The 115,343-nt window shown below is 69.0% G+C and carries 107 protein-coding genes (1 of these 107 running past the window's edge); 55 read left to right on the top strand and 52 right to left on the bottom strand.

The window, feature by feature from the left end; all coding sequences use genetic code 11:
- From APZ21_RS10835 to APZ21_RS10825, 3 genes are all read right to left on the bottom strand, one after another.
- Positions 1 to 347, bottom strand: partial view of a DUF8020 domain-containing protein gene (locus tag APZ21_RS10835; protein ID WP_054813122.1) — the 5' portion only. 244 nt of this gene lie to the left of the window's left edge; only the first 347 of its 591 coding nucleotides appear in the window; it begins with the start codon at positions 345 to 347; the stop codon falls past the left edge of the window.
- Positions 348 to 463: 116 nt separating this feature from the next.
- A complete protein-coding gene (locus APZ21_RS10830; RefSeq protein ID WP_054813199.1) occupies positions 464 to 1,702 on the bottom strand; it encodes a bifunctional cobalt-precorrin-7 (C(5))-methyltransferase/cobalt-precorrin-6B (C(15))-methyltransferase in 1,239 nt (412 codons plus the stop codon).
- On the bottom strand, positions 1,699 to 2,466 hold the full coding sequence (locus APZ21_RS10825) for a decaprenylphospho-beta-D-erythro-pentofuranosid-2-ulose 2-reductase (protein ID WP_054813121.1): 768 nt from the start codon (positions 2,464 to 2,466) through the stop codon (positions 1,699 to 1,701). Before APZ21_RS10825 ends, APZ21_RS10830 begins: the two co-directional genes overlap by 4 nt.
- A gap of 82 nt (positions 2,467 to 2,548) precedes the next feature.
- Here APZ21_RS10825 and APZ21_RS10820 point away from each other — a divergent pair, with 82 nt between their 5' ends.
- Positions 2,549 to 2,947, top strand: coding sequence for a PPOX class F420-dependent oxidoreductase (locus APZ21_RS10820; protein ID WP_054813120.1), 399 nt, complete (start codon positions 2,549 to 2,551; stop codon positions 2,945 to 2,947).
- A 3-nt stretch (positions 2,948 to 2,950) separates the two neighbouring features.
- Here APZ21_RS10820 and APZ21_RS10815 read toward each other — a convergent pair whose 3' ends face one another.
- Entirely contained in the window at positions 2,951 to 4,078 is a 1,128-nt protein-coding gene (locus APZ21_RS10815; RefSeq protein WP_054813119.1) for a M24 family metallopeptidase, read from the bottom strand.
- Positions 4,079 to 4,179: 101 nt separating this feature from the next.
- Here APZ21_RS10815 and APZ21_RS10810 point away from each other — a divergent pair, with 101 nt between their 5' ends.
- Positions 4,180 to 5,145, top strand: coding sequence for a 5'-3' exonuclease (locus APZ21_RS10810; protein WP_054813118.1), 966 nt, complete (start codon positions 4,180 to 4,182; stop codon positions 5,143 to 5,145).
- Positions 5,146 to 5,223: 78 nt separating this feature from the next.
- Here the strand turns inward: APZ21_RS10810 and APZ21_RS10805 are convergent, their stop codons facing one another.
- The 7 genes from APZ21_RS10805 to APZ21_RS10775 form a co-directional block, all read right to left on the bottom strand.
- Complete coding sequence (locus APZ21_RS10805) at positions 5,224 to 5,910, bottom strand: DUF4333 domain-containing protein (RefSeq protein ID WP_054813117.1); 687 nt, start codon at positions 5,908 to 5,910, stop codon at positions 5,224 to 5,226.
- Positions 5,911 to 6,049: 139 nt separating this feature from the next.
- Positions 6,050 to 8,746 carry a DEAD/DEAH box helicase gene (locus APZ21_RS10800; RefSeq protein ID WP_054813116.1) on the bottom strand — a complete coding sequence of 899 codons (2,697 nt, stop codon included), beginning with the start codon at positions 8,744 to 8,746 and terminating at the stop codon, positions 6,050 to 6,052.
- A gap of 92 nt (positions 8,747 to 8,838) precedes the next feature.
- The gene (gene tatC / locus APZ21_RS10795) at positions 8,839 to 9,780 is read right to left on the bottom strand and encodes a twin-arginine translocase subunit TatC (RefSeq protein WP_054813115.1); all 942 of its coding nucleotides are present in this window, start codon (positions 9,778 to 9,780) and stop codon (positions 8,839 to 8,841) included.
- 123 nt (positions 9,781 to 9,903) lie between these two features.
- Positions 9,904 to 10,167 carry a Sec-independent protein translocase subunit TatA gene (tatA, locus tag APZ21_RS10790; RefSeq protein WP_054813114.1) on the bottom strand — a complete coding sequence of 88 codons (264 nt, stop codon included), beginning with the start codon at positions 10,165 to 10,167 and terminating at the stop codon, positions 9,904 to 9,906.
- 33 nt (positions 10,168 to 10,200) lie between these two features.
- A complete protein-coding gene (locus APZ21_RS10785; RefSeq protein WP_054813113.1) occupies positions 10,201 to 11,271 on the bottom strand; it encodes a 2-dehydropantoate 2-reductase in 1,071 nt (356 codons plus the stop codon).
- Positions 11,271 to 12,245 (bottom strand): helix-turn-helix transcriptional regulator, encoded by a 975-nt coding sequence (locus APZ21_RS10780; protein ID WP_054813112.1) that lies wholly within the window; start codon positions 12,243 to 12,245, stop codon positions 11,271 to 11,273. Before APZ21_RS10780 ends, APZ21_RS10785 begins: the two co-directional genes overlap by 1 nt.
- On the bottom strand, positions 12,242 to 13,237 hold the full coding sequence (locus APZ21_RS10775; RefSeq protein WP_174553552.1) for a helix-turn-helix transcriptional regulator: 996 nt from the start codon (positions 13,235 to 13,237) through the stop codon (positions 12,242 to 12,244). Before APZ21_RS10775 ends, APZ21_RS10780 begins: the two co-directional genes overlap by 4 nt.
- 79 nt (positions 13,238 to 13,316) lie before the next feature.
- On the opposite strand from APZ21_RS10775, the gene APZ21_RS10770 reads away from it, so the two are divergent.
- On the top strand, positions 13,317 to 13,613 hold the full coding sequence (locus APZ21_RS10770; protein ID WP_054813111.1) for an MTH1187 family thiamine-binding protein: 297 nt from the start codon (positions 13,317 to 13,319) through the stop codon (positions 13,611 to 13,613).
- 62 nt (positions 13,614 to 13,675) lie between these two features.
- Here the strand turns inward: APZ21_RS10770 and pafA are convergent, their stop codons facing one another.
- The 5 genes from pafA to dop form a co-directional block, all read right to left on the bottom strand.
- Positions 13,676 to 15,034: a Pup--protein ligase gene (pafA, locus tag APZ21_RS10765; protein ID WP_204249081.1), complete on the bottom strand. Its 1,359-nt coding sequence runs from the start codon at positions 15,032 to 15,034 to the stop codon at positions 13,676 to 13,678.
- Between the two features lie 219 nt (positions 15,035 to 15,253).
- Positions 15,254 to 16,024 carry a proteasome subunit alpha gene (gene prcA / locus APZ21_RS10760; RefSeq protein WP_054813109.1) on the bottom strand — a complete coding sequence of 257 codons (771 nt, stop codon included), beginning with the start codon at positions 16,022 to 16,024 and terminating at the stop codon, positions 15,254 to 15,256.
- The gene (gene prcB, locus APZ21_RS10755) at positions 16,021 to 16,869 is read right to left on the bottom strand and encodes a proteasome subunit beta (protein WP_054813197.1); all 849 of its coding nucleotides are present in this window, start codon (positions 16,867 to 16,869) and stop codon (positions 16,021 to 16,023) included. Before prcB ends, prcA begins: the two co-directional genes overlap by 4 nt.
- Positions 16,870 to 16,883: 14 nt before the next feature.
- Positions 16,884 to 17,078 (bottom strand): ubiquitin-like protein Pup, encoded by a 195-nt coding sequence (locus APZ21_RS10750; RefSeq protein ID WP_054813108.1) that lies wholly within the window; start codon positions 17,076 to 17,078, stop codon positions 16,884 to 16,886.
- Between the two features lie 242 nt (positions 17,079 to 17,320).
- On the bottom strand, positions 17,321 to 18,820 hold the full coding sequence (dop, locus tag APZ21_RS10745; RefSeq protein ID WP_054813196.1) for a depupylase/deamidase Dop: 1,500 nt from the start codon (positions 18,818 to 18,820) through the stop codon (positions 17,321 to 17,323).
- 366 nt (positions 18,821 to 19,186) lie between these two features.
- Here dop and APZ21_RS10740 point away from each other — a divergent pair, with 366 nt between their 5' ends.
- From APZ21_RS10740 to yidC, 4 genes are all read left to right on the top strand, one after another.
- Positions 19,187 to 19,885: a hypothetical protein gene (locus APZ21_RS10740; protein ID WP_054813107.1), complete on the top strand. Its 699-nt coding sequence runs from the start codon at positions 19,187 to 19,189 to the stop codon at positions 19,883 to 19,885.
- Between the two features lie 282 nt (positions 19,886 to 20,167).
- Positions 20,168 to 21,007 (top strand): helix-turn-helix domain-containing protein, encoded by an 840-nt coding sequence (locus APZ21_RS10735; protein ID WP_239476575.1) that lies wholly within the window; start codon positions 20,168 to 20,170, stop codon positions 21,005 to 21,007.
- Between the two features lie 34 nt (positions 21,008 to 21,041).
- A complete protein-coding gene (locus APZ21_RS10730) occupies positions 21,042 to 21,338 on the top strand; it encodes a DUF6412 domain-containing protein (RefSeq protein WP_054813194.1) in 297 nt (98 codons plus the stop codon).
- 98 nt (positions 21,339 to 21,436) lie between these two features.
- Positions 21,437 to 22,369 (top strand): membrane protein insertase YidC, encoded by a 933-nt coding sequence (yidC, locus tag APZ21_RS10725; RefSeq protein ID WP_054813106.1) that lies wholly within the window; start codon positions 21,437 to 21,439, stop codon positions 22,367 to 22,369.
- Here yidC and APZ21_RS10720 read toward each other — a convergent pair.
- Positions 22,330 to 22,719 (bottom strand): nitroreductase family deazaflavin-dependent oxidoreductase, encoded by a 390-nt coding sequence (locus APZ21_RS10720; protein WP_054813105.1) that lies wholly within the window; start codon positions 22,717 to 22,719, stop codon positions 22,330 to 22,332. The genes yidC and APZ21_RS10720 overlap by 40 nt on opposite strands.
- An 82-nt stretch (positions 22,720 to 22,801) precedes the next feature.
- On the opposite strand from APZ21_RS10720, the gene APZ21_RS10715 reads away from it, so the two are divergent.
- Entirely contained in the window at positions 22,802 to 23,311 is a 510-nt protein-coding gene (locus APZ21_RS10715; RefSeq protein WP_054813193.1) for an NUDIX hydrolase, read from the top strand.
- A gap of 419 nt (positions 23,312 to 23,730) precedes the next feature.
- Here APZ21_RS10715 and APZ21_RS10710 read toward each other — a convergent pair whose 3' ends face one another.
- From APZ21_RS10710 to APZ21_RS10680, 7 genes are all read right to left on the bottom strand, one after another.
- On the bottom strand, positions 23,731 to 24,411 hold the full coding sequence (locus APZ21_RS10710; RefSeq protein ID WP_054813104.1) for a TIGR00266 family protein: 681 nt from the start codon (positions 24,409 to 24,411) through the stop codon (positions 23,731 to 23,733).
- A gap of 58 nt (positions 24,412 to 24,469) precedes the next feature.
- Positions 24,470 to 24,838 (bottom strand): arsenate reductase family protein, encoded by a 369-nt coding sequence (locus APZ21_RS10705; protein WP_054813103.1) that lies wholly within the window; start codon positions 24,836 to 24,838, stop codon positions 24,470 to 24,472.
- A gap of 9 nt (positions 24,839 to 24,847) precedes the next feature.
- Positions 24,848 to 26,383 (bottom strand): ArnT family glycosyltransferase, encoded by a 1,536-nt coding sequence (locus APZ21_RS10700; RefSeq protein ID WP_054813102.1) that lies wholly within the window; start codon positions 26,381 to 26,383, stop codon positions 24,848 to 24,850.
- 88 nt (positions 26,384 to 26,471) lie between these two features.
- Positions 26,472 to 27,791 carry an aspartate aminotransferase family protein gene (locus APZ21_RS10695; RefSeq protein WP_054813101.1) on the bottom strand — a complete coding sequence of 440 codons (1,320 nt, stop codon included), beginning with the start codon at positions 27,789 to 27,791 and terminating at the stop codon, positions 26,472 to 26,474.
- A gap of 204 nt (positions 27,792 to 27,995) precedes the next feature.
- Positions 27,996 to 29,033 carry a TIGR03842 family LLM class F420-dependent oxidoreductase gene (locus APZ21_RS10690; RefSeq protein WP_054813100.1) on the bottom strand — a complete coding sequence of 346 codons (1,038 nt, stop codon included), beginning with the start codon at positions 29,031 to 29,033 and terminating at the stop codon, positions 27,996 to 27,998.
- A 27-nt stretch (positions 29,034 to 29,060) separates the two neighbouring features.
- The gene (gene hydA / locus APZ21_RS10685; RefSeq protein ID WP_054813099.1) at positions 29,061 to 30,482 is read right to left on the bottom strand and encodes a dihydropyrimidinase; all 1,422 of its coding nucleotides are present in this window, start codon (positions 30,480 to 30,482) and stop codon (positions 29,061 to 29,063) included.
- Positions 30,479 to 31,318: a nitrilase-related carbon-nitrogen hydrolase gene (locus tag APZ21_RS10680; protein WP_054813098.1), complete on the bottom strand. Its 840-nt coding sequence runs from the start codon at positions 31,316 to 31,318 to the stop codon at positions 30,479 to 30,481. Before APZ21_RS10680 ends, hydA begins: the two co-directional genes overlap by 4 nt.
- Positions 31,319 to 31,569: 251 nt before the next feature.
- Between APZ21_RS10680 and APZ21_RS10675 the strand changes: the two genes are divergently transcribed.
- The 3 genes from APZ21_RS10675 to APZ21_RS10665 all read left to right on the top strand — a co-directional run bounded on the left by APZ21_RS10675 (position 31,570) and on the right by APZ21_RS10665 (position 33,792).
- Entirely contained in the window at positions 31,570 to 32,304 is a 735-nt protein-coding gene (locus APZ21_RS10675) for a peptidylprolyl isomerase (protein WP_239476574.1), read from the top strand.
- Between the two features lie 59 nt (positions 32,305 to 32,363).
- Positions 32,364 to 32,729: a hypothetical protein gene (locus tag APZ21_RS10670; RefSeq protein ID WP_054813097.1), complete on the top strand. Its 366-nt coding sequence runs from the start codon at positions 32,364 to 32,366 to the stop codon at positions 32,727 to 32,729.
- 313 nt (positions 32,730 to 33,042) lie between these two features.
- Positions 33,043 to 33,792 (top strand): PP2C family protein-serine/threonine phosphatase, encoded by a 750-nt coding sequence (locus APZ21_RS10665; RefSeq protein ID WP_054813096.1) that lies wholly within the window; start codon positions 33,043 to 33,045, stop codon positions 33,790 to 33,792.
- A gap of 122 nt (positions 33,793 to 33,914) precedes the next feature.
- Here the strand turns inward: APZ21_RS10665 and arc are convergent, their stop codons facing one another.
- Positions 33,915 to 35,675, bottom strand: coding sequence for a proteasome ATPase (arc, locus tag APZ21_RS10660; protein ID WP_054813095.1), 1,761 nt, complete (start codon positions 35,673 to 35,675; stop codon positions 33,915 to 33,917).
- 179 nt (positions 35,676 to 35,854) lie between these two features.
- Between arc and APZ21_RS10655 the strand changes: the two genes are divergently transcribed.
- Positions 35,855 to 36,391 carry a WKL family lipoprotein gene (locus APZ21_RS10655; RefSeq protein ID WP_054813094.1) on the top strand — a complete coding sequence of 179 codons (537 nt, stop codon included), beginning with the start codon at positions 35,855 to 35,857 and terminating at the stop codon, positions 36,389 to 36,391.
- 58 nt (positions 36,392 to 36,449) lie between these two features.
- Here APZ21_RS10655 and APZ21_RS10650 read toward each other — a convergent pair whose 3' ends face one another.
- Complete coding sequence (locus APZ21_RS10650; protein ID WP_054813093.1) at positions 36,450 to 37,283, bottom strand: tRNA (adenine-N1)-methyltransferase; 834 nt, start codon at positions 37,281 to 37,283, stop codon at positions 36,450 to 36,452.
- A gap of 129 nt (positions 37,284 to 37,412) precedes the next feature.
- Here APZ21_RS10650 and APZ21_RS10645 point away from each other — a divergent pair, with 129 nt between their 5' ends.
- A complete protein-coding gene (locus tag APZ21_RS10645) occupies positions 37,413 to 38,306 on the top strand; it encodes a RecB family exonuclease (protein WP_239476580.1) in 894 nt (297 codons plus the stop codon).
- Positions 38,307 to 38,334: 28 nt separating this feature from the next.
- Here APZ21_RS10645 and hisG read toward each other — a convergent pair whose 3' ends face one another.
- From hisG to metH, 8 genes are all read right to left on the bottom strand, one after another.
- Positions 38,335 to 39,186: an ATP phosphoribosyltransferase gene (hisG, locus tag APZ21_RS10640; protein WP_054813091.1), complete on the bottom strand. Its 852-nt coding sequence runs from the start codon at positions 39,184 to 39,186 to the stop codon at positions 38,335 to 38,337.
- 52 nt (positions 39,187 to 39,238) lie between these two features.
- Entirely contained in the window at positions 39,239 to 39,502 is a 264-nt protein-coding gene (locus APZ21_RS10635) for a phosphoribosyl-ATP diphosphatase (protein ID WP_054813090.1), read from the bottom strand.
- A 115-nt stretch (positions 39,503 to 39,617) separates the two neighbouring features.
- The gene (locus APZ21_RS10630; protein WP_054813089.1) at positions 39,618 to 41,426 is read right to left on the bottom strand and encodes a choline/carnitine O-acyltransferase; all 1,809 of its coding nucleotides are present in this window, start codon (positions 41,424 to 41,426) and stop codon (positions 39,618 to 39,620) included.
- Between the two features lie 123 nt (positions 41,427 to 41,549).
- Positions 41,550 to 42,404 carry a class I SAM-dependent methyltransferase gene (locus APZ21_RS10625; protein ID WP_054813088.1) on the bottom strand — a complete coding sequence of 285 codons (855 nt, stop codon included), beginning with the start codon at positions 42,402 to 42,404 and terminating at the stop codon, positions 41,550 to 41,552.
- Between the two features lie 35 nt (positions 42,405 to 42,439).
- Complete coding sequence (locus tag APZ21_RS10620; RefSeq protein WP_054813191.1) at positions 42,440 to 43,300, bottom strand: HalD/BesD family halogenase; 861 nt, start codon at positions 43,298 to 43,300, stop codon at positions 42,440 to 42,442.
- A 494-nt stretch (positions 43,301 to 43,794) separates the two neighbouring features.
- A complete protein-coding gene (locus tag APZ21_RS10615; RefSeq protein ID WP_275426197.1) occupies positions 43,795 to 44,466 on the bottom strand; it encodes an HAD family hydrolase in 672 nt (223 codons plus the stop codon).
- Between the two features lie 161 nt (positions 44,467 to 44,627).
- Positions 44,628 to 46,271 carry a serine/threonine-protein kinase gene (locus APZ21_RS10610; RefSeq protein WP_054813087.1) on the bottom strand — a complete coding sequence of 548 codons (1,644 nt, stop codon included), beginning with the start codon at positions 46,269 to 46,271 and terminating at the stop codon, positions 44,628 to 44,630.
- 381 nt (positions 46,272 to 46,652) lie between these two features.
- Positions 46,653 to 50,249, bottom strand: coding sequence for a methionine synthase (gene metH / locus APZ21_RS10605; protein ID WP_054813086.1), 3,597 nt, complete (start codon positions 50,247 to 50,249; stop codon positions 46,653 to 46,655).
- Positions 50,250 to 50,454: 205 nt separating this feature from the next.
- Here metH and APZ21_RS10600 point away from each other — a divergent pair, with 205 nt between their 5' ends.
- Positions 50,455 to 51,339, top strand: coding sequence for a PAC2 family protein (locus APZ21_RS10600; protein ID WP_054813085.1), 885 nt, complete (start codon positions 50,455 to 50,457; stop codon positions 51,337 to 51,339).
- A gap of 97 nt (positions 51,340 to 51,436) precedes the next feature.
- Here the strand turns inward: APZ21_RS10600 and APZ21_RS10595 are convergent, their stop codons facing one another.
- Entirely contained in the window at positions 51,437 to 51,772 is a 336-nt protein-coding gene (locus APZ21_RS10595; protein ID WP_054813084.1) for a hypothetical protein, read from the bottom strand.
- 397 nt (positions 51,773 to 52,169) lie between these two features.
- Here APZ21_RS10595 and APZ21_RS10590 point away from each other — a divergent pair, with 397 nt between their 5' ends.
- From APZ21_RS10590 to APZ21_RS10575, 4 genes are all read left to right on the top strand, one after another.
- Positions 52,170 to 53,309: a hypothetical protein gene (locus APZ21_RS10590; protein ID WP_054813189.1), complete on the top strand. Its 1,140-nt coding sequence runs from the start codon at positions 52,170 to 52,172 to the stop codon at positions 53,307 to 53,309.
- Between the two features lie 124 nt (positions 53,310 to 53,433).
- Complete coding sequence (locus tag APZ21_RS10585) at positions 53,434 to 55,146, top strand: TIGR02677 family protein (protein WP_082392999.1); 1,713 nt, start codon at positions 53,434 to 53,436, stop codon at positions 55,144 to 55,146.
- Positions 55,146 to 56,501: a DUF2398 family protein gene (locus tag APZ21_RS10580; protein WP_054813188.1), complete on the top strand. Its 1,356-nt coding sequence runs from the start codon at positions 55,146 to 55,148 to the stop codon at positions 56,499 to 56,501. The genes APZ21_RS10585 and APZ21_RS10580 overlap by 1 nt, the downstream gene beginning before the upstream one ends.
- Positions 56,502 to 56,503: 2 nt before the next feature.
- Positions 56,504 to 60,718: a TIGR02680 family protein gene (locus tag APZ21_RS10575; protein ID WP_054813083.1), complete on the top strand. Its 4,215-nt coding sequence runs from the start codon at positions 56,504 to 56,506 to the stop codon at positions 60,716 to 60,718.
- Between the two features lie 117 nt (positions 60,719 to 60,835).
- Here APZ21_RS10575 and APZ21_RS10570 read toward each other — a convergent pair whose 3' ends face one another.
- From APZ21_RS10570 to APZ21_RS10550, 5 genes are all read right to left on the bottom strand, one after another.
- Entirely contained in the window at positions 60,836 to 61,360 is a 525-nt protein-coding gene (locus APZ21_RS10570) for a M15 family metallopeptidase (protein ID WP_239476573.1), read from the bottom strand.
- Positions 61,361 to 61,465: 105 nt separating this feature from the next.
- Positions 61,466 to 62,656, bottom strand: coding sequence for an SAM-dependent methyltransferase (locus APZ21_RS10565; protein WP_239476572.1), 1,191 nt, complete (start codon positions 62,654 to 62,656; stop codon positions 61,466 to 61,468).
- Positions 62,657 to 62,750: 94 nt separating this feature from the next.
- Positions 62,751 to 64,076: an NAD(P)-binding protein gene (locus APZ21_RS10560; RefSeq protein ID WP_156370957.1), complete on the bottom strand. Its 1,326-nt coding sequence runs from the start codon at positions 64,074 to 64,076 to the stop codon at positions 62,751 to 62,753.
- The gene (locus APZ21_RS10555) at positions 64,040 to 64,861 is read right to left on the bottom strand and encodes a patatin-like phospholipase family protein (RefSeq protein WP_082392989.1); all 822 of its coding nucleotides are present in this window, start codon (positions 64,859 to 64,861) and stop codon (positions 64,040 to 64,042) included. Before APZ21_RS10555 ends, APZ21_RS10560 begins: the two co-directional genes overlap by 37 nt.
- Positions 64,858 to 65,460, bottom strand: coding sequence for a lysophospholipid acyltransferase family protein (locus APZ21_RS10550; protein WP_054813079.1), 603 nt, complete (start codon positions 65,458 to 65,460; stop codon positions 64,858 to 64,860). Before APZ21_RS10550 ends, APZ21_RS10555 begins: the two co-directional genes overlap by 4 nt.
- Positions 65,461 to 65,913: 453 nt before the next feature.
- Between APZ21_RS10550 and APZ21_RS10545 the strand changes: the two genes are divergently transcribed.
- Positions 65,914 to 66,219 (top strand): hypothetical protein, encoded by a 306-nt coding sequence (locus tag APZ21_RS10545; RefSeq protein WP_054813078.1) that lies wholly within the window; start codon positions 65,914 to 65,916, stop codon positions 66,217 to 66,219.
- 246 nt (positions 66,220 to 66,465) lie between these two features.
- Here the strand turns inward: APZ21_RS10545 and APZ21_RS10540 are convergent, their stop codons facing one another.
- Complete coding sequence (locus APZ21_RS10540; protein WP_054813077.1) at positions 66,466 to 68,142, bottom strand: fumarate hydratase; 1,677 nt, start codon at positions 68,140 to 68,142, stop codon at positions 66,466 to 66,468.
- Between the two features lie 258 nt (positions 68,143 to 68,400).
- On the opposite strand from APZ21_RS10540, the gene APZ21_RS10535 reads away from it, so the two are divergent.
- On the top strand, positions 68,401 to 68,871 hold the full coding sequence (locus tag APZ21_RS10535) for a MarR family winged helix-turn-helix transcriptional regulator (protein WP_054813076.1): 471 nt from the start codon (positions 68,401 to 68,403) through the stop codon (positions 68,869 to 68,871).
- A gap of 14 nt (positions 68,872 to 68,885) precedes the next feature.
- Here APZ21_RS10535 and mftD read toward each other — a convergent pair whose 3' ends face one another.
- Together mftD and mftE are read right to left on the bottom strand one after the other, a co-directional pair.
- The gene (mftD, locus tag APZ21_RS10530) at positions 68,886 to 70,085 is read right to left on the bottom strand and encodes a pre-mycofactocin synthase MftD (protein WP_054813186.1); all 1,200 of its coding nucleotides are present in this window, start codon (positions 70,083 to 70,085) and stop codon (positions 68,886 to 68,888) included.
- Positions 70,082 to 70,783, bottom strand: coding sequence for a mycofactocin biosynthesis peptidyl-dipeptidase MftE (mftE, locus tag APZ21_RS10525; protein ID WP_054813075.1), 702 nt, complete (start codon positions 70,781 to 70,783; stop codon positions 70,082 to 70,084). Before mftE ends, mftD begins: the two co-directional genes overlap by 4 nt.
- A gap of 65 nt (positions 70,784 to 70,848) precedes the next feature.
- On the opposite strand from mftE, the gene mftR reads away from it, so the two are divergent.
- From mftR to APZ21_RS10490, 7 genes are all read left to right on the top strand, one after another.
- A complete protein-coding gene (gene mftR / locus APZ21_RS10520; RefSeq protein ID WP_054813074.1) occupies positions 70,849 to 71,442 on the top strand; it encodes a mycofactocin system transcriptional regulator in 594 nt (197 codons plus the stop codon).
- 128 nt (positions 71,443 to 71,570) lie between these two features.
- On the top strand, positions 71,571 to 72,476 hold the full coding sequence (locus APZ21_RS10515) for an STAS domain-containing protein (protein WP_156370955.1): 906 nt from the start codon (positions 71,571 to 71,573) through the stop codon (positions 72,474 to 72,476).
- Positions 72,477 to 72,488: 12 nt separating this feature from the next.
- Positions 72,489 to 72,878 carry an STAS domain-containing protein gene (locus APZ21_RS10510; protein ID WP_054813072.1) on the top strand — a complete coding sequence of 130 codons (390 nt, stop codon included), beginning with the start codon at positions 72,489 to 72,491 and terminating at the stop codon, positions 72,876 to 72,878.
- A gap of 4 nt (positions 72,879 to 72,882) precedes the next feature.
- Positions 72,883 to 73,281, top strand: coding sequence for an ATP-binding protein (locus tag APZ21_RS10505; RefSeq protein WP_054813185.1), 399 nt, complete (start codon positions 72,883 to 72,885; stop codon positions 73,279 to 73,281).
- Positions 73,274 to 73,909, top strand: a complete 636-nt coding sequence (locus APZ21_RS10500) for a SpoIIE family protein phosphatase (RefSeq protein WP_054813071.1) — start codon at positions 73,274 to 73,276, stop codon at positions 73,907 to 73,909. Before APZ21_RS10505 ends, APZ21_RS10500 begins: the two co-directional genes overlap by 8 nt.
- Positions 73,906 to 76,176 (top strand): SpoIIE family protein phosphatase, encoded by a 2,271-nt coding sequence (locus APZ21_RS10495; RefSeq protein WP_054813070.1) that lies wholly within the window; start codon positions 73,906 to 73,908, stop codon positions 76,174 to 76,176. The genes APZ21_RS10500 and APZ21_RS10495 overlap by 4 nt, the downstream gene beginning before the upstream one ends.
- 321 nt (positions 76,177 to 76,497) lie before the next feature.
- Positions 76,498 to 77,835, top strand: a complete 1,338-nt coding sequence (locus tag APZ21_RS10490; RefSeq protein WP_054813069.1) for a lipase family protein — start codon at positions 76,498 to 76,500, stop codon at positions 77,833 to 77,835.
- A 12-nt stretch (positions 77,836 to 77,847) separates the two neighbouring features.
- Here the strand turns inward: APZ21_RS10490 and APZ21_RS10485 are convergent, their stop codons facing one another.
- On the bottom strand, positions 77,848 to 79,356 hold the full coding sequence (locus tag APZ21_RS10485; protein WP_054813068.1) for a sugar transferase: 1,509 nt from the start codon (positions 79,354 to 79,356) through the stop codon (positions 77,848 to 77,850).
- A 449-nt stretch (positions 79,357 to 79,805) separates the two neighbouring features.
- Between APZ21_RS10485 and APZ21_RS10480 the strand changes: the two genes are divergently transcribed.
- The 19 genes from APZ21_RS10480 to bfr all read left to right on the top strand — a co-directional run bounded on the left by APZ21_RS10480 (position 79,806) and on the right by bfr (position 99,476).
- The gene (locus APZ21_RS10480; RefSeq protein ID WP_054813067.1) at positions 79,806 to 81,068 is read left to right on the top strand and encodes a class I SAM-dependent methyltransferase; all 1,263 of its coding nucleotides are present in this window, start codon (positions 79,806 to 79,808) and stop codon (positions 81,066 to 81,068) included.
- Positions 81,065 to 81,847, top strand: a complete 783-nt coding sequence (locus APZ21_RS10475) for a glycosyltransferase family protein (protein WP_054813066.1) — start codon at positions 81,065 to 81,067, stop codon at positions 81,845 to 81,847. Before APZ21_RS10480 ends, APZ21_RS10475 begins: the two co-directional genes overlap by 4 nt.
- Positions 81,844 to 82,494 (top strand): PIG-L deacetylase family protein, encoded by a 651-nt coding sequence (locus tag APZ21_RS10470; protein WP_054813065.1) that lies wholly within the window; start codon positions 81,844 to 81,846, stop codon positions 82,492 to 82,494. The genes APZ21_RS10475 and APZ21_RS10470 overlap by 4 nt, the downstream gene beginning before the upstream one ends.
- A gap of 4 nt (positions 82,495 to 82,498) precedes the next feature.
- Positions 82,499 to 83,545, top strand: coding sequence for an NAD-dependent epimerase/dehydratase family protein (locus APZ21_RS10465; RefSeq protein WP_054813064.1), 1,047 nt, complete (start codon positions 82,499 to 82,501; stop codon positions 83,543 to 83,545).
- A 7-nt stretch (positions 83,546 to 83,552) separates the two neighbouring features.
- Complete coding sequence (locus tag APZ21_RS10460) at positions 83,553 to 84,671, top strand: class I SAM-dependent methyltransferase (RefSeq protein ID WP_054813184.1); 1,119 nt, start codon at positions 83,553 to 83,555, stop codon at positions 84,669 to 84,671.
- Positions 84,672 to 85,011: 340 nt separating this feature from the next.
- Complete coding sequence (locus APZ21_RS10455) at positions 85,012 to 85,842, top strand: glycosyltransferase family 2 protein (protein ID WP_054813063.1); 831 nt, start codon at positions 85,012 to 85,014, stop codon at positions 85,840 to 85,842.
- A gap of 38 nt (positions 85,843 to 85,880) precedes the next feature.
- On the top strand, positions 85,881 to 86,930 hold the full coding sequence (locus APZ21_RS10450) for a glycosyltransferase family 4 protein (protein ID WP_054813183.1): 1,050 nt from the start codon (positions 85,881 to 85,883) through the stop codon (positions 86,928 to 86,930).
- Positions 86,927 to 88,114, top strand: coding sequence for a glycosyltransferase family 4 protein (locus tag APZ21_RS10445; RefSeq protein ID WP_054813062.1), 1,188 nt, complete (start codon positions 86,927 to 86,929; stop codon positions 88,112 to 88,114). The genes APZ21_RS10450 and APZ21_RS10445 overlap by 4 nt, the downstream gene beginning before the upstream one ends.
- Positions 88,115 to 88,377: 263 nt before the next feature.
- Entirely contained in the window at positions 88,378 to 89,619 is a 1,242-nt protein-coding gene (locus APZ21_RS10440; protein WP_054813182.1) for a lipopolysaccharide biosynthesis protein, read from the top strand.
- Positions 89,616 to 90,620: a CgeB family protein gene (locus APZ21_RS10435; RefSeq protein ID WP_054813061.1), complete on the top strand. Its 1,005-nt coding sequence runs from the start codon at positions 89,616 to 89,618 to the stop codon at positions 90,618 to 90,620. The genes APZ21_RS10440 and APZ21_RS10435 overlap by 4 nt, the downstream gene beginning before the upstream one ends.
- Before the next feature lie 18 nt (positions 90,621 to 90,638).
- The gene (locus tag APZ21_RS10430) at positions 90,639 to 92,012 is read left to right on the top strand and encodes a hypothetical protein (RefSeq protein WP_239476571.1); all 1,374 of its coding nucleotides are present in this window, start codon (positions 90,639 to 90,641) and stop codon (positions 92,010 to 92,012) included.
- Positions 92,009 to 93,448, top strand: a complete 1,440-nt coding sequence (locus tag APZ21_RS10425; protein WP_082392987.1) for a hypothetical protein — start codon at positions 92,009 to 92,011, stop codon at positions 93,446 to 93,448. Before APZ21_RS10430 ends, APZ21_RS10425 begins: the two co-directional genes overlap by 4 nt.
- 25 nt (positions 93,449 to 93,473) lie before the next feature.
- Positions 93,474 to 94,811: a glycosyl hydrolase family 28-related protein gene (locus tag APZ21_RS10420; protein WP_054813059.1), complete on the top strand. Its 1,338-nt coding sequence runs from the start codon at positions 93,474 to 93,476 to the stop codon at positions 94,809 to 94,811.
- Between the two features lie 6 nt (positions 94,812 to 94,817).
- Positions 94,818 to 95,387 carry a YdcF family protein gene (locus tag APZ21_RS10415; protein WP_054813058.1) on the top strand — a complete coding sequence of 190 codons (570 nt, stop codon included), beginning with the start codon at positions 94,818 to 94,820 and terminating at the stop codon, positions 95,385 to 95,387.
- 18 nt (positions 95,388 to 95,405) lie between these two features.
- A complete protein-coding gene (locus APZ21_RS10410; protein ID WP_054813057.1) occupies positions 95,406 to 96,737 on the top strand; it encodes a glutamate-1-semialdehyde 2,1-aminomutase in 1,332 nt (443 codons plus the stop codon).
- The gene (locus APZ21_RS10405; protein ID WP_054813056.1) at positions 96,734 to 97,879 is read left to right on the top strand and encodes a glycosyltransferase; all 1,146 of its coding nucleotides are present in this window, start codon (positions 96,734 to 96,736) and stop codon (positions 97,877 to 97,879) included. Before APZ21_RS10410 ends, APZ21_RS10405 begins: the two co-directional genes overlap by 4 nt.
- 33 nt (positions 97,880 to 97,912) lie before the next feature.
- Positions 97,913 to 98,572, top strand: coding sequence for a class I SAM-dependent methyltransferase (locus APZ21_RS10400; RefSeq protein WP_054813055.1), 660 nt, complete (start codon positions 97,913 to 97,915; stop codon positions 98,570 to 98,572).
- Between the two features lie 151 nt (positions 98,573 to 98,723).
- Positions 98,724 to 98,915: a (2Fe-2S)-binding protein gene (locus tag APZ21_RS32875; RefSeq protein WP_082392986.1), complete on the top strand. Its 192-nt coding sequence runs from the start codon at positions 98,724 to 98,726 to the stop codon at positions 98,913 to 98,915.
- Between the two features lie 81 nt (positions 98,916 to 98,996).
- Positions 98,997 to 99,476, top strand: coding sequence for a bacterioferritin (gene bfr, locus APZ21_RS10390; protein ID WP_054813180.1), 480 nt, complete (start codon positions 98,997 to 98,999; stop codon positions 99,474 to 99,476).
- Positions 99,477 to 99,554: 78 nt separating this feature from the next.
- On the opposite strand, the gene APZ21_RS10385 is transcribed toward bfr, so the two are convergent.
- A complete protein-coding gene (locus tag APZ21_RS10385; RefSeq protein ID WP_054813053.1) occupies positions 99,555 to 100,097 on the bottom strand; it encodes a hypothetical protein in 543 nt (180 codons plus the stop codon).
- 160 nt (positions 100,098 to 100,257) lie between these two features.
- Here APZ21_RS10385 and APZ21_RS10380 point away from each other — a divergent pair, with 160 nt between their 5' ends.
- Positions 100,258 to 100,596, top strand: coding sequence for an STAS domain-containing protein (locus APZ21_RS10380; RefSeq protein WP_054813179.1), 339 nt, complete (start codon positions 100,258 to 100,260; stop codon positions 100,594 to 100,596).
- 96 nt (positions 100,597 to 100,692) lie between these two features.
- On the opposite strand, the gene APZ21_RS10375 is transcribed toward APZ21_RS10380, so the two are convergent.
- Complete coding sequence (locus tag APZ21_RS10375; RefSeq protein ID WP_054813052.1) at positions 100,693 to 101,730, bottom strand: LLM class F420-dependent oxidoreductase; 1,038 nt, start codon at positions 101,728 to 101,730, stop codon at positions 100,693 to 100,695.
- Between the two features lie 95 nt (positions 101,731 to 101,825).
- On the opposite strand from APZ21_RS10375, the gene APZ21_RS10370 reads away from it, so the two are divergent.
- Together APZ21_RS10370 and APZ21_RS10365 are read left to right on the top strand one after the other, a co-directional pair.
- The gene (locus tag APZ21_RS10370; RefSeq protein ID WP_054813051.1) at positions 101,826 to 102,485 is read left to right on the top strand and encodes a cyclodeaminase/cyclohydrolase family protein; all 660 of its coding nucleotides are present in this window, start codon (positions 101,826 to 101,828) and stop codon (positions 102,483 to 102,485) included.
- 126 nt (positions 102,486 to 102,611) lie between these two features.
- Complete coding sequence (locus APZ21_RS10365) at positions 102,612 to 103,367, top strand: L,D-transpeptidase (protein WP_054813050.1); 756 nt, start codon at positions 102,612 to 102,614, stop codon at positions 103,365 to 103,367.
- 81 nt (positions 103,368 to 103,448) lie between these two features.
- Here APZ21_RS10365 and APZ21_RS10360 read toward each other — a convergent pair whose 3' ends face one another.
- On the bottom strand, positions 103,449 to 105,254 hold the full coding sequence (locus tag APZ21_RS10360; protein ID WP_054813049.1) for an ABC transporter ATP-binding protein: 1,806 nt from the start codon (positions 105,252 to 105,254) through the stop codon (positions 103,449 to 103,451).
- Between the two features lie 36 nt (positions 105,255 to 105,290).
- On the opposite strand from APZ21_RS10360, the gene APZ21_RS10355 reads away from it, so the two are divergent.
- The 3 genes from APZ21_RS10355 to APZ21_RS10345 all read left to right on the top strand — a co-directional run bounded on the left by APZ21_RS10355 (position 105,291) and on the right by APZ21_RS10345 (position 107,864).
- Positions 105,291 to 105,722, top strand: a complete 432-nt coding sequence (locus APZ21_RS10355) for a MarR family winged helix-turn-helix transcriptional regulator (protein WP_054813048.1) — start codon at positions 105,291 to 105,293, stop codon at positions 105,720 to 105,722.
- A 223-nt stretch (positions 105,723 to 105,945) separates the two neighbouring features.
- Positions 105,946 to 106,701: a DUF8176 domain-containing protein gene (locus APZ21_RS10350; RefSeq protein ID WP_054813047.1), complete on the top strand. Its 756-nt coding sequence runs from the start codon at positions 105,946 to 105,948 to the stop codon at positions 106,699 to 106,701.
- A gap of 83 nt (positions 106,702 to 106,784) precedes the next feature.
- Entirely contained in the window at positions 106,785 to 107,864 is a 1,080-nt protein-coding gene (locus APZ21_RS10345) for a CE1 family esterase (RefSeq protein ID WP_156370953.1), read from the top strand.
- A gap of 9 nt (positions 107,865 to 107,873) precedes the next feature.
- On the opposite strand, the gene APZ21_RS10340 is transcribed toward APZ21_RS10345, so the two are convergent.
- Positions 107,874 to 108,728, bottom strand: coding sequence for a bifunctional 5,10-methylenetetrahydrofolate dehydrogenase/5,10-methenyltetrahydrofolate cyclohydrolase (locus APZ21_RS10340; RefSeq protein ID WP_054813045.1), 855 nt, complete (start codon positions 108,726 to 108,728; stop codon positions 107,874 to 107,876).
- Between the two features lie 208 nt (positions 108,729 to 108,936).
- On the opposite strand from APZ21_RS10340, the gene APZ21_RS10335 reads away from it, so the two are divergent.
- Together APZ21_RS10335 and APZ21_RS10330 are read left to right on the top strand one after the other, a co-directional pair.
- Positions 108,937 to 109,809: a YdcF family protein gene (locus tag APZ21_RS10335; protein WP_082392985.1), complete on the top strand. Its 873-nt coding sequence runs from the start codon at positions 108,937 to 108,939 to the stop codon at positions 109,807 to 109,809.
- Between the two features lie 81 nt (positions 109,810 to 109,890).
- Complete coding sequence (locus APZ21_RS10330; RefSeq protein ID WP_054813177.1) at positions 109,891 to 110,718, top strand: putative protein N(5)-glutamine methyltransferase; 828 nt, start codon at positions 109,891 to 109,893, stop codon at positions 110,716 to 110,718.
- Between the two features lie 18 nt (positions 110,719 to 110,736).
- Here the strand turns inward: APZ21_RS10330 and APZ21_RS33895 are convergent, their stop codons facing one another.
- From APZ21_RS33895 to APZ21_RS10315, 3 genes are all read right to left on the bottom strand, one after another.
- Positions 110,737 to 111,048: a hypothetical protein gene (locus tag APZ21_RS33895; protein WP_054813044.1), complete on the bottom strand. Its 312-nt coding sequence runs from the start codon at positions 111,046 to 111,048 to the stop codon at positions 110,737 to 110,739.
- A 332-nt stretch (positions 111,049 to 111,380) separates the two neighbouring features.
- Complete coding sequence (locus tag APZ21_RS10320) at positions 111,381 to 112,211, bottom strand: SDR family NAD(P)-dependent oxidoreductase (protein ID WP_054813043.1); 831 nt, start codon at positions 112,209 to 112,211, stop codon at positions 111,381 to 111,383.
- A gap of 44 nt (positions 112,212 to 112,255) precedes the next feature.
- Positions 112,256 to 113,830, bottom strand: coding sequence for a succinic semialdehyde dehydrogenase (locus tag APZ21_RS10315; protein ID WP_054813042.1), 1,575 nt, complete (start codon positions 113,828 to 113,830; stop codon positions 112,256 to 112,258).
- Positions 113,831 to 113,984: 154 nt separating this feature from the next.
- Between APZ21_RS10315 and APZ21_RS10310 the strand changes: the two genes are divergently transcribed.
- Positions 113,985 to 114,683, top strand: coding sequence for a TetR/AcrR family transcriptional regulator (locus tag APZ21_RS10310; RefSeq protein WP_054813041.1), 699 nt, complete (start codon positions 113,985 to 113,987; stop codon positions 114,681 to 114,683).
- Here APZ21_RS10310 and APZ21_RS10305 read toward each other — a convergent pair.
- Entirely contained in the window at positions 114,680 to 115,183 is a 504-nt protein-coding gene (locus APZ21_RS10305) for a hypothetical protein (RefSeq protein ID WP_204249079.1), read from the bottom strand. The genes APZ21_RS10310 and APZ21_RS10305 overlap by 4 nt on opposite strands.
- Positions 115,184 to 115,343: the final 160 nt, after the last annotated feature.

Here is a 115,343-nt window from a genome sequence, read left to right as displayed (position 1 = left end):
AACTGCCGGGCCGACGGATCGATGGTGGCGGCGATGGCGATCAGCTGGTCGCCGACCCGCGCCTGCAACGGAATCGAGGTGACGAGCTGCCCGTCGGCGTTCTTGACCGACACGGACTTGCCATCGGAGTCGAGGCTGAACGCGCCGCCGGTGACGGCCGCGACGATCGACTTGTCGACCAACTGCACCGCGTAGTTGACGCCCTGATCCGTGCCCTGGACGGCGGGGGCGGCCTGGTTCTGCACGGCAGGCGCGGGCACGGTCGGAGCCGCACCGGCGGTACCGGCGGCGATACCGGTGGCGGCGACCGCCATCAGAGCGGTGGCGGCGAACTTCTTGTACTTCATCGAACTCCCCAATAGGAACCACAGATCCGTCGATACGGATCTCGGCCACCGACCCTACCGCGCCCTTCCGGCGGAATCACCCTCCTCGAGACCGCGACGGCCGGTCAGGACCGGGTTCATTTCCGCACCACCCACTGCGTAACGGGCAGGTGCGGCCGCCAGGTTGTGAAGCCGCCCAACGGTTCGCCCCGATAGATCTGGAATCTGCGCAGCGCACCGCCGTGTGTCCGCGCCGATTCCAGCAGCATCGCCTCCGATTCCGCGGTCACCGCATTCGCCACCAGACGCGCGCCGTGGCGCATATGAGACCAGCATGTCTCGATCAGGCCATCGACGGTAAGGCCGCCGCCGACGAAAATCGCGTCGGGCGAGGTCGATTCGCGGGGCAGCCCGGCCAAATCCTCCGGCACCGAGCCCCGCACGACGACCTGCGGCACCCCAAGCGCGGCGGCATTCGCGGCGATCTGCCGCCGTCGCGCGTCGAGGCGTTCGAAACTCACCGCCCGGCAGGCGGGATGGGTACGGCACCATTCGATGGCTATCGTGCCCGAACCACCGCCGATATCCCAGAGCAGTTCACCGGGCGCGGGCGCGAGCGCGGCGAGGGTGAGCGCGCGGACCTCGGCCTTGGTGAGCTGTCCGTCGCCACCGTAACTCTCATCGGGCAGACCGGGCAGCCGGGTCAGCCGCATCGCACCGGCATCGGCCACGCAGTCGAGCGCCACGATGGTGAGCGGATCACCCGGCTCTCGACGCCAGTCCCGCGCGCGTCCGTACACGATCCGCTCCCGCGGACCACCAAGCTGTTCCAGCACGGTGATGGTGGAATCGCCGAAACCGTTGTCGCGCAACAGCGCCGCGATCGCCGCCGGGCCGGTCTCGTCCGGGGCGAGCACGAGGAGCCTGCGGCGGTCCGACAGTTCGGGCAGCACGGCCGCGACCGGTCTGCCCACCGCGCTCACCACCGGCGTCTCCGCCAGCGGCCAGCCGAGCCGCGCGCAGGCCAGCGAGGCCGAAGACGGTTGCGGCAACACCCGCAGAGCGTCCGCGCCGAACAGGCGCGCCAGGGTGACGCCGATGCCGTAGAACATGGGATCGCCGCTGGCCAGCACCGCGATCCGCGATCCCGACTCGCGTGCGAACAGCTCCGGCAGCGCGGGCAGCAGCGGCGACGGCCAGCACTCGCGGCGGCCCGCCACCTCGGCGGGGAGCAGGTCGAGCTGGCGGCGCGACCCGAAGATCACCGCGCGGGAGGCGATCTCGGCGGCGGCGGCGGGTGCGAGTCCGTCCCAGCCATCCGCGCCGATCCCCACCACCGCGATCGGCGGGCCCGACCACGATGCCGAACCCGTCACCGCGGCATCCGCCGCCACAACCACCGCGGGGCGAACCGCACGGCGGCGTAGATCGGCCGGAACAGCCACGGTACCCAGACCACGCCCGCGCACGTGCGCAGACCGCGCACCACCGCGTCGGCGACCTGGGCGGGCGTACTCGACAGCGGCGCCGGTTCCATCCCCTCGGTCATCCGGCCGATCACGAATCCGGGACGCATGAGCAGCAGATGGACGCCGCTGCCGTGCAGGGCGTCGGCGAGCCCGGTGGCGAAGCCGTCCAACCCGGCCTTGGCCGACCCGTAGACGTAGTTCGCGCGGCGCACCCGCACACCCGCCACCGAGCCGAAGACCACGATGTGCCCGCCACGGCGGGCGCGCATGAGGGTCGCCAGAGTGGTCAGGACACTGATCTGGGCGACGTAGTCGGTGTGCACCACCGCCAGCGCGTGCGCCGGATCCTGTTCGGCGCGAGCCTGCTCCCCGAGTATCCCGAAGGCGAGCACCGCGACGCCGAACCCGCCGTATTCGGCGTCGAGCTTGTCGAACAACGCCGGATGCGACGCGGTGTCGTCGGCGTCGAATTCCACCGTGTGCACGGCCGCCGCCCCGGCGGCCGCCAGTTCGGCGACCGATTCGCTCAGCGAACCGCCCGGCCGCGCGGCCAGCACCACGACCCGTCCCGGCGCGAGCCGCCGCGCCACCTCGAGGCCGATCTCGCTGCGTCCGCCGAGCACCAGCACCGGGCCGTCGGCGATGCCGCGCCCACCACCTCGCAATCCCATGCGCCCAGTCTGTCATTCCCGCCGGTCGCCACCCGAACGGGCCACACTCGGGCGGCCCTAACCGGACCGCTACCGTCGACGGATGCCAACCGGAACCGCGCAACTCAGTCCCGCCGCGATCGACTTCGTGACCGAACGCCACCTCGCGACCCTGACCACCCTGCGCGCCGACGGCACGCCGCACGTCGTGGCGGTGGGCTTCACCTGGGACCCCGAGGCGGGACTGGCCCGGATCATCACCAACGACGGGTCGGTGAAGGTGCGCAACGCGCGCCGGTACGGATACGCGGCGGTCAGCCAGGTCGACGGCGTGCGCTGGCTGACCCTGGAGGGACCGGCCACCGTCCTCGACGATCCGCACAGCGTCGCCGAGGCCGAGCGTCGATACGCGGGACGCTACCGGGTGCCGCGCGAGAACCCGACCCGGGTCGTGATCGCCATCCGGGTCGAGCGTGTGATGTCCAGCCGGACCCTGCGCTGAGGGTCAGAGCACCGTCAGGCCGTGTGGCCGGGTGTTCATCGATTCGCAGCCGTCCGCGGTGACCACAACGATGTCCTCGATGCGCGCACCCCATTCGCCGCGGAAGTAGACGCCGGGCTCGATACTGAAGGCCATCCCCGGGCGCAGCGTGAGATCGCTGCCCGCGACGATATAGGGCTCCTCGTGCACCGACAGTCCGATGCCGTGACCGGTGCGGTGCACGAAGGCGTCACCGAATCCGGCCTCGGTCAACACATCTCGGGCGGCGGCGTCGACGGATTCGGCGCTGACCCCGGGTCGCACGGCGGCGACGGCCGCGGCCTGCGCGCGTTCGAGGATCGCGCAGCGCTCGGCGATATCGGCCGCGGGCTCGCCGAGGACGTAGGTGCGAGTCGAATCGGAGAAGTAGCCCGGCGGCACCGGCCCGCCGATATCGATCACCACCACGTCGCCGGATTCGATGACCCGGTCCGAGACCTCGTGGTGCGGATCGGCCCCGTGCGGTCCGCTGCCGACGATGACGAATTCCGCCGCGGTGTGCCCCTCGGCCACGATGGCCGCCGCGATATCCGAGCCGACCTCTGCCTCGGTGCGCCCGACGCGCAAGAACTCGCCCATGCGGGCGTGTACCCGGTCGATCGCCGCGCCCGCCCGCCGCAGCGCGTCGATCTCGGCGGCGTCCTTGACCATGCGCAATTCGCGCAGCACCGGGGTCGCCGAGACCGGCAGTCCGCTGAAGGATGTCGCCAGCGGTATGAGGTGCAGCGCGGGCATGGCGTCGGCCACGGCCACCCGCGATCCGGCGTGCAGTGTCGATTTCACGAGTTGGTACGGGTCCACCCCGTCCACCCAGTCGAGCACCGAGAGGCCGAGTTCACCGGCCGCCGAGCCCGCGAGCCCGGCCAGTTCCAGCTTCGGGATCACCACCGACGGTGTCGCGCCGTCGGCGGTGATCACCAGACAGGTCAGCCGTTCGAAGGACTGCGCCGCCGATCCGATCAGGTAGCGCAGATCGGGACCCGGTGTGATGAGCAGGGCATCCAGATGTGCGGCCCGCATCAACTCCACCGCACGCTCGAGCCGCTCTCCGTACACATCCGCCGCGAACCTGGACTCCGTGTGCGCACTCATAGTGTCCGACGTTACCCGGCGCGGCGCGCCCTTGAATCGGAACGACTGGTCCGTTCTTCGACCTCCCCGCGCTGTCGGCACGTGCGGGTAGCCTCTGGCGCGTGACCTCTGCGACTTCCGCGGCGCCCCTGCTGCTGCTCGACGGGGCCAGTCTGTGGTTCCGCGCGTTCTTCGCCATCCCCGACAAGATCACCGCACCGGACGGGCGCTCGGTGAACGCGTTGCGCGGCTTCACCGATATGGTCGCCGCGCTCATCACCCGGCACAATCCCCGCCGCCTGGTCGTCTGCCTCGACCTGGACTGGCGTCCGCGCTACCGCGTCGACCTGGTGCCCTCCTACAAGGCGCACCGGCTCGCCACCCAACCGGGCGCGGCCGAGGGCGCGGAGGAGGTACCCGACAAGCTGACCCCGCAGGTCGACATGATCCTCGAGGTGCTCGCCGCCGCGGGCATCGCCACCGGCGGCGCGCGGGGGCTCGAGGCCGACGATGTGCTCGGCACCCTCGCCGACCGGGAGCGCACCGATCCGGTCGTGGTCGTCAGCGGCGATCGCGATCTGCTGCAACTGGTACGCGACGAGCCGCACCCGCCGGTGCGCGTGCTCTACGCGGGCCGCGGTCTGGCCAAGGCCGAACTCTTCGGCCCGGCGGACGTGGCCTCGAAATACGGTGTGCCCGTGGCGAACGCGGGCCCCGGCTACGCGGATCTGGCCACCCTGCGCGGCGACGCCTCCGACGGTCTGCCCGGCGTCGCGGGCATCGGCGAGAAGTCCGCCGCCACCCTGATCTCGCGCTTCGGTTCGCTCGAGGCGCTGGTGGCCGCCGTGGACGATCCTGAATCGGAACTGGCCGCGGGGGTGCGCGCCAAACTCCGTGCCGCCGAGGACTATCTGAAGGCGGCCGCCCCGGTGGTGCGCGTGGTGCGCGACGCCGAGGTGGAACTGTCCCGCCCGGATCTGCTGCCCGCCGCACCCGCCGATCCGGCCCGCCTGCGGCAGTTGGCCGTCGACTACAACGCCGAGAGCCCGATCACCCGACTGATCGCCGCACTCGCGAGCACCGTCTGATCGGCGGAAACGCAGACCGCCGGATGTCTCGCGCGACGCGAGACATCCGGCGGCGGAATTCCGGCGAGACGAGCGGAATCAGCTCGGACGGCCGACCTCGTAGGTGCCGTTGTCATTGGTGATCTTGATATTGACCTTCTTCTGCTCACCACTCACCTTGAGCGTGCATTCGAATGTGGCGTCCACCTTGACCTCCTGACCCGACGGGCAGGAGACATCGGCGACGTCCTGGATGCCGTAGGAGTCGGTGAGCACCTTCTTGACACCGTTCTGCACGGCGGCCTGATCCAGCTTGTCCTTGGAGGTCAGCACGACGACCAGCGCGACGACCGCACCGATCACCAATACGGCGAGCACGGCGAGACCGATGAACAGGCCCTTGCCCTTACCGCCGGACGGCGGGGTGGGTTGCGGCTGCCCCTGACCCCACTGCTGCTGGGGCTGCTGGCCCCACTGCGGCTGGGACTGGCCCCACTGCTGCTGAGGCTGCTGACCCCACTGCGGCTGGGACTGGCCCCACTGCTGCTGAGGCTGCGCACCGGTTTGCGGCTGGCCCCACTGCGGCTGACCACCGGTCTGCGGCTGCCCCCACTGCTGTGGCTGACCGCCCCACTGCTGGGTCGGCTGCGCCTGGGACGGATTGCTCTGCGGCGCGCCCCACTGCTGGGTCGGCCCCGCCCCGCCGGGGGTCTGCTGTCCGCCGCTCCACACCTGCGTGGGATCGTTGCGTCCGTCCCCATCGTTCGGTCCGTACGGGCCGCTCATCTGCTTGCCTCCACTCGCATCGTTACTTCACACGGTAGCCCCCCGACGGCGTGTCGTCGCACTCCCCGCCCCGGCAATGCCGCGTGCGACTCCTCCACCACGGTCGGTACGCGAAGAAATCAAATCACAAGTGAATCGTCTACGCGGCGTCCACCGCAACGACACCCCGTCGAATGGCCCGAACCGCTTTGGCCGCGGTCGCGGCAACCTCGACGTCGTCGGCCGTGGAATGGATCTGATCGAGCAGGTCTATCACCTGTCGGCACCACCGGACGAAGTCACCCGCGGATAGCGGCGAGCCCTGATCGCCGCTGGCCAGCAACGATTCGGCCAACCCGTCGCCGCGCGCCCATTTGTAGATGCCCGCGACGAAGCCGAGATCGGGTTCTCGGGTGGGGGCCAACTTGTGCCTGATCTCGTCGGTGCGCAGCTGACTCCACACCCCCATCGTCGCGCCGACCGCGCGGCGGATCGGTTCGGTGGGACCACCTGCCCCCAGATATCCGCCCTCCTGGCGCGATTCGTAGACCAATGTGGACACCACGCCCGCCAACTCGGCCGGGCCGAGCCCCCGCCACAGTCCCTGCCGAAGGCATTCGGCCACCAGCAGATCGCTTTCGGTGTAGATCCGCGCCAACCGACGCCCGTCCGCGGTGACCTCGCCGCCGTCGACGAATCCGCGCTCCTCGAGCAGCCCGAGAATCCGGTCGAAGGTGCGTGCCAGCGAGTTCGTGGTGGCGGCAACTCTCTGGCGCATGGCCTCGGTCTCGCGCAGCAGCCGGTTGTAGCGTTCCCCGACGCGACTCATCTGCTCCCGGTCGGGCCGGGTGTGCGCCGGATGGGAGCGCAGACTGCGCCGCAGCGTGGCCAGTTCGCGATCGTCGGCCGCGCCCGAACGCTTGCCCCGGCGCTGGCGACCCGGCGGCGAGATGCCGGTGTCGCGCAGTGCCGAGGCCAGATCGCGCCGGGTGCGCGCGGTGCGGTGGTCGACCCGGCGCGGCAAACGCATATGTCCGAGCGCCTCGGCGGGCACCGGGAAATCGGCCACCGAAACCCGGCCCGCCCACTTGTCCTCGGTGAGCACCAGCGGACGCGGATCGCCCGGCGTGGCGTCCGGCTCCAGGATCACCGCGAGCCCGGCCCGGCGGCCCGACGGAATCGCCACCACGTCGCCGCGGCGCAGCGCCGTCAGCGCGCTCACCGCCGCACCGCGCCGATCCGACCGGGTCTGCTGCTCCAACTGCCGCTCGCGCTGCTTGATCCGCTCGCGCAGCGAAATGTATTCCAGGAAGCCGCCTTCGGCGTCGCCGAGCTGACCGCGCAATTTGCGCAGCTGCCCCTCGTTTCGTTCGATGCCGCGCACCAACCCCACCACCGAACGGTCCGCCTGGAACTGCGCGAACGACCGTTCCAGCAGGGCGCGCGATTCGACCGCGCCCATGCGGTCGATGAGATTGATGGACATGTTGTAGCCCGGCTTGAAGGAACTGCGCAACGGATAGGTGCGGGTGGAGGCCAGACCGGCGACGGCGCTGGTGTCCACTTCCGGCTGCCACAGCACCACCGCGTGGCCCTCGACATCGATGCCGCGGCGGCCGGCGCGACCGGTGAGCTGGGTGTACTCCCCCGGGGTCAGCTCCGCGTGCGACTCGCCGTTGAACTTCACCAGCCGCTCCAGCACCACCGTGCGCGCGGGCATGTTGATGCCGAGAGCCAGGGTCTCGGTGGCGAAGACGGCGCGCACGAGTCCGCGCACGAACAGTTCCTCGACGGTGTGGCGGAAGGCGGGCAGCATGCCCGCGTGGTGCGAGGCGAGTCCGCGGTGCAGCGCCTCGCGCCAATCCCAGTACCCGAGCACCTCGAGATCGCCCTTGGGCAGATCGCCGGTGTGCCGCTCGATGACCTCATCGATCTGCGCCGCGTCCTCGGCCCGGCTCAGATCCAGCCGCGACCGCAGGCACTGGGCGAGCGCGCCGTCGCAGCCCGCCCGGCTGAAGATGAAGGTGATGGCGGGCAGCAGCCCTTCCTCGTCGAGTTTGGCCAGCACCTCGGGACGCGGCAGCGGCCGGAAGTCGCGCCGCGGGCCGCCGCGCCCGCGCGAGCCGAAGCCGTTCATGCGGTCGGCGGCCTCGCGGTGCTTGATGTAGCGCACCAGATCCTCGTCCACGAGCACCCTCTGCTCACTGGAATCGCTGTCGAACAGGTCGAACATGCGCCGCCCGACCATGACGTGCTGCCACAGCGGCACCGGCCGCGTCTCGTCGACCACGACAGCGGTGTTGCCGCGCACGGTTTCCATCCACGCGCCGAACTCCTCGGCGTTGCTGACCGTCGCCGACAGGCTGACCAGCCGCACATCGGCGGGCAGATGCAGGATGACCTCCTCCCACACCGCGCCGCGGAACCGGTCGGCCAGATAGTGCACCTCGTCCATGACGACGAACGACAGTCCGCGCAGCGCGTCGGAGGAGGCGTAGAGCATATTTCGCAGCACCTCGGTGGTCATCACGACCACGGGCGCGTCGGGATTGATCGATTGGTCCCCGGTGAGCAGACCGACGCTGTCGCGTCCGTAGCGCTCGGTGAGATCGGCGAACTTCTGGTTCGACAGCGCCTTGATCGGCGTCGTGTAGAAGCATTTCCCGCCCGCGGCCAGTGCCAGATGTACCGCGAACTCCCCGACTACGGTCTTACCCGCACCCGTGGGCGCGCATACCAACACCCCGTGCCCGTCCTCGAGCGCCGCACACGCTTCCCGCTGGAACGGATCGAGGGTGAATTTCAGCGCTGCGGAGAATTCGGCCAACTCGCCTGTTCGCGACCGATCAAGTGTCACTTGTCAGAGAGTATCCGAGTACTCCGACACGGGTCGCCCAGATTTCCGACGGGCGTGACGGCGAACGCGGCGCGTCACGCCGCGCCCGCGGGTCAGAGGGTGTCCGAGTAGTCCGCTCGCCCGGATTTCACGCCGGATTCCGACATCGTCTCGCTGAGATCGAGTGGTTCGGCCCGGTCGATCTCGGATGCCTCGTCGTCGTGCAGCGCGGTCTCGGCCTCGCGCTTGGCCCGGCGACGATCGTTGAATCGGGCGAACTGGACGGCGACTTCGAACAGGACCGTGAGCGCGCAGGCCAGGGCGAGCATCGAGAAGGGGTCCTGGGGGGTGACCACGGCCGCGAAGACGAACAGGCCGAAGATGAGGCCGCGCCGCCACGCCTTGAGGCGCGCGTAGGTGAGCACGCCGACGAGGTTCAAACCGATGATTACCAGCGGCGTCTCGAAGCTGACGCCGAAGATGATCAGCAACTGGATGATGAACCCGAAGTACTGCGACCCGCTCAGCGCGGTGATCTGCACGTTGTCGCCGATGGTCAGCAGGAATTGCAGGGCGTGCGCGACCACGACGTACGCCAGCACCGCGCCGGTGGCGAACAGCAGCGATCCCGAGGTGACGAATCCCACCGCGTAGCGGCGTTCCTTGGCGTACAGGCCCGGGGTGATGAACGCCCACAGCTGATACAGCCAGATCGGGGCGGCCAGCACCACGCCCGCGGTGAAACCGACCTTCAACCGCAGCATGAACTGTTCGAACGGCGCGGTGGCCAGCAGGCGGCAGGCGCCGTCGGCGCTCAGTGTCGCGCGAGCCTCCGGCGGCAGCGAGCAGTAGGGCCCGGTCAGCAGGTCACCGAGGCTCTCGAGCCCGAAGAACGTATGCGAATACCACAGGAATCCGATGATGGTCGTGAGGAAGATGGCGGCCAGCGACTTCAGCAGTCTGCTGCGCAGTTCCTGGAGATGTTCGACCAACGACATGGTGCCGTCGGGATTCGTCCTGCGCCTGCTGTGCCGAGGATCGAACGGGATTCGCATAGGTAGATGTGCCCCTGAGTATGAACGCCGCGTATGAACGCCGCGCGCCGCGACGGTGCCACTTCAGGCCGAACAGCGCTGATCGGGGTGAGCCGAACTCACCCCGATGGGATCGAAGGGGAATCAGGCAGACTTCTGCTCGGCCTGCGGCTGCGCCTGCGCGGTCGCCGACTGGCCGGTGGGAAGCTGCTGCGGCGCGGGCTGCTGTGCGGGAGCCGCGGCCGTGGAAGGAGTCTCCTCCTTCTGCATCTGATTCATCTCGCTCTTGAAGATCCGCAGCGAACGACCGAGACCGCGCGCGGCATCCGGCAGGCGCTTCGCACCGAAGAGCACCACGAACAGCAACGCGATGATCAGCAGGTGCGTCCAGCTGAACGTGCCTGACATCTATACCTCCCAAGACTGTGGTCTGTTTCGATGCTACCGGACACCCCGTCGGCGAATGGCCCGGTCAGTCCGCGTTCTTCCGCCGTTCAGGTGCCGGGCGGCACGCAACTGCTCGAGAAGTTCGGGTCCGGTCCAGGTCCGACGGTCGCCCTGTTCGGCCGCCACGATCAATTCGACGAGCCGCTGGTTCACCGGGGTGGACATGCCGACCATGGCGCCGAGTTCCACGATTTCGCCGCAGAGCCATGAGATTTCGGTCTTGCGGCCCGATGCCAGATCGTCGGCCATGGACGATCGCGCCAGCGGATCGATGGCCAGTACCTTACCCGCGACCCGGCGGAACAGCGCGTCGGGAACGGTCAGCAGCCGGGTCATCAGTTTCGGGGGCAGCGGCGTCAGACGTGCGGGCCGAATTCGCGCTCTGTTCATGACAGCGAGCGCCTCGCCCTGTGTCATGGCAAGGCATCGGCGGTAGTTCCGGTCCGCGAGTTCCTCGCGCAGCGGACGCCCGGACAGCGCGTTGATCGGGTTGTTCAGATTCAGCAGGAGCTTGGCCCACTGCACCGGAAGCAGGTCGGGATAGCGGCGCAGCGTCGACCCCGCGCGGTCGAAAAGCCGCGCGACCTCGGTGAGCGCCGCGTCGTCCGCCACCGCGATACCGCCCTCGGTACCGCGGTGGAATCGCCCGCCCGGATGACGCACGACATTGAACATGACCATTCCCGCCAGTACCACGCGGTTGGGCAGGATCTCCCGGATCACCGCGTCGTTGCCGATGCCGTTCTGGAGGCTGATGACCAAGGCGTCGGGCTTGGTCCGGCCAACCAGTTCGCGCGCCGCCGCCGCGGTGGCGGCCGATTTCACGGTGACAAGTATCAGGTCGGCGGCCTCGACATCGGCGTCGGCCGTCGCGGTGGCGGTGTGGAAGCGGCCGGGCTCGACCGACACCGATGCGCCGTCCAAGTCCGTCAGTCGCAGGCCGTTGGCGGTGATCTCGTCGAGCACTCGGGGCCGCCCGACGAAGGTGACCCGCGCGCCCGCGCTCGCGAGCAGACCGCCCACGTAGACGCCGATGCTGCCCGCGCCGAGAACCACGACGTTCATCAGATGTCGAGCCCGCTCTCCGAATACGCCGCCAATGCCGCGTCGGAACGCTCCAACACGGCGGCGATGAGTTCGGGCGGGCCGAGTGCGGTCACCCCGGACCCGAATCCGAGCAGCAGCCGCGCCATCCAATCCAAGGTAGCGAAGCGCATGGTGGCCTCGAGGCTCCCGTCGGCGTTCACCGCGAGCCTGTTCATCGGGTACTGGTCGAGCACCCAGCCGTAGTCGGCGCGAATCCGCAGTCGTGCCACGGGGACCGCGGGATCGTCCTGGAACAGGTCGAGTCCGGCCGCGACCGAGGTCGCGTGACTCGGCGGACGCGCGGGCTCGTCGAGTTCGGTGGCGGCTTCGATCCGATCGAACCGGAACAGCCGCGCGCCTTCCGCCTGGCGGCACCAGCCCTGTAGGTAGCTGTTGTTGTCCACCATCACGGTGCGGATCGGGTCGACGATGCGTTCGGAGACCACGTCACGGCTGGCCGAGTAGTAGACCAGCCGCAGCGCACGCCCGCGGGCCAGCGCCGATCGCACGGTCGCCACCGCGGGGGCCTCGACCGGCGGCAGCGGACCAGCGCCCGCCTCGGGCGCGGCCGCGTCGACGCCCGCGATGGCCGATTCGATCTTGGCGATGGCCGCGTGGGCGGCGGTCGGATCGACCATTCCCGGCATTTCCACGATCGAGCGCAGGGCCACCAGCAGCGCAGTCGCCTCGGTGGAGGTCAGGCGCAGCGGGCGGTCGATGCCCGCGGAGAAGGTGACCTCGATGCTCTCCTCGGAGAACGACAGGTCGATCAGGTCGCCTGGCCCGTATCCGGGCAGACCGCACATCCACAGCTGATTCAGGTCGCTCATCAACTGTTTGGTGGTCACCCCGAGGTCGGCGGCGGCCTCGGCCGCGCTGATCCCCGGATTGGCGATGAAGTACGGGATCATGTTCAGCAACCGCGACAGCCGCACCGACAGTCTGCTGCTCACAGCGCGACCTCCGTATGCTCGCGCACCGACCGCAGGCGCGCGACGACGTCGACGCGCAGTTCCTCCGGTTCCATTACCAGTGCGTCGGCGCCGAGTCCGGTGATCAGCCGCGCCACCCAGTCCCAGGAGCGCACCGGCAGTTCGACCACGACCCCGGAGCGGCCGCCGATTACCCGGTCCCCGACCGCCTTGCCCAGCCTGCGCAGATCGCGCCCGCGCCCGTCGGCTACCCAGACCGTCGCCGAACCGGTCACCGGCGCGCTGCTGGTGGCGCGGTCCACGACCGACCGCAGATCGACACCCGCCGGTTTACGCACGGCGTTGACCCGACCGTAGGCGGTGATGTCGTCGCCGATGCGCGAGAGTCGGAAACTGCGCACGGCGTCGCGGTCGCGATCGTGGCCGACCAGATACCAGCGGCCGTGCCGGGTCACCACGCCCCACGGTTCCACATCGCGCATGAGGTAGGGCGCGTTGACCGCGCCCCGGTGTTCGAAGCGCACCGCCTGACCCGCGTCGATCGCCGCGAGGAGCTTACCGAGCACCGGTTCCGATCCGCGGGTGCGCGCGGGCACGGCGGGCACCGAGGCCACCGCGGCGTCGGTCTCGACGTGCACCCCCGCCGCCCGTAGTTTCAGCAGCGCGCCCTCGGCCGCCGCCGCGAGTTCGGGCGACTCCCACATCTGCACCGCCACCGCGACCGCCGCCGCCTCCTCGTCGGACAGATCGATATCGGGCAGTTCGTAGGCGTCGCGATTGATACGGTAGCCCTCGACGGTCGAGTACCGGCTGACCTGCCCCACCTCCAGCGGAATGCCCAGATCGCGCAGTTCGTTCTTGTCGCGCTCGAACATCCGGCTGAATGCCTCGTCACTCGCGGAGTCCTCGTAGCCCGCGACGCTGTCCCGAATCCGCTCCGCCGTCAAGAACTGACGGGTCGACAGCAGCGCGATGACCAGATTCATCAGCCGCTCGACCTTGGATATCGCCACCCGATAGAGGGTAATCTGCGCTGCGCGCCGTGTGCGCGGCGGCGCGCGATTCATCCGCCCTATCCCGAGGGAGACCCCGATGCTCGTCGCCTTCTCCGTGACCCCGCTCGGCACCGGCGTCGACGTGGGCCGCGCCGTCGCCGAGGCCGTTCGCGTGGTCCGCGCCAGCGGACTGCCCAATCGCACCGACGCCATGTTCACCACGGTGGAGGGCGAATGGGACGAGGTCATGGCGGTGATCAAGGAGGCGACAGACGCGATCCTCACGGTCGCGCCGCGATGCAGTCTCGTGCTCAAGGCCGATATCCGCCCCGGCGTGACCGATGCCATGAACGCCAAGGTGGAAACGGTCGAGCGCTACCTCGCCGAGGACTGATTCCCGGTCGGAAGCGGGTGAGCCGCCCACCGGCGGGTGAGCGGCTCACGGTGCCATGCGCTCTACATCGAGGCGATCAGACGGTCGACCCGTTCGTCGACCGAGCGGAACGGGTCCTTGCACAGCACGGTGCGCTGCGCCTGGTCGTTCAACTTCAGGTGCACCCAGTCGACGGTGAAATCGCGGCCCGCCTCCTGCGCCGCGGTGATGAAATCGCCGCGCAGTTTGGCCCGGGTGGTCTGCGGCGGGGTGTCGACCGCCGCGTCAACGGCCTCGTCCTCGGTGATCCGCTTGGCCAGCCCCTTGCGCTGGAGCAGGTCGAAGACGCCGCGGCCGCGCTTGATGTCGTGATAGGCCAGATCCAGCTGGGCGATCTTGGGATCGGACAGCTCCATGTTGTAGCGGTCCTGGTAGCGCTGGAACAGCTTGCGCTTGATGATCCAGTCGATCTCGGTGTCGACCTTGGCGAAATCCTGCGCCTCCACCGCGTCCAGTGTGCGCCCCCACAGGTCGACGACCTGGTCTATCTGTGGATCGCGGTCCCGGTTGCGCAGATGCTCGACGGCGCGGGCGTAGTACTCGCGCTGGATGTCGAGTGCGCTGGCCTGCCGCCCGCCCGCCAGCCGCACCGGACGGCGGCCGGTGAGATCGTGGCTGACCTCGCGGATCGCCCGGATGGGGTTGTCCAGCGCGAAATCGCGGAACGCCACGCCCGCCTCGATCATCTCGAGCACCAGCGCCGCGGTGCCGACCTTGAGCATCGTCGTTGGCTCGGCCATATTCGAATCGCCGACGATGACGTGCAGTCGACGATATTTCTCGGCGTCGGCGTGCGGTTCGTCGCGCGTGTTGATGATCGGACGCGAACGGGTGGTCGCCGAGGAGACGCCCTCCCAGATGTGTTCGGCCCGCTGCGACAGGCAGAAGGTGGCCGCCTTGGGCGTCTGGAGCACCTTTCCGGCGCCGCAGATCAACTGTCTGGTCACCAGGAACGGCAGCAGAACATCGGAGATCCGGGAGAACTCGCCCGCGCGCACCACGAGGAAATTCTCGTGGCAGCCGTAGGAGTTGCCCGCCGAATCGGTGTTGTTCTTGAACAGGTAGATATCGCCGCCGATACCTTCCTCGGCCAGCCGCTGTTCGGCGTCGATCAGCAATTCCTCCAGCACCCGCTCACCCGCGCGATCGTGGGTGACCAGCTGATGCAGGTTGTCGCATTCGGCCGTGGCGTATTCCGGATGCGAGCCGACGTCGAGGTACAGCCGAGCACCGTTGCGAAGGAATACGTTAGAGCTACGGCCCCAGGACACGACCCGGCGGAAAAGGTACCGGGCTACCTCGTCGGGGGACAGCCGACGGTGACCGTGGAAGGTGCATGTCACACCGAACTCGGTCTCGATCCCCATAATTCGTCGCTGCACATCATCGACATTACAACCAACGGACGCCCCCGCGTGGCGCTGCGGACAACACCGACGCATACGTCTTCACAACGATTTGGCGCGATTTGTCCGTTTCCACGGGGCGGCGCCAGGTGAGAGCCGCCCCGCGACTTCTCGGCGACAGCACGAAAATTATGCGGCGAGCCCGCGTCGGGAGCGGTAATTCCACCGTGCTCCCCACGCGGGCCCGAAGGGTTTCTACTCGGACGCGGACGTTTCGTCCCCGGCCCCGGCGGACTCGGCATCGGATGCCTCGCCGCCTTCGGCGGTCTGGTCGAGCAGCCGCTGCAACTGCTCGTGCGCGATGCGCCGGAAGGCCCGCCGCGGCCGCGCCTGCTCCAGGGTGGCGACCTCGAGCGAGGCGACCCCGAGCGTGCGCTTGTCGGTGTCGGGAATACCCGCCTGCAACGCCTTCACCGCGATGCCGAGCGCCGCGGCCAGGTTCAGACCCGCCGCGTAGGACGACTTCAGCGCGGTCGTGATGGGTTCGGTCGTGCCGCCCATCACCACGAATTCGCGTTCGTCCACGATGGAGCCGTCGAAGGTGATCCGGTAGAGCACCGACGGCGCGGACTGCTCGGGATAGCCGACCTCGGCGATGCACAGCTCGACCTCGTAGGGCTTGAGCTGATCGGTGAAGATCGACCCGAGCGTCTGCGCGTAGGCGTTGGCCAGCGCCCGGCCGGACACATCACGCCGGTCGTACTGGTATCCGCGCAGGTCGGCCTGGAGGATGCCGCCGCGGCGCAGATTCTCGAACTCGTTGTACTTGCCCACGGCCGCGAACCCGACGCGGTCGTAGAGTTCACTCACCTTGTGCAGCGTGGCGGAGGGATTCTCCGCGACGAACAGCACACCCTTGTCGTACACCAGCACGATGACGCTGCGACCACGAGCGATGCCCTTGCGCGCGAGCTCGGTCTTGTCGCGCATGATCTGCTCGGCCGACGCGTAGTACGGCAGCGTCATGCGGGGGCACTCCCTTCTTCGGCGGCCTCCCGGTCGGCGACGATCGCGCGGGTGATCTCCTCGAGCCTCGCCTCGGTGACCTCCTCGGCGCCGTCCGCGGTGATGAGCACCGCCGTCGGGTAGATACCGCGCACCAGATCCGGTCCGCCGGTGGCGGTGTCGTCGTCGGCGGCGTCGAACAGCGACTCGACGGCGATGCGCAGCGCGCGCGTCTCATCGATTCCCTTGGCGTACAACTTCTTCAGCGACGTCTTGGCGAACATCGAGCCCGAGCCGACGGCGGTGTAGCCGAATCGCTCCTCGCTGCGGCCGCCGACCACGTCGTAGGAGATGATCCGGCCCGCCCGATCGGGATCGGTGGCGTGCTGGTCGTAGCCGACCAGAACCGGGACCACCGCCAGGCCCTGCAATGCCGCGGGCAGGTTGTCACGCACCATCTTCGACAGCTTGTTGGCCTTGCCGTCGAAGGTGAGCGAGATGCCCTCGATCTTCTCGTAGTGCTCCAACTCCACGGCGAACAGCCGCACCATCTCCACGGCCATGCCCGCGGTGCCCGCGATGCCCGCGGCCGAGAAGGTATCGGTGATGTACACCTTTTCCATATCCCTGCTGGCCAGCAGATTGCCCTGGGTGGCCCGCCGGTCGCCCGCGATCAGCACGCCGCCGCGGAAGCTCACCGCCACGATGGTGGTGCCGTGCGGGGCGACCTCCTTCGCGGCGGTGCCGCCGGAAACTCCGGCGGCACCGTCGATAGCGGCGAACCTGTTGCCCGGCAACAGTTCCGGTGCGTGTGAGCGCAGGTGCTCGGTGAAGGACGAGAGTGCGTACCCCGGTTGGAGACGCATCGGATCACCCGCGGTCACTGGCCACCCTTCTGCACGTACGCGCGGACGAAGTCCTCGGCGTTCTCCTCGAGCACGTCATCGATCTCGTCGAGCAGGTCGTCGGTGTCCTCGGCCAGTTTCTCGCGACGTTCCTGACCGGCGGCGTCGACGCCTTCCTGACCCTCGTCCTCGTCGCCGCCCCCGGCGCGCTTGGTCTGCTCTTGTGCCATGGCAGCCGACCTCCCTCTGTTCGATGGGCGGCGCTGCCGGGCCCTACGCGGTTACGCAGGCTCTCGCCTCCGGGTCCGCCTCGCGCCGCCGTGTTCTCATCATGATCGGAGCCCAAGTATGAGCACGACTCCGATCATGAGCAATGTGCGTGCTCGTACAACAACCCTACCCAGCACGGCCGAGGCGATGGCGGATCTGTGTCGAAATCGCCGCGACGGCCGCGTCGTCGCCGGGTGGATCGTCACTGGGTGAGTTGTTCCACGAGTTCGGCGGCGGTGTCGACCCCGTCGAGCAGCTTGCCGACATGCGATTTGGTGCCGCGGCGCGGTTCCAGAGTGGGAATTCGCACCAGCGAGTCGCCGCCGAGGTCGAAGATCACCGAATCCCAGCTCGCGGCCGCGATATCCGCGCCGAAGCGGCGCAGGCACTCGCCGCGGAAGTACGCGCGGGTATCGGTGGGCGGGGTGGTCATGGCCTCGAGTACCTGCTGTTCAGTAATCAGCCGCTTCATCGACCCGCGGGCCACCAGGCGGTTGTAGAGGCCCTTGTCCAGGCGCACATCGGAGTACTGGAGGTCCATCAGATGGAGTTTCGGCGCGGCCCAGCCGAGACCCTCACGATTGCGCATTCCCTCGAGCAGTCGCAGTTTGGCGGTCCAGTCCAGCAGGTTCGCCGTCTCCATGGGATCGCGTTCGAGCAGGTCGAGCACCATCGCCCAATTGTCGAGGATGTCACGGGCGCGCGGGTCGTCGTTGCCCTCGCGGTCCATGAACTTGGCCGCGCGCTCGTGGTAGAGCCGTTGCAGTGCCAGGCCGGTCAGCTCGCGGCCGTCGGCGAGTGCGACAGCGGTCCGCAGGGTCGGATCGTGGCTGATCTGGTGCACCGCGGTGACCGGACGGGCCAGTTGCAGGTCCGACAGGTCTTCCCCCGCCTCGATCAGGTCGAGGACCAGCGCGGCGGTGCCGACCTTGAGGTAGGTCGACATCTCGGCGAGGTTGGCGTCGCCGATGATGACATGCAGCCTGCGGTACTTGTCGGCGTCGGCGTGCGGTTCGTCGCGGGTGTTGATGATGCCGCGCTTGAGGGTGGTCTCCAGACCGACCTCGACCTCGATGTAGTCGGCGCGCTGCGACAGCTGGAAACCGGCCTGGTCACCGGACTGCCCGATGCCCACCCGCCCGGAACCGGTGATGACCTGGCGGGAGACGAAGAACGGCGTCAGCCCGACAATGATCTGGTTGAACGGGGTGTCACGGCTCATCAGGTAGTTCTCGTGGGTGCCATAGGAGGCGCCTTTGCCGTCGACATTGTTCTTGTACAGCTGCAACCGCGGCGCGCCTGGGACGCTCGAGGCGTGCCGTGCGGCGGCCTCCATGACCCGCTCGCCGGCCTTGTCCCAGATCACCGCGTCCAGCGGGTCGGTGACCTCGGGGGCCGAGTACTCGGGATGCGCGTGGTCGACGTAGAGCCGCGCGCCATTGGTGAGGATCATATTGGCCGCGCCCACCTCGTCGGCGTCGATCACCGGCGCCGGGCCGCTCATGCGGCTCAGGTCGAATCCGCGCGCGTCCCGCAGCGGTGATTCCACCTCGTAGTCCCAGCGCGTCCGCTTCGCCCGCGGCACGCCCTCGGCGGCGGCGTACGCGAGCACCGCCTGGGTGGAGGTGAGGATCGGGTTGGCCGTCGGCTCCGTGGGGGTCGAGATGCCGTATTCGACCTCTATTCCGATGATGCGCTGCATACCACCGAGCCTAGGCGACCGGTGCGGTGTCATACCGAGGGTGGTACTCCGCGCGATCCGGGCGTGCCGGGCCGGAACCCACAGTCGTCGACCGATCGTCGCCACGGCCGCACCCGTGGTCGAGCCGGTTCGAACGCCGACCCGTTCGATGGTCGCGACACACCGGAGTAACCGGGAGCTCGTTCGCATTCGGATCGGGGACGCCCGGCCGAACACGAGTAGCGCGGTACTCGTGATCGGCACGCGCCGGGCCCCGATGCTGGAAGCGCGTCGCACGACGGCGCGCGTCCACACGAATGCGGGTGCGACGGATGCGGTGCGAATCACGAATCGGTCCGCATCGCACCGGAGTACGGAGTATCACCGATGAGAGCCGCGGTCCGCGAGATCTGGCTGCCCTTCAACGAGCCGTTGGAAGGCCGAGTGCCGTGGATGTACCTCGATGTCCGGGGGCGGGTGGCCACCGCCGTCGGCATCAGCCTCGACGACACGGTCCCCGATGTCGGGTCGCCCACACCCGGCCGACGCGAGAATTCGCTGGCCGCCTCGCGCCGACTACCGTGGCGGCACGGGATGCGCGGTCCCTTCGCCGCCGACCCGGATATCGATGCCGCGTGGGAAACCGTGAAACGCCGCAGCGATCTGGCGCACGGCGGCTGCCGCCGTTTCGAGCGACTCACCGATCTGCGTCTCACCGATACCGCGATCGACCGGATGGTGTTCGACCATCTGCACCTCGTGCAGACACTCGCGCGCGGACGTATCGTGCGCGACCGCACCGGCGCGGTCGCCCTGCCCTTCGCCGGGTTCGACTCCTGGCCCGCCGACGCCCAACTCGGATTGCTGAGCATGTGCTGGGTACTCGGCCCCGCCTTCGACTTTCCGCGATTCCACGAGGCGGCCGCCGAACGTGACTGGCTGCGCTGCGCCGCCGAATGCCGGATCTATCCCGAGATCGGCACGCTGGGGCGCCGCAACGACCGCGATCAGGAGTTGTTCCGCAATGCCTTTCGAATCGAACGCGACGGACTCGATCCCGAAGTCCTGCTGTTCGGCCTGCCCTGACCCGACACCGTCGCAGGGTCGGGCACACCGCGCGGTATTCCGTTCTCGCCCAATCCCGTTCGCTGTGAACGTGGTGGACTCGACGTCAGGTTCTCCGCCGAATCGCCGCCCGACCTCGCCGCGGGAACTCCTCGAGGAGCCCGCTACCCGCACATCCCGGCGGTCGCGCCCGTATGTGAATTCCTGGGTCAGGTTACCGAAACCCTCCGCTCGGCGCTGTCGCCCGGATAGTCTCGGCGATGGATCCGGTCCTGGATTCGCGTCACCAGCCGGGAGCATCCGATGGAGAAGGCTCTGGTCACCGAGGGAATGTCCGCGACACCCCGACCCCGCGATCCGGGCGACGCGCGCACGCCCGACGAGTCCCGTTGCGCGACAGCCATGCTGCGGCCCGGCATCCTCGCCTTCGGCGGCGCCATCGACGAGACCGCACTGCACGCCCATCACGCCGTCCAGGTCCTCGCGGCCCGTACGCCGCTGACCGTGATGGACGCCAGCGGCACGCACCACCGCGGCACCCTGGTCATCGTGCCCGCCGACGCACCGCACCGCGTCGACGCCGGCGCCGCGCAGGGCGCCGCGCTGTATCTCGACCCCGAGACGGTGGCGGGCGCCGCCGCCGACCGGCGCGCGCACACCGACGGCTGGACCGGCGGCGCGCACGCGCGGGCGGACCTGCGCGGCGGCACGCTGGCCGCGCAGGTCGACGCGCTCGTCGCGCACCTGCGCGACGACCGGGAGATACCGCGGGCGCGTCCGCACCACGCGGCGGTGGCCGAAGCGCTGCGCATGCTGCCCGCCCTGGTGCCCGACCGCACCGTCCGGGGCGCGGATGTGGCCCGGCGGGTGGGACTCTCGCCGACGCGATTGTCGCATCTGTTCGCCGCCCAGGTCGGTATTCCCTTGCGGCCCTATATCCTCTGGCTGCGCCTTCGGGTCGCCATCGCCCGGGTGCGCGCCGGCGACGACCTGGCCGCCGCCGCGCTCGCGGCCGGATTCGACGACGGCGCGCATTTCACCCGCACCTGCCGCCGCACCTTCGGACTCTTCCCCGCCGCGCTCGACCGGACGAACGACTGGGACCTCGGCGACGGCTGCTGGGCCGGCGAACCGAGCGCCTGAGCCGACACCCGGGTCGCGCATGTACTCTCGGATCATGTTCTGGCGGGTTCGGCCGACCTTCGCGGTACTCGGCTTCGTGCTGCCCGCCCTCGTCCTGCTGGTGGCACCGGCCGGCGAATCCAGTGCGCTGGTGGCACTCGGCGCGGTCACCGCCGCGGCGATCGTCACGCTCATGGCGCCGCACGGACTGCCGTCGCGTGTGCTCACCGTGGCCACCGCGGGTCCGCCGAGCTCGGCCCAGCGACGCAGGCGCGGCTCGTATCTGCGCCAGAGCAGTCCTGACACGGCGGGACGTCCACGACCGAGAGCACCGGGCGCGGTCGCGCGCTGACGGCACGCCCAGAACGGGTGTGACGTCGGCCCTTGTCGACCGTCAACCCTTCCGTTCGTGCCCCCCCGCGGCACGCCGCCCCGTCAGGTGGTTCCCCCGTGCTCGATTTCGTCTACTACCCCGTGTCCGCCGTTCTGTGGCTGTGGCACACCGCCTTCGCGTCGATCCTCGGCCCCGGTTCCGACCTCGCCTGGGTGCTCGCCGTGATATGCCTGGTCGCCTGTTTCCGCGCGGCACTGGTGCCGACCGTGCTGAAACAGGTGCGCAACCAGGCCGCCCTGCGGCGACTGCGGCCGAAGATCGCGGCGATCGAACGCGCCCACCCCGAGGACCGGGCGCGCCGGACCGAGGAGATCCGGCGGCTGCACGCGGACAACGGCGTCGGCCTGTTCGTCGGATGCCTGCCCATGCTGGTCCAGGGCCTGCTGTTCCTCGGACTGTTCCACGTCCTACGGTCTTTCGACCGCACCGGCGTCGGCTCGCACATACCCTTCCAGGCCACCTCGACCCCGATGTCACCCGAACAGAACGCCACGACCCCGAACTACCTGCTCGGCGCCGACGACGTCCGGTCCTTCCTCGACACGCACCTGTTCGGCGCGCCGCTGACGGCGACACTCGCGGGAACGCCCGGCGTCACGGTGACCGCGGTCGCGATCACGCTCATGACGGTCGCGGCGATCGCCACTCATCTTGCCGCGCGCGTCGCGGTCGCGCGCCAGGATGCCGACACCGCGCAGGCACGGGTGATGAATACGCTGAGCCTGTGGGTGTTCCCGGCCGGCGCGCTGATCGGCGGGGCGGTACTGCCGATCGCGGTACTGCTGTACTGGGCGTCGACCAACGCGTGGACCGCGGCTCAGCAGTATCTGGTGCACCGGCGCGTCGATGCCGAAAACGCTCGGCGCGAAGCGGATACGGTCGTCGTGCGCGCGGCGACCACACCGAAGCCGGGAGCGAGACCGGTCCGCGGCAGGTCGCGCCGCATCCGCTACCAGGCCGCGTCGACGGGGCGTGCGAAGAGGCTGTAGCGGGCCGCGATACCGACGAGGACCTGCCGGATCCCGATCGGCGCCCACGCCGCCGCCGGGTCCTCCTCGATGACCGGATCGGCGAGGACGAGGGTCGCGCCCCGCCATCGCAGCTCGAACCTTTCCGCCGCCAATACATTCCGAACCCAGTCCACGTCGCGGCCGTAGGTGAGCGCGATACGGTAGCCGCCGTCGCGGGGGAACACCCAGACCGGGGTGCGGTAGACGCGGCCGGAGCGGCGGCCGCGGTGCACGATCGTGCCGAACGGCGGAACACGTCCCGCCAGTAGACCGGCCACGGGATTGGTGACGTGCCGGTTGAAATTCGCCAGTGCGCGGGGCAAGACCATCGCGCGGTCCTCTCTCGAGTCGACGTGACTCACAGGTTACTCTCGGACTGTGACCGCGCAGCCACCGAAACAACGCTCGGAGATGATCGCGGTGTACGACCGCTCGGGACAGGTCACCGGATCGGCGGATCGCGCGGAGGTCTATCGGGACGGACTCTGGCATGCCAGCGCGGGAGTGCTGGTCCGCTCACCGGACGGGGAGCGGATCTACGTGCACCGGCGCACCGATACCAAGATGGTCTTCGCGGGTATGCACGACTGTCTGGCGGGCGGGGTGGTCGCGCCGGGCGAGAGCCCCGAACAAACCGCCGTGCGTGAACTCGCGGAGGAGCTCGGCATCGTGGTCGCCGAGCACGGACGCGCACCGCTGCCGATGGCAAGCGCCTCCTGGGACGGCACGTGGGCGGGACGGCCGATGCGCTGTCACCTGTTCGCCTACGAACTGCGCTACGACGGACCCATCCGGCATCAGCCGGACGAGATCGCGGACGGCTGGTGGTGGACCGACGCCGAACTACGCGCCCATCTCGACGATCCGGCGTGGCCGTTCGTGCCCGACACCCGGGTACTGGTCGGCGATCTCATCGCCTGATCACAGCGGATCCGTCGTCTCGCGCGGTGAAGTTCCGGTCGGCGCGTTTCTCGAGCCATGGCGGCCGACAGGGTTGCGGCACGATCGAATCAGCCATCGAATCGATGGAGTACGGAAGTTCCGGTACGAGAGGATGATCGCGCTGTTTCAGCGGAAGAAGGCACAGCTTCGGCGCTGTTCGGAGAAATAGCAACGGCCCACCGGATATATCCGGTGGGCCGCACTGTATTTCTTCTGCCGACTATGCGACGCTTCCTGCGCCCGCGAGGAGGATGGTCTGCAGGATATTGGCGACGACTGCGAGAAGCTCCATGAAATATTTCCTTGATGTCGGAATCGTTGAGAGTCCACAGCATTTACCACAGTGGTGTCGTGGACGTTAACTGCCGGTGACCATTCGGCGCCGCGGCCGCGGCGGATCAGCCCGAGGAGGCCATCGAACCCGCCCATGCCGCGAATGCCCCTGGGTTCCGGGTCTGGAGCAGGACGCGGCCGGGGCCGACGAAATCGAAGACGAATCCCTCGCCGGATTTCAGCGACTGGAGGGAGCGGCCCGACACCGCGCGGCGGATCGTGAAATTCATCGCCAGGTCGTAGGCGACCACGTGGCCGGTATCGATGGTGATCGGTTCGCCGGGCTGGAGATCGATGACATCGATCGCGCCGAATACGCCGACCACGATTTCACCGGATCCGTGCGCGCGCAATCCGAAACCGCCCTCACCGCCGAACAGGTTCGCGAAACCGCCCCATTTGCTTTCCACCTGCACGCCATGGGAATTCGCGATCCAGCCGCCGCGGCTGATGAAATAAGGCCGGTCCTCGGTGATCTGAAGGTTCAGCATGTCGCCGGGCAGGGCGGGCGCGACGTCGACCCAGCCGCCCTGCGGCGGCGCGGTGCAGGTGGAGACGAAGAACGACTCGCCCGCGAGCACCGAACGCTTGAGTCCCGCGAGAATGCCGCCCTCGGCCTTGGCGGCCAGGCCGACACCCGCGGAATGGGCCACCATGGCGCCGCTTTCGACCCGCATCGGCTCGCCACCGGCGAGGAAGCACCGCGCGATGGTCGACGCGGGATTGTGGCGCAACTGTACCTTCATGCCGGCGACCCTACCGCGTTCCGCGGGTCGTCGGCGGTGCGCGGAAACCGCGGGCGGATCAGCCCAGCGACCGCAGCGCTTCCTCGCTGCGCGCCACCACGGCGGTGCCGTCGGCGGTCAGCACGATCGGACGCTGGATCAGCTTCGGATTCGCGGCCAGCGCCTCGATCCAGCGATCGCGATCGGCGGGCGTACGTCCCCATTCCGCCATGCCCAGATCCTTGGCGATCTGTTCGCCGGTGCGGGTGATGTCCCAGGGCTGCGCGCCGAGCCGGGCGAGTACGTCGCGCAGTTCGTCGGCGGTCGGCGGATCGTCGAGGTATCGGCGCACCGTGTACTCGATGCCCGCCTCGTCCAGGTGCGCCGTGGCGTCGCGGCTCTTGGTGCACCGCGGGTTGTGCCAGATCTCGGTCTGTCCAGCTGTCATCCCCTCAGCCTAGAGGTGCACGAGGTCGGGCCAGACCTCCGACCACTCGTGCCGCCGCCCTGCGCACACCCAGATCGTGACGTCGCGCGTATTGCCCGGATAGCCGAGGCGGACGTCCACCTTGCCCGCCGGCGCGACCTCATCGAAATTCCATCGCAGGAATCCCTCGTTCATCCCCACGGCGATCACGGCGCCCGCCGTGTCCGGGGGCACGCCGAAGTACCCGTAGCCGCGGCTTGCGCTGTAGACGGGCGGGAGCCGGTCGCGTCCGAGTTGATCGAGGGCGCTCGCCTGCCAGTAGGTGTCGGTCAGCACGATCGCCCCGGCGCGCTGGGCCTGGGTCATGTCCGCGTGGACGCGGTCGACCTCGGCGGTCAGTTCCGGCCAGCCGAATTCGCCGTAGACGCCGATGTCGGCGGCGGCCTCGGCATCGTCGCGCGGCGGTCGCAACCGGTCCGGCGAGCGCCACGGCGCGTCGTAGAAGATCAGCACCGTGGACACCGCGACCAGCGCCGCGCCCGCCGCGAGCACGGCTCGGCGGGGCACCGGCCGCAGTCGGCCCGCCAGATCGACCAGCCCCACCGCGCCGGCCGCCAACGCGACGCCGTAGATGCCCGCGATGTAGTGGATACGGCCGCCGACGGCAAGGAATATCACCGCCAACAGGATGATGGCGACCCCGAGGAAGCGGTAGGGCCGTAGTGAGCGCTGCCGAAGCAATGCCCAGACCCCGTACGGCAGCACCACCGCGCCCAGGTAGCCTGCCAGCAGGATCGCCAGCGGCGCGAACAGCATCCGTGCCCCGAGGATGCCATGTCCGTCGCCGACGACATCGCCCATACGCGGTCGCGGCCAGTCGTGCGCGGACTGCCAGAGCAGTTCGGGCACCGTCACACCCACCACGATCAGTCCGCCCAGCCACAGCAGCGGACGGCGCGGCAACTCGCGCGGACCCACTGTCAGCGCGGCGGTCACCACGCAGATCCAGAAGTACGGAATCAGCCATTCGACCTGCGTGGCCACCGCGGTCACCAGCGCCGCGGCGAGTAGCAGACCGTCGCGGCGGGTGCGGACCCAGCGCACCACCAGCCAGGTGATGATCACCCACAGCGCGGTGTCGACGGCGTTGGTCGTCAGCATCTTGCCCTGCGACAGCAGCAACGGCGAGGTCGCGTAGGCGAGGGCGGCCAGCGTCTGTGCCGCTCGGCCGCCGCCGAATTCGCACGCCATCGACGCCGTGAGGACCACGGCGAGTACGGTCAACGCCACCGCGGGCAGCCGCAACACGAAATACGATCCCGGCGCGACGGTGTCAACGGCCCGCGCGAGCAGCGGCAACGCAGGCCCCTGATCGGCGTAGCCGAAGGCGGGTCGGCGACCGGCCGCGAGGACGTACAGTTCGTCGCCGAAGTAGCCGTAGCGGCTCGCGGAGAACAGCAGCAGCGCCGCGGCGACGGCCGCGACGGTCCCGACCGCCGCGGTCGCGAGCGGAGGCCGCAGGTCCGGTGCGATGTCGTAGTCCTGTCGATCCTCGATATCGGTCACGCAGGCTCCTGATCGGTGCGCCTCGGGGTCCCGGGAGAATCTAGCGGGCGGGACGGGTCCGAGCCGCACCCCGCGGGGGCGTGTCCGGTCAGTCGGAGTCGACGTAACCGTCGGCCACCTCCAGCGCCGCGTCGACGATCTCGAGTCCGGCGCGGAGTTCCTCGGCGGTGGTGGTGAGCGGTGGCGCGATCTGGAATCGGTTGCCCGCGTTGAACGGCCACAGTCCGCGCGCCTTGGCCGCGGCGGTGACCGCGTTCATGGGTTCGGCCCGTGCGCCCGCGGCGGCGAACGGGATCAGCGGTTCGCGGGTGCGCGGGTCGCGCACGAGTTCCAGCGCCCAGAAGAAACCGAGTCCGCGGACCTCGCCCACGCTGGGATGGCGCGCCGCCAGCTCCCGCAGCCCCTTGCCGAGCACGTCCGAACCCACCGAGCGCACATGGTCGAGAATGCCCTCGCGCTCGAAGATCTCTATCGAGGCGACCCCCGCCGCGCAGGCCAACGGATGTCCGGCGTAGGTGAGTCCGCCGGGATAGACGCGGTCGTCGTAGCGCGCGGCGATGCGTTCGGCGATGAGCACGCCGCCCAGCGGCACATACCCGGAATTGACACCCTTGGCGAAGGTGATGACATCGGGGGCCACGTCGAATGCCCGCACCGCGAACCACTCCCCGACCCGCCCGAATCCCACCATCACCTCGTCGGCGATATAGACGATGCCGAATTCGTCGCACAGTGCCCGCACGCCGGCCAGATAGCCCGGCGGCGGCACCAGCACGCCATTGGTGCCGACCACGGTCTCCAGGATGAGGCCGGCGATATGGTCGGGCCCCTCCAGTTCGATCACCTGGCGCAGGTGCGCGAGCGCGGCGGCGGTCTCCTGCTCGAGCGTGGTGGTCTGCCACGGTGACCGGTACGGATACGGCCCGAAGAAGCGCACCACGTCCACATTGGTCGGCTCAGCGCCCCAGCGCCGGGGCTCGCCGGTGAGACCGATGGCGACGCCGGTGCCGCCGTGATAGGAGCGGTAGGCGGCCAGCATCTTGGTACGCCCGGTATAGCTGCGCGCCAAGCGAACCGCGTGTTCCACGGCCTCCGCCCCGCCTGTGGTGAACAGCACGCGGTTCAGGTCACCGGGGGCGCGTTCGACGATCAGCCGGGCCAGTTCGCTGCGCGCCCGATTGCCCACGGTCGGGGAGATGGTGGTCAGTTCCCGCGCCTGGGCGACGATCGCGTCGACGAGACGCGGATGCTGGTGGCCGATGTTCACGTTGACCAGTTGCGAGGAGAAGTCCAGGTAACGCTTCCCGTTCTCGTCCCAGAACCAGGATCCGGACGCGCCCGTGACCAGCACCGGATTCGCGCCGCCCTGCGCGCTCCACGGGTAGAAGACGTGATCCTCGGCCGTCACCTGTTCGCCCCCTCGGTCTGGGGCACCCGCGTCGGCGCGAAACCGGTTGCGGCTTTCCACACCACCGACGCCCCGGTTACGTGGTCGTCGGCGTACTCGGTCAGCACCGTCGCACCCTCCTGATTCCTGGTCTCCCGTGCGACACGATGGTGACGACCATGCGGCGCGCGTACCCGACGCGGGTCGCCCGGTCACGCGCCGCGCTCATCGGACCGACTCGGTGGCGGTGGCGACCCGGGTCAGCCGCGGCAGCACGGATTCACCGTATGCTTCGAGCGTGGCGGTCTTGGCGTCGTGCTGTAGGTAGACGGCGAACTGGTCGACGCCGAGTTCCTCGAGTTCCCGCAGCCGCGCCAACTGGTCGTCGGCGGTGCCGAGCAGACAGAACCGGTCGATGACGGCGTCGGGCACGAAATCGGCGTGGGTATTGCCCGCGCGCCCGTGCTCGTTGTAGTCGTAGCCGTTACGGCCCGCGATGTAGTCGGTGAGGGCGGCGGGGATATCGCCGCCGGTGCCGTAGCGGGCGACGATATCGGCGACGTGGTTGCCAACCATGCCGCCGAACCAGCGGCACTGTTCGCGCGCGTGCGCCAGCCCGTGCGCCGAGCCGTCGGTGACGTAGGCGGGCGCGGCGACGCAGATCCGCACCGAGGCGGGATCGCGGCCCGCGCGTTCGGCGGCCGCCCTCACCCGCGCGATGGCCCACGCGGCGATATACGGATCGGCCAATTGCAGGATGAACCCGTCGGCGACCGCGCCGGTGAGCTCCAGCGCGCGCGGACCGTAGCCGGCCGCCCACACCTCGAGTCGGGAATCGGCCGCCCAGGGAAACCGCACGACAGTGTCTCCGATCCGCGCGCTGCGGCCGTTGCCCAGTTCGCGGATGACCTCGATCGACTCACGCATCTGCGCCAGAGTGGTGGGTTCGCGGCCGATGGCCCGCACGGCCGAGTCGCCGCGGCCCATGCCGCAGACGGTGCGATTGCCGAACATGTCGTTGAGCGTGGCGAAGGTGGCGGCCGTGACCGTCGGGTCCCGGGTCGCGGGATTGGTGACCATCGGGCCGACCGTGACCCGGCGCGTGACCGCCAGGATCTGGCTGTGGATGACGTAGGGCTCCTGCCACAGCAGATGCGAGTCGAAGGTCCACACATGCGAGAAGCCGTGCGTCTCGGCCAGTCTGGCCAGTTCGATCACCCGTGACGCGGGCGGCGTGCATTGCAGCACCACACCGATGTCCATGCGGCAGTCTCCCTTTCGGTTCGGCGATCAGATCAGGTTCTGCGACAGCCCACGTGCGACGAACCGGCCGTGTCCCGCGGTCCCGAGATAGCGCCCGCCGTCGACGACGACGCGACCGCGCGACAGCACGGTATCGACGTGGCCGCCGATCTCGAATCCCTCGTAGGCCGAATAGTCCATGTTCATGTGGTGGGTCTTGCCGACGCCGATGGACGTGTGCCCCTCGGGGTCGTAGATCACGATGTCGGCGTCGGCTCCCGGCGCGACGATGCCCTTGCGGGGATACATGCCGAACATGCGCGCGGGCGCGGTGCAGCAGACCTCTACCCACCGTTGCGGCGAGATGAGTCCGTTCTCGACGCCCTGGAACATGAGGTCCATCCGGTGCTCGACCCCGCCGATGCCATTGGGGATGCGGCTGAAATCGCCGCGCCCCAACTCCTTCTGCTCCTTCATGCAGAACGGGCAGTGGTCGGTGCTGACCGCGGTGACGTCGCCGGTGCGGATATAGCGCCACAGCTCGTCCTGGTGTCCCTCGGCGCGCGAGCGCAGCGGCGTCGAGCACACCCATTTCGCGCCCTCGAAATCCGGTGCGCCCAGATGCTCTTCGAGCGAGAGGTACAGGTACTGCGGACAGGTCTCGCCGAAGACGTTCTGTCCCTTGCCGCGTGCCACCGCGATCTGCTCGAGCGCCTGCTTGGCCGAGACGTGCACCACGTACAGCGGCGCGCCGGTCACCTGCGCCAGCATGATGGCGCGATGGGTGGCCTCCTCCTCGAGTTGCCACGGGCGGGTCACGCCGTGGTGGTAGGGAGCGGTGTCACCGCGGGCGAGCGCCTGTTCGACGAGCACGTCGATGGCGATGCCGTTCTCGGCGTGCGTCATGAGCAGCGCGCCGAGGCCGGCCGCGGACTGCATGGCGCGCAGGATCTGGCCGTCGGTGGAGTAGAAGACGCCGGGATAGGCCATGAACAGTTTGAAACTGGTGACCCCCTCGGCCACCAATTCGCTCATCCCCTTCAAGGATTCGTCGTCGACCTCACCCATGATCTGGTGGAAGCCGTAGTCGATCGCGCACTGTCCGGCGGCCTTGCGGTGCCACTCGGCGAGGGTGTCCTGGAGACGTTCCCCCGGCTTCTGGACCGCGAAGTCCACGATCGTGGTGGTGCCGCCCCACGCCGCCGCCCGCGTGCCGGTCTCGAAGGTGTCCGAGGCCTCCGTGCCGCCGAATGGCATCTGCATATGCGTGTGCCCGTCGACGCCGCCCGGGACGACGTACTTGCCGGTGGCGTCGATGACCGTGTCGGCGGTCGCGGTGAGGTCGGCGCCGAGTGCCGTGGAACCCGGGTGCAGCAGCGCGACGATCGTGTCGCCGTCGACGAGCACGTCCAGCGCCTGGGAACCGGTCGGCGAGACGACGGTGCCGCCGTGAACGAAGGTGGTGGTCATGGCGTCACCAGCGGTCCGTAGGCGTCGGGGCGGCGATCGCGGTAGAAGGCCCAGCGATCGCGCACCACCTTGATCAGGTCCATGTCCAGATCGCGGACCACGAGTTCGGGCTCGGTGTCGGAGGCCGGTTCACCGACGAATTTACCCTCGGGGTCGACGAAATAGCTGGTGCCGTAGAAATCGTCGTCGCCGTAATCGGATTCGACGCCGACCCGGTTGATCGCGCCGATGTAGTACTCGTTGGCGACCGCCGAGGCGGGCTGCTCCAATTTCCACAGATAAGCCGACAATCCGCGCGAGGTAGCCGAGGGATTGAACACGATCTCCGCGCCCGCGAGACCCAGCGCCCGCCAGCCCTCCGGGAAATGCCGGTCGTAACAAATGTAGACGCCGACGCGGCCCACCGCGGTGTCGAAGACCGGCCAGCCGAGATTGCCGGGCCGGAAATAGAACTTCTCCCAGAAACCCCGGACGTGCGGAATATGGTGCTTGCGGTATTTGCCGAGGTAGCTGCCGTCGGCGTCGATGACCGCGGCGGTGTTGTACAGCAGACCGGGTTGCTGCTGTTCATAGACCGGCAGGATCGTCACCATGCCGAGTTCGGCGGCCAACGCCGCGAAACGCTCGGTCGTCGGTCCCGGCACCGATTCGGCGTAGTCGTAGAATTCGGCGTCCTGCGACTGGCAGAAGTACGGACTGTAGAACAGTTCCTGGAAGCAGATCACCTTCGCTCCCCGCGCGGCCGCCTGCCGCGCGTAGTCCTCGTGTGCCTTGATCATGGACTCTTTGTCGCCCGTCCAGTTCGTCTGGACCAGTGCGGCTCGAACGGTTGCCATGATTGTTATCGTGCACCCTGAACCACGTCGAATGTGTTATATCCGCGGGGAAACAATTTCCTGGCCGTAAATCCTCGGTGCGGTCGCTCACCGATCGCCGTCGAGCAGCTGCGCGGTTGCGATCGATTCGGCGGCGCTCCGGTGGCCCGCGTGTCCGATCTCCCCGGTTTCCTCGCGTGGGGAACCGGGTAAGTGGCAGGATGCGGGCCGGGCATCGATCGGTGCGCCGACCCGACAAGGAGTTCCCAACCGTGAGCAGTGGAGTGCGAATGCGCGTGGCCGGCCGGACGAAGGGCGCGACGCGCCATCGCGGAAATCCGATGCGACGGGTACTGCCCGGCCTCGGTGTGTTGGTGGCAGGCGTCGCGCTGACCCTGTTCGCGGCGGGCGGCGTCTCGGCGCAGATCCCGGCGGTGCGGCAGAGTCCGGCCGAATGCGCGCCGCCCGCGGCGGGTGTGCCCAACGGCAAACAGTGGCAGGCCGAACCGGGCCTGTCGATCGACCCCGCCGCCGGGTACACCGCCGTCCTCGAGACCAACTGCGGCGCGGTCACCATCGCGCTCGAGGCGGCGCGCGCGCCGCGCACCGTGAACTCCTTCGCCTTCCTCGCGGGCGAACAGTACTTCGACCACACCCGCTGCCACCGGCTCACCACCCAGGGCATCTACGTGCTGCAATGCGGTGACCCGACGGCCACCGGCACCGGCGGCCCCGGCTACCGCTTCCCCGACGAGAACCTCACGGGCGCAATCTATCCGGCGGGCACCCTGGCCATGGCCAACTCCGGTCGCGACACCAACGGCAGCCAGTTCTTCCTCGTCTACCAGGACACCAAGCTGCCGCCGAACTACACGCCCTTCGGCCGCGTCGTCGACGGTCTCGGCGTGCTCACCCGCGTCGCAAACGCGGGCGTGCGCGACGGCTCCGGCGACGGGGCGCCGTCCCAGGACATCGTGCTGAACAAGGTGACCACCACCGTCGGCTGACCCGGGTGGGGGCGGCGAATCGGCCGGCGCGGCCCCCGGACGAATGCCACACTGTAGCAGTGGCTTTCGATGGCGATGACGAGCAACGATCGGGCCCCGAGGAATCCAGCGGCGTCGAGCCGCTGTCGTTCCTCACCGATCTGCTGCTCGACTCCCAATTGAAGATGGCCGAACTGGGTCACCCCGACCTGGTCGAACGGTTCCTGGACCTGTCCCGGCGCCTGGCGACCCACGGCCCGGATGTCGACGACGGCTTCGCCCGCGACTTCGGGAAGGCCACGCTGGAAGCCGCCGAGGTCTGCGAGACCGAGGACGAGGAGGGAATGGACCGCCCCGGCAGCGAGACCGGCGAACTCTACTGGAATCTGTGCTGGGGCATCATCATGCTGTCGTTCCTGCGCGAGAAGGGCCGCGACACTCCGTAATCCGCCGGGCCGCGCTCATGCCCATCCTCGGCGGGAGCCGATCCCGCGCCGTGGCCGCGCACTCTCGGACGGTGACGGCGGTAACACTCAGGTGATACTCCGAGCACAACCGACCGACGGTATTGCCGTGGGGCGGCCCGATCGCCGCGAACCTCTTCCCGGGCGGGCCGAATCATAGGATACTTTCCGCTACCCACCGGTTCTCAGCAAGCCCTCAGTCCGCGCCGGCTACAACCACGGCTTGAAGTGGTCCACTGGGTGGTATGTCGGTTGAACAGGACCGGCAGTGTGTCCGATCCAGGAGGTCAGGGCCATGAGCAGTGCGATGACGACAACCCGGCGCGAACTGGTGCGCCTCACCGGAATCGCGGGCGATTCGGTGAGCAAGCGCGGACTGCGTTCCATCAACGCCGATGCCGTGGCCTCCTGGAGCGATTCCGACAGCGGCCGCATCGCCTTCGTCGTCGCCGACGGTGTCGGTGACCATCTGCCCGCGGCCCGCGCGGCGCGCACTGCGGCCACGGTGGCGGCGCGCGAAGGCGCGCGCGGCGGCGCGGCGGTGGGCATCCTCGCCGCGCAACGGAGCCTGCTGCGCGAATTCCCGCAACCCAAGGCCGACAGCGCCCTGGTGATCGCGGTACTGCCCACCGCCGACCGCGCGGACGCGCCCGCCGATATCGCCTGGGTGGGCGATTGCCGCGCCTATCGCTGGAACAGCCGCACCCTGCACCAGATCACGACCGACCACACCCTGGCCGAGTACCTGCGCATGCGCGGACAGCACCCGACGCCACGGGCCGATCACATCATCACCACGACCGTGCGCACGGTGCGCGAGGACCAGATCGGCCGCGCCGCCACCGGCTCCAGCAACGGGCGGCTGCTGCTGTGCAGCGACGGCGTCCACAAGCGAATCGGCATCGCCGCCGTCAAGGCCATGCTCGCCGCGGGCGAGCCGCCGCAGAGCACCGCCGACGCGCTGGTGGAGCTCGCGCTACGCGGCGGCGGACGCGACAACGCCTCCGCCTTCGTGGTCGACCGCGGCCCGCACCGCGCCGGCTAGGGCAGGGCTCGGCGCGGCCATTCGGCCTCAACGGCTTCGCCTGCGGCAACGGCGGCGACTTCACCGCCCCGACACAGCGAGGAGCCGCGTCGACGTGCGACGCGGCTCCTCGTGAATGGTGACTACAGGTACTGACCGGTATTCGACTCGGTGTCGATGGCGCGGCTGGCCGAGGCGTTCTTGCCGGTGACCAGCGTACGGATGTAGACGATCCGCTCGCCCTTCTTGCCCGAGATGCGCGCCCAGTCATCGGGATTCGTGGTGTTGGGCAGGTCCTCGTTCTCGGAGAACTCGTCCACGATCGAATCGTAGAGATGCTGGATGCGCAGACCCGGATTGCCGGTGTCGAGCACGGACTTGATCGCGTACTTCTTGGACCGATCGACGATGTTCTGGATCATCGCGCCGGAGTTGAAGTCCTTGAAGTACAGGACCTCCTTGTCACCGTTGGCGTAGGTGACCTCCAGGAAGCGATTGTCCTCGCTCTCGGCGTACATCCGGTCCACGACCCGTTCGATCATCGCCCGGATGCAGGCGCCCTTGTCGCCGCCGAATTCGGCGACGTCGTCGGCGTGCAGCGGCAGCCCCTCGGTCAGGTACTTCGAGAAGATGTCCTGCGCCGATTCCGCGTCGGGGCGCTCGATCTTGATCTTGACGTCCAGGCGGCCCGGACGCAGGATCGCGGGGTCGATCATGTCCTCGCGGTTGGAGGCGCCGATGACGATGACGTTCTCGAGGCCCTCGACGCCGTCGATCTCCGACAGCAGCTGCGGCACGACGGTGGTCTCCACATCCGAGGACACACCCGAACCGCGGGTGCGGAAGATGGAGTCCATCTCATCGAAGAACACGATCACCGGGGTACCCTCCGACGCCTTCTCACGGGCGCGCTGGAAGATGATCCTGATGTGGCGCTCGGTCTCGCCGACGAACTTGTTCAGCAGTTCGGGGCCCTTGATGTTGAGGAAGAAGGACTTGGCCTCCTTGGCGTCCTCACCGCGGGCCTCGGCGATCTTCTTGGCCAGCGAGTTGGCCACCGCCTTGGCGATCAGCGTCTTACCGCAGCCGGGCGGACCGTAGAGCAGCACGCCCTTGGGCGGGCGCAGCGCGTACTCGCGGAACAGGTCCTTGTGCAGGAACGGCAGCTCGACCGCGTCGCGGATCTGCTCGATCTGGCGGGCCAGACCGCCGATGTCCTCGTAATCGACATCGGGAACCTCTTCGAGGACCAGATCCTCGACCTCGGCCTTGGGTATGCGTTCGAAAGCGAATCCGGCCTTGGTGTCGACCAGCAGGGAGTCACCGGGCCTGAGCTTGCGGATCGGCGAATCGGGATCGTCGAGATCGTCGTTCTCGGCGACCTTGGACAGCGGACCCGACAGCCACACCACCCGCTCCTCGTCGGCATGGCCGACGACAAGGGCGCGGCGACCGTCGTCGAGGATCTCGCGCAGGGTGCCGATCTCGCCGACCGAGTCGAACACGCCCGCCTCGACCACCGTGAGCGCCTCGTTGAGGCGGACGGTCTGGCCGTACTCGAGGGTGGCGGTGTCGATATTCGGTGAACAGGTCAACCGCATCTTGCGACCCGAAGTGAACACGTCGACCGTCTGATCGTCGAACACGCCGATCAGGATGCCGTAGCCACTCGGCGGCTGACCGAGCCGATCGACCTCCTCGCGCAGCGCCACCAACTGCTGGCGCGCCTCCTTGAGGGTGTCCATCAGCTTCGTGTTGCGAATGGTCAGCGAATCGATGCGGGCTTCCAATTCCCGTGCGCGATCCGGCGAATCGGCGAGTTGCCTCCGGAGTGCAGCCGCCTCGGCGCGCACTGCCTCGAGCTCTCTCCAGGCCGCCGAATCGGAATTCTCGATGGGGCTCATGTGCTGCTCCTCCCAGTCCCGGTCTATCAACGCTACCGGGCGTGAACGGTTCTCGCTTTCCGACATGGTTTCTTCGTGATCACATCTGCGCTGCGATCGGCGGCGGAAGCCCCATGTTAGCCTGCCCTAACCCGAAGCGGGCGGTAGTTCTCGCCCATCGAGCCGAAAGGTAGCCAGGAATGCTCCTCACCGCCAGAACCCTGCGCGTATGCGTCGCCACCGCCGCGGTGGCGATCGCCACGACGGTAGGGCTCACCGGATGTGGATCGGACGCCGAGTCCGACACCGCCGCCAGTGCCACCTCCACAGCAATTACCACATCCGCCGCCGCCGTGACCACGGGTTCGGCCGGTCACGGCGATCACAGCGCCGCTGCGGCGCCCTCGGCGGAGCAGTTGCGGACCACCCTGGCGACCTTCGCCGACCCCGCCGAGACCGCACAGGCCAAGGTCGCCATCGTGGTCGACGGTCAGAAGCGCGCGTCCAACATCGAGACCATGACCAAGGCGCTGGCCGGGTACGGCGCCCTGAAGTTCGTGGTGAACGATGTCAAGGTCGACGGACAGAGCGCCACCGCCCAGGTCGTCATCAGCTCGCCCAACGGCGACGCCCCGCCCATGCCGCTGACCTGGCAGCAGGTCGACGGCACCTGGAAGATCTCCGACCCGAGCGCCTGCGTGCTGCTCGGTTTCGCCCAGGCGCCCTGTGCGCCGTAGCGCGCCGACGCGTCGCCCGTGCGCGCGCCCGCGCACCGGCGACGGCCGAGAGTGGCCCTCAGCCCTTCGACGGACGACGTTGCGGTTTGGGGGTCACCGTACCCTCGGCCAGCCGCCGCGCGCTCACCAGGAACGCGGTATGGCCCTGCATGCGGTGTTCGGGACGCACCGCGAGGCCGACCACGTGCCAGCCGCGCACCATCGACTCCCATGATCTCGGCTCGGTCCAGCACTCCTGTTCACGCAGCGCCTCGACGATCTTGGACAGCTGGGTGACGGTCGCCACGTAGACGATGAGCACCCCGCCCGGAACCAGCGCGCGCGACACCGCGGGCAGCGCGTCCCAGGGCGCGAGCATGTCCAGCACCACCCGATCGACCGGTTCGCCCTCGTATGCCGCCACGTCGGCGACGGTGAGCGACCAGTTGTCGGGGCGCTCACCGAAGAAGGTCTCCACATTGCGCACGGCGTGCTCGGCGTGGTCGGCACGGATCTCGTAGGAGATCACCCGCCCACCCGGCCCCACCGCGCGCAACAGCGAGCAGGTCAGCGCGCCCGATCCGGCCCCCGCCTCGAGCACCCGCGCACCGGGGAACACATCGCCCTCGTGCACGATCTGCGCGGCGTCCTTGGGGTAGATGACGGCCGCGCCGCGCGGCATCGACAGCACGTAGTCGACCAGCAGCGGGCGCAGCGCCAGATACGGCGTGCCATTGGTGGAGTGCACCACACTGCCCTCGTCGGCGCCGATCAGCTTGTCGTGTTCGATCCCGCCGCGATGGGTGTGGAATTGCTTGCCGGGCTCGAGGACGACCGTGTAGAGGCGTCCCTTGGCATCGGTCAGCTGCACCCGGTCACCGATGGTGAAAGGCCCGGTCCGTCTGGCCGTCATGTATCTCCGTTCCACTCGCCTGCGTGAACGCGGCGCGCGTGGATCCGCGGCGCCGAGTCGGCGACCGCCGATCGCGCCGCGGTGTCGGTACCGCCGGATAGCCTGCCAGGTATGTCAGCGAGCGTGTCCATGCCCCCCGCCGATGCCGACCCCGATCCCGGCGCGGCGGGCCATACCGCTCGGCGGCGTCCGGCGCTGTCTCCCTCGCGGGCAATGGATTTCAAACAGTGCCCGCTCAAGTACCGGCTGCGCGCGATCGATCGGATTCCCGAGCCGCCCTCGCGGCACGCGGTGCGCGGCACGGTGGTGCACGCGGTGCTGGAGGATCTGTTCGGTCTGCCCGCCGCCGAACGCTCGCCCGAGCGCGCCGACGAGTTGGTCGCCCCCGCATGGGCCCGGGTGCTCGCCGACAACGCGGAGATCGCCGAGCTGGTCACCGCCGACGGACTCGACCCATTCCTCGGAGAGGTTCGCGCACTGGTCGCCGCCTACTACCGGCTCGAGGACCCCACCCGGTTCGATCCGGAATCACGGGAGGCGAAAGTCGAGGTCGAACTGGGCGACGGCGTGCTGCTGCGCGGTTTCGTCGACCGCATCGACCGGGCCCCGACCGGTGAGCTGCGGGTGGTCGACTACAAGACCGGGCGCGCGCCGGGGCACACCGCCGAGACCAAGGCGCTGTTCCAGTTGAAGTTCTACGCCTTGGTCGTACTGCGCACCCGCGGCGTGCTGCCCGCCCAGTTGCGGTTGATCTACCTCGCCGACGAGCAGATCCTCACCTACGCGCCCGACGAGGAGGAACTGCTGCGTTTCGAGCGCACCCTGGCCGCGCTGTGGGAGGCCGTACTCGCGGCCGGGCGCACCGGCGACTTCCGCCCGAACGCCGGGTGGCTGTGCGCCTATTGCGACTACAAACCGCTGTGCCCGGAATTCGGCGGCACGCTCCCGCCCTATCCCGGCTGGCCCGCCGATGGCGCCACCGAATCGCCGCGGGAGACACTGGCGGAATCGGTGGCGGACTGATCGGCCGCGCGCGGCGCGGACCCGGCGGTCAGAAGGCCCGGCAGGAGCGGATGTCGGTGGCGAGGATCGCCTTGGCGCCCAGGTCGGCGAGCTGATCCATGACCTCGTTGCCCCGACCGCGCGGCACGAGCGCGCGCACGGCCACCCAGGACTCGTCGGCCAGCGGCGACACCGTGGGCGATTCCAGTCCGGGAGTGATGCGCACCGCGCGGTCGAGCAGCGCGCGCGGGCAGTCGTAGTCCAGCATCAGATACTGCTGGGCGAACACCACGCCCTGGATGCGGGCGATGAGCTGATTGCGCGCGCGGTCGCGGTGATCGGAGTCGACCCGCTCGATGAGCACACCTTCCGAATCGCACAGCGTCTCGCCGAAGGCGACCAGATTGTGCTGGCGCAGCGTGCGGCCCGAACCCACCACATCGGCGATGGCGTCGGCCACACCGAGTTGGATCGAGATCTCCACCGCGCCGTCGAGCCGGATGACCTCGGCCTCGATGCCGCGGCGTCGCAGGTCCGAGAGCACCAGATTCGGATAGGAGGTGGCGATTCGCTTGTCGTAGAGATCCTCGACCTTCCACTCCCGACCCGCGGGCGCGGCGTAGCGGAATGTCGAGCGGCCGAAGCCGAGCGAGAGCCGTTCCTGCACGGGGGCACCGGAGTCCAGCGCGAGATCGCGGCCGGTGATGCCGAGGTCGAGTTCGCCCGACCCGACGTAGATGGCGATGTCCTTGGGGCGCAGGAAGAAGAATTCGACCTGGTTGGCCGGGTCGAGCACGGTCAGGTCGCGGGAATCGGTGCGTTTGCGATATCCGGCCTCGGCCAGGATCGAGGTGGCCGATTCGGAGAGGGCGCCTTTGTTCGGGACTGCGACGCGCAGCATGGGAAGGGTGTCCTTTCGAGGATGTGACGGCGGCGGGTTCGGCGGCGAGCCGTCACAGATGTCGGTACACGTCTTCGAGCTTCAGCCCGCGGCCGACCATCAGCACCTGGACCCAGTACAACAGCTGTGAAATCTCCTCGGCGAGCGCGTCGTCGCTCTCGTGCTCGGCGGCCAGCCAGACCTCACCGGCCTCCTCGAGCACCTTCTTACCCTGGGTATGCACGCCCGCGTCCAGTGCGGCCACGGTGCCGGACCCGGCGGGGCGGGTGAGGGCACGGTCCTGCAACTCGGCGAACAGGGTTTCGAAGTTCTTCACGGAAAACCATTCTCTCAGACCTCCGCACACTCCCCGCACACAGCACCACCCCGTCGAGGAGTGCGCGAGGAGTGCGCGGGGAGTTCGACGGGGTGGTGCGGGTGTGCGGGAAGTGTCAGTCCGTGGCGAGCAGGGCCTCGAGGTCGGCGACCGCGGTGCGCAGATGTCCGGCGAAGGCGTGCATCTGGTCGGCGACCGACTCCGGGGTGGCCAGGTACAGGTTCCAGCGGTCGGGCAGCAGCACGTAGGCGATGCCGATGCAGGTCGGGCTGGTGGAGCCGAAACCGAAGAAGGTGATGTTGACCGACGGCGCGGAACTGGTGGACAGGTAGTCGTCGCGCATGACGGTCCAGCCGGGGCTGTCGTAGAGCGGCAGCGGCTCGGTGACCCCGAGTTCGGCGCCGCGGCGGCGCTGGATCCACTGCAACTCCCACAGGTGCTGTTCCGGGGCGTCGCCGGACTGGCACTGCTTGGCGCGTTCGACGTGCGCGGTCGCCGCGGTGCGCGCGGCGACCAGTTTGGCCGCGGTGTCGGCCCGCGGATCGACCATGGCGTCGACGAAGGCGATCATCTCCGGCGTCACCACCCGCATGGCCTCGGTGCGGCCGTTACGGTACTGCCTGGTGGCGATGGACTCGTAGGTGGCACCGGTGAATCCCTTGCTGCGCCGGTGGGCGAGCTGGTAGCTCAGCTGCGCGAAGGCGTCCGGGGATATCTTCAGCTGCTTGGCCCGCGTCGTGCCGAAATCCTCGAACGAGATCGCGGTGGTGGCGTTGGCCGCGGCGTAGGCGGCGAAGTCGGCCCCGGCCTCGGCGATGGCGGCGCGCAGCGTGTCGTCGAGCGCGAACTCGATCGGCGCGACGGCGGGCGCGCCCTGCTGCTGCGCCCCCGATCGGGCGGCGTGGTCGGCCGCGGAGGTCTCGAGCAGGGTGTCGACGAACGACAGGATGGTGGTGCCGTCCAGACCGCAGTGTTCGACGTTGATGCCCGCCTGACCGTCGGCGAAGACGATGAACGACACGGACTTGTCGAACCACCGGTTACCGCTGTCACCGTGCAGCAGCTGATCGCAGGCGTGCAGGGTGTCGCGCGGGGCGAAATCCTCGAGGCATACGGCGAACAACGCGGTCTCCAGGGTGTCCAGCGCCGCGATGTTCGCGGGTTCGGCGCGCAGCGCGGCGCGGTCGGCGGCCCATTCGGCGCGCGCCTTGGTGGTGAGATGGCCCACGGGGCTCTGCGCGCGCTGTTCGCCCGCCCGCTGCACGGCGCGCAGACCCTCGGCGAGATCCTCGGGCGTGTAAGGCGCGCCCTCGGGGCCGATCACATCCATCGTGAACAGGTTGCCCCGGTAGAACACCGCGATGTGGCGCGCGGGCGAGGGGCCGGGAGCCTCGTCGCTGTAGGGCACGCGCACCGAGTCCTGTTCCACGCCGGGGATGCGGGTCTCGGAGAACAGGTACTTGTTCTGCCACATCGACAACTGCTGGCCGCGCTGGGTGACCGGCGCGATGGCCTCCTCGTCGAGGGCCAGCTTGTAGTCGACCGCGGCGGAGATGATCGCGGCCGCGCGCTCCACCTGTGTCGCCCCGGTGGAGGACGCCAGCACGGTGTCGTCGCGGAAGAGGAAGAAGAAGTTGGCGTTCAGGGCGATCCGGTCGCGCCTGCCCAGGTAGCGGGAGGGCCAGAACAGGTCGAGCCAACTACCGACGCCGGGGGTCGCGTCGTATTCGCGCAGTGCCTCGTGCAGGGTCCGGCCCGGTCCGTCCGCGCGCAGCAGATCGTCCACGGCGGCCCTCGTGGTGGCCAGTTCGTCGTCGGTCAGCAGCGGGGCGCACCATTGGAGGAAGCGCTCGGCGCTGGCTTCCAGGGTGGGCAGCGGTACCCGCGGCAAATGGTCTTCGGCGGCGAAGGTGCGGTCACTCAAGTCGGATTCCTCGGTGTGGTGGGTGGACGTGACGGATTCGAAAGAGAGTGCGTCGACTCACTACAAGATCCTCGGCGTCGGGCCGAAGTTTGGGAAGGGTCGCGGCGCGTGTCGTTCGCCGCTTCAGTCGCGGGCGTCGCCCTCGCGCTGGTCGAACGCGGGCCGCGACACGTAGAGCGCGGCGTAGAGCCAACCCTCCGACTCCTGTCCGGCGGTATCGATTCCCTTGTCGGACAGGGTGTTCAGCACCTGCTCGCGCTCGTCGTCGGAGGCGAAGCGGCGCTGCTCGAACAGGCCGGGCCTGCGTTCGGTGCGGTATCCCAGTGCGGCGAGCTCGGCCTCGATCGGCGCGAAGTCGAACATGCGCAGGACGAAATGCGCCATCCACGGCCTGCGGCGCGGATGGGCGGTGGCGATGCGGACCAGCGTCTTCTCGGTGACGTAGCCGATACAGCCGGTGGAGATGACGATATCGGCCGAGGCGAGCAGCTCGCGCTGCGCGTCGGTGGGATCGGTGGCCTCGAGGTCGGCGTGTACGGCACCCTGCAGCAGGCCCGCCTCCCGCGCGTAGTCCAATGCCGGGCGGGCGGCGTCGATCCCGATGAAACGGACATCGGGACAGGCATCGGCCGCGGCGAGCCTGGCGCGGTCGCGGGCGATGAGATGGGCGCGCGCCGATTCCGCGGCGGCGCACGATCGCGCGGCCTCGCGATAGTGCTCGGCGAGTTCGTCGATGCCGACGCCGAGGCGCAGCAGTGCCGCGTTGACGCCGTAGGAGCAGCCGATGTCGAGCACGGTCGGTGCGCTCAGCCGCGCGGAGGCGCGGTACTCACGAATCTGCTGTTCGAAGTGGGGTTTCGCCAGTTCCGGTATGCGATAGTCCAATTCGGACATCCGGGCGTAGTAGTCGCGGGGATCGGGTCGGTCGTATATGTGGTCGAAGGAGGCTTTCCCGGTCGTATGCAACGGCACTGGCACGCTTGTCGTTCCTCTCGATCGAACGCGGAGATCGGCTAGTCGAGTAGCCGGTCGCCGCGGACGGCGTCGGCCGCGGCTAAGTGATCCGGTAGCACCCGTCCGAACAGCTGACGGGTGCGCTCCACGGTGCCGATGACACCGGGCCGGTCGGTGTAGGCGAAGATCGCCGAATGTCGCTGTACGGCACCGGTAACCGGTGAGACCCGATGCAAGGAGAAGCGCCCCTGGAACAGTTGCAGGTCGCCGGGGCGCAACTCGAGGCGGCGCACCAGACGATCGGCCGCGCCGGTGAGCACATCGCGCACGTCATCGAGGTTCTCGGCGTGCGGTGAGCGGATATTCGGGCAGAACTCGAAGACACCGCCGGATTCGGCGGGCTGGGTCAGCATGCTGACGGTGAATTCGTTGGTGTCGAAATGCCAGGGATGCGACATACCGGGCGCGACCACGTTCAGGCACAATCCGGCCAGCGGATCGGCGAATTCGTGTAGTTCACCGAGACCGAAGCAGTCGGCGACGAAGCGCTGGAACTCGGCGCTGGTGTAGAGGCGGTGGATCAGCGCGTCGGCGGGTATACGGTCGCGGGGCACGAAGGCGTTACCGCGCTCGAGCACGATCCGGCCCGGATGATCCTGCGGTAGTTCGGCATCCAGCGGAATGTTGTAGGCGTTGACCCGCTGGACCTCGTAGTAGGCGTGCGGCGCGATGGCCTCGCCCTGGGCGCGCAAGGAGTCCACGAGCGCGGGACGGATGAACTCGCGCAGGACGGTGCAGCCGGATTCGGCCAGTTCCGCCCGCGCCCGTGCCACCACCGCGCCGCGCCCGTCACCCTCGATATCGGCGAGCGGATACCTTGCGGTGTCGACGATCTCGTCAAGAACGCCCGTTACTGCCATGTCGATATTCTGCTGGCCGATCGGCACGACACGCCCGAGATTCGGAAAGATAGCCCGTGAGAACGGTCACAGCTGCTATCTGCGATCACATGTGTTGCGGGACAGTAACTCTCGGTATGACGCGCTCGGGGGTGTCGCGATCATGGAGCCGCGTCCGCACGCCTCGGACGCGCCGATTCCCGCCCTCGCCGGAAGGCGGGGCGACCGCCTCGCCCGCACCGCGCGCGCAGAGAATTCACAGCCGGTCGGGCCGGATCCTCGAAGCAATCACGACATTCGGTATGGTTCTCGCCGAAAGCTTTGGCCGCATCCACAAGTTCGACCACCGCCGCCCGCGAACCGGACACCGGATGCGCGGATGCCGCCGCGGCGCCGGGCTCGTCCATCGCCGCGCGAGCGGGCGGCACGGCGATCGAGTCGGTGCCGCGCGATAGCCGAACCGCATACGAGAGTCGATTCCGCTTCCGTCGTCCGTATCCGGCGCACCCGCGGACTCAGGCGCGCGGGTGCAGCGCCTCGCGCAGATGGTCGACGGTGAGCCCGACCAGTGACTCGCGGAATACCCGGCCGAACGCCGCGGGCACCGCGATCTCGCACGGGACGACGATGACCGCGCACCCCGCGGCCTGCGCCGCCCGCGCGCCGGTGGGCGAATCCTCGATGGCCACACAATGTTTCGGATCGACATCGAGCAGCTGGGCGGCGCGCAGATACACGTCGGGTTCGGGCTTGCCCTCGGCCACCTCGTCACCGCAGACCGAGACGTCGAAGAAATCGCGGCCGAGGGTTTCGAGTCCGTATTCGGTCAGCGAGCGCTTGGTATTGGTCACCAGCGCGCTGGGCAGGCCCTCGGTGCGCACCAGCGCCAGCGCGTCCTTCGCGCCGGGACGCCACGGAATCGGCCCGGTCATCAACTCGGTGACCCTGAGCTCGAGGAAACGGCCCGCCTCCCCCAGCGCCGACACGGTCGGCTCCAGACCGAGTCCGGCGAACAGGATGGCGAGGGCATTCGGACCGGAGGCGCCGATGAGGGCGTGCCGGAGTTCGTCGCTCATGACACCGCCGAGTTCGACCGCGAGTTCACGGACCGCGATATCCCACAGCTTCTCCGAATCCAGCAGGGTTCCGTCCATATCCCACAGAACCGCGGCGAGTGGCGCGCTCACGTGCCGAACTTCTCCTCTGCTGACGAGTGTGAACCCGATGCGGGCACCGGCGACGATCGATATCGAATACAGCCTATCGACAACACGGAACCGCCCGGGTCGATGCCCCGGGGAGCGAGGACACCGCCGGGATGCGATATCCGACGCGATTCAGCGGCCCGTCAGGTGCTCGAGGCGGTGATGACCAGGCGGCCACCCTCCGAAGCGACCCGGAACCAACGGTTCTCGGTGGAGGTGCTGCCATCGGATTTGACGTAGGTGAGCGAGGCCGTGGCGCTGTCGCCGCCGCCGGGCGTCACACCGTTGACCCGCACCGAACGAATCGAGGACCAGAAGGAGCTGTAGACGCCGTATCCGCCGGTCTGCGCCTGATACGCCGGTGAAAGTTGGGTCCACGCGCCCGAGATATTACCGGGCAGCATGCCGTAGTAGCCCTGGATGAAGTTGGCGATGCCTTCCGGGGTCGGTGGTCCGGCCGTGGTGGTCACGGTGGTGGTCGTCGTGGTCGGCGGCGTGGTGGTGGTGGGCGAGGTCCGCGGCGCCGAGGACGGTTCGGCCTGCCCCTGCCTGCCGTCCATGATCGATCCGCCGCCCGCTTCCGGGGCCGCGGCGGGGGTGCTCGGCACGGAAGGCGCGGCGGTCTGATCGGAATTGTCACGCTTCTGTACGACGACCACGAGGACGATGACGATCAGCAATGCCACCACCGCCGCCGCGGCCACACCGAACAGTCGCTTGTCAGCACCGCCGCCGGCCGCCGGAGCGGTGGCCGCGGGCAAGGTCTCCGGCCGCACGGGGGGCGGAGTCGTCACAGGTCGAGCTGGAACGGGGCCGGTCTCCGGCGGCTGGGGCGGACCGGTGGTCACCGACTTCGACACGACCTCGGTGGCGTCGCGGTCGTTCGGCAGCACCGTGGTGGCGGCCGCGACCGTTCCCGGCGGCGGCAGCACCTTGGTCGCGGCCGGTGCGGCGGCCAAGGCCGGTGCGCGACCCGCCGCCACCGCTTCCAGTGCCTGTTTGGCCTCCGACATGGTCAGGCGGGATTCTATGGTGGCGGTGAGCAGGCGCATCAGCACCGGGGTCAGCTCACCGGCCCGCCGAGGCGGCGGAATCTCGCCCCGCGCCACCGCGTGCAGCACCGCCAGCGGATTATCGCCCTCGCCGAACGGAGGTGCGCCCTCGACGGCGGCGTAGAGGGTGGAGCCGAGAGCGAACACGTCCGAGGCCGGCTCGGGATTCTCGCCGCGCGCCACCTCCGGCGCGAGATAGGCGGGCGTGCCCGCGAGGAATCCGGTGGCGGTGACCGTCACGTCGCCGACCGCGCGGGAGATGCCGAAGTCGGTGATCTTCACCGTGCCGTCGTCGGCGACGAGCAGATTGGCGGGTTTGACGTCGCGGTGCATGATGCCCGCGGCGTGGGCCGCCGACAGCGCGGCCGCGGCCTGCGCCCCGATGCGGGCGACCTCGAGCGGCGGCAGCGTGCGCTTACCGGACAGCCGCGCCGCCAGACTCGGCGCGTCCATGAACTCCATGACCAGCCAGGGCTGACCGTCCTCCTCGGCCACGTCGAAGACGGTGATGGCGTTGGGATGGTGCAGCCGGGCCGCGATGCGGCCCTCCCGCATCGCGCGAAGTTTGGCTTCCAGTGCCTGCGATCCGGTCAGGTGCGGAGCCAGCAGCAGCTGTTTGACGGCCACCGTGCGGCGCAGCCGAATATCGGTGCCGCGCCACACCACTCCCATGGCGCCGCTGCCGATGGGATCGGTGAGCCGATACCGTCCAGCGATCAACCGCTCCGCCGTCATCTGGTCGCGCCCTCCTGCTTGACACCGAGCCATCCAGCACATCCGCGGGTCGGACCGTCCGGGCCGACCCGAAAATCCTACTCGCCGTTGTGCTTTGCCATCCGAACAGCTCAGCGTTCGCATCCGCCGACTGCTACGGATGCAGCAACACAGTCGACAATGACATATCCGACCGACAGACATCCAGCCGCGACACGGCGGGTCCGCGGATCGGGTCGCCGAGTCCGTGCGGCCGACAGGCGCGCGCCCGGACACAACGGACATGCCCTCGTGCGATATCCCATGGACACCAGCGCATTACCCATGTCAGCGATGTTCACGCGCCGCACTTCCGGCACACGACCGGAAATGTCGGTGACCACCGTCACAGGACGGCGGAACTCAGGCGTTGAAGTACTTCGCCTCGGGATGCAGGAGCACGAACGCGTCGGTGGACTGCTCGGGATGCAACTGCAACTCCTCCGAGAGCACCACGCCGATCCTGTCCGCCCCGAGCAGATCCACCAGTGCGGCCCGATCCTCGAGATCCGGGCAGGCGCCGTAGCCGAAGGAGTAGCGCGCGCCCCGGTATCCGAGCTTGAAGTACTCCTGTACGTCGGAGGGATCGGAGTCGGCCACGGCGTGACCCTCGAGCACCAGTTCCTCGCGAATCCGGCGGTGCCAGTACTCGGCGAGCGCCTCGGTGAGTTGGACGCCGATGCCGTGGACCTCGAGGTAATCGCGATAGTTGTCGCTCGCGAAGAGTTGGTTGGCGAAATCGGCGATGGGCTGCCCCATCGTCACCAGCTGGAACGGCAGCACATCCACCTGACCGGTCTCGCGCGCCGCCTGCCGCGACCGCAAGAAATCGGCGATGCACAGGAAGCGGTCGCGCTGCTGACGCGGGAAGGTGAACCGGTAGCGCTGGGCGGCATCGGGTTCCGGATCGGTCAGCACGACCACGTCGTCGCCCTCGGAGACCGCGGGGAAGTACCCATAGACCACCGCGGCGTGCTGGAGGACGCCCTCGGTGGACAGCCGGTCCAGCCAGTACCGCAGCCGCGGCCTGCCCTCGGATTCGACCAGTTCCTCGTAGCCGGGCCCCTCACCGCCGCGCTGACCGCGCAGGCCCCACTGCCCCAGGAAAAGCGCCCGCTCGTCGAGCAGACCCGAATATTCGTGCAGTGCCAGACCTTTCACGACCCGCGTGCCCCAGAACGGCGGAACCGGCACGGGCAGATCCGCCGCGACGTCCGAACGCGCGGGGACCTGCACCGGCACCTCCGCGGCCTTGCGCCGCTCGGCGATGCGCTTGGAGCGTTCGTGGCGGGCCTTGCGCTCGGCGGCCTTCTCGCGTTCGGCGATGGCCTCGGGGCTGTGCGGATCGAGTCCGCCGCCGCGTTTGACGGTCATGATCTCGTCCATGAGCCGCAGGCCCTCGAAGGCGTCGCGCGCGTAGTGCACCTCGCCCGCGTACACATCGGTGAGATCGTTCTCGACATAGGCGCGGGTCAGCGCCGCGCCGCCGAGCAGTACCGGGAACTGGTCGGCCACTCCCCTGGCGTTGAGCTCCTCGAGGTTCTCCTTCATGACCACCGTCGACTTGACCAGCAGTCCCGACATGCCGATCACATCGGCCTTCTTGTCCACCGCGGCGTCGAGAATGGTCGCGATCGGCTGTTTGATACCGAGATTGACGACCTCGTAGCCGTTGTTGGACAGGATGATGTCGACCAGGTTCTTGCCGATATCGTGCACATCCCCCTTGACGGTGGCGAGCACGATCCGGCCCTTGCCGGAATCGTCGGTGGATTCCATATGCGGTTCCAGATACGCCACCGCCGACTTCATGACCTCCGCCGATTGCAGGACGAACGGAAGCTGCATCTGACCGGAGCCGAACAGTTCGCCGACCGTCTTCATCCCGGCGAGCAGGGTCTCGTTGATGATGCGCAGCGGCGGCACCTCGGCCATCGCGGCGTCGAGGTCGGCCTCGATCCCGGCCTTCTCGCCGTCCACGATGCGCCGCTCGAGACGTTCGAACAGCGGCAGCGCGGCCAGTTCCTCGGCGCGCGAGGCTCGCGACGACGCCGCGGACACGCCTTCGAACAGGCCCATCAGTGTCTGGAGCGGGTCGTAGTCGTCGGTGCGGCGGTCGTAGACCAGATCCAGCGCCGTCCGGCGCTGTTCCTCCGGAATGCGGGCCATGGGCAGAATCTTGGAGGCGTGCACGATGGCCGAATCCAGTCCGGCCTGCACGCATTCGTGCATGAACACCGAGTTCAGCACCTGCCGGGCCGCCGGATTCAGACCGAAGGAGATATTCGACAGACCGAGCGTCGTCTGCACCTCGGGGTGGCGGCGCTTGAGTTCGCGAATGGCCTCGATGGTCTCGATGCCGTCGCGGCGCGACTCCTCCTGACCGGTGCCGAGGGTGAAGGTGAGCGTGTCGATGATGATGTCGCTCTCCAGCAGTCCCCAGTTGCCGGTGATGTCGGCGATCAGCCGCTCGGCGATCTCCACCTTCTTCTCGGCGGTGCGGGCCTGACCTTCCTCGTCGATGGTCAGCGCGACCACCGCCGCCCCGTGTTCGGCGACGAGTGCCATGGTCTGCTGGAAACGCGATTCCGGTCCGGCGCCGTCCTCGTAGTTCACCGAGTTGACCGCGCAGCGCCCGCCCAGGTGCTCCAGGCCGACCCGCAGCACCGGGGTCTCGGTGGAGTCGAGCATGATCGGCAGGGTCGAGGCGGTGGCCAGGCGCCCGGCCAGCGCCGCCATATCGGCGGTGCCGTCGCGGCCGACATAGTCGACGCACAGATCGAGCACATGGGCGCCGTCGCGGGTCTGGTCCTTGGCGATGTCGAGGCATTTCTGCCAGTCCTCGGCCAGCATGGCCTCGCGGAACGCCTTGGAGCCGTTGGCGTTCGTGCGCTCGCCGATCATGAGGATCGAGGCGTCCTGCTCGAACGGCACCGCCGTGTACATGCTCGACACACTCGGCTCGTGGGTGGTGTGGCGGCGTTCGGCGGGGGCGGGCAGGGTCGGTTCCACTTCGCGCACCGCCTCGGCGACCCGGCGGATGTGCTCGGGCGTGGTACCGCAGCAGCCGCCGACCAGGGCGAGTCCGAATTCGGCGACGAATCCGCGCAGCGCCGTCGCCAGTTCCTCGGGCGTGAGCGGATACTCCGCCCCGTCGGCGCCGAGCACCGGCAGACCGGCGTTCGGCATCACCGACACCGGAATCCGCGCGTGCCGCGACAGGTGGCGCAGATGTTCGCTCATCTCGTCGGGGCCGGTCGCGCAGTTCAACCCGATCACGTCGATGCCGAGCGGCTCCAGCGCCGTGAGCGCCGCGCCGATCTCGCTGCCGACCAGCATGGTGCCGGTGGTCTCCACGGTGACGTGGGTGATGATCGGAATGCGGCGGCCCGCCGCCGTCATGGCGCGGCGGCTGCCGGTGACCGCCGCCTTGACCTGGAGCAGGTCCTGGCAGGTCTCGATGAGGATGGCGTCGGCCCCGCCGTCGAGCATGCCGAGGGCGGCCTCGGTGTAGGCGTCGCGCAGCGCGGTGTATGGCGCGTGGCCGAGGGTGGGCAGTTTGGTACCCGGCCCCATCGACCCGAGCACGTACCGGGGGGCGCCGTCGGCGCCGGGCCCCATCTCGTCGGCGACCTCGCGCGCGAGACGGGTGCCGCGTTCGGACAGGTCGCGGATGCGGTCGGCGATGTCGTAGTCGGCCAGGTTCGGGAGATTGCAGCCGAAGGTATTGGTCTCGACCGCGTCGGCGCCCGCCTCGAAATAGGCCCGGTGGATGTGGCGCAGCACGTCGGGACGGGTTTCGTTGAGGATCTCGTTACAGCCCTCCAACCCGCGGAAATCGTCGAGGGTGAGATCCGCGGCCTGCAACATCGTGCCCATCGCACCGTCGCCGATGACGACACGCCGGGACAACGTATCGAGAAGCGTGGTGTCGAACGCGGGAAAGTCGGACGCAGGCATGGCTCACAGCCTAGTGGGAGGGACCGACACGAGAGGCGGGCATCCACCCGCGCAGCGCCGGTTCGTGTGCCGCGCCACATTCGGACCGGGCAGCCGGTCTCTTGCGCCGGGAATCCTTCGGACCGGAAATTTTCCGTCGAACAGTCGGGCGAGAACCGATCGCGTCGCGTGCACGCCGATCCTTCACAGACATTAGGCTGACCGGGTGAACCCCAGTGAAACTCCCGATTCGGAACTGCCGACGTTGCGGGATCCGGTGCTGGTCGCGGCCTTCGAGGGCTGGAACGACGCGGGCGATGCCGCCAGCGGCGCCGTCGAGCATCTGGAACTGATCTGGGACGCCGAGCCGCTAGCGGAACTCGATTCCGAGGACTACTACGACTACCAGGTCAACCGGCCAACGGTGCGCCAGGTCGACGGCGTGACCAGGGAGATCCAATGGCCGTCCACGATGTTGTCGGTGTGCTCGCCCCCGGGCAGCGACCGCGACGTGGTGTTGCTGCGCGGCATCGAACCGAATATGCGCTGGCGCAGCTTCTGCGCTGACCTGCTGGAATTCATCGAACAGCTCGGCGTCCAGACCGTCGTCATCCTCGGCGCGCTGCTGGCCGATACACCGCACACGCGGCCGGTGCCGGTCACCGGATCGGCCTACAGCAAGGAGGCCGCCGAACGCTTCAGCCTCGAGCAGACCCGCTACGAGGGCCCGACCGGCATCACCGGTGTCCTCCAGGATCAGTGCGTGAAAGCGGGGGTGCCCGCGGTGTCGTTCTGGGCCGCCGTCCCGCACTACGTGTCACAGCCGCCCAATCCCAAGGCGACCATCGCCCTGCTGCACCGCGTGGAGGACGTCCTCGATATCGAGGTGCCGCTGGGCGAGCTACCCAAGCAGGCCGAGGACTGGGAGACCGCGGTCAACGAGATGACCGTCGGCGACGAGGAGATCAGTGAATACGTGCGCTCGCTCGAGGAGCGCGGCGACGCGGCGATCGATCTGAACGACACCATGGCCAAGATCGACGGCGACGCCATCGCGGCGGAATTCGAAAAGTACCTGCGCAGACGCGGTCCGGGCAGCTTCGGACTGTAAACGCCTCGGGGCCGGAGATTTCCGGCCCCGAACTTATCTACCGACCGGTTTGTCTTCGCGGGTCGGAGGTCGACTCCCCCCCGCGGACCCACTCGACTCAGGCGCCTATCGCCCGGTGCGACTCGGCCATGCTCTCGATCGTCCACACACGGGCCGCGGCTTCCCGCGCCAGCTTCGCGATCAGCATGTCACGTGGAATCGTCTGTCCCGCAAGGTGATCGAGCGAGGGCACCACCACGTGATGCGCGTCAGCGCGCCGCAGTTCCCGCGTCAATTCCGCGAAGGCCGTGCCGTCGCCCGAAGCCGACTCGTGGAAGGTGGCCGCGAAGCAGAGTCCTTCTTCCCGGGCGAGGGTGCTCATCGCCGCCTCGAGCTCCTCGCCGTGGCCCTCGGCCAGATCGTCGCGCACGTATCCATAGATCAACGCTTCCACCCGAACCTCCGTTTGGATTGGGTCGCTGTTCTCTTGTTTGGATCACCCCGCACGCGGGGTACCGCGGAGATGGAGCACACGGTCGAGCAAACCGGCGCGAGACCGAAATCCGGTGTCGCGGCTAACCGTAGGAGCATGGCGCCGACCGCCCACCGTCCTGCGAATCGGGCCGGTCCTTCGCCGAGCAACCTGTCCGCTCTCCTCAAGGATCACGGACGCAATAGTGCGGATGCAGATGTCAACCCACTGACATCCATATGCCCTATACGGACCACCAATTGTTAACTGGTGCGATACTACAAGGGTGTCCTACGGTGACGATCGACCAGTCTGGGCAGTCCGTATGCGTTCCGAACGTGATGCCAGGGGGTGGTCACAAGCAGATGCGGTGCGAGTCATGCGCGCCAAGTCCTCACACAACCTACCGACAGACAGTACGCTGCTACGTAACTGGCGCCGCTGGGAGTCGGGCGAATCACGCCCCGACGACTTCTATGCCCCTATCATCGCAGCCACCTTCGACACCGTGACGGCCGCCTTCTTCCCGAAGGCGCGGCCGAATCGCGACGACGAGCTACTGTCGGCGACCGGCATGGATACCCTCGAATTCATCGGCAGACTGCGGATGTCGGATGTTTCGGCCTCGACGCTCGACGCCATTCGCATCACCGCCGAGCGACTTTGCTGCGAATACCCGCACGCCGATCCGCACGATCTACATACCGAGGGCACGGCGTGGTTGCGCCGCATCACTTCGCTACTGGACGGTCGACTTACGCTGGCGCAGCATCGCGAAATCCTCGTCCTCGCGGGATGGGTCGCCCTGCTGGTCGGCTGCGTCGACTACGACCTCGGCCGACGCACCTCCGCCGAGGCCACCCGCCGCGCCGCCGCCTCGCTCGGCCGCGAGGCCGACCATCCCGAGATCACCGGCTGGGCAGCGGAAATGGCGGCCTGGTTCGCACTGACCCAGGGCAACTACCGCGGCGCCATCGAGGCGTGCGACGCCGCACCCGAGGACTGCGCGAATCTCGGTGTCGGCGTTCAACTCGCGGCGCAACGCGCCAAGGCATGGGCGCGCATCGGCGACGCGGCCCGCGCCGAGAGCGCGCTCCGGGCGGGCCGGGCGATTCTCGACCGCCTCGACCACCCCACCGAACTCGACAACCATTTCGTCGTCGACCCCCAGAAATTCGACTTCTACGCCATGGACTGTTCCCGGGTCGCGGGCGACAACCGCATGGCCGAGACCCACGCCCGCGAAGTCATCCACGCATCCACCAACGCCGACGGCACCGTGCGCAACCCCATGCGCGTGGCAGAGGCCCGCCTCACCCTCGCCGTGGTCGCGGTACGTGACAAGGATCTCGAACGCGCCATCCACGAGGGCACTCTCGCCTTCGCCGGGAAACGCCGCTCCCTGCCCTCCCTCATGTGGATCGCGGGCGAGACCGCCCGAGAACTCATCGAGTTCTATCCGAGCGACCCACGCACCCTCGGCTACCTCGACCAGTTGCGTTCACTGTCCACGGAATGACGATCGACCGGTTCGTATTGGGATGACGGGGAGGACCTTGCCACGCCGAACGCGGGTTCTCCGTGCGGGTAGCGATCGGCCCGCTACTACCCTGGTGCCGGTGACCGAATCCGTCGACGGGCCGATGTGCGCCGAAAGTGCCGCTTGGGATGAGCGGTTGCGGCTGTTCTCGTTCGCCACGGCGGAGAAGCGGGCCGAGTACGTGTGGGTGTTGCGGGCATTCGACCGGGCGCGCGCGGCGTATGTGGTGTTGTTGCACGCCGACGATGTGGCGGACTGGATTCGGCGGGAGGAGGGCGACGGTGCGCGGGAGGTGATCTCGGCGGTCGAGATCGGGGTGTTGTTGGAGCAATTGCACAGGTGGGGGGTTCTGGAGCGCAGCTACGACGGGACCAGGGCGGCGACCTTGGCGGAGTATCGCAATCGGCACTACGTGTATCAGTTCTCGCAGGCGGGATTCCGGGCGTATCGGGCGGTGGCGGGAGTGCTGAACGCGCGGCTGGACGAGGCGTCGCTGTCGCGTCTGGTGCTGCCGGAGTTGCTGGCCGATCTCGGAGTGCTGGCGCGAGCGAATCGGGCGGGTGACGCGGAGTCGGTGTACCGGACGCTGCGCAGGCTGGACGCGGCATTGACGGATATGGCGGCGCGGGCGGCGCATTTCTATCTGTCACTGGGGGATCTGGTGCGGACCACCGAAATCACCCCGGAGGCGTTTCTCGCGCACAAGGACGCGCTACTGGCCCATATGCGGGAGTTCAGCATGGATCTGGCCCGGTTCGCGCCGCGGTTGGCGGCGGCGATCGGGGAGGTCGAGGAGACGGGGGTGGAGGAGTTGGTGGCGCGGGCGGCGGCCTGTGACGAGCGGGTGTTGTCGAGTGCGGCCCAGCGGCGGGCGGATTGGTCGGCGCGGTGGAACGGTCTGCGGACCTGGTTCGTGACCTCGGAGTCGGGGCGGACCGAGGGTGAGTCCACGGAGGCGGACCGGCTGCGGGAGGCGACGATGAGCGCCATCGCGGCGGTGCTGTCGCTGCTGCGGCGGGTCACCGAGACGCGGCGCGGCGGGGTGAGCAGGGAATCGGCGCTGGTGCATCTCGCGGGGTGGTTCACCGCCGCGCCCACCGCCGAGAGCGCGCACGCGCTGTTCGACGCGGTCTTCGGACTCGGCCGCCCCCGGCACCTGGCGATGGAACATCAGGACGCCGACGGCATCGCGCCGATCCGGTCCTGGTGGGAGGCGCCCCCGCTGGAGATCTCGCGCACCCTCGCCGAAACGGGCCGTCCGCCTTCGGCGGGCGCACCCGCGCGAATCCAACGCAACGACGCGAGTATCCGGCGACTACGCGCGTCGCAGCTCGCCGCCCAGCGCGCTCGCGCCGAAGCGGCCGCGTCGCTCGCCTCCGCCGACATATACGGGCGCGAGCTGGACGACCGGGAGGCCGAGGTGCTGCTGCGTCTGATCGACGCGGCGTCGACCGCGTGGGTCCCGGTGAGCGGGCGGGTGAACAGCACGACGGGTTCCGACAGCGGCGTCACCCTCACCGTCACCCCCCACACCGGATCGACGGCGGTGCGCACCGCGCGCGGCCTGCTCTATCTGAACAACCGCCGACTGGACGTGCGCCCCAACCGCCCCGCCGGCGCGGCGAAGGTCGAATCCTCGATCGGGCGCGACCCGACGCGGCCCGTCTCGGAAACCGTCGACGCGTCGCGATCCCGGGACACGAACCACCGATTCCCGGGGCGGCGCGCGGGAGATGGCGCACCGGCGGTGAACACGATGCGCGGCGGCACGACCGCCGCGGTCGAGCCGAGCGAAACCCGCGGGAGCGCTTCATGATCCACGCGCACCGTATAAATGCCCTCGCCTTGGACAACTACCAGCGCGCCGCGCGGGTGATCCTCGCCAACCACCTGATCACCAGGACCTATCCCGACCGCATCGCCCTGCCGCTGATCCGCCGCTGGGCCACGGAACTGCGCGAGGACCTGGCCGAACTGTTCGGCTACCGCCTCGAGGTGACCGAAACCACGGCCCGCCTGTTCCCGGTGGTCGATCGCCTCGACGTGGGCAGACCGGCCCGCACGGTCAACGACCGCGTCTTCGACCGGCGTCGCTACGCCTATTTGGCCCTGGCTCTGGCGGCGCTGGGCCGGGCGGGCGATCAGATCACCTTGTCGGAACTGGCCGAACAGGTCTCGGCTTATACGGGCCGGGTCGACGGACTCGACCTGGCCACCGACCGTGCCGCGGATCGCGACGCGTTCGTCGACGCCGTCGGCTGGCTCGCGACCAGGGGCGCGATCACCCTCGCCGACGGCGACGCGGGCGGCTGGGCATCCGATCCCGACGTGGGTGAGGCGCTCTACGACATCGACCGCCCGGTGATCTTCGCACTGTTCCGCCCGCCGCACGCCCTCCAGCACCTGCGCAGCGTCGAAGGACTGCTCGAGGATCGCGGCACCCGCCAGGCGGCGGACGCGGCGCGACGGGTGCGTCGTCACCTGGTCGAACGGCCCGTGGTCTACGCCGAGGATCTGCACCCGGCGGAGCGAGATCTGCTGGCGCGGGAACGCCTGGTCGCCGAGGTGGAACTGTTCACCGGCCTCACGGCCGAGCGGCGCGCGGAGGGCGTGGCGCTGATCGACTCCTCGGGCAGGCTCTCCGATATCCGCTTTCCGGGCACCGGAACCTTGGCGCAGGTCGCGCTGCTTCTCGTCGGTGAGATCGCCGATCGAGTACTGGATACCGACAATCCGCCGCCGCGTCGCCCGCCCGCGCCGGACCCGTCGGCGGCACTGGTCGGCCAACTCGACGACGCCATTCCCGAATCCACGGTCTTCACGGCACTGGCCGACCCGGCCGCCGATGGCGCGACACCCGAGGACGCCGCGGATGACGCCACGGTGACCTACCCGTTCATCGATTCCGCGTGGGTCCGCGACACGGTCCAGGCGCTCACCGACCGCTACGGCGCCACCTTCGCCGCGCAATGGCAGGCCGATGTCGCGGGCCTCACGGCGGAGGTCGGCGCGCTGCTGAGCCGGCTGCGTCTGGTCCAGCCGGTCGCCGACGGTCTGCTGGTGCTGCCCGCACTGGCCCGCTATCGCGGCGCGGTGGTCACCGTCCGCACGCGCCGGGCCGAACAACTCTTCGTCACCGCCGCCGATACGGCGGGCACGGAAGGGATCTGAACATGTCCGTCATCCACGGTGGAGTACGTTTCATCCCGACCCGCGCGGGCATCGTGAACCTCTGGGACTACCGCGACCAGGAATTCTGTTTCGCCGACGGCAGACTGGTGCTGCGCGGCCCCAATGGTTCGGGCAAGACCAAGGCGCTCGAGGTGCTGTTCCCGTTCGTGCTCGACGGCCGGATCGAACCGCGCAGGCTCAACCCGTTCGCGGGTGAGGAACGCACGATGAAGTCGAATCTGCTGTACCGCAAGCAGGAGTCGGCCTACTCGTATGTGTGGATGGAGTTCGCGCGCGGCCGGTGGGCGGATCCCGAGACGGTGACCGTCGGCATCGGAATGCGCGCGAGCCGGTCCTCGGACAAGGTCACCCGCTGGTATTTCGTCGCCGACGGACGGGTCGGTGTCGACTTCTCGCTCATCGGCCCCGATGATCGCCCGCTGACCCGCAAACAACTCGCCGAGCAGATCGGCACCGACGCCATCGTGGACCGGCCGGTGGAATACCGCGCGGCCATCGACGCGCGCATGTTCGGACTCGGCGCGCAGCGCTACGACCAGTTGATCAATCTCATTCTCACCCTGCGCCGTCCGCAGCTGGCGAAGAATCTCGATCCGCGCGGACTGTCGCAGGCGCTGACCGACGGCCTGCGTCCGCTCGATGACCAGCTGATCCTGGACGCGGCGCGTTCCTTCAGCGATATGGAGGAGGTCGGCCGCACGCTCGAGGGTCTCGTGCAGGCCGACGCGGCGACCCGGACCTTTGTCGAGGTTTATCGCGAATATCTCGCGGTGCAGGCGAAGACGGATGTCGATCAGGTGCGGAACCGGCTGGACGCGGTGAACCACGCCGGTGCCGCGCTGTTCGCCGCCACCGCACTGCGGCAGCGGCGCGAGGCGGAGCGGATGGCCGCGCAGGCGCGCGCCGAGGACGCCGACCGCGCCTACGAGCAGGCCATGACCGATCGCGAAACCCTCCAGCGTTCCAGCGCCTACGAGGGCAAACAGCAGCTCGACGATCTCGCCGACGCGGTGCGCGGACTGGAGAGCTCGGCGAGTGCGCACCGCGACAAGGCGCTCAAGGCCGATCAGACCCTCGACCAGCGCGCCCAGGAAGCCGAACGCGCCCGCACCGCCGTCGAGCAGGCCGCCGCGGCATTGGCCCGTAGCGAGGACGAATTGCGCGCCGCCGCCGAACAGGCGGGTATCGCGTGGACCCCGCCCGCCGAGAATGCCCGCGGCGACGCGCTCGTCGCGACCGTGCGGGCGCGGGCCGAGGAACGCGACGCCGATGTGCGTGCGGTGCGCGCCGCGTCGGGCTTGCTGGACTCCGCCGCGACGGAACGGCGACGAGCCGAACGGGCCGCCGAACGGGCGGTCGGGGCGCGGCAGACGGCGGCGGCCGAGGTCGCGGCGGCGGAGGCGGCGGTGGAACTGGCGCGCGCCGAGACCGCCGCGGCATTGCGGACATGGTGGGATCGGCACCGGGAGATCTACGCCCCACTGGGCAACGACTTGTTCGAGGCATTGAACGCGGCTCTGGCGGCCGCCGGATCGGAGGACGCGGTCGGACTCGCCGAGGTGCTATCGGAACGGGTCGAACCGCTGGCCGAGGAGATCCGGGCGCGCCGTCAGGAGGCCGGGGCGCGGGTGCGGGCGGCCGAGGAGCGGATCGCGCAGGTGCGCGCCGAATACGAGCGGGTGACGGCGTGCCGTGCCGACGCACCGCCCCCGGCGAGCACCGGAACCGATGAGCGCGCGAATCGGGCGGGAGCGCCGCTGTGGCGGCTTGTCCGGTTCGCCGATGATGTCGACGCGGCCCACGCCGCGGGTATCGAGGCCGCGCTGCACGCGGCGGGACTGCTGGATGCCTGGGTGTGCGGGGAGGCCGAGCGGCCCGCGGACTTCCGCTCGGACAGATTTCTGATCCCATTGCCCGCCGACGCGCGCCCGACGGGTCGGACCCTCGCCGATGTGCTTGTGGTCGAGGAGGATTGCGATGAGTTCACGGTGCCGCGCACGATGGTCACGCAGGTGCTCGCCTCCGTCGCGCTCACCGAGGGCGATCCGACCGGTCCCGAAGTCGCGATCGGGCTCGAAGGCGGATTCCGGCAGGGCGTGCAACTCGGCCGCAACCGCAAGTCCGATGCCGAATTCATCGGCGCGACCGCACGCGCGCGCCGTCGCGCATCGCGCGCGGCCGAATGCGACGCCGAACGCGCGGCCGCCGAGGCCGAACGGGATCGGGCCGCCGCCGAGGTCGCGCGGGCCGATGCCGCATCGGGTCGGCTGACCGCCGCGGCGAAGGCATTGCCGCGTCCCGCGGCGGTGACGGGCGCCCTGCGCGCGGTCGCCGAATGCGCGGGCATGATGCGATCGCGCTCAGAGACCGCCGCGCAGGCCGAGCGCGAACTCGACCACGCGGTCGCCGAGACCGCCGCGGTGGAGAAGAAGGTGCGCGCAGTGGCCGCCGAACACCGCGCCCCGCGGGCGGCTCGCGAGATCGACGCGCTGGCCGCCGCCATCCGGCATTTCGAGAACACCGGCAACGGCCTGCTGCGTGCGCGCGCCGATCACGACCGCGAGCGCGAACGTGAACGCGAGGCCGCCGACCGCTACGACGAGGCCCGCGACCTCGCCGAAGCCTTCGCGGAGGAAGCCGAGGCCGCCCGCGCGGGCTATGAGGAGCAGGTGCGCAAACTCGAAACCCTGCGCGAAGCGCTCGGCGCGGGCGCCGCCGATATCGACCGCGAACTCGAGGCCGCCCGCACGCGCATCGAGACGACAAGGGCCGAACAGAAATCCGCGCGCAGGGCCGCCAATTCGGCGATCGAGGCGGTCGGCGATGCCGAGGCCGCCTACCGGACCGCGCACGAATCGCTCGGCACGGCACTGACCGAAGTGCTCGCCGAGGTGAGGGCCCTCGCCCCCTACGCCCAACCCGACCTGCTGCGACTGCTCGGCGCACCCGACACGACTCGGTGGCCGGGCAGCGAGGCGGCCTGGTCGACGCCGGAACAGTTGCTGTATCGGATCTCGCGGGCGGATTCGGAAGCCGAACCGCGGGTGTTGCCCGCCGAGGTCGCGACGCTGTTCGCGGATCTGACCGCGGCCACGGCCTCGGTGCGGGCCGGGGACGCCGCGCGCAAGTCCACGCGCAGCGCCGTGACCACGGCTCTTCAAGAATTCGACGCGGCCTTGGCCGCTTCCGGACGCGACTACCGGCTGCACTGGGACGCCGCCGACGGACTCACCGTCGTCCAAGTCCAGGACGAACACGGAATATGCGCGCTCGCCGATTTCGCGCACCGCATCGATCGCGCCCGCCACGATCAGGAACTGCTGCTCACCGACGCCGAACGGCGCATACTCGAGGATGCCCTGCTGGCCGGTCTCGCCCAGCAGATCCACGAACGCACCAGTGACGCACGCGATCTCATCGCCAGGATGGGTGCGGAGATGAAACAGCGGCGTATGTCCTCCGGCAACACCATCGGCGTGCACTGGCTGCTGGCCGACACCCTCTCCGACGCCGCCCGGGCCATGTGCAAACTGCTCGACCGGGACGTCTCGGGCCTGAGCGCCGAGGACCTGGCCGCGGTGCGCGCCCACTTCGCCGCCGAGATCCGCGCCGCCCGTGCCGCCCACCCGGAACGCTCCTATCCGGAAATCCTCGCCGCCGCATTGGATTACCGCACGTGGCGGGTGTTCTCGTTCACCCTGGTCTCCGTCGACGGCAGCGAGGAGAGACTGACCGTCGCCCGGCACAGCGCCCTGTCCGGCGGCGAACAGTCGGTGTCGCTGCACCTGCCGCTGTTCGCCGCGGCACACGTCATGCTCGACTCCGCCGACCCGCAGGCCCCCCGCCTGCTGGCGCTCGACGAGGCGTTCGCGGGCGTCGACGACAACGGCCGCAGCGAATTGCTCGGCCTCAGTGTCCAATTCGATCTCGACCTGTTCATGACCGGCTACGACCTGTGGATCACCTACGCCCACGTCCCCGGCTGCGCCCACTACGACCTGGCGCACTCCGCGGCCGAGAACACCGTCAGCGCGACGCTACTGGTCTGGGACAGTGGTGAACTGCTCGCCGAACACGACGGCGGGGACCTCACCGCCGCTCTCGGCTCACCGGACCGCCGCCGCGTCCCGGCCGGTATAGAGGGCGGTCTCCCCTTGGACGATATGCCGGGCGTACCGAGTCCGGTCGGCGGCTGACTCCGCCGATTCGCGGCCGTCCAGCGGAATTGCGCTGCGCCCGGAACCAGAGCACCCGATCGGACGGCGGTCATCGTGACCATGGGCGGTCCGGGACCGCCGCCCGCGCGATATCGGTCAGTGTTCGCTGGCGTCGGCGCGCGGAGCCGGGCAGCTTCCGCCCGGAAGGGTGGCGATTTCGAAATGCCACCACTCGTTCAGATAGGTGCGGCACAGGCCCCACCGGTTGCCGTTGGCTTCCAGCCACCGCGCCCCCTGCTGCGGACCGACGTCGATGGCCTTGCCCGCCACATGACCGGACTCCTCCGGTGGCAGCACCCACCGCCGCGCCGCCTCTGGACTCCCGTAGGTGGCGATCCCGTCCTCCCACAGCGCCTGCTGTTCGGCATAGGTGCGATATCCGGAGTTGATGTAGAGCGGGACACCTTCGCTGTACGCGGCATCCTCGGCCAGGGTGTACGCCAAGGCCAGCGATGGACTGAGCCCATCGGTCCCCGACGCGAACGCCCCCACCGCCCGCTGATCCTCCGGCACGGCCGCGGCCCGCGGCGCCGCCACCGCACACATCAGGGCGATGGGTGCGATCACGGCCAGCATCCCCGACATCACAGGGCGGCGGAACCTCTCGCCAGTGCGCAACATGCCGCGAATTCTAGCGACACGCCGTGTGTGACACCGGACACAACGGTCGTATCGGACTGTCGCACCGGGTGGGCGGTCGAGGCCGTCGTCCCGGCCGACAGGAGGTCAACGCCGCGAAGTCGATCTGACCATCAGGATCTGGTGAACGCCCATACGTCCTTGCCGAAACGCCATACCGCCGCCGACCAGATATATATGCCAAATCCTGGCCTGTTCCTCACCGACCAGAGCGGTGATTTCCTTTCGGTGGGACTCGAAGTTGCACAGCCACCCGTCGACGGTCCGGGCATAGTGCTCACGCATACCCTCGACGCCGATCACCTCCAGCCCCGCGCGTTCGAAGAAGTTGATCGTGTCCCCGAGTGGGCGCATGCTCATATCCGGCGCGATAAACGATTCTATGAACGGCCCACCACCCGGATATCTTCCGTCGCGCGACATCTGCTGCACCAGGACCCTCGCCCCCGAAGCCGCTCGGTCGCGGATCTGCGCGGCGAAATATGGATACTGCTCATCGCCGACATGCTCTCCCATCTCCAAACTGACGACGGCATCGAAATCGCGATCCGCGATCTGCCGGTAGTCCTGCAACCTGACGTCGATTCGATCGGCCAGGCCACGGCGCGAACTCTCCGCCTCGATGTACGCCTTCTGTTCCCGGGAGATCGTCACGGCGACGACATGCGCGCCATAACGTTGCGCGGCATGCATACTCAGTGCGCCCCAGCCGCACCCGATGTCGAGCAATCGCATACCCGGCGCGAGACCGACCTTGGCACATACCAAGTCCAGTTTGCGGAGTTGAGCCACTTCCAGGTCGTACCCCTGCCTCTCCCGATCCTCTCGTCGATCATCGGTGAAGTACGCGCACGAATATGTCATGGCCGGGTCGAGCACCAGGGCGTAGAACTCGGCCGGTAGATCATAATGGTGCGCGATCACCGCTCGGTCGCGCGCGAGACTGTGCGATCGACCCTTGACCCGTATCTGGGTCGCCGGCGGCGGCAACGGCATGCCGATGGCGCGCAGCTTCCAGGCCAATGTCAGCAATCGAATAACTCTGCCCGGGGTCAACCGGAAGGTATCCGGCGGAATACTCGCGGCGAAAGACCACAACTGCTCCAACACCGCCCGAGGATCGCCGTCGATCTCACCCGCCACGTAGGCTCGAGCGAGGCCGAGTTCGCCCGGGTGCCACAGCAAACGGCGCAGCGCATCTCGCGAGGAGACCACGACCAGCGGCGCGCCCGCGGGACCCGCGGTCGTGCCGTCCCACATCTGTACCCGCAACGGCAACGCGGCACCGATTATCGAGTGCAAGGACGCTACGACCTGCTCGGCGAGCGACCTCGACGGCTGCGCTCTTCGGACACGACCGATCGTCGCCACGTCACTTCTCCCGCGGTTCGTAGCATCTCGGACAATCACGGGAATCGCATCGCCGCTTGCGCACATGCCGAAGCGTCATGCCGAAGCGCGTACCTGTGAACGGCCCGGGCACGCGGAATCCGACGGTGCGGCTGGAGGTGTCGATCAGCAGTTGATCGACCGCCGCCCGCGCTGATCTGGTCGCGGCTTCCCCCGAATCGAACGGATATACCTGCTCCATCGCCGATCCAGCGAAGTACAGTCCGTCGCGGTGTCGCACCAGAACCCGTTTCGGGTCGACCGGCTTCGCACAATAGATCGCTTCGGCCGGCGTGGAGTTGGGGCGCACTCCGACAAAGGAAACCGCGCCCATCTCACCGAGCATCTCTTCGACGCGGGTGCGAATGTGTTCGTCCGATGCGTCGAGCGGGCTCGTGCAGAACGCGGTACACCGACCCGCGGGGCGTTGAAGCAGGATACTGACGCCGTTATGGGCCATCAGCGCGTAGTCGGGGAAGTCCACGCCCGGCTCCCGATCGGCATATTCGAAGGTCAGCACCTTGAAATTCAGATGCTCGTGATGGCGAGGCAGCCTGTGCGCCAGACCGGAGGCGTCGAGCAGCCGAGCGAGGTCGCCGGGCAGCGCTGTCGTGATCACCGCGTCGAAAGCTTCTGTGCCCGTGTCGGTTCGGATGTTCCAGTACCGCGGAGCGGAATGCGTCCGAGCTCGGGTTACCGTCCGCACGTTCGTATTCGGACGGAATTCGACGCCGCGTTCGGCCAGGAATTCCACCCACGGTGTGATCAGGCACTCATCCGTGCGGCCCGGCAAGCAGACGACGAGTTGCGATCGCTTGGACGACGTGACGAAGGAGATCAAGGATCCGATATCGAAGTTCCTGAGCATACGGAGCGTTTTTCGATACGAATTCACCCGATCGGCCAGCAAAGCCGATGTGCGACGCTCGTTGATAACACGGTATTTTTCCCACACGGTCAGTTCTCGAGACCATATCGCGTACAGCCTGGAAATCTGTCGCCAATGACCGCCGATGCGGACCATTCTGCTCACCGGACGCAGGGATTCGTAGACAGTTCCTCCCCCGACAGGGATTTGGCGCAGTATGTCGAACAATTGGATGTAGTCGTCGATGAACAGCCGCTGACAGTGCTCGGCATCCTCGACCATGTCGGCACGGCCACCGATGTGTCCCGCCCGTTCGAGAACTGTCACCCGGATGCCGGGGTAGCACGACAGAAATGTCGCGGCAGACAGTCCCGCGATACCTCCACCGATGACGGCCACGCGCATCAACGTGCTCCTGTTTCCCTGTGCGATCGCAGCCATGCGCCGACCACCCGATGCGACTCGGCGATCAGCTCGGCACTGTGATCGAAGCGGCGTCGAGAGATTCCGCGCAGGGTGGGCACCGACGGAACCGTGTGGATGCGAACTGTCGTCGCGCGTTGTCTGGCGCTGTCGGTCAGTTGCCGACACATTATGATCGTCGCGGCCCGCCGCGCGATCGACCACCATGTCACGGGTACCTCGACCAGCGGGGCGGGCGGGCTGGTGAGCAACAGATAGATATCCCGGTGACCGGCCTCGACGGCCTGGTGCACGGGGGCACCGTACAGCAGGCCGTCGACGTAGTACTCGCCGTCGATCTCGACTGGCGGAAAGAACCCGGGGACCGCACAACTCGCCATGAGCGTGTCGACCACGGGTCCGGTCCGAAACAGATGTTCTTCACCTGTCATCAGGTTCGTCGCGGCTATACCCAGATCGATGGGCGCGTCCTCGATATTGCGATAGCTCAGATTCGCTCCCAGGCGCTCACGAGCCGACGGCATCGAGAACAGTCCGGGCGAGCGCCGCATCACCGCGGAAACGAGAGCTCGCACCGAGGGTCGCAGCGGCGGTAACCGCGCGAATTCCGCCCACCGCGCCGCGAGGCTGTCGACGGTACTCCGGTCGAATCCCTGTGCGAGCGCCGCCGCGTTCACGGCGCCGATGGATGTTCCGTACAGTGCCTCGGGTCGTATACCCGCCTCGAGCAGGGCGCGCGCCATGCCGACCTGGACGGCTCCATGGCTCCCACCGCCCGAGAGTACGAAGGCCGTCCCTTTCATCGACCCGCCAGGGTGGTCGACGCAATTCGCCTCGCCTCGGTCTCGGCCGCCGAGAGCGCGTCGGTGATCAGTGCGTGGGTGCTCTCGACATCGCCTGTGGGACGCACTATTTCAGCGCACAGTACGACCACCGGCGGCCGTCGGACAGAGGCGAACGTCGTCGGCCTACCGCGTTGCCAGAGCAGATCGGATCCCGCGGAACCGAGAACTACGACGGGCACGCCCGTCGACGACGCCAATTGGGCCGCACCCGTTCGACGGCTGTTCCCCTGAACGAGATCCGGCCGAATGACACGTCCCTCGGGCATCACGGCTACCGACCGTCCCGACTCGAGCGCGGCGGAGCCGTGGTCTATGAGGTCTGCCCGACCCCGGGGCCCCGCGTCGATGGGCAGTAGGTCGAGTGCGGGCCAATCCCATCCTCTGAGATTCAGCTTGTCCAGTTGGCGTTTGGAGACCACCAGCAGCGGCTTCACACCAAGACGGTCGAAGGTGACGACTCCCGCCGGGATATCGAACATGCTGCGATGTGGCGCGACGTAGACGGCAGGGGTGTCGGGAGGCCGCACGCCCAGGACCAATTCGAATCGGGCTGCCATTCGAACCGCGAGGGAAGCAGCTGCCCGAGCACTGGATTTGACGACTCTGTGTCGGATCGCGACCGGTCGCCCCCGAGCACCGAAAGGTGAGCTGAGACCGTCAATGTGGAAAGACACTGTACCCCCCGTGCGACATCGATATCTCCCTGCGACGTTTCCGCGGTCCGTATCGAAGGTGGACGTCGGATCGCCTTTGTTCGATACGGATTTCGGCACGGTAGCGCTCGGTGTGCTGTGCGAAACCGCCGAACCTCGTGCCACACATCGCCTGCCGCGGCGCCCCTGTTACAGCCTCCGCGTAGCAGGTCGCGCATTCGGTACACACCGGTAACCGAGACGATCACATCTCCTATTGCCCGGCCTCACCCGCACCGCCGGGTGCCATGCTGGGTGAGTGCTCTCGTTCTGTGAATCGTCGGTGGCGCTCGTCGGTGTGGTCGGGATGACCGAATCATGACCCGGGCCATCGGATTGGTGCATGTCGGGTTGTCGGCGGAGATACTGCGGGATCACTCGTGGATCGAACGGGCCGCACGCAGGCACGGTTACCAGTTGGCGCGAATTCTGTCGATCGACTTCGACACGTATATGCCGACCACGTTGATCGTCTCGGCGGCGGCGCAGGCGCGGGCGACGGTGATCATCACGCCGGATGTCGACTATCTCGGAATCGGATATCGGGCGGTGCCGCTCGCGTGTGCGGTGCTGGCGCCGACAGGACTCATTGGGCGCAGGTCCGAGCGCGCCGATCCGCCGTGACCAGCGGGTCGGAAATGTAGTTGTTCACACAGTTATCCAATGCTGTGGATCACATTGCGGCCGGACGGCTATCGACCCGATTCGCCCGACGCAGGCGCGCCCGTCACGCCCTGACCGGCCCCGCATCCGGGATCGGTGCCGCGACACGTCGATTCGACCGCCGCGACACCGCCGCCACGGCGAGATCACCCACCCCGCCGCCCGAATCTCGGTGCGGGGTCGGCGGACGACCGGCGGGAACCTCGGTCAGACCCGTTCGGCCGAGCGGGTGCGCACGCGCAGCGCGATGGGCTTCTGGGTCTCGGCGAAGAAGTCGTTGCCCTTGTCGTCGACCACGATGAAGGCGGGGAAATCCTCGACCTCGATCTTCCAGACCGCCTCCATGCCGAGCTCGGGATATTCGAGGACCTCCACCGACTTGATGCAGTCGAGGGCGAGCCGGGCCGCGGGTCCGCCGATGGAGCCGAGGTAGAAGCCGCCGTGCTCCTTGCACGCCTTGGTGACCTGGGCGGAACGATTTCCCTTGGCCAGCATGACGAAGGAGCCGCCCGCCGCCTGGAACTGGTCGACGTAGGAGTCCATCCGGCCCGCGGTGGTGGGCCCGAAGGAACCGGAGGCATAGCCCTCCGGGGTCTTGGCGGGGCCCGCGTAGTAGACGGCCATGTCGCGCAGGTATTGCGGCATCGGCTCGCCCGCGTCGAGTCGTTCCTTGATCTTGGCGTGCGCGATATCGCGGGCCACGACCAGCGGACCGGTCAGCGAGAGTCGGGTCTTCACCGGGTATTTGGACAATTCGGCGCGAATGTCCGACATGGGACGATTCAGATCGATGCGCACCACGTCACCCCCGAGGATGGCGTCGGTCTGCTCGGGCAGATACTGCGCGGGCTCGCGTTCGAGCTGTTCGAAGAATACGCCCTCGGCGGTGATCTTCGCCAGTGCCTGGCGGTCGGCCGAACAGGAGACCGCCAGCGCCACCGGGCAGCTCGCGCCGTGCCGCGGCAACCGCACGACCCGCACGTCGTGGCAGAAGTACTTGCCGCCGAATTGCGCGCCGATACCGAAGGACTGGGTGAGCTCGAATACCTGTTTCTCGAGTTCCAGGTCGCGGAAGGCATGTGCGGACATCGATCCCTCGGTGGGCAGATTGTCCAGATAGTGCGCCGAGGCGTATTTGGCCGTCTTGAGCGCGAATTCCGCACTGGTGCCGCCGATCACGACCGCCAGGTGATACGGCGGGCAGGCGGCGGTGCCGAGCGAACGGATCTTCTCGTCCAGGAATTCCAGCATACGGGTGGGATTCAGGACGGCCTTGGTCTCCTGGTACAGGAACGACTTGTTGGCCGAACCGCCGCCCTTGGCCATGAACAGGAATTTGTAGGCCGGATGCGCGGGATCGCCCTTGGTGGCGTAGAGCTCGATCTGCGCGGGCAGATTGGAGCCGGTGTTCTTCTCGTCCCACATGGTGATCGGGGCGAGCTGCGAATAGCGCAGATTCAGCTCGGTGTAGGCGTCGAAGACGCCGCGGCTGATCCATTCGGCGTCGTCCACGCCGGTGATCACACCCTCGGACTTCTTGCCCATCACGATGGCGGTGCCGGTGTCCTGACACATCGGCAGGATGCCGCCCGCGGAGATGTTGACGTTCTTGAGCAGGTCCAGCGCCACGAATCGGTCGTTACCGGAGGATTCGGGATCGTCGATGATGTGACGCAGCTGCGACAGGTGCGCGGGCCGCAGGTAGTGGCTGATGTCGTGCATGGCCTCGGCGGTCAGCAGCCGCAGTGCCTCGGGTTCGACCCGCAGGAAGGTGCGGCCGTCGACGTCGAAGGTGCTGACGCCCTCGGTGGTGATCAATCGATACGGGGTGTCGTCGGCGCCGATGGGCAGCAGATCTGAATAGCGGAATTCCGGCGCGGTCACGGATCGCTCTCCTTCGGGCGGGCCGGGGCTGCGTCACCCGGCTGGGCACAAGCACACGGAGCCTAGCGAGCGGCCGAACGGCGATTCGGGTCAGGCAACCCTACGCTCCCTTGTCGAGCGCTACAGGTTGCACGTTCAACCCCGGTGGTGCTACCTCTCAGTCCGACAAGCGTCGCGGCCCCGACCCGGGCCCGACGGTTCACATGACATGTCAAAAGTTTGGAGGGCTGCCGTGTGTGAGCGCAGCGAGGCGGTGTCGTGAACGACCCGCAATGGCTCGACGAGGTCGAAATGCGCGCCTGGCTGGGCTTCGTCCGCACCCGCGATCTCATCGCCGCCGCCGTCGGGCGCGATTCCGCGCGCGATTCGAATCTCACCTACGTCGAATACGCGGTACTGGCCGGCCTGGCCAACGCCCCCGACCACCGATGCACCTTCGCGGATCTGGCCGAACGGCTCGAATGGTCGCAGAGCCGGCTGTCCCATCAGATCACCCGCATGGAGAAGCGGGGACTCGTCGCCAGGGAACCCATCCCCGACGACGCCCGCCGCACCGCGGCACGATTGACCCCGCGCGGCGTCGACGCCCTCGGCACCGCCGCTCCCGCGCACGTGCGCAGCGTGCGCAGGCATATGATCGACGCCCTCGACCGCGATCAGCTCAGCGCGCTTGCCGATATCTACGACACACTGCTCGCGCATCACCGAAGACCGGTCGAGGAGACCTGAATCGCACGCGGTGATCAGCTCGTCGAGGCCAGTCGGGTTCCCGCGGGGACCCCGAGCGCGCGCTCGAAACCATCCGGTACAACGATGTCACCGCGATCCAGTTCGGCCACGGTGGTCTTGCGCAGCCCGAGCAGCGCGGAATCGATTCCGCCGCGAAGGATGTCGAGGACGTTCTCGACACCGGCCTGACCGTTGGCGGCCAGACCCCACAGGTAGGCGCGGCCGATCATGACGGCACGCGCGCCGAGAGCGACGGCCTTGACCACGTCGCTGCCGCGCCGGACACCGCCGTCGAGCACCACCTCGATCTGTGAGCCGACCGCGTCGGCGATCACCGGCAGCGCGCGGATCGAGGCCGGGGTCCCGTCGAGGTTGTTGCCGCCGTGATTGGACACCGAGATCGCCGAGACGCCGGCGTCGACCGCACGCCGGGCGTCGTCCACGCGGATGACGCCCTTGAGCATGACCGGCCCGTTCCACTGTTCGACCACCCAGCGCACGTCGTCCCAGTCGGGCGCGGGCGTACCCATCCACTCGCCGTATGCGCCGAAGAAGCCGGGGGCGGGCGCGCCGCCGACCGCCATGTTCGGGGCCGTCAGGTCGGGAATGCGGCCCGAACGCGCGTAGGCGGCCAGCCAGCGCGGGCGCGCCAGGGTCTGCGGGGCGAACCGGAGCATGGCGCGCAGGTCGAGTTTCTCGGGTATGACCGGGCTGCCCCAGTCGCGGCCGTGCGAGAAGGACCAGTCCAAGGTCAGGATGAGACCGACCGCGCCCGCCGCCTCGGCCCGTGCCATGCGCGCGGCGATGTCGTCCTTGCCGCCGCACCAGTAGAGCTGGAAGAAGGTCGAGGGATTGGCCGCGATCACCTCCTCGATGGGCTTGCTGGCGAACGAGCTGAGGCCCATGGCGATTCCGCGGGCCGCGGCCGCGCGCGCCACGGCGACCTCACCGTCGGGGTGCACGGCCTGCACGCCGGTCGGCGAGATCATGACCGGCATCGAAAGCTGTTGTCCCAATATGGTCGTGGACTGATCGCGAGTACCGATCGGGCCCGCGCAGTGCGGCGCGAAACCGAGTTCGGTGAACGCCTGCTGGTTCTCGTCTATTGTCTGCCCGCGCTCGGATCCGGCGATCAGCGCGCCGTACACGGATTTCGGCAGGCGCTTCTTCGCGCGCCGCTGCGCCTCGGCGACGGTTTCGAACCAGGGATTCATCGGTGGATCCTTTCGGGTGCGGCCACCGGCCACCACAGCCGGGTCGTCTCGTACAGGTCGGTGATCAGGTGATCGAACAGGGCGCGTCCCTCGGCGGCGGTCGCGCCGCCGGGGTCGCCGAGTACGCCGTTGGAACTCACCGCGCGCACACCGCCCGCGCGCAGCAGCGGCAGGGTTTCCGCGAGCGGGCGGGTGTCGCCGGCTTCGGCGCGGTCGGCGCGTACCAGGTCGGGGCGCACGGCGAGCATGAGCGAGGTCTCGGCGCGACCGGCGTGCGGGTCGCCGTCGTAGCGCGGCAGCCAGCCGCGCACATCGCGCGATTCCGACCGCAGCAGCGATTCGGCGCGGCGCAGCGGGACCAGATTTCCGCCGTGTCCGCTGACCAGCACGACGCGGTCGAAGGTATCGGTCGCCGAGCGGCACAGTTCGACGAGCAGCAGTTCCAGCGCCGCTCGGCCGATGGACAGGGTGCCCGGGAATCCGGCGTGTTCGCCGCTGGAGCCGTAGGGGACGGCGGGCGCGACCGCGACATCGGCGCGGCGCGCGGCCAGACCCTCGCACAGTGCGAGGGCGATATCGGTGTCGGCGGACAGCGGCAGATGCGGACCGTGCTGTTCGGTCGCGCCGAGCGGCACGGCGAGGATCATATCCGGCGAGTATGCGCCCGCCTCCGGCCACGTGAGATCCGCCACTGACATGGCCCGAGATTAACGTCAGTCACTGACAAAATCAAGGGCGACGCGGGCTGACCCATACTCGTCGGGTGACGACATCGGGCACCACCGGCCGCGGCCGCCCGCGGGGCACCAGCAAGCGGGAACTCGAACTGATCGCGATGCGGCTGTTCAGCGAACAGGGATTCGACAACACCACCGTCGAACAGATCGCCGCCGCCGCGGGTGTCAGCGGGCGCACCTTCTTCCGCTACTTCCCCACCAAGGCCGAGGTGCTGTGGTCGCAGTTCGACGACGAGGTCGCCAATCTGCGAACCGCCTTCGCCGACGCCACCGACGACGAACCGATGATGACCACCGTGCGCCGAGTCGTGGTGAACGCCAACCGGTATCGCGCCGAGGACGTTCCCGAATTGCGCACCCGCATGCATCTGGTCGGCACCGTACCGGCCCTCGCCGCCACCGCGGGCGCGCACTACGACGCCTGGGAACGCGCGGTCAGCGCGTACGCCGCGCGCAGACTCGGCGAACCCGAGGACGGACTCGTCCCGCTCGCGGTGGGTCGCGCCACCCTGGCCACCGCCCGCGCCGCCTTCGACGCCTGGCTCGCCGCGGCCGACGCCGACCTCACCGTCTACCTCGACCGCGCATTGGCCGCGCTCGAACGAGGATTCGGCTCCTGACCGGCTACCCGCAGGTTTCGCGGGCAAACCGCGTGGGGTATGACTAGGCTCGGTAACGGCCAGCTCGGTAGGGCCGGCAGCCGCGACGCACGATGACCGACCACCCGTCGAAAGGGGCTGGAATTTCCATGTCCGAGGTGTCCATGAGCCTTTCGGCGGACTCGCTGCCCGCGGGACCGGTCGACAACCTGTTGCCACAGCTCGTCGAGCACCTGCGACAGAATCGCACCGCCCTGCGCGAGGAATGGGCACGTCGCATCACCGACGCGCAACTGCTCACCGCCATGACCCCGGAAGAGATCTTCTCCGAGGCCACCTCGGTCTACGACAACTACGTCGAGGTGCTCGAAACCGGCAGTGTCGAGGCGTTGCAGGCATACGCGCGCGACCTGTCCGAACGCATCATCCCGAGAGGAGTCGAGACCGACGAGGTCCTCGGCATCGTGCTGCTGCTGCGCGACGTGCTCGCACGCTCGCTGTTCGAGAAGTACCAGTCCAACTTCGAACTCCTCAATCACGTGCTCGACGCCTACGAGCCCGCCGCCAACCGCATCGCGAGCACGGTGGCCATCTCCTTCGTGCAGGAACGCGAACGCGTCATCCGCCAGCAGCAGGAAGCCATCCGCGAACTCTCCACCCCGGTGCTCCAGGTCCGTGAGCAGTTGCTCATCCTGCCCATCATCGGCGTGCTCGACAGCCAGCGCGCCCGCCAGCTCACCGAACAGCTGCTGCGCGCCATCCGCGCCAACCGCGCCAAGGTCGTCGTCATCGACATCACCGGCGTTCCCACCATCGACTCCACGGTGGCCAACCACCTGGTGCAGACCGTCGACGCCTCGGGACTGATGGGCGCCAACGTCATCATCACCGGCCTGTCCTCCGAGATCGCGCTCACCCTCGTGACCATCGGCCTCGACCTGTCGAAGATGAACGCCGTCGGCGATCTCCAAGGCGGCATCGAAGAGGCCGAACTCCTGCTCGGGTACGAGGTCACCCGCGTCACCGACCGTGTCGGCGAGCGGGACGGGCGCTGAGCGGGCAGGCACATGCCGGTACCCATACTGAAGCAGGGCACGTATCTCATAGCGTCGGTCCAGTCAGCGTTGACCGACGCCGATACCGAGCGCTTACAGGACGACCTGATGAAACAGGTCAGCAAGTATCGCGCGCACGGAATCATCGTCGATGTCACCGCCATCGACGTCATGGATTCCTTCGCGGCCAGATCGCTGCGTACCATCGCGCACATGACGCAGCTCCGCGGTGCCGAAACGGTCATCGTGGGCCTGCAACCCGAAGTCGCCTTCGCGATGGTCCAGCTCGGGCTGACCTTCGAGGACATGCACACGGCCCTCGATCTGGAAGAGGGACTGGCGTGGCTGAATCGCAAGGCATCGGGTCGTCGCCAGCGAGACGGTCGTGACAGTGGCCGCTGAGAACATGGTGATCGCGGTCACAATGTCGGGGGACATCGTGACCGCGCGTCAGGCCGGACGGGAGCTGGCCGCCGAACTCGGCTTCTCCCTCACCGACCGGACCATGATCTCCACCGCGATCTCCGAAATCGCCCGCAACATCACGAGTTACGCGGGCAGCGGCGAGATCCGACTACTGGTCGACGACCGCGAGGGACGGCGGGCGCTCGTCGTCCAGGCCGAAGATCAGGGCCCCGGCATTCGGGATATCGCTCGCGCACTGGACGATGGTTACTCCACCGGGCGCGGACTCGGACTCGGCCTTCCGGGCGCGCGGCGTCTCATGGACCGGCTCATCGTCGAATCCGCGCCGGGCCGAGGCACGTTGGTGGAAATGTGGAAGTGGGTACCCAACGGTGCATGAGGACGGCATCATCGGCCGGATCGAATGGGCGGTGGCCGGTCGCGCGCTTCCCGGGCAGCACATCTCCGGTGATCGCTGCGTGGTGCTCGACGCGGGCGGCGGCGGGGCGCTGTTCGCGGTGCTCGACGGTCTCGGGCACGGCGCCGCCGCCGCCGACGCGGCCGACCGTGCCGCACAAGTGCTTTCGGAGAATCGGGCCGAACCGCTCGACGTGCTGATGGTGCTGTGTCATCGCGCGATGGCCGACACCAGGGGCGCCGCGGTGTCGCTGGCGCAGTTCGGCCTGGGCGACGCCATCAGCTGGCTCGGGGTCGGCAATGTCGAATCCCGGGTGCTGAGCGCGGGTCCGGCGGGTCTGACCGTGCGCGCGACCGTACTGCTCACCGGTGGCATCGTCGGCTACCGGCTGCCCGCGAACCTGCAACCGCAGACGGTGCACGTGCGGCCCGGCGATCTGCTGCTGATGTCCACCGACGGCATCGTTGCCGAATCCTCCGACAGCATCGACCTGGCCAAATCCACCGCCGAGATCACCGCCGACATCCTGGCCCGCTACGCCAAGGACACCGACGACGCCTTGGTGCTCGCCGCCCGCCATCGCGGCGCCACCACGAACGGGGCGCCGTGACCTCGGTGCTGGCCGACTTCCTCGACGCCTACGCGAACGCGCTACGGCGTCATCTCGATTCGCCGACCCACGCCACCCTGTCCGAGGGGTACGAACTCGGCAGGCGGGCGCTGGTCGAGGACATCAGTCTGCTCGATCTCACCGAGTACCACTTCCGGTTCGTCACCGGGGCGTGCACCGCCGACCCGGAGCAGGCGCGCACCGCCGAGGGCGCGCTGGAATTCCTGTTGCAGACCTTGGCCGCACTCGACATCGCGACCCGCGGCTATCTGGACGGCACCCGCCGCTACGAACAACAGCGTTCTCGCGCCGACGATCTCGCCGGGCGCGACGCCTTCCGCACCGCGCTGGTGGAATCGCTCCAGGACGGATTCTTCGTCGCCGACGCCCGCGGCGCCATCGTGGAGGTGAATTCGGCCTTCGGCGCGCTGACCGGGTACGGACCCGCCGACGTACCGTATCCACTGCCGCATCCGTGGTCGATCGCCCCCGCGGGGCACTATCCCGAACTCGGCACCGAGGCATCGCGTTTCGTCATACCCATCCGGCATCGCGACGGGCGCGAACTGTGGTTGGCGGTGAGCAGCAGCGCGCTCGTCGAACCGGAGAACAACGAGCGGATCTTCGTCGGCACCATTCGCGACGTGACCGCCGAACACGATGCCCAGGCCCGCGATCAGGCGGCCTCGCGGCTCGCGACAGCGGTGGGCGCGGCGACCAGCGTGGTGGAGGTGCTGGCCGTCGGACTAGACGAACTGCGCCGGACCGTGGGCGCGGAGTCGGCGGTGGTCGCGGTCTGGCCCAATCGCAACACCTCGCCCGAGGTCTACATGTCGGGCGCGGTGGAACCCGGTGCGGGCAATACCGCGGTCGCCTCGCTGGATTCGGCGGGTACCGCGCTGCTCGAACGCGCGCGCCGCCGTCCGCCGCGCAGCCTGTCGGCGATACCCGAGGGCGCGGACAGTTCGGAGGGAATCGTCGCGCCACTCGGCGAAACCGGCGACGCGGCACTGTGGTTGCGTTTCGCCGCGCCGCGCGCCGTCACCGCGGCCGACTGGACGTTGTTCTCCCTGCTCGTCGGTCATCTGAGCTTGGCGGTGCAGCGCGCCCGCAACTTCGACCAGGCCCGCTCCACCTCGCTCACCCTGCAACGCGCCATGTTGGGGCCGATCGAACTGCCACCGCGGTTCTCGGTGCACTACGAACCGGCGCTGCCGCCGCTCGAGATCGGCGGCGACTGGTACGACGTGGTGCCGCTCAAGGACGGCAGTATCGGCGTGGTCGTCGGCGACTGTGTCGGCCGTGGCCTGTCCGCGGCGGTGGTCATGGGTCAATTGCGCACGGCCGCACGGGCTCTGCTGCTTCGGCACACCGGACCCGCGCAACTGCTGTCGGAACTGGACGCGGTCGCCGGTCGCATACCCGGCGCCATGTGCACCACGGTCTTCGCGGCCGTGCTCGATCCGATGCGCGGGATACTGCGCTACAGCAGCGCGGGCCACATGCCCGCCATCGTCGCCGACGTCGGGAAACCGGGTCGGCTGCTCGAGGACGGCCGTTCGGTCCCGTTGGCAACTTTCGAGATGCCGAGCAGGCCCGAGGCCACCGCGACCCTCGCGCCCGGGGCCACCGTGGTGCTGTTCACCGATGGACTCGTCGAACAGCGCGGGGTGGATATCGATGAGGGGTTCGCGAAGATCGCGGCGGTCCTCGCCGATACCTCGGGCACATTGCCGCGCGAAGTCGCCGACGCGGTGCTGTCACGCTTGCGCCCGGCCGCCGGTTACGACGACGATGTCGCCATGGTGGTGTATCGGCAACCACCCGCGCCGCTGCGGATGAGCGTGGTGGCGCACGCCGATCGGCTCGCGGCCCTGCGGCGCAGTCTCAAGGCGTGGTTCGCCGCGGCGGCGGTGCCGCACGATCTGGCCTCGGACCTGGTGGCGGCGGCGAACGAGGCGTGCAGCAACAGCATCGAACACGCCTACCGCGACAGCGCCGACGACGGCCCGCACAGCGTGGAACTCACCGCGACCTGCGATACCCAGACCGTGGCGATCGTGGTCACCGATACCGGGAGCTGGAAGCCGCGCTCGGCCGATCCCGGACATCGCGGCCGCGGTATCGACATGATGCGCGCGCTCACCGAGAAACTCGACATCGAGCACACCGACGCGGGGACGACGGTGCGCATGTCGATCACCCTGCCCGCGATCAAGTCGCCAGTGGCGAATCCGCTGCGCGGCACCCACCGTCGTATGGGATGAGCCCGCGGCACGGATCGGGCGTCGCGCCGATACCCGAGCCGCCCCGGCGCGCGGACTATCCGCCGGGGGCCACCGGATCGGTCGCGACGTGCGATTTCTCTTGCCTCGGAAGTATTCGGGAGTATTTGCGACGCCGACGAATTCGACGGAGGCCGTCGCGGGGGACGACCGCGAACCCGTGCCGCGAGAGGCGTTCGCGCGGGCGGATAACCATGTTACTCTTCAGTATCGGTCGCGCTGTGACGAGTTTCATGACAGCACCGTCACCGCGACCGAGGACACTCCGGCGACGGCGCCGGGTGGAGCAACGGAGAGATATCGATGCAACAGCAGCGAGGGCGGCGTTCCCGTCCGGGTTCGCTACCCCGGGCCGGTCGTGTGGCCGCCGCGGTGGCGGTGGCGTGTGTGACGGCGATCGCCGCGGTGGGGGGCGACACCCCGGCGGCGATGGCCCAGGGGCCGGTCAGCGCCTTCTACGTCCCGCCGGCACAGATTCCGTCCGATCCCGGCGCGATCATCGGGTCCGAACCGATGCAGATCTTCGCGACCGTGCCAACGGCCGCGGGCTGGCCGACGCGGGCGCAGCGGGTCATGTACACCTCGCGATTGCAGGACGGCTCCCCCGTCGCCGTCTCCGGCACCTATATCGAGACCGGCGCCCCGTGGCAGGGCCCGGGTCCGCGCCCCACCGTCGTCATCGGCCCCGGCACGGCGGGTCAGGGTGATCAGTGCGCCATGTCGGTGGCCTTCTCGACCGGCCTGACCTTCGCCGACGGACTGTCCATGTCGGCCAACCAGGAGGCGCCCTCGGCGGCGGTGTGGAGCGCCATGGGCGCCCGCGTGCTGGTCACCGACTACATCGGCCTCGGCACCCCCGGCATCCACACCTACGTCAACCGGATCGAGAGCGCGCACGCCATTCTCGACGGCGCCCGTGCGGCCAACTCCCTGGGCGGCGTCGGCTCCGACACCCCGGTCGTGTTCTGGGGCTACTCGCAGGGCGGCGGCGCGACGGCGGCGGCGACGGAGTTGCAGCCGGAGTACGCGCCCGAACTGAACCTCAAGGGCACCTGGGCGGGCGGCCCGACCGCGGATCTGGCGACCATCCTCGAGCGCATCGACGGCGCGCTCATCGGCGGCGCGATCGGCTTCGCGATCAACGGTCTGCTCGCCCGCTACCCGGAACTCAACCGGGCGCTGGACCGGCTGGTCAACCCGAGCGGCCGGGCCATGTTGCAGACCCTGAGCCAGGAATGCATCGGCGATGTCATCCTGCGCCAGCCGTTCCTGCGGACCGGCACCATGACGGTGGACGGCCAGTCGCTGAGCACGCATCTGCACGAGATCCCCGAGGCCGCACCGGTTCTGGCCGAACAGCGGGTCGGCAACCTGATGCCCGCCGCCCCGGTGTTCATAACCAGCGGACTCAATGACGACACCGTCCCCTACAGCCAGGCCCGCCGCCTCGCCGAGGACTGGTGCGCCAAGGGCGCCACGGTCACCTTCCGCACCAACGACCTGCCGCCGATCCTGCCGGGAATGACCATTCCGAACCACTTCGGCCCCGAGATCGTCGACGGGTTCGGACCGGACAACGCCATCGGCTACCTGATCGACCGCCTGGCCGACAAACCGGTCTCGGGCTGCTCGTTCGACTGACCGCACGTCGCGTCAGTACGCGCCCTCGCCCTCGGCGACCGCGCGCACGGTCTTGGCGATGATCCGCAGATCCAGCAGCATGGACCAGTTCTCGACATAGGAGATATCGAGTTCGAAGGATTCCTCGGGCGCGAGGTCGGACCGACCGCTGACCTGCCACAATCCGGTGATACCGGGGCGAACGAGCAAGCGCCTGCGGGTGATTCCGTCGTAGGAGTGCACCTCCCGGCGCACCTGCGGGCGCGGGCCGACCACGCTCATGTCCCGGCGCAGCACATTGTAGAACTGCGGGAGTTCGTCGAGGCTGTACTTGCGCAGGAAGCGGCCCAAGGAGGTGACGCGTGGGTCGTTCTCGAGCTTGAAGAACAGCGGGTTGCCGCCGTTGGACGCGATGAGCGCGGCGGCGTGCCGGTCCGCGTGCACGTACATGCTGCGGAACTTGACCATGCGGAACGGCTTGCCGTCCATGCCGATTCGCTCCGACAGGTAGAAGACGGGACCGTCGCTGGTGAGTTTGACCGCCGCCGCGATCACGAGCAGCGCTGGGGCAATCAGGATCAGCACCAGCAGCGAGAAACACACGTCGAAGACCGCCTTGCCCAGCGACAGCGCCCGATCGTATCGGGGTCTGCCGATGTGCAGCATCGGCATACCCGCCAGGACCTGACTCGACACGCGGGTGCCGGAGACGTCCATGACGCCGGGGGCGACGATGAGTTCGGCGCCGATCGTGTCCAGTTCCCAGGCCAGCTCGCGGATGTCGTCGGGCCCGAGTCGATCGGTGGCCGTCACCACCACCGTGTCGGCGCCGGTACGGCGGGCCGCGCGCACCACCGAGCGGTCGTCGCCGACGATCGGGATTTCGCGCCCGGCGACGCTGATGACGGGCGCGGCGTCCGTATCGAGACCGGTGGCGGTGCAGACGCCGACCACGTGGTAGCCGTGGGCGTGATCACGCGAGAAGGCCGCCGCGATGGCGCGCGCGGCGTCCGCGGCGCCCACGACGAGCACCGAATGGCGGTAGCGCCCGCGAGCGCGGCGGCGGCCCGCGTGCCCGCGCCACATGGCCCGGGTGCCCGCGAGCCCGATCAGCCCGAGCGGCAACGCCAGCGCGAGACAGTCGCGGGCGATCTCGGTGCCGAGCACCAGCGAGGCGATGGCGATGAGCCCGAACAGGCGCAGGGTCGCCGCGAACAGCCTGCGGTATTCGACGCTGCCCGCGCCGACGGTGCGCGCCGAGCGAGAATCGTTCCAGCCCAGCAGGATCGACCAGGCCGCGACGACACCCGCGGACAGCAGCAGGTGCGCCGCGTCCGCGCGCGGGTCCCAGCTCAGGGTCCGCGGGGCCGCCGGGTCGAAGGTGAACAGCTGGGCCAGCGCGACCGCGGCCGTCACCACGGTGACGTCGGTGAGGATCAAGCGACGCACGTAACCGGCGCGCCAGCCGCCCCGTTCGCCCGAACCGGCGAAGTTCAGGCGCAGGTCGACCGCCCCGCCGGGCGCGCCGAGTTCGAGAACCATGAGAAGTACCTGCTTGAAGCTTGGATCATCCTGATTTCCGCGGTCCGCGATCGGTCGCGGTATGTCGCCGGCGACAGCGCGTCCGGCGACGTTGCGCGAAGACGATCAGTGGCCGGGCCGATCTGTTGCGAAAATATTGCTCTCTCACACGCTTCCGCACAAGCGTTGCGACCCAGGTCACAATCGGTAGCGCGGAATGCATATGGGGCGTCACAGCCGTACCCGGCGGCAGCGCCGAATCGGCGGTCGACGTCGGATTCGCCGACGGGCCGGGCTCCGGTGGTAACTGAAATCATGCTGCTCGCCGTTCGGCCGCGGAATTCGTCCTACCCACGACTCGCGATTCCGGCGCGCGGATGCTAATTTCTCCACCGTCGGCAGAGAAGTCCGCTTCTCGGGCTGCGGGGCGCCGTCGATATCCAGAACATGTATTTCCGAGTGGAGCCCGCGTGCGTTGTCGTCTGTGTGACTCGGTCCGGCTTTCGAGCGTGCTGGACCTGGGAGCCACACCTCCGTGTGAGAAATTCCTCTCCGCCGCGGACCTCGACCTCCCCGAGCTCACCTACCCGCTGCACCTTCGGGTGTGCGAGCAGTGCCTGCTGTTGCAGATCCCGGCGCTCATCACCCCCGAGGAGACCTTCACCGAATACGCCTACTTCTCCTCCTACTCCGACAGCTGGGTACGGCACGCGCGCGCCTTCGTCGACGAGGCGCTCGGCAGGCTCGGACTCGGCCGGGACTCGTTCGTGGTCGAGGTCGCCAGCAACGACGGCTATCTGCTGCGAGGCGTGGTCGAGGCCGGGGTGCCCTGTCTCGGCGTCGAGCCCTCGGTCAACGTCGGCGAGGCCGCCCGCGAGCGTGGCGTGCCGACGCTGACCGCGTTCCTGGACGAAACCGTCGCGGCAGGCGTGCGGGCCGAATACGGACCCGCCGACCTGGTGGTGGCGAACAATGTCTACGCGCACATTCCGGATCTGCGCGGCTTCACCCGATCGCTGCGGACACTGGTGGCCGAGGACGGCTGGATCTCCATCGAGGTCCATCACGCGCTGAATCTGGTGCGCCACGGTCAATTCGACACCATCTACCACGAGCACTTCCAGTACTACACCCTCGCCTCGGCCCAGCGCGCGCTCGCGACCGCGGGCCTCGCGGTCGCCGATGTGACCGAACTGCCGACCCACGGCGGCTCGCTGCGCATCTGGGCGCGCCCCGAGGCGGTGGCCGAGCCGAGCGAGCGCGTCACCGACCTGCTGGCCCGCGAGGCCGCCGCCGGACTGCATCGGGTCGAGGGCTACGCGCCGCTGCGCGCCCGCGCCGAGGCGGTGCGCCACGACCTGCTGCGCTATCTGCTCGACCAGCGCGCCGCGGGTAAGCGGGTGGTCGGCTACGGCGCGCCCGGCAAGGGCAACACCCTGCTCAACTACTGCGGCATCCGGTCCGACCTGCTCGAATACACCGTGGACCGCAACCCCTACAAGCACGGACGCTACACACCGGGTACGCGGATCCCGATCCACCCGCCCGAACGCATCGACGCCGACCGCCCGGACGTGGTGGTGGTGCTGCCGTGGAATCTGGAAACCGAGATCACCGCCCAGCTGCGTCACGTCGGCTCCTGGGGCGCGGTGCTGGTCTACCCGATGCCCACCGTGCGGGTGGTGGCCCCGACCCCGATCGGTCCCGACAGCGTGGAGGTCGTCCCGGTATGAAAGTCGTGCTGTTCTGCGGCGGCTACGGAATGCGCATGCGCCACAGCGACACCGACGTGGTGCCCAAACCCATGCAGATGGTCGGCCCGCGCCCGCTCATCTGGCACGTGATGCGCTACTACGCCCACTTCGGGCACCGCGAGTTCGTCCTGTGCCTCGGCTACGGCGCCCACCACATCAAGAACTACTTCCTCACCTACCAGGAGACGATGTCCAACGACTTCGTCATCCGCAACGGGCAGGTGGAACTGCTCGGCTCCGATATCGCCGACTGGACCATCACCTTCGTCGACACCGGCGTGGAATCGGCCATCGGCGAACGGCTGCGCCGGGCGCGGCCGTATCTGGACGGCGACGAGGTCTTCCTCGCCAACTACTCCGACGTGCTCACCGACGCCCCGCTCGACCAGATGATCGCGCGGCTGCGCGAGTCCGGTGCCGCGGCCTCGATGATGGTGGTGCCGCCGCAGTCCTCGTTCCACTGCGTGGAGATGCGTCCCGACGGTGAGATCAAGGAGATCACACCGGTGTCGCGGCTGCCGATCTGGGAGAACGGCGGATATTTCGTGCTGACCCAGGAGGTCTTCGACCATCTGCCGCCCGGCGGCGACCTGGTGGAGGATGCCTGCGGCGCGCTCGCCGCCCGCGACCGGCTACTCGGCTACCAGCACTTCGGCTTCTGGAAACCGGCGGACACCTTCAAGGAGCGCGCCGAACTCGACGCCGCCTACAACCGCGGCGACCGGCCGTGGATGGTGTGGGAGCGTCCCACCTCGTGATCAGCCTGCGGACCGGTCGGCTCACCGAGATCGCGGTACTCGGCGCGCACTGCGACGACATCGCCATCGGCATGGGCGCGACACTGCTCACCCTCACCCGCCGCGATCCGGCTCCGCGGGTGCGGGCGCTGGTGCTGTCGGGTGCGGACACCCCGCGCGCCGCGGAGGAGCGCGCGGCGCTCGAAGCGTTCTGCGGTGCGGCCGAACTGGAGCTGACCGTGCTCGACGTACCGGACGGGCGCGCGCCCGGACACTGGTCTCGGGTCAAGGACGCGGTGGCCGCGTTCCGCCGGGGCGGCGAACCGGATCTGGTGTTCGCGCCGCAGCGTCGTGACGCCCACCAGGACCATCGGCTGCTCGCCGAACTCACGCCGACGGAGTTCCGCGACCACCTCGTGCTCGGCTACGAGATCCTCAAGTGGGAGACCGACACCCCCAGACCCGATGTGCTGCATCCGATTCCGGCGGAGCTCGCCCGGGAGAAGGTCGAACTGCTGCGGCGCTGCTACCCGTCGCAGGCGCATCGCGACTGGTTCGACGACGCGGCGTTCCTCGGGCTGGCGCGCATCCGCGGCGTGCAGTGCCACGCCGAGTACGCGGAGGGGTTCGTGCTCGACAAGGCCGTCATCGATTTCGGAGGGGCATAACAGGATGCGGGTACTCGTCACCGGCCATCTGGGCTATCTCGGCACCGTCATGGTGCCGGTACTGCGCGCGCGGGGACACGAGGTGACCGGCCTCGACATCGGCTATTTCGCCGACTGCGTGCTCGGCGCGCCGCCCTTGGATCCGCCGGGTATCGCGGCCGACCTGCGCGAGGTCGAGGCCGCGCAGCTGGCCGGATTCGACGCGGTGGTGCACCTGGCCGCGCTGTCCAACGATCCGCTCGGCGCGCTGGTCCCGCAGATCACCCATGACATCAACCATCACGCGTCGGTGCGGCTGGCGCGGCTGGCCAAGGACGCGGGCGTGAAGCGTTTCCTCTACGCCTCGACGTGTTCGGTGTACGGCGCGGCGGGCGAGGCTCTGGTGGACGAATCCGCGCCGTTGCGCCCGCTGACGCCCTACGCGCAGAGCAAGGTCAGGGTCGAGGACGACGTGGCGGCCCTCGCCGATTCCGAATTCAGCCCGGTATTCCTGCGCAATGCCACCGCCTTCGGATTCTCGCCGCGGCTGCGCGCCGATATCGTGCTGAACAATCTGGTCGGCCACGCGGTGCTCGACGGAGTGGTCAAGGTGCTCTCCGACGGCACGCCGTGGCGGCCACTGGTGCATGCCGAGGACATCGCGCGCGCCTTCGCGGTCTGCCTGGAGGCGCCCGTCGAGGCGATCCACTGTCGCGCCTACAACATCGGCAACGAGGCCAACAACGTCACCGTCGCCGAGATCGCGCACGCGGTCGCGGACGTCGTGCCCGGCTCCGAAGTGGTGATCACCGGCGAGTCGGGCGCCGATCCGCGCTCCTACCGCGTCGATTTCACCGCCGCCCGGCGCGATCTGGGGTTCGAGGCGCGGTGGAGCGTGGCCGACGGCGCCGCCGAGTTGTACACCGAATACCGCGACCGCGGACTCACCGCCGCCGACTTCGCCGATCGCTTCGTACGTCTGGCCCGTCTGCGCGCACTCGGCGAACGCGGCGTCATCGACGCGGAACTGCGTCGTGTGGACGCCCGCGCGGCGGAGGCGATTCCGGGATGACCACGCGATGAGCGATCCCTTCGCCACGCGGTGCCGTGCCTGCCGGGGCCGGGAGCTGGTGACCGTACTCGATCTCGGACGGATGCCCGCGGCCGACCACTTCCCGCCGGCGGGGCAACCGGTGCGCGCCGGTGAGGCGGCGCATCCGCTGAGCATGCGGCACTGCCGCGGCTGCGGTCTGACTCAGTTGGGCGCCGACGACACCGACACCGCCGAGCCGCGCGGGGTCGAACCGCGCGCACTGCGCGAGCAGGCCGCCGACGCGGTCGCGCGGGTCGCCGAGTCGGGGCTGCTGACCGGTCGCACCGTGCGCGAATTCGGCAGTCCGCACGGGGGAAGCTGGCTCGGGACGCTGGCCGAGCGCGGCTTCACCCCGACCGAGGATCCCGCGGACGTGGTGCTCGACAGTTTCGGACTCATGCACGAACCGGATCAGCGGGCGGCCTTCGCCGAGCGGGCGGCGGCCACCGCGCCCAACGGGCTGCTGCTCGTGCAGTACCATTCGCTGCACACCATCGTGGCAGGAGAACAGTGGAATGCGTTGCGACACGGTCACTTCGCTTACTACACGCTGTCGGTCCTTCGCGATCTGCTTCGCACGGCGGGGTTGTCGGTGCGCAGTGCGTGGGAGTTCGATCTCTACGGCGGCACGGTGCTGATCGCGGCCCGGCGTCCGCACGACGCGCCGCACGACGCCTCGGTCGCGCGGGTACTTGCCCGTGAGGCGGGTACCGACGACGCGGAGGTGCTCACCGGGCTCCAGCGCGCCGCCGACCGGCAGGCGGTCGCGTTGCGCGCGGAACTGGAAGACCTCGCGGCACGGGGTTCGCGGGTATACGCCTACGGCGCGGCCTCGCGGGCGGTCGCGTTGCTGCGGCTCGCCGGGGTGCACCGCGGTCTGCTCACCGCGGTGGCCGACGCCTCCCCCGGCAAACAGGGCAGGCGGATGCCGGGCACCGACGTGCCGATCATCTCCCCCGACGAACTCGTCGCGGCGCGACCGGATCGGGTGCTGCTGACCGTGCCGGATCTGCGCGCCGAGGTCGAGGAGCGCTACCCGCAACTGGCCGGTCGCTGGCTCGCCGACGCACCGCACGCACTCTCCGGGGAGCGGCCGATCCGGTAGTTCACGAAATGGGGCTGACCTGGTGTGAGGTCGCCCACGTGCGGTGAAACGGGGTTCCCACCGCCGGTGAATCAAGATAGCTTTTCTATTGCTGCATTACGCAACGAGGGCATTATGGAAAATCACGGGACAGCGCCGGGGATCGCTCGGCCGCACCGTCGTCGACACATCCACTACGACTGCCGTGCGCGATTCCCATCGCCGACAGCGTATTCGCCCTTCGACCTCGCCGAGCGGGCATGACCTGGGCGAACATATGCCGTCCAGCGTGCCCGCATCACCCATGTGATATTGCCCCGCTGTCGCCGAATTCATTTTCGTCCCATTAGAAGGAGGGGATGTGGTCAGCCTTTCGGTCTGTGTCCCCGCCTATGAGGCCGGACGGACCCTGGAACCCACGCTGCGTTCGATCCTGAATCAGGACGCGGACTTCGAATTGCTGGTGCTCGACAACGCCAGCACCGACGCCACCGGCGAGATCGCCGCATCCTTCGACGACCCGCGTCTGCGGGTGGAGCGCAACCGGACTCCGCTGCCGATCGGCGACAACTGGAATCGCGCCATCCGCCTGTCCACCGGCGATCTGGTGAAGGTGGTGTGCGCCGACGACATACTGCTGCCCGGATCGCTGAGCGCGCAGCTCGAGATCATGAGCGATCCGGCCTTCGCCATCAGCTCCTCCCGGTTCCAGGTCATCGATGAGCGCGGCACCCTGCTGGAGACCGGACTCGGCCTGCCCGGACTGCACGGCGTGCACAGTGCACGGTCGCTGGCGCGCACCATCGTGCGGCGCGGACCCGCCGATTTCGGCCCGACCGCCGCGGCCATGTTCCGCCGCGAACACTTCGACCGGGTCGGCGGGTTGCGCGGTGATCTGGTGTTCCCCATGGACGTCGACCTGTTCGCCCGGGTCGGACAGTTCGGGCTGTTCTACGGACTCACCGAAGTCGCCGCGGCATGGCGCGATTCGACGTTCAACCTGTGCAGCCAGACCTCCACGGTCAGCAAACTCACCGAGATGCTGCGATTCCACCACCGCCTCGCCCGCGACTGCCCGCGACTGCTGTCGCCGCTCGACATCGCGGTCGGCGATCTGCGTCTGGCGCGCACCGCGCTGCACCGGCTGCGGGTACGCGCGAGCGCCCTGCTGCGAAGCCGGGTGTGGCGATGACCGGCACCCGGACCCCGGATACGCGGGTACGGGTGCACATGACCGGATCGGAGTGGTTCGGTTCGGCGCCCGGCGGACTCAATCGCTATTTCACCGACCTCTACGCCGCGCTGGCCGCGCGCCCCGAGGTCGCGGTATCGGCGGCGGCGTTCGGCGAGCCGCCCGAGGGCGGACGTTCCTGGGGGCCGACCGGCGGGTCGACCCTGCACCGGGCCCGCACCGCGTATCTGGACCGGGACCGGGGCGAACCCGCCGTCCTCGACCGGCATTTCGCGCTGTACGGGCCGCCGCCGCGCGGACGCGACGCGCTGGTGGTGCACTTCCACGGCCCGTGGTCACAGGAGAGCCGGGTGGCGGGCGCGGGCGCGCTCGCGGTGCACGCCAAATTCGCCGTCGAACGGCTGCGGGCGGCGGGCGCGCGCCGATTCGTGGTGCTCTCCGAGCATTTCCGCGATCTGCTGGTGTCGAGATACCGGGCGCCCGAGGACGCGGTGCGGGTGGTGCCGCCCGGGGTCGACCTGGCACGCTTCCGGCCGCGCGAGCCCCGGCGCGCGCCGACGGGTCCGACGGTGCTGTGCGTGCGCAGGCTCGAACACCGCATGGGCATCGATGTGCTACTGCGCGCGTGGCCGCGGGTGGTCGCGGCGCACACCGACGCGCGACTGGTGATCGTCGGCACCGGAACCGCCGAGGCGGCGCTGCGCGAGCAGGCCCGTGCCCGCGCGGACGCGGTCACTTTCGAAGGGCACATCTCCGACGAGCGGCTGGCCGAGCTGTACGCGCGGGCGCACTGCACCGTGGTGCCCTCGCTGACGCTGGAGGGGTTCGGGTTGATCGCACTGGAATCGCTGGCGTCGGGGCGCGCCCCCGTGGTGACCGACTGCGGCGGACTGCCCGATTCGGTGCGCGGACTCGATCCGTCGCTCATCGTGCCCGCGGGCGACGCGGATGCGCTGGCCGCGCGGCTGATCGCGGCGCTGGACGGCGCGGCGCCCGATGCCGCGCGGTGCCGCGCGCACGCCGAGACCTTCTCCTGGACCGTGGCCGCCGATCGGCACATCGCCCTGTACCGCGAGCTGATCCGATGATCACCGCGGTCTTCCTCACCCACACCGCGGCGCCCTCGGGCGCGGAACTGGCGACCCTGCGTCTGCTCACCGAACTGAACCGCCGCGGCGAAGTGCGCCCTTCGATGCTGCTGACCGAGGACGGTCCGCTGGTCGCGCTGCTGCGCGCACGCGACATCCCGGTGACGGTGCACCGCAACGATTTCGACAGCCGGTCGCTGACCATCGCCGGATCGGGTCCGCTCGGCCTGATCCGCGGCGCGATCGAGCTGGCGCGGCTCGGCCGCGGACTCGGCGCGGCGGTGCGCGCGGCAGAGGCCGACGTCGTCGTCGCGCAGAGCACCAAGGCTTTGCTCATGGGGGTGATCGCGGCGCGGCGCGCGCGGGTGCCACTGGTGTGGCAGGTGCACGATCGCATCGCCGCGGACTATTTCGGCGGCCCGCTGGCGTTCGGGCTGCGCGTACTCGGCTGGCTGGCCGCACGCGGGATCGTGACCAACAGCCGTTCCACCCTGCGGACCCTGTTCACCGCGGGCAGGCGCACCGCGGTCGCCTATCCCGGACTCGAACCGCTCGCCCCGGTCGAGCGCGCCGCACAGCGCGCTCCCGACGCGGTGCGAATCGTCATGGTGGGCAGGCTGACCCCGTGGAAGGGTCAGGACGTGCTGCTGCGCGCGCTCGCGCTGGTGCGGCACCGCCCGACCGGGGTGCGTCTGGTCGGCGGGACCTTCTTCGACGAACAGGACTACCGCGCCGACCTCGAGCGGCTCGCCGCCGAAATCGGCGTGCCGGTCGAATTCACCGGGCACGTGGACGATCCCGGCGCGTACTTCGCCGACGCCGATATCGCCGTGCACGCTTCGGTGACGGCGGAACCGTTCGGTCAGGTCGTCGTGGAGGCCATGCGCGCGGGCTGCGCCGTGGTGGCCGCCGACGCGGGCGGACCCACCGAGGTCGTGCGCGCCGACCGCGACGGCATCCTGGTGCCGCCGGGTGATCCGGTCGCGTTGGCCGCCGCGCTCGACCGATTGAGCGCCGATCCGGCGCTGCGTGCCCGACTCGGCGCGGCGGCGCGGGAACGGGCCGCCGACTTCGGGATCGAGGCGACCGCCGATGCCGTGACCGGGCTGCTCGCCGCGGTACTCCGCCGATCGAGCCGGGCCGGGGTGCGGCGACTATCGCACCGGACGGCGGCGGGCCGATGACGCGTTTCGCCGAGCGCCGGTCCACCGAACGCCGTCTCGCCGAGCGGCGTTTCGCCGACCGCACGGTCCCCATCCGTATCGTGCCGCGCAGCTACCCGGTCCCGTTGGACGGGCTGCGGGTGCCCGAATACGATCCGCCGACGGAGAAGATCCGGCTGCCGACCACCGCGGACCTGCCGACGGTCAAACTGCCGGTGCTCACGGTGTCCATTCCGGAGTCCGGCGACCGGCCGGACGCGGGTCGCGGTTCACGCACCCGGGAGATGCTCGGCGTCATCCGCGACATCGCCTACGTCAGCTTCGGCAAGTACGGCCAATACCTGGTCACGGTGGCGACACTACCGATCATGGCCCGGGTGCTCGGCGCGTCCGGCCTCGGCCTGCTCGCCATCGGCATGTCCTCCTACTTCCTCGGCTCGCTCGTCGTCGATCTCGGCATCACCTCGTTCCTGGCCGCCCGGATCCAGGAGTCGGGTCCGCGCACCGATATCGTGAACCGCACGCGCGGAACGTATCTCGCGATCCGCGGCGGTCTGCTCGGCATTCTCGGACTCGCGCTGGTCGGGGGGATACTCGTCGGCGCGCCCGAACATGTGCACATGATCCTGCTCGGCCTGTTCGTCGGCGGATTCTGGTCGATGTCGGAGGACTGGGTGCTGATCGGCCAGGGCCGATTCGGCGCGTCGACGCTCTATCAGGCGGTGGCGCGGCTGGCCTATCTCGGATTGCTGCTCGTCCTGCTGCCGCGCTGGCCGACGGCATCGATGGCACTGCTGTGTCTGCTCGCCTCGGCCGCGGTGAGCGTGGCGCTGACCTGGTGGGACACCTGGCGCGGCTTCGGCGCGCCCGCCCCGCCGCGCGAGGTCCCGACCCTGCTTCGGGTCGCGGCGCCGGTGGTGGCAGGGCGGTTGATGGTGACCAGTTACGGACAGGGTTCGGCCACGGTCTACGGATCGGTGCTCGACGCGGTGTCGCTCGGTCTGTACTCCGCCTCCGACCGTTTGGTGCGCGCGGTCCAATCCATGTTGGACCCCATCGGATTCGCCCTGCTGCCGCGCATGGCGCGGCGCGGCGGCGACGCGCGGTTCTGGCCCGACGCCCTGCGCGCGCTGGCCGCGTGCGTCGGCGCGGCGGTACTGGCGAGCACGGCGCTGTGGTTCGCCGCGCCGACCGTGGTGCTGCTGGTCTTCGGCCAGGAATTCGAGGGTGCGGTCGACGTGCTGCGCCTCGAGGTCGTCATCCTGCCCGCGACCACGGTGACCTCCTTCGTCACCACGGCGGTCCTGCCGGTCCGGCAGGACACCGTCGGGGTGTTGATCGGCGCGGTGACCGGCACCGCGGTCGCGGCGATCGCATTGCTGCTCGCACTGCGCACCCATTCGGTGTGGACGCTCGTCGGGGGGATCGTGGCCGCCGAATTCGCGGTGGCGGTCTGGTATCTCGCGCGCATGCGCGGGTTGATCGCGCGAGAGCGTGCCGCGACACCCGAAAGTGAGACGCGATGAAGATCCTCTTCGTCGGCGACGATTGGCTCGGCAGCAATGCCCGCTCCCTCGCCGAAGGATTCCGGGCACACGGACACGACGTGATAGTGGTCGACTCGACCCCGGCCACCCTCCCCCCGCGGCTGTCCCCCTCCTGGCTCTACGCCAAGACCCATGAGCGGCGGGCGCCGTGGACGGTCGAGCGCGTGCACACCCGGCTCGAGCGCGCCGCCGCCGAACTGCGGCCCGACCTGGTCTTCGCCTTCAAATCGGTGCACTTGGACCAGCGTCGGCTCCTCGACATCCCCGCGGCGCTGCACGTGCACTACAGTCCCGACGACGTATCCAATCCGGTCAACACCACACCGCAGTACCTGACCCACGAATCGGAATGGGATCTGGTGGTCACGACCAAACGGCACAATGTGCGCGAGCTGTCGGCCCGCGGCGTGCGGGAGGCGCTGTTCATACGCAGCGCCTACGACCCGGCCTGGCACCACCCGTGCGCGCGTCGCACCACCCGCCGGTACCTGGTGGGATTCATCGGCGCGTGCCGTCCCGACCGCCGCGACGGCATGGTGTCGCTGGCGCGCACCTACGGCGCGCAACTACTGGTGCGGGGACCGGGCTGGCGTCGGGTGCGCCAACTGCGCACCACCCGCGCCGAGGTCGCGGGCGCGGTCTACGGCGAGGATTTCTCGGTCACGGTGGCCGCGGTGACCGCGAATCTGGTGCTGCTCAATTCCGACAACCGCGACACCCACACCTGCCGCACCTTCGAGGTGCCCGCGGCGGGCGGTCTGTTCGTCGGCGAACGCACCGACGAACACGCCGAACTCCTCGCCGACGGCGCCGAGGCGTTCCTGTTCTCGAGTCGCGACGAACTCGACGAAATCCTGGAACGCTGCGCGGCCTTCCCGGATCAGGTGGCCAAGATCGCCGCCGCCGGACACCGCCGCGTCATCGAGGGCGGGCACAGCTACGCCGACCGCGCCGGGGAGATACTGCGTGCGCTCGGCTGACCCGAACGGGGCGCGGCCGTGAGCATTCCCGCCCTCGAACCCGAGATACTCGTCATCATCGCGGCATTGACGATCATGGTGATCTCGGCCGCGATCACCTCCGGCGTCCTGCGCGTGCTGATCATCGCGCAGGCCGTGTACTGGGCCATGTCGTATGTGGCGCGTCCGGCGGTCCTGCTCGCGGTGCGCCCCGAACCCCGCTTCGGCGACAACGTGGCCGATCCGCGCCTGGCCCAACTCGGCTACGACGTGGCCATCGGCGAGGTGCTGCGGCCGGTCGCCTTCGGGCTCACCATCTACGCGCTGATGATCCTGGCCTACGCGGTGTGGTCGCGCGGGCGCACGCCGCGGGTCGCGGCGCTGGCGGGCGACCCTGATCTGCTCCGTACCCTCGGCGTGCTCTACCTGCTCGGCACCCTGGCGCGACTGGCCTCGGTCGCCACCGGCGTCGCGGGTGCGGCGGGCGAGGTGGCCAGCGCCTCGCCGGTGCTGAGCCTGCTGACCATGCCCGCGACCCTCGGCGCGGTCGGCGCCATCGTCTTCCTGCGCGCCCGGCCCTCGACCACCGCGGTGATACTCGGCGCGGTGCTGCTCGGCGAACTGTGGTGGACGACCGCGATCCAGTCCAAGACGCCGGTGCTCGGCGCCGCGCTGGCCATCGCGGTGCGCTTCGCGCTCACCGGCTGGTCACGGGCCAAACTGCTTGGCATCGGCGCGGTCTCGGGTGCGGGCATCGCCGGATTCGACTGGCTGCAATCGCTGAAATCCACGCCCTACCTGCGCGCCGAGGCCGCGATCGTGGACTCGGCCTATCCCGAGCCGGTGCGGCCCTTTCTCGGTCTGCTGCGCCGCTTCGACCTGCTCGAGGCGGCCACCGACGCCTACTACACGGGTCCGTCGTCGTGGCTCTCGCCCGGTGAGGTGGTCGGTCACCTCGCCCGCAGCATGGTGCCCGCCCAGTTGCTCACCGGGGAGAAACTGCATTCGGGCACCGCCTGGGCCGACGAGGTGCGCGGCGCCTCGGTCGACATGAGTCAGATCTCGGTGTCGCTTGCCGAGGGCAATGTCAACGAGGGCTACGTGATCGGCGGTACCGCCGGTGTCGTGATCGGCGTCGCCTTCACCGCGGTCGTCCTCATCGGCTGGTCGCGGGCGCTGTACTCGCGCCATCTGGCGGCGGTCATGTTCGGCATCGCCCTGATCGAGGTGCCGGTGGTGTTCGAACGCGGCATGCTCGGCACCGCGGAAACGCTCGGGAAGTATCTACAGGTCGTCGTGCTGGCCTGGCTCACCCACCTGGTGGTGATCGAGTGGCGACGATATCGGGAACGGATGACGACCACGGCCGGGCCACCGGCGCCCGCGGTCGTGGGAGGTAAAGGAAATCAATGATGGGACTTGTCGACTACCTTCGCATCGCGCGGCGGCGCTGGGTGGTCCTGGTCGCCGGGCTGGTCCTCGGCATCGCGCTGGCGGCATTCCAGATCCAGTCGACGACCAAGACCTACAGCGCCACGAGCACGATGTACGTGTCGATGGCGACGGGCACCTCGGTCGCGGATTCCTACCAGGGCGGCCTGGCCGCCCAGCAGCGTGTGCGGTCCTATCTGGAACTGGTCACCAGTGACGCCGTGGTGGACCGTGTGATCGGACAGCTCGGCCTGCGCGTCACCCGCGAGGAGATGCGGGCCAAGATCACCGCCGACGCGCCGCCCGCGACGACACTGCTGCGGGTCACGGTGACCGACACGCAGGCCGAACGCGCGCGCGTCCTGACCGACGAGGTCGTATCCCAATTCCGCGCGCTGGTCGATGATCTGGAGACCATCGAGCGCACGGCCGCCCCGGCCGCGCGGGTCGCCGTGGTCGACCGTGCCGAACGCCCGAGCGATCCGAGCGGTCCGGGCGGCACCCGCACGCTGGCGGTCGGCGTCATCGTCGGGCTGATGCTCGGCGCGGCGGGCGCCTACGTCTGGGAGCGGCTCGACCACCGGGTGCGCACCGCGTCCGAACTCGAACCGCTCGGCACCCCACTCGGCACGGTCGGCCTCGGCACGGAGTCCGAAGTCGACGATCTGCGCGCGCTGCGGGCCCGGCTGCCGCGCAACGCCAAGTCCGTGCTGGTGGCCGCCGCCGAACGCGGGTCGGTGCCCGCGCTGGCCGCCGGACTGGCCGACAGCATCGCCGCGACCGGCGGCAAGGTGCTGCTGATCGACACCGAAACCCGCACCGCGCCGACCGAACCCGCGCGGCTCGCGAATTCGGGCGCCGGATCCACGGGAACCGATATCGATTGGCCGGTGCGCAACGGACAGTCCACGACAAGCCCGACCGACGCCGAAAGCCTGTACGAGAACGCCGCGCAGCGCACCACCGTGCTCGATATCCGCAAGATCCCGGATCATCCGCCCGCCGAGGACACCGCGGGCGACACGGCAGGCGGCGGCCTGGCCGCGGTGCTGCGCGGAGACGCCACGCTGGAGCAGGCGGTGCGCGCGCCCGGCGAACGGTCCTATGCCCGGCTGGCTCTCGGCGACGCCGACGCCCGGACCTCGGACCTGTTCGCCTCGGTGCGCCTGGACGCCGTCCTCACCGAGGCCGCCGCGCGCTACGACCGCGTGCTGGTCGGCGCGGCCGGCACCGACGCGCTGGCGATGGCGGCCAAATGCGACAGCACGGTGGCCGTCGTCCCACTGCCCGCGTCCGATCCCGAACGGGTCGGCGACACGCTGGGCGCGCTCACCGCGGCGGGTGCGACGCTGACCGGATTCGTCGCCGTCACCGCGCCGCGCCGGTGGTGGAAGCGGTCCGCACGGGAGCGCCGATGAGAGCGCCGCGGCCGGGAGCGCCGCGATGAGCGGGCTGCGGCGCCGCCATCTGCTCGCGGCCGGACTGGGTATGGCCGCGGTGCCGCTGGCCGCCTGCGAGCAGGCGCCTCCGGTCGCAACGACCGGCGGCGGCGCGAGTTCGCCCACGGTGCGCAATGTGCGCGACTTCGGCGCGGTGGGCGACGGCGAGGCCGACGACACCGCGGCGTTCGCGGCGGCCTGCCGCACCGACGGCACGCCGCCGGTGCTGTACGTGCCCGCCGGTGACTACAAGGTCACCGCGTGGCCGGACCTGCCCGATTTCGCGGTGGTCCACGGCGACGGCGCCGATGTCACCACGGTGTTCTGCGAAACCGACACCACACTGGTGTCGCTGCGCGGCAAACAGCGGATCCGCTTCTCGCGCATGGGTTTCTACCTGACCGGGCCGCTCGCCACGGCGATCGAGCTCACCGAATGCTTCCGGTGCAGCTTCGATTCGGTGCTGATCCGCGGCAATCACCTCAGCGACAACTTCCCCCGCTACGCCGGACAGCGCGGCGTGGTGCTCGAGGAGAACACCGGGGGCACCGCGTTCATCGACTGCGACATCAACAATTTCGGTGTCGGACTCGTGACCTCGTGCATCCAGAACTACATCAGCTCCTCCAAGTTCACCAGCAACCGGATCGGCGTGCTCGGCACCGGTAACGACCACAACGCCGGATTGTCGCTGACCAATATGGAATTCGTCTCCGACACCGACCCCGGCACCACCGACCGGCACATCCTCATCGACGGCGCGGCCAACAACTGGTGGCTGACCAATGTGTGGTTCGAGGGTGCGGAGGTAGCCGTCACGGTCGGCGCGGCGGGCAAGGGCGGACCGGCGCAGTTCGGCATGGTCAACTGCAAGGTCGCGGCACGGTCGGTAGGGGTCGAGCTGAACCACTGCCGCCAGCCGTATCTGGCGAATGTCGGCTTCGACGCCGATCCCGGCTCCAAACCGGTGGAACTGCGCGTCGACGCCAACGGCTGCCCGGACGGCACCGCGGTCAATCTGGTCTCCGGCATCGCCGAGGACATCGATCCGGGGGTCTTCCCGCCCGCCTGGCAGGTGATCGGCCGGGGCCGCACGCACCGGCCGGTCTTCAGCGGCACCGTCACCGCCGAGGCGCGCCATGGCGAGGCCGAGATACTGCGCGCCAAGGCCGCCGACGGCGCGATCGTCGCCTCCGTGCTGGCCAACGGCGCCTATGTCTCCGACCGCGCCGACGCGGGCGTGGTGCTGCGCGACGCCGAGGGCGGCTACTGGCGGCTCACCGTATCCCCCACCGGCGCGGTCGGTTCCGCGCCGCTCGGCCGCAACCGGCCGGATCGGTAGCCGACCGTGTCCGCACGCACGCCGCCCACCTCCCGGTCCCGGTCGCGCCGATGGATCGCCGCGCCCGTCGGCGTGGCGGTCCTGCTCGCGCTCGCCCTGGCCGGACTGCCGGTCTTCGTCCACCCGCAGGTCGATCCGCTGCGGCCCGCCGACGCCATCGTGGTGCTCGGCGGCACCGCCTACGAACGTTTCGACCTTGGACTGGATCTGGCCGAACGCGGATACGCGCCGGAACTGGTGATATCGGCATCGACGGGTCTGGCCGACCCGTTGATGGCGAAGTACTGCGAGCGCGAATACCCCTTCCGCGTCTCGTGTTTCGAACCCGACCCGTGGACCACGCGCGGTGAGGCGCAGGAGATCCGCCGCCGCGCCGAGGCACACGGGTGGCGTCACGTCATCGTGGTCACCTTCACCCCGCACGTGTCGCGGGCCCGCTACATCGTCGGCAAGTGTTTCGACGGCGATCTGACCATGGTGGCCAGTCCCAGCCCGTCCGGTGCGCCGTTCTTGGCGTGGATGTATCTGCGCCAGAGCGCCGGATATCTCAAGGCCGTCACCGAATTCGGCTGCTAGGAGCAGAACGTGGACCCCATGCCGAGAAGTTTCGCCCGCAGCGACGCCGCGCGGGCCCGGCTGCACGACGCGGTACCGGGCGGCGCGCACACCTACGCCCGCGGCGACGACCAGTATCCCGAGGATATGGCCCCGATCCTGGTGCGCGGCAACGGATGCCACGTCACCGATCGGGACGGCAACGACTACGTCGAATACGGGATGGGGTTGCGCTCGGTCACCCTCGGCCACGGCTACCGGCCGGTGGTCGAGGCGGTGGCCGCCGCGATCGCCGACGGGGTCAACTTCTCCCGCCCCACCGAACTCGAACTGCTCGCCGCCGAGGACTTCCTTGCGCTCGTGCCGGGCGCGGACATGGTGAAGTTCGCCAAGAACGGCTCCGACGTGACGACCGCGGCGGTGCGGCTGGCGCGCGCGGTCACCGGCCGGGTCACCGTCGCCGCCTGCGAACAGCCCTTCTTCTCCGTCGACGACTGGTTCATCGGCACCACCGAGATGAACGGCGGCATCCCCGATCCGCCGACCGTGCGCTTCCCGTACAACGACCTGCCCGCACTCGAGGCGATCCTCGCGCGCGGCGATATCGCCTGCGTACTGCTCGAGGCGGCGACCGCGCTGCACGAACCCGAGCCGGGCTACCTCGAGGGGGTGCGCGCGCTGTGCGACCGCCACGGCGCACTGCTGGTCTTCGATGAGATCATCACCGGATTCCGCTGGTCCGCGGGCGGCGCGCAGCAGGTCTACGGGGTGATCCCCGACCTGTCGTGCTGGGGTAAGGCGATGGGCAACGGTTTCCCGCTGGCCGCGCTCGCGGGTCGGCGCGAGTACATGGAACTGGGTGGATTGCGCACCGATCGGCCGCGGGTGTTCCTGCTGTCCACGACCCACGGACCCGAGACCGGATCGCTGGCCGCCTTCCGCGCGGTCGTGCACGCCTACGCCACCACCGACCCCATCGCCCGTATGGAACGGGCGGGCCGCAGGCTGCGCGCCGGATTCGAGGAGATCACCGCCGAACTCGGCATCGCCGACCGGCTGCTGGTCGCGGGTCGGCCCTCGTGCCTGATCTTCCGCACCCTCGACACCGACGGCGCGCCGTCGCAGGAGTTCCGCACCCTGTTCCTGCGAGAACTGCTCGCGCGCGGGGTACTCGGCCAGTCGTTCGTGACCTCGGCCGCGCACACCGACGCGGATATCGACCACACCGTCGCGGCCTGCCGCGCCGCCGCCGAGACCTATCGCCGGGCACTCGAGCACGGCGGCGCGACCCCGTTCCTCGGTGGCCGACCGGTCGCGCCCGCGTTGCGCCGCTACGCCGCCCCGCGGCAGTTGGAAGGAGTCGCGCGATGAGCGAACCGCGTATCGCCCTGGTACACGAGCGTTTCACCGAATACGGCGGATCCGAGGCGGTGGTGGGCGAATTCGCGCGCACCTGGCCCGGCGCGCGCGTATTCGCCCCGATCGTCGACGCCGCGGCCGCCCCCGATATCGCCCACCCGCCGTGGGACACCATCGCCGACACCTGGCTGTCGCGCGCCTACGCCGCGACCGGTCGACGCTCGCACGCCCCGCTGCTGCCGCTGGTCCCGCGCGCGCTGCGGAATCTGCCGCTGCGCGAGGGCTACGACGCCGTGGTGATCAGCCATCACGCCTTCGCCGCACAGGCGGCCTTCGCCACCGACGCTCCCGTCGTGGCGTATGTGCACAGTCCGGCGCGGTGGGCCTGGGAGCCCGCCTTCCGCGCGCGTGAGGCGGGCGGACTCGCCGGTCGCGCCGCGCTCACCGCCCTCGGCACGCTGGCGCGCCGGGCCGAACGCGCCGCCGCCCCCCGGCTGACCTCGGTGGTCGCCAACTCCCACGCCGTCGCCGACCGGGTGCGCGACTGGTGGGGACTGCCCGCGACGGTGGTCAATCCGCCGGTGCGGCTCGACCGTTTCGCCCCCGACCCTGCGGTGCCGCGCGAGGACTTCCTGCTGTTCGCCGGGCGGCTCGTCCCGTACAAGCGCCCCGATCTGGCGGTGCGGATCGCCCGACGCGCGGGCTGTCGTCTCGTCGTGGTCGGCGACGGACGTTACCGACGCCAGTTGGAGGCCATCGCGGGACCTGAGACCACCTTTCTCGGCGCGGCGCCCGACGACGTGCTGGTCGACATGTACCGCCGCTGCCGTGCGCTGCTCATGCCCGGCGTGGAGGATTTCGGCATCGTCCCGGTTGAGGCGATGGCCTGCGGCGCACCGGTTTTCGCGGTGGGCGCGGGCGGCGCACTGGATACCGTCGTCCCGGGCGTCACCGGTCTGCACGTCCCGTTCGGCTCCGATGAGGAGGTGGTCGAGGCATTCGCCGAGGCGCTGGTCCGCGACACCGGCTCCTACGACGCGGCGACCGTGCGGGCGCACGCCGAATCCTTCGGGCCCGAGGTGTTCCGCGCGCGGATGGCCGAGGTCGTGTCGAGTGTCATCGACGGTGCCGGGCGCACGCCGAGTCGCACTTGACCTCGAGCGCGGTTGGGGTTGCACCATGAACACATGACACAGGCCCCGGAATTCTGGAACACCGTCTACGACACCGACACCGCACCCTGGGTGATCGGGGAACCGCAGCCCGCCGTGCTCGCACTCGAACGCGAGGGAGGTATCCGCGGGCGGGTGCTCGATCCCGGTGCGGGCGCCGGTGAGCACACCATCGCGCTGACCGCGCTCGGCTACGACGTGCTCGGCGTCGACCTTTCCCCCAGCGCCGTCGCCTACGCCCGCCGCAACGCCGAGGCCAAGGGCGTGCCGGGAGCCCGGTTCGAGGTGGCCGACATGCTCGCGTTCGCCGATCCCGCGGTCACCGCGCCGGGCGTCTACGACACCATCATCGACAGCGCCCTGTTCCACATCTTCGGCACCGAACCCGACCTGCGCGCCACCTACGTGCGGGCGCTGCACCGGCTCTGCGTCCCTGGCGGCACCGTACACATCCTGGCGCTCTCCGACACAGAGCCCGGTTTCGGACCACGCGTCGGAGAGCAGCTCATCCGTTCCGCCTTCGCGGGCGAGGGTTGGGATCTGGAAGACCTCGCCCCCACCACCTACCGCGGCCGGATCACCTCCGTGGTCGCCGAGGACGCCGCCCGCCACGGTCTGCCCACGGAGGGACAGATCGACACCGCGGCCTGGGCGGCGCGCATCCGGCGGCGCTGAGACGCCGATCGCGAGGTGAATCCCGCCGCGCAGAATTCGGTACAGAAGGAGAGTTCCCATTCGCCGGAGCGCCTGCTATACATTAGGGGAGGCTTACCTCCTTGAGTGGAGGCTAACCTCTGGAAACCCGCTCCTGGCCGACGAGGGTGTCATGTACGTCTGTATCTGCAACGCAGTCTCCGAGGGAGACGTACACAACTGTGTTTCGGCAGGCGCGTGCACCGTCCGACAAGTGAAGAACGCCTGCGACTGGAAGCCGGGTTGCGGCAGCTGCACGGCGCGGCTGGCGGAGGTGATCGGCCGGGCCAGGCTCTCCACGGCGGCTTCGAACCCCGCCGCCTGACCTGCGACACACCCCGCCGGCGATTCGACACACCCGATCGTGAATGCACGATCGGGCCGTTGTTGTGCCACCATGCAGGGCATGGAAGGCGACCAGGACATCATCACGCTGCTCAACGAGCAGCTGACGGCCGAGCTCACAGCGATCAACCAATACTTCCTGCACGCCAAGATGCAGGAGAACTGGGGCTACCCCAAGCTGGCTCGGTACACCCGTCACGAATCCTTCGACGAGATGAAGCACGCGGAGATCCTCACCGATCGCATCCTCTTTCTCGAAGGACTCCCGAACTACCAGAAGCTCAACCTGCTTCGTATCGGTCAGACCGTGCCCGAACAGCTGCGCGCCGATCTCCAGATCGAGATGGAGGCCGTCGACCGGCTGCGCCGCGGCATCGACCTCATGCGTTCGCGTGGCGACGTGACCTCCGCGCGCATCTTCGAGAACATCCTCGAGGACGAGGAGAAGCACGTCGACTACCTCGAGACCGAACTCGAGCTGGTGGAGAAGCTCGGGGAGGCACTGTACCTCCAGCGCTACACCGAGGCGCCCGAGAGCTGATCGTCCGGTGGTCGGCCCGCCGCGCGCATGCCCCGCGGCCGGGGTCGACCGACCACCTCTATTCGCCGGCCGAGCCGATCAGCGGGTCGAAGCGTCGGGGTCGACCCGTCCCGGCAGCGGATGTTCGAGGAACCCATCGGCGAAGAACTGCATGGAGCCGCACCCGTCGCATCGGTACGCGTGCTGGTCGAACACCTGTTGCCCCAGCTCGCTCGGGTGGTCGGAGAGAAACCCGGTGACGCCGGTGATGAACCCCATCTTCCCGAGATACCCGCGGCGGCGCAGACACCACGGGCAACTCAGATCCACCGCCGCCCGCCTGCGGGCGACGGCCTCCTCCCGCCGCCGCACCCACTCCCGCGCCCGCTCGATGTAGTGTTCCGCCTCGCCGAGGGTGAGCTGTTCGGGCGCACTCCACGGTCCCTCGTAGACCGAATCCACCGCGGTGCGCAGCTGCGCGAACTCCGCCTGCGACGCGCGCACCGTCTTGCTGCCGCGCAGACCGCCCGCCACCCGGTAGGTGATCTCGGCCCGCGACACCCCCTCGGGCAACCCGACCGACATCGTCACCCGCTTGGGGTCCTCGGCATTCGGCTTGAACTCGATCTCCCGACCCGCCATGGCCCCACCATACGGCCCCCATCCGACCGTCACGGTGGCGAGCGCGCCACCCTGTGGTTTTGCCGGGCCGGACACCACGGAGTTGCGAATTCGTCCGAGTTTGTGTGTTGTGAAGGTCGTGACCAACACTTCCGGAGACGCGTATCCCCTCGCGGACACGATGAGCACCTCCGTCGCCGCGCACGACGAGGCGACCGTGCTGACGGTGTCCGGCGAGGTCGACCTCGCGACGGCTCCCGCACTGGATACGGCGATCGAGGGCATTCTCGCGGCGAAACCCGCCGCGCTGATAATCGACCTGTCCGGGGTCGGCTTTCTCGCCTCGGCGGGTATGGCGGCCCTGGTCGCCGCGCATCAACGTGCGGGCGAGGCGACCACCATCGCGGTCGTCGCCGACGGACCCGCCACCAGCCGCCAGCTCAAGATGACCAGCCTGGATCAGGTGTTCGCCCTGTATTCAACGCTGGAATCGGCGCTGGCCGGACTACGCGGCGACTGAACGCGCTCCCGCGACGAGAAGGCCGGACGCACCGTAGCGGTGGGTCCGGCCTCCGTATTTCGGGCAGCACTCGTTTCGAGCCGGCGCCCGCGCGGATCAGACGATCTCGCGCAATTGTTCGATCAACTTCACCCGGTCGGCGGGCGTCGCGGCCAGCGGCGCGACGTTGAGCGTGGTGACGCCGGCCTCGCGGAATGCCTCGACCCGCTCGCGCACGTAGCCGAGCGGACCGATGAGCGACACGTCGCGCACCAGCTGATCGGGCACCGCCTTGACGGCCTCGTCCTTACGGCCCGCCAGATACAGCTCCTGGATGCGGTCGGCCTCGGGACCGTAGCCGTAGCGGGTGGCGAGCGCGTGGTAGAAGTTCTTGTTCTTGGCGCCCATGCCGCCGATGTAGAGCGCCAGCATCGGCTTGACGAATTCCAGCAGCGGTTCGACATCCTCGCCGATGGCCAGCGCCGGACCCGCGTAGATCTGCAATTCGCCCAGCGCCGGATCGCGCTTGGCCTTGCCCGCCTCGACGGCCTCGCCCCAGACGTCGCCCGCCTTCTCGGGCAGGAAGAAGATCGGCTGCCAGCCCTCGGCGATCTCGGCGGCCAGCTCGACATTCTTCGGCCCCAGCGCGGCCAGCAGCACCGGAATACGTTCGCGCACGGGATGATTGATCAACTTCAGTGGCTTGCCCAGACCCGTGCCCTCCCCTTCCGGCAACGGGATGCGGTAGTACTTGCCGTCGTATTCGAGCCGTTCGCGCCGCCACACCTTGCGGCAGATCTCGACCAGTTCACGAGTGCGCCCGATCGGGGCGTCATAGGCGACCCCGTGGAATCCCTCGATCACCTGCGGGCCCGAGGCGCCGAGTCCGAGGATGTAGCGGCCGTCGGAAACGTAGTCGAGACCCGCCGCGGTCATCGCGGTCAAGGTGGGCGTACGGGTGTAGAGCTGGAGGATTCCCGAAGCCAATTCCAGTCGCTCGGTCTTCGCGGCGAGGTAGCCGAGCGCGCTCACGGCGTCGAAGGAGTACGCCTCGGGGACGAACACGACGTCCAATCCGGCTCGCTCGAGGTCGGCGACCTCGGCCGCCGCCTCCTTGAAACCGCCCGAGTAGTTGATGCTCAATCCGATCCGCATGAGCCAAACCTATCCGCCGCGGTTAACGGCCGGACAACCGGTAGCGTGAGACGCTGAATCCGCAACCGTCTCGCAGAGCGAAAGGCCATACCTCCGTGTCGCAGCCAAGCACGTCCGTCCCGGAATCGGGGTCCTCCTTCGGCTCGGTCGAGCTCGCGCGGTACCTGTCGGAACTGGCCGCCAAGGTGCCCGCACCCGGCGGCGGCGCGGTCGCGGCCCTACACGCCGCGCAGGGGGCGGCGCTGGTCGCGATGGTCGCGCGATACACCACCCGCGCCAAGGACGCCGAGCACCGCCCGGTGATCGAGCGCATCATCGACGCCGCCGACGCCGCCCGCGCCCGCGCCCTCGCCCTGGCCGACGCCGACGCCGCCGCCTTCACCGCGGTCGGCGCGGCCTATCGGTTGCCCAAGGCCACCGCGGCGGAGGAGGCCGCGCGCACCGCGGCGGTCACCGTGGCCCTCATCGAGGCCGCGCGGGTGCCCGCCGCCGTGGTGGACGAGGCCGACGAGGTGCTGTCGCTGGCGGCCGAGTTGCTGCCGATCGGCAATCCGAACGTGGTCACCGATATCGGCGCCGCCGCCGACGCCGCCCGTGCCGCGGCGACGAGTTCCCGGCTGAATATCGAGATCAACGTGGCCTCGCTGCCCGCCGCGGACGGCGATCGTTTCGCGCCGACGCTACTGCGCATCGAGGAGATCGCGGCCCGCGCGGACGGACTGCACGCCGAGGTGTTGCACGCGGTGCGCGGGTGATCGATACCCGGCGCGGCGCATCCGTCACATCTGAAACATGACTGTCGCATTCGGCTCGACGGTGTTGATCATGAAGGCGTAGACTGGTTTTCCCCGTACCACACCATCTCGAAAGGGGTGGATGCCATGAGGGGCGCCCTACGCCATCTGTTCCTCGCATTCGTGGCCATCTCGGTGGCCGCGTTCGGGTCCGGTGCGGCAGCAGCGACAATGATCGGAACCCCAACGGTCGACCAGGTCACGGCGATGACGCCCGCGGCCGGGACAACGGTGGGAATCGCACACCCTGTGACTGTTCGTTTCGCCGCTCCCGTCGCCGACAAGGCCCGCGCGGAGAGCAACCTCCACATCCGTTCGACGCAACCATTGACGGGCACCTACTCCTGGGGTGCCGACAACACCGAACTCACCTGGACACCAACCGAATTCCTTCCGGCACGATCGACGATCACGGTCCGGTTCGCCGACGCGCGCAGCGAATTCCGTACCAATGTGGGCGTCGTCGCCGATGGCGACATGTCCGCGCACACCTTCACCGTCAGCATGGGCGGTCGGGTGGTCTGGGTGATGCCCGCCTCCTTCGGCAAACCGGGCTGGGAATCGCCCGTTGGCACCTATCCGGTACTGGAGAAGTTCCGCTCGGTCGTGTTCGACTCCCGCACCATCGGAATTCCGCTGAATTCCTCCGAGGGCTACTACATCAACGGTGAATACGCCGAAAGGCTCACGTGGGGCGGCGTTTTCGTCCACTCCGCACCCTGGTCGGTGGATTCGCAAGGCTATGCCAATGTCAGCCACGGCTGCGTCAACCTCGCCCCCGAGGATGCCGCCTGGTACTACAACAATGTCGGTGTAGGCGATCCGGTGACACTGCACTGGTGATCGCACACCCCTGATCCGCGCGAAGGGATCGACGCACTACACGTGCGTCGATCCCTTTGTCGTACCTGGGCATTCGCCGGCTCAGGCGACCGCGCGCGCATCGGTGTCGCGGGCCGCAAGTTCCGCGTAGCGGCCCTCACGGCTCAACAGTTCCTCGTGGGTGCCGCGTTCCACGACGCGGCCGCGGTCGAGTACGACGATCTGGTCGGCGTCGCGGATGGTCGAGAGCCGGTGTGCGATCGTGACGGTGGTGCGCCCCCGCGACAGCGCGTCGATGGCGGCCTGCACCTCGCGTTCGGTGCGGGTGTCCAGTGCGCTGGTCGCCTCGTCGAGCACCATGATCGGCGGATCGCGCAGGATCGCGCGCGCTACCGCGATGCGCTGTTTCTCGCCGCCGGAGAACCGGTAGCCGCGCTCGCCGACCAGGGTGTCGTAACCGTCGGGCAGCGCGGCGATGTGATCGTGGATCTGCGCGGCCCGCGCGGCGGCCTCGAGTTCCGCGTCGGTGGCCTCCGGTTTGGCGAACCGCAGATTGTCGGCCACCGAGGCATGGAAGAGGTAGGTCTCCTGCGACACCACCCCGACCGCGGCCGCGAGATCGGCGAACGACAACTCGCGCACGTCGACGCCGTCGATGGCGACCCGTCCCGAACGCACGTCGTAGAGACGCGCGACCAGGTAGCCGAGGGTGGTCTTGCCCGATCCGGTCGCACCGACGACGGCCAGACTCGATCCGGCAGGCACGGTGATGTCGATGTCGTCGAGTACGGCGCGCTCGCCCTCGCCGTAGGCGAAGCGGACCCCCTCGAAACGAACCTCGCCGCGGGGTGCGCGCAACGGCACCGGATGGGCGGGTTCCTCGATATCGGGGACTAGATCGAGATATTCGAAGATGCGGTCGAACAGTGCCAGGGAACTCTGCACCTCGACACCTGTGCTCAGCATCTGCACCATCGGGCGCAACAGTCCGGCCTGAAGCGTGGTGAAGGCGACCAGGGTGCCGATCGAGACCAACGCATGCCCCGAGGCCATGGTGAAGCCGGCGACCCAGTAGATGATCGCGGGCATGGCGGCCAGCACGATCTGGATGGTCGACTGCCGCCACCGGCCCGCCATCCCGGCCCGGATCTCGAGGTCGACCAGACCGCGCGATTCGCGGGTGAAATCCTCGACCAGCGCCGGCGAACGGCCCATCGTGCGGCCGAGCAGGATGCCGCTGACCGACAGCGACTCCTCCACGATGGCCGACATGGCCGCGAGCTGGCGCTGGCGCGCTCCGGTGATCCTGCGGCGTTCGTCGCCGACGCGCCTGCTGATCCACACGAACAGCGGCAGCGTCATCAGCGAGACCACGGTCAGCCGCCAGTCCAGGGCGATCATGGCGACCACCGAGGCGAGCACGGTGGTGAGATTGGCGACCAGCGAGGTCGCGGTGGACGTGACGGTGGACTGCATACCGCCGATGTCGTTGGCGATGCGGGACTGGACCTCGCCGGTTCGGGTGGTGGTGAAGAACGCCAGCGGCATGCTCTGGAGCCGGGCGTAGACCGCCGAGCGCAGATCGTGCATGACGTCCTGGCCGACAGCGGTGGAGATATAGGTCTGTAGCACGCCGAACACGCTGGTCAGGGCGGCGACGGCGACCATGCCCGCGGCCAGCAGCGTGAGCAGGCCGGTGCGGCCGTGCGGAATGGCGTCGTCGAGGACGGCGCGCAGCATGAACGGCGAGGCCAGTGCGACGAGCGAGGACGCCCCGACCAAGACGGCGACCAGCGCCAGTCTGGCGCGGTAGGGACGGAAGAGCCGGACGATCCGGCGAAGACGAGATGGTGGCTGCACAGGCGGCCTCCTTCCTGGGAACACACCCTGAAACCGAGTATGACTCATAATTGTTCCACCGAACAATGAGTTAAGCTCAATGACATGGACAGCGGTTCCGACGCCGACCTCCCCGACCTCTTCCTGCGCACCGCCAAGCGCATCCGACGCAATCAGATGGCCCGGCTGGCCCCGTTCGGCCTCACCCCCGCCACCGCGCGCGCCCTGCGGATCGTCGGCCACGCGAGCCCGCCGCCGCGCATGACCGATCTGGCCGAACGACTCGATATCGTCCCGCGCTCGGCGACCACGGTCGTCGACACGCTGGAAGCGGCGGGTCTGGTCCGCCGCGCACCCGATCCCGCCAACCGCCGCGCGACCCTGGTGACCCTCACCGACGCGGGCGCGGCGGAACTCGAGCGGATGGCGAGCGCACGGCGCGAGGCCGCCGTCGAGATCTTCGCGACCCTGAGTTCCGCGCAGCGCGAGACCCTGCGCGAACTTCTCGCCGCCCTCGACGCGACATCGGGGGGCTGACCCGCCCGCCGACGCACCCGACACTCATGTCCCATTCGCGCCGCGCGCGGCTAGAATCGGCTGCGTCAGAACGGTTTCGATGCGCACCGCGCGCCGCGAAAGCGGATCGGCCGTGCCGAGGACAGCAAACTGGCAGTGTCGTTCAGTATCGTTCAGTATCGTTCCGGGGGCGACAGCGCGAATGGGAACGAACTCGACCGTGTGACCTGATGGAGGCGGGGTAATGGATCGACCGGATATGGGTGCGGGATCGCGGGGGCGGGCACCACTTTCCCTGCCGCCGGGGCGGTTCGAGGATGACCGGTCGGACTGGCTGGCGCACGCGCCGACGATTCCCATGTACCTGCCGCGTTTCGAGCCCGCACCGGATCCGCGGCCCGAAACCGAACCGCTGCCGGACGATATCTTCGCGCGCATGGTCGACCGGTCCAAGCGGCGGCGCTCGCGGCGGTGGCTGGCCCCACTGGCGGGTTCGGTCGCCGCGGCGATCCTGGTGGGGCTGGCCTTCTTCCAGTTCCGCGGCGGACCCGCGCCGCAGTCGGTCGCGTCGAGCACGCCCGCGGAGATGATCGTGGTCCCGGCCGCCACGCCGGGTACCGCGGTCGCCCAGTGTCCGGCCCAGCGGGTCGGCGATCGCATCCAGGGCAATGGCGCGGGCGGTGTCGATTCCGGTCCCGCCGCCATTTTCGCCTTCCAGCACGCCTACTACGTAGCGCGGTCGGGGACGCTGGCGCGCACGCTGGTTGCGCCGAACGCGTCGGTGTCGGCCGCGCCCGCGATCCAGCAGGGCATCGACTCGATTCCGGTCGGCACCAACTACTGCGTGAGTCTGACACCCGGCGTGTCGGAGGGCCAGTACGTGGTGGTCGTCACCGAATACCGGCCGGGCACGGCGGCGTTCACCTACAACCCGCAGACCGTGGCGACCGCTCGGGTCGGCGACAAGACCCTCATCACCGGTATCTCCCCGGCGGGCTGACCGGGGGCCGCGCCCGTTGTGATCGGCAACAAAGACCGGTCATTCGGATATGAACCCGCGCTCCGCATGAGAGCATCCCTCTCATGTTGCGCAGCAGAACTTCCGGGCCGGTCGCCGATTACGGAGCCCGCCGCCGCCCGCGTTCGCGTCTGCGCCGCGTGATCACCGTCGCCGCGACCCTCGTCGCCACCGCCGCGCTGCTCACCGCCACCGAACAGTCCGCCGCCGCACAGGATCCGGCCGTCGAGCCGCTGCCCTCACCGGGCTGCGCGGCTCCGGCGCCCGCATCCGGCGGATCGATGCTCGGTTTCGCCGCACCCGGTAAATCCGGCAGCTACATTCGCGACCTCCCGCCCGGCGCGGACCATCCGCTGCCGCTGGTGCTCGACCTGCACGGCTACCTGGAACCGGCCCTGCTCGAACACGACAGCACCGGATTCGGCGCCTACGGGATGAGCCAGGGATTCATCACCATCACACCCCAACTCGACGAACCAGGAGTCCCGCGCTGGGATTTCGGTGAGGGCAGCCTCGACAGCGATTACCTGTCACAGTTGCTCACCCACGTCGAGTCCACCGTCTGCGTCGACACGCGTCGCGTCTATGTCACCGGACTGTCCATGGGCGGATTCACCACCTCGTCGCTGGGATGCCAGTTCTCCGAACGGATCGCGGCCATCGCGCCGGTCGCCGGACTTCAGGACTTCGAGTGGTGCCGCACCAGCCGCCCGGTGCCGGTCATCGCGTTCCACGGCACGGCCGACCCCATTGTCGCCTACGAGGGCGGACTCGGACCCAACGCACGATTGCTGCCGTCACCCGACGGCACCGGTTCCGCCGACCGCGGCGCGGGCGCCGAACCGGAGGTGAACGGGCCGGGGCCGCAGAGCATCACAGCGAACGCGGCCGCGTGGGCGCGGCGCAACGGCTGCGACGGCGGCGACCCCGCCGAAGTGTGGGTCGCACCGGATGTGGCGCTGCGCAGCTATCCGTGTCCGGCACGGGGCGAGGTCCAACTGTATTCGCTGATCGGCGCCGGACATGTCTGGCCCGGCACCTCGGCCGCCTACTTCCCCGCCCCGCTGGTTGGCGCGAACACGACCTCTATCCAGGCCACCCGAGTCATCTGGGAATTCTTCCGCGCCCACCCGATGCGCGGCTGACCCGCGATCTCACGCGGTGCGGGCCAGTTCCGCCGCTCGCACCACGTGCCGCATGAGCAGGGCGGTGGTGACCGGCCCGACGCCGCCGGGCACCGGGCTCAGCGCGGATGCCTTGCCGCGCACCGTCTCAGCGTCGACGTCGCCGACGATCCCGCCGTCGGCGGTCTCGTTGGTGCCCACGTCGATCACGACCGCGCCCTCGCCGACGTGATCGCCGGTGACCAGTCCGATACGGCCCGCCGCGGCGACCACGATATCGGCGGCCGAGGTGACCGCGGGCAGATCCGCGGTGCGGGAGTGGGCGATTGTCACCGTGGCGTTCTCGGCGAGCAGCAACTGCCCGAGCGGTTTGCCCACGACGTTGGACCGTCCGACGATGGCGACACGCTTGCCCTCCAAGGCAATCCGGTGGAATTTCAGCAATTCCACCACCGCCTCGGAGGTCGCCGGGACGAAGCCGTCGAGTCCCGTGGCGAGCAGGCCGAGCGAGAGCGGGCTGACGCCGTCGACATCCTTGGCGGCCGCGATCGCGGAACTCACGTCCTCGAGGGCGACACCGGCGGGCAGCGGCGTCTGCAACATGATGGCGTCCACCGCCGGGTCCTCGCCGCGCGCGGCGAGTTCGGCGCGGATCGCTTCGGCGCTCGCGTCGGCGCCGAGATCGATGCGGTCGCAGGCGATTCCGAGTCGCTCGGCGGCCTTGCGCAGTGAGTTCACATACCAGGCGCTGGCCGGGTCGTCGGTGGCGACGACGAGCGCGAGGCGCGGCGCGGGCCCGCTCGCGGTGAGCGCCGCGGCGCGCTGCGCGGTGTCGGCGTTGATGGCGGCGGCGAGGTCCTTGCCGGTCAGCGAAACGGTATCCACGGTGTTCCACCCTATCGGTGCCCGCACCGCCGACCGTGCCGCGGGCCGACTCGTAGCGGCCATGACCGACGACACCGCAGGCCGGATCACCACCGCAATTACCGGACGATCACGGTGACCGGCCGTATCGTTAGAACAGTTTGCCCACGATTGACTGCCAGCTGACATACCGGAAACCCGTTTCGCACGTGGAAAGGTGTCGACTGTAGTGAAGATCTCGAGGCACTGGAAATCCTTGGTCGCATCCTGCTGCGCGGCCGTCGCACTCACCGGATTCGCCGGGGCGACCGCCCACGCGGGACCGGAGACCGCCGCGCTCTACAACTCCGCTCAGCGCAATTTCACCGAGGGCAACGACGCCGCGGGCCGAGCCGATCTGCGCGCTCTCATCGGCGCGGACCCCGGCGACGCGGAGGCACTGGCGCTCCAGGCCATCTGGTCGCATTTCGCCAATGACCTGCCCGCCCTCGCCGACGCCATGGCCAGGCTCAACGCCGTCGATCCAGGCATGGCGGCGGGCACCGTCAATGTCCTCGACGCCATCGGCGCCGCCGTTGGCACGTTGCCGAATCCACTGCCCGCCCTCATCGGCCCGAACACCGGGATCGTGGTACTCGGTTACGGACTGCTACCGGACGGGTCGCTGCGCCCGGAACTGGTGAATCGGCTCACCGCGGCCTGGATCCAGGCGGTGGCGGCGCCGTTCTCCCCCGTCGTCGTCACCGGCGGCAATCCGCAGAACGGCGTCACCGAGGCCGAGGCCATGCGGGACTGGCTGGTCGGCCACGGTCTGTCGCCCGCGCGCATCCATCTCGAGACCAGAGCGGGTTCGACCGTCGGCAACGCCCTCTACACGACGGAATTGCTGCGCGGTCTCGGCGCCGACAGCGCGGTCATCGTGACCTCGCCGAACCACATCCGCCGCGCGGTCGCCGATTTCATCGTCGCGGGCACCCGCGTGGTCGGGGCCACCACGTCGATGGACGAACTCGTCTCGCAACTGCCGCCGCCGTCACGGCCGAATCAGCGCGGAATCTACCTGGACGCGACCCGCACCTTCCAGTTGTCCACCTCCCGCTGACCGGCGCTCCCGAACCGCCCGTCCGCGCGCCGCCCGGAAAATCGGCTGCGCGCGGTGCGCGGATCGCGGGAGGATGGCGCGGTGACGACGACGGACGAAATCGAGGCGGTGGTGGCGCGACTGCGCGCGGCGGGATGTGTGTTCGCCGAGGAGGAGGCGGCACTGCTCGTCGAATCGGCCGAGCGGACCGGTGCGGCGTTGGAACAGATGGTGGCGCGCCGGGTTTCGGGTGTGCCGCTGGAACATCTGGTGGGGTGGGCGGAATTCCACGGCGGGCGCGTGGCGGTCGCGCCCGGGGTGTTCGTGCCGCGACGGCGCACCGGATTCCTGGTGGATCTGGCCGCGGATCTGCTGTCGGAGCGGACCGTGTCGCGGCCGACCGTACTCGACCTGTGCTGCGGATCGGGGGCGCTCGGGCTGGCGCTGGCCGCGGCACTCGCCGAGGACGGCGTCGCGATCGACCTCGTCGCCGCCGATATCGAACCGGCCGCGGTGGCGTGCGCGCGCGGCAATCTGGCCGCTTACGGAGCCCGGGTATACGAGGGCGACCTGTTCGCCCCGCTGCCCGCCGCACTGCGCGGGCGCGTCGACATCCTGCTGTGCAATACCCCGTACGTGCCGACCGACATGATCGCGCACATGCCGCCGGAGGCCCGCGATCACGAACCGCGCCGCGCGCTCGACGGGGGGCCGGACGGCTTGGACGTGCTGCGCCGGGTCGCGGCGCGGGCGAGCGTGTGGCTCGCGCCGGGCGGCACGCTGCTGGTCGAGGAGAGCGAGGGGCAGGCACCGACGGCGGCGGCGATCCTGCGGCGGCACGGCTTGTCGGCGCACGTCACCGACTCCGAGGAGTACTACGCCACCGCCGTCATCGGTACACGCCCCGAGACCGACGCGACCGCGCCTTGATCGGGCGGCCGTCTCTCATCAGGCCGAGGGACGCAGATTCGACAGCACCCGGATGGCGTCGGACAGCGGAATCATGCGTCCGGGCTGTTCGGCCGCCAGGCCCATTTCTATGTATTGGCGGATCAACATGGACTGCGTGACACAGTGGGCCGCCGCGGCCTCCTTGACCCGCCGATCCATCTCCGGCGACATCTTCAGTGAACGCACCACCGACATCGCGGATTCGATCTCGGCGCTCGTGGGCGGCAACGGCGGCGGCGCGACGGTGTCGTCATAGCTCAGCGAGTCCAGGATCGAGCCCGGATTCTCGCCCGCGCGTAGCTCTTTCATCGCCGACCTCCCAATTCTCGTACTCACGCAATTGGTGTGGCGGCATGGGGGCGGCCATGACGATCTCCCAGATATCCGGCGTGGACGCAGGTCTGCGCAACAGCACCACGATCGGGCGACCCTCATCGGTCCTGCCCCACACCGTGAGCACGGGCAGCCCCTCTGGTGTGCGAGCGGAGCGCGGCCAGCGCTTCGGCGAGTACAGGACCTCCATGACCTCCCAGGGCTCGATACCGGCCCGGTCGAGATGTTCCCCGGCTCCAAACCACCACTCGTATTGCATTGTCTGTCGATAATACCAAGGTATTACCCGGGTTGGGCGCCGGACGGATTCACGCCTTATGGCCGGTGAACTCCGACATCGAGCGGTAGACGCCGACCGAATCGAGGAACAGATCACGCACGCGGATCGGCAACAGGCCCGAAACCGCCCGGTTCAGCCGCGAGGTCCAGGGCAGCACGACCAGCGGCGTGCCCGCCTTCATCTGCTTCCACGCGGTGTCCACCACCGCGTCGCGGTGCAGGATCGGCGTGAACAGGAATCCCTTCGCGCCCTCGAACATGCCGGTGTCGATATAGGTCGGGCAGACCGTGGTCACCTTCACGTGGTGGTGGCCCGCCTGCTCCAATTCGATGCGCACCGAATCCGACCAGCCGAGCGCCGCCCATTTGGAGGCCGCATAGACGCTCATGCGCGGATTGGGCACCAGCCCCGCCGACGAGGCGATGTTGAGCACCCGCGCCTGGGCGGAGCCGCGCACCATGGCGGGCAGGAACTCCAGCGTGATGTACATGGGCGCGAGCGCGTTGACCGCCATCGTCTTGTCGATGTCGACGCGGTTGTCGGTCTCCCAGAAATACTTGTTGCCGCGCACGATGCCCGCGTTGTTGACCAGCACGTCGATATCGCCGACCTCGGCGCGCACCGTCGCGGCGGCCTCGGCGATCGCGTCACGGTCCGACACGTCGACCACCTGTTCGCGCACCCGGCCACCGAGCGCGGCGAGTTCGGCCGCGGTCTCCTTCAACGCCGTCGCGTCGACATCCCACAGCACCACCTCCGCCGCCCCCTCGCGCACCGCGTGTTCGGCGAACAGTTTGCCCAGTCCCATGGCCGCCCCGGTGACCAGCACGTTCTTCTGCGCGACCGTCTCTATCCTCATCGACTTCCCATCCTTCGGCTTTCGGTTCCGCATCTACCGCGCTGTCACTTCAGGCGAAGCGTCTTCATGACCGAGAAGTACAGCGTCATGGTCTTCGCCCACAGTTCCTCGGACATGCCCGGCAGCGGCGCGATCGGCAGCACCCGCTGCACCGCGATGGTCTGGGTGTCGGTGTACTTGAGCAGGCCCTCTGGACCGTGCCTGCGTCCGGTGCCGGAGATGCCGAGACCGCCCGAGGGCGCGTCGGCGCTGCCCCACGCCGCGATGAAGCCCTCGTTGACATTGACCGATCCGGCCTGGACGCGGGCCGCGACCTCGCGTCCGCGGGCGGTGTCCTTGGTCCACACGCTGGCATTGAGTCCGTAGGCGGTGTCGTTGGCCGCCGCCACCGCCTCGTCGTCACTGGCGACCCGGTAGATCGAGACGACCGGGCCGAAGGTCTCCTCGCGGTAGACGGTCATACCGGGTCGCACGTCGCCCAGCACGGTCGGTTCGTAGAAGTAGGGGCCGAGATCGGGCCGGGCGCGCCCGCCGGCCAGGACGGTGGCACCCTTGGCGACCGCGTCGTCCACGTGCTCGCGCACGGTGTCGAGTTGGCGCTGGAAGGTCAGCGAACCCATGTCGGCGGAGTAGTCCAGCGCACCGCCGAGCCGAATGCCCCGCACGTTCTCGGTGAATTCGGCGACGAAGCGGTCGTAGACGCTGTCGTGGACGTAGATGCGCTCCATCGATTCACACAGCTGACCCGCCGAGGCGAAACAGGCGCGAATGGCGATCTTCGCCGCGCGCGAGACATCGGCGTCGGCCAGGACCAGCAATGGGTTCTTGCCGCCGAGTTCGAGGGAGTAGCCGATCAGCCGCTGACCCGCCTGCTGGGCGATGGTGCGACCGGTCGCGCTGGAACCGGTGTAGTCGACGTAGTCGGCGCGGCCGATGACCTCGCCGCCGATGACCGAACCGCGCCCGAGCACGGCCTGCCACAGGCCTTCGGGCAGTCCGGCGCGTTCGGCGGCGTCGATGGCCCACAGGGCGGTGAGCGCGGTCTGATTATCCGGGCGGGCCACCACCGCGTTACCCGCGACCAGGGCGGGCAGCGCGTCGGAGACGGCGAGAGCGAGTGGGTAGTTCCACGGCGAGATGACCGCGACCACGCCCTTGGGCCGTCGCCGCACGCCGACCTTGGTGAGCACCGGCAATACTCCGCGCGAGCTGCGATCGGCCAGCAGCCGACCGGCCACCGAGGCGTAGTACCGGGCGTTGACCGCGACATCGCCGACCTCGTCGAAGGCGTGCGCGCGGGATTTGCCGGTCTCGATCTGCACGATGTCGAGGATCGTGCGCTGTTCGGCCAGCACGATGTCGTGCAGACGGCGCAGTACCGCGGCGCGCTCGCGCACCGGCCGCTTCGCCCATTCCCGCTGCGCGTCGCGCGCGGTGGCGAAGGCGCGCTCGATATCGGCGGTGGAGGACTGCGGCAGTTCGGCGATGCGCGCGCCGGTGGCGGGCGCGAACAGTTCGACCGGCGGTGCGCCGCCCGCGACAGCGCGGTCGAGCAAACGCCGGACCAGCTCCGGGGGCAGAGCGGTGGTTTCGGCTTCCTGCCTGCGGGTTGTGGTCATGGAGCGGCTCCAGGGACGGTACGGCGGCCGGGTCAGGGCGGACCCTCAGCCATTAAGTGAACACTGGTGTTAAATTAATATCGCCGCCGCAGATCGTGTCAAGCTCTCCGGTGCGCACCACAGATCCGTCATGCACCCGATGTGAGGATTCACGATGCCGTCCGATGACGCGGGTGCGGCGACCGGCGCACGGCGCGGGCGACCGCCGCAAACCCCCGAACAGGCCGAAGAGGTCCGCGCGCGCATCGTCGCGGCCACCGCCGATGTCTTCACCTGCGGCGGATCGCGCGGACTCAGCGTCACGCGGATCATCGACGCGGCAGGTCTGGCGCGGCCCACCTTCTACCGGTACTTCGCCAACGCGGTCGAACCGCTGCACGTACTGCTCACCGAATCCAATGCCGGACTCGTCGGCGGTATCGTGGCCGCACTCGGCGGTACCGACGAACCGGTCGAACTCGGTATCCGGCTCATCGACGCCTACCTGGACTGGGCCCGCGGCCACGGCCCCATGCTACGCCCGCTTTTCGCCGAACTACACGATCCGGTCTCCCCCGTCTCGCACTACCGCGAACTCGCCTTCGACGACATCCGCGCGGCCGTCCGCGCCACCTTCACCGCCCTCGGCCGCGCCGTGCCGAGCCCCCTCGATCTCGACGCCGCCCTGCACGTGTGCGAATACGTCGTCTACCGAATCTCCGCCGAGGTCGACCCCGGCCAGGAACCCCACCCCGACACCGTGGCCGCCGCCCGACTCACCATGATCCGAGTCCTGCTGACCACCCTCGGCACCCGAGCCGACGTCGAATACGCCCTCGGAATCCCGGACCTCTTCCCCACCCCGCAGGACTAATCCGTCTCGGCCTTCGACACTTCGCCCCCGACCGGATCACCACCGTCCTCCGACCCCAAGCGACGGCCGTTCTCATCGACCCGAACCAGGACACCACCGGTGATCGAATCGGGATTCGGTATCCGCTCGGTGCCCGCCAGCGGAATCTCTGTCAGACGCCCCTTCGCCAGCATCCACAGACCGAAGACTTTATCCTCCTCGTCACGGATCAGGACCTGCACCGAATGCGGATAGGGCCAATCGAGGCCTTCCAGATGCGCGAGCAGCCCGCGCCAATTCAACCGAGAGAACTGAATGACCCACATATAACAGTCAACCGAACCATTGCAGCCTCCCTCGAAGACCGAATCATCGACCGGCGTGAAGCACTGATACCACTCCCGCTCCGGGTCGGGAACGGTCAGATGCTCCATCACCTCCCCCGCATCACGGGCGAGCACGATGACCTCGGCATACCGACTCACCAAAATCCCCTTCTTCAAAATTCTCGACACGCTCACGGTCTCGATGGAGACCTTCTCATTCGTCTGGCATAGGGTCGAACCAATCCTGCCACTCGATCTCGTCCGGTCTACTCCCAAAATCCGTCCTATACGCGGTAGCCAGTACGGACTTCAATTTCTCGATGCCGATCACAGAATTGGCCGGAAAATAATGCGC

The organism is Nocardia arizonensis (genome assembly GCF_001310275.1).
GTDB lineage: Bacteria > Actinomycetota > Actinomycetes > Mycobacteriales > Mycobacteriaceae > Nocardia > Nocardia arizonensis.
This window is presented reverse-complemented; position numbering and strand designations above follow the sequence as displayed.

Coding starts and splice junctions, on each gene's coding strand:
- APZ21_RS10825 (WP_054813121.1), bottom strand. CDS start 2,466: ATGGGATTGCGAGGTGGTGGGCGCGGCATCGCCGACGGCCCGGTGCTG.
- APZ21_RS10820 (WP_054813120.1), top strand. CDS start 2,549: ATGCCAACCGGAACCGCGCAACTCAGTCCCGCCGCGATCGACTTCGTG.
- APZ21_RS10815 (WP_054813119.1), bottom strand. CDS start 4,078: ATGAGTGCGCACACGGAGTCCAGGTTCGCGGCGGATGTGTACGGAGAG.
- APZ21_RS10805 (WP_054813117.1), bottom strand. CDS start 5,910: ATGAGCGGCCCGTACGGACCGAACGATGGGGACGGACGCAACGATCCC.
- tatC (WP_054813115.1), bottom strand. CDS start 9,780: ATGCGAATCCCGTTCGATCCTCGGCACAGCAGGCGCAGGACGAATCCC.
- tatA (WP_054813114.1), bottom strand. CDS start 10,167: ATGTCAGGCACGTTCAGCTGGACGCACCTGCTGATCATCGCGTTGCTG.
- APZ21_RS10785 (WP_054813113.1), bottom strand. CDS start 11,271: ATGAACGTCGTGGTTCTCGGCGCGGGCAGCATCGGCGTCTACGTGGGC.
- APZ21_RS10770 (WP_054813111.1), top strand. CDS start 13,317: ATGCTCGTCGCCTTCTCCGTGACCCCGCTCGGCACCGGCGTCGACGTG.
- prcA (WP_054813109.1), bottom strand. CDS start 16,024: ATGACGCTGCCGTACTACGCGTCGGCCGAGCAGATCATGCGCGACAAG.
- prcB (WP_054813197.1), bottom strand. CDS start 16,869: ATGCGTCTCCAACCGGGGTACGCACTCTCGTCCTTCACCGAGCACCTG.
- APZ21_RS10750 (WP_054813108.1), bottom strand. CDS start 17,078: ATGGCACAAGAGCAGACCAAGCGCGCCGGGGGCGGCGACGAGGACGAG.
- dop (WP_054813196.1), bottom strand. CDS start 18,820: ATGCAGCGCATCATCGGAATAGAGGTCGAATACGGCATCTCGACCCCC.
- APZ21_RS10740 (WP_054813107.1), top strand. CDS start 19,187: ATGAGAGCCGCGGTCCGCGAGATCTGGCTGCCCTTCAACGAGCCGTTG.
- APZ21_RS10735 (WP_239476575.1), top strand. CDS start 20,168: ATGGAGAAGGCTCTGGTCACCGAGGGAATGTCCGCGACACCCCGACCC.
- APZ21_RS10730 (WP_054813194.1), top strand. CDS start 21,042: ATGTTCTGGCGGGTTCGGCCGACCTTCGCGGTACTCGGCTTCGTGCTG.
- APZ21_RS10720 (WP_054813105.1), bottom strand. CDS start 22,719: ATGGTCTTGCCCCGCGCACTGGCGAATTTCAACCGGCACGTCACCAAT.
- APZ21_RS10715 (WP_054813193.1), top strand. CDS start 22,802: ATGATCGCGGTGTACGACCGCTCGGGACAGGTCACCGGATCGGCGGAT.
- APZ21_RS10710 (WP_054813104.1), bottom strand. CDS start 24,411: ATGAAGGTACAGTTGCGCCACAATCCCGCGTCGACCATCGCGCGGTGC.
- APZ21_RS10705 (WP_054813103.1), bottom strand. CDS start 24,838: ATGACAGCTGGACAGACCGAGATCTGGCACAACCCGCGGTGCACCAAG.
- APZ21_RS10690 (WP_054813100.1), bottom strand. CDS start 29,033: ATGGACATCGGTGTGGTGCTGCAATGCACGCCGCCCGCGTCACGGGTG.
- hydA (WP_054813099.1), bottom strand. CDS start 30,482: ATGACCACCACCTTCGTTCACGGCGGCACCGTCGTCTCGCCGACCGGT.
- APZ21_RS10680 (WP_054813098.1), bottom strand. CDS start 31,318: ATGGCAACCGTTCGAGCCGCACTGGTCCAGACGAACTGGACGGGCGAC.
- APZ21_RS10665 (WP_054813096.1), top strand. CDS start 33,043: ATGAGCAGTGCGATGACGACAACCCGGCGCGAACTGGTGCGCCTCACC.
- arc (WP_054813095.1), bottom strand. CDS start 35,675: ATGAGCCCCATCGAGAATTCCGATTCGGCGGCCTGGAGAGAGCTCGAG.
- APZ21_RS10655 (WP_054813094.1), top strand. CDS start 35,855: ATGCTCCTCACCGCCAGAACCCTGCGCGTATGCGTCGCCACCGCCGCG.
- APZ21_RS10650 (WP_054813093.1), bottom strand. CDS start 37,283: ATGACGGCCAGACGGACCGGGCCTTTCACCATCGGTGACCGGGTGCAG.
- APZ21_RS10645 (WP_239476580.1), top strand. CDS start 37,413: ATGCCCCCCGCCGATGCCGACCCCGATCCCGGCGCGGCGGGCCATACC.
- hisG (WP_054813091.1), bottom strand. CDS start 39,186: ATGCTGCGCGTCGCAGTCCCGAACAAAGGCGCCCTCTCCGAATCGGCC.
- APZ21_RS10620 (WP_054813191.1), bottom strand. CDS start 43,300: ATGGCAGTAACGGGCGTTCTTGACGAGATCGTCGACACCGCAAGGTAT.
- APZ21_RS10610 (WP_054813087.1), bottom strand. CDS start 46,271: ATGACGGCGGAGCGGTTGATCGCTGGACGGTATCGGCTCACCGATCCC.
- metH (WP_054813086.1), bottom strand. CDS start 50,249: ATGCCTGCGTCCGACTTTCCCGCGTTCGACACCACGCTTCTCGATACG.
- APZ21_RS10590 (WP_054813189.1), top strand. CDS start 52,170: ATGCGCGCCAAGTCCTCACACAACCTACCGACAGACAGTACGCTGCTA.
- APZ21_RS10585 (WP_082392999.1), top strand. CDS start 53,434: ATGTGCGCCGAAAGTGCCGCTTGGGATGAGCGGTTGCGGCTGTTCTCG.
- APZ21_RS10575 (WP_054813083.1), top strand. CDS start 56,504: ATGTCCGTCATCCACGGTGGAGTACGTTTCATCCCGACCCGCGCGGGC.
- APZ21_RS10570 (WP_239476573.1), bottom strand. CDS start 61,360: ATGTTGCGCACTGGCGAGAGGTTCCGCCGCCCTGTGATGTCGGGGATG.
- APZ21_RS10560 (WP_156370957.1), bottom strand. CDS start 64,076: ATGGCTGCGATCGCACAGGGAAACAGGAGCACGTTGATGCGCGTGGCC.
- APZ21_RS10555 (WP_082392989.1), bottom strand. CDS start 64,861: ATGAAAGGGACGGCCTTCGTACTCTCGGGCGGTGGGAGCCATGGAGCC.
- APZ21_RS10550 (WP_054813079.1), bottom strand. CDS start 65,460: ATGGCAGCCCGATTCGAATTGGTCCTGGGCGTGCGGCCTCCCGACACC.
- APZ21_RS10545 (WP_054813078.1), top strand. CDS start 65,914: ATGACCCGGGCCATCGGATTGGTGCATGTCGGGTTGTCGGCGGAGATA.
- mftD (WP_054813186.1), bottom strand. CDS start 70,085: ATGAATCCCTGGTTCGAAACCGTCGCCGAGGCGCAGCGGCGCGCGAAG.
- mftE (WP_054813075.1), bottom strand. CDS start 70,783: ATGTCAGTGGCGGATCTCACGTGGCCGGAGGCGGGCGCATACTCGCCG.
- APZ21_RS10515 (WP_156370955.1), top strand. CDS start 71,571: ATGTCCGAGGTGTCCATGAGCCTTTCGGCGGACTCGCTGCCCGCGGGA.
- APZ21_RS10510 (WP_054813072.1), top strand. CDS start 72,489: ATGCCGGTACCCATACTGAAGCAGGGCACGTATCTCATAGCGTCGGTC.
- APZ21_RS10505 (WP_054813185.1), top strand. CDS start 72,883: ATGGTGATCGCGGTCACAATGTCGGGGGACATCGTGACCGCGCGTCAG.
- APZ21_RS10490 (WP_054813069.1), top strand. CDS start 76,498: ATGCAACAGCAGCGAGGGCGGCGTTCCCGTCCGGGTTCGCTACCCCGG.
- APZ21_RS10485 (WP_054813068.1), bottom strand. CDS start 79,356: ATGGTTCTCGAACTCGGCGCGCCCGGCGGGGCGGTCGACCTGCGCCTG.
- APZ21_RS10475 (WP_054813066.1), top strand. CDS start 81,065: ATGAAAGTCGTGCTGTTCTGCGGCGGCTACGGAATGCGCATGCGCCAC.
- APZ21_RS10465 (WP_054813064.1), top strand. CDS start 82,499: ATGCGGGTACTCGTCACCGGCCATCTGGGCTATCTCGGCACCGTCATG.
- APZ21_RS10460 (WP_054813184.1), top strand. CDS start 83,553: ATGAGCGATCCCTTCGCCACGCGGTGCCGTGCCTGCCGGGGCCGGGAG.
- APZ21_RS10450 (WP_054813183.1), top strand. CDS start 85,881: ATGACCGGATCGGAGTGGTTCGGTTCGGCGCCCGGCGGACTCAATCGC.
- APZ21_RS10445 (WP_054813062.1), top strand. CDS start 86,927: ATGATCACCGCGGTCTTCCTCACCCACACCGCGGCGCCCTCGGGCGCG.
- APZ21_RS10440 (WP_054813182.1), top strand. CDS start 88,378: ATGCTCGGCGTCATCCGCGACATCGCCTACGTCAGCTTCGGCAAGTAC.
- APZ21_RS10435 (WP_054813061.1), top strand. CDS start 89,616: ATGAAGATCCTCTTCGTCGGCGACGATTGGCTCGGCAGCAATGCCCGC.
- APZ21_RS10425 (WP_082392987.1), top strand. CDS start 92,009: ATGATGGGACTTGTCGACTACCTTCGCATCGCGCGGCGGCGCTGGGTG.
- APZ21_RS10420 (WP_054813059.1), top strand. CDS start 93,474: ATGAGCGGGCTGCGGCGCCGCCATCTGCTCGCGGCCGGACTGGGTATG.
- APZ21_RS10410 (WP_054813057.1), top strand. CDS start 95,406: ATGCCGAGAAGTTTCGCCCGCAGCGACGCCGCGCGGGCCCGGCTGCAC.
- APZ21_RS10405 (WP_054813056.1), top strand. CDS start 96,734: ATGAGCGAACCGCGTATCGCCCTGGTACACGAGCGTTTCACCGAATAC.
- APZ21_RS10400 (WP_054813055.1), top strand. CDS start 97,913: ATGACACAGGCCCCGGAATTCTGGAACACCGTCTACGACACCGACACC.
- APZ21_RS32875 (WP_082392986.1), top strand. CDS start 98,724: ATGTACGTCTGTATCTGCAACGCAGTCTCCGAGGGAGACGTACACAAC.
- bfr (WP_054813180.1), top strand. CDS start 98,997: ATGGAAGGCGACCAGGACATCATCACGCTGCTCAACGAGCAGCTGACG.
- APZ21_RS10385 (WP_054813053.1), bottom strand. CDS start 100,097: ATGGCGGGTCGGGAGATCGAGTTCAAGCCGAATGCCGAGGACCCCAAG.
- APZ21_RS10380 (WP_054813179.1), top strand. CDS start 100,258: ATGAGCACCTCCGTCGCCGCGCACGACGAGGCGACCGTGCTGACGGTG.
- APZ21_RS10375 (WP_054813052.1), bottom strand. CDS start 101,730: ATGCGGATCGGATTGAGCATCAACTACTCGGGCGGTTTCAAGGAGGCG.
- APZ21_RS10365 (WP_054813050.1), top strand. CDS start 102,612: ATGAGGGGCGCCCTACGCCATCTGTTCCTCGCATTCGTGGCCATCTCG.
- APZ21_RS10360 (WP_054813049.1), bottom strand. CDS start 105,254: ATGAGTCATACTCGGTTTCAGGGTGTGTTCCCAGGAAGGAGGCCGCCT.
- APZ21_RS10355 (WP_054813048.1), top strand. CDS start 105,291: ATGGACAGCGGTTCCGACGCCGACCTCCCCGACCTCTTCCTGCGCACC.
- APZ21_RS10350 (WP_054813047.1), top strand. CDS start 105,946: ATGGATCGACCGGATATGGGTGCGGGATCGCGGGGGCGGGCACCACTT.
- APZ21_RS10345 (WP_156370953.1), top strand. CDS start 106,785: ATGTTGCGCAGCAGAACTTCCGGGCCGGTCGCCGATTACGGAGCCCGC.
- APZ21_RS33895 (WP_054813044.1), bottom strand. CDS start 111,048: ATGAAAGAGCTACGCGCGGGCGAGAATCCGGGCTCGATCCTGGACTCG.
- APZ21_RS10320 (WP_054813043.1), bottom strand. CDS start 112,211: ATGAGGATAGAGACGGTCGCGCAGAAGAACGTGCTGGTCACCGGGGCG.
- APZ21_RS10315 (WP_054813042.1), bottom strand. CDS start 113,830: ATGACCACAACCCGCAGGCAGGAAGCCGAAACCACCGCTCTGCCCCCG.
- APZ21_RS10310 (WP_054813041.1), top strand. CDS start 113,985: ATGCCGTCCGATGACGCGGGTGCGGCGACCGGCGCACGGCGCGGGCGA.